91 protein-coding genes (2 of these 91 only partly in view) are annotated in these 115343 nt (G+C 74.6%); 48 read left to right on the top strand and 43 right to left on the bottom strand.

The genetic code is table 11. The features are described 5' to 3' along the window. Positions 1-388, top strand: partial view of a mycothiol-dependent nitroreductase Rv2466c family protein gene (locus tag BJ999_RS28590; RefSeq protein WP_179836134.1) — the 3' portion only. It extends 209 nt beyond the left edge of the window; 388 of the gene's 597 nt are visible here — the last part of the coding sequence; the start codon falls outside the window, past its left edge; its stop codon occupies positions 386-388. Here BJ999_RS28590 and BJ999_RS28585 read toward each other — a convergent pair. After that, on the bottom strand, positions 385-813 hold the full coding sequence (locus tag BJ999_RS28585; RefSeq protein ID WP_179836133.1) for a cytidine/deoxycytidylate deaminase family protein: 429 nt from the start codon (positions 811-813) through the stop codon (positions 385-387). The two genes, BJ999_RS28590 and BJ999_RS28585, sit on opposite strands and share 4 nt — an antisense overlap. Beyond that, positions 806-1492: a RibD family protein gene (locus tag BJ999_RS28580; protein WP_179836132.1), complete on the bottom strand. Its 687-nt coding sequence runs from the start codon at positions 1490-1492 to the stop codon at positions 806-808. Before BJ999_RS28580 ends, BJ999_RS28585 begins: the two co-directional genes overlap by 8 nt. A 116-nt stretch (positions 1493-1608) precedes the next feature. Between BJ999_RS28580 and BJ999_RS28575 the strand changes: the two genes are divergently transcribed. Next, positions 1609-2736, top strand: a complete 1128-nt coding sequence (locus BJ999_RS28575; RefSeq protein WP_179836131.1) for an exonuclease SbcCD subunit D — start codon at positions 1609-1611, stop codon at positions 2734-2736. Continuing rightward, the gene (locus BJ999_RS28570; protein WP_179836130.1) at positions 2733-5756 is read left to right on the top strand and encodes an AAA family ATPase; all 3024 of its coding nucleotides are present in this window, start codon (positions 2733-2735) and stop codon (positions 5754-5756) included. Before BJ999_RS28575 ends, BJ999_RS28570 begins: the two co-directional genes overlap by 4 nt. A gap of 26 nt (positions 5757-5782) precedes the next feature. Here BJ999_RS28570 and BJ999_RS28565 read toward each other — a convergent pair whose 3' ends face one another. Together BJ999_RS28565 and BJ999_RS28560 are read right to left on the bottom strand one after the other, a co-directional pair. Beyond that, positions 5783-6151 (bottom strand): PH domain-containing protein, encoded by a 369-nt coding sequence (locus BJ999_RS28565; RefSeq protein ID WP_179836129.1) that lies wholly within the window; start codon positions 6149-6151, stop codon positions 5783-5785. 47 nt (positions 6152-6198) lie between these two features. Further along, the gene (locus BJ999_RS28560) at positions 6199-6651 is read right to left on the bottom strand and encodes a MarR family winged helix-turn-helix transcriptional regulator (RefSeq protein WP_179836128.1); all 453 of its coding nucleotides are present in this window, start codon (positions 6649-6651) and stop codon (positions 6199-6201) included. A gap of 103 nt (positions 6652-6754) precedes the next feature. Here BJ999_RS28560 and BJ999_RS28555 point away from each other — a divergent pair, with 103 nt between their 5' ends. After that, a complete protein-coding gene (locus tag BJ999_RS28555) occupies positions 6755-7777 on the top strand; it encodes an SMP-30/gluconolactonase/LRE family protein (protein ID WP_179836127.1) in 1023 nt (340 codons plus the stop codon). Between the two features lie 22 nt (positions 7778-7799). Here BJ999_RS28555 and BJ999_RS28550 read toward each other — a convergent pair whose 3' ends face one another. From BJ999_RS28550 to pdhA, 3 genes are read right to left on the bottom strand one after another with little or no spacing between them, the layout of a single operon-like run. Continuing rightward, entirely contained in the window at positions 7800-9161 is a 1362-nt protein-coding gene (locus BJ999_RS28550) for a dihydrolipoamide acetyltransferase family protein (protein ID WP_179836126.1), read from the bottom strand. Further along, positions 9158-10174 carry an alpha-ketoacid dehydrogenase subunit beta gene (locus BJ999_RS28545; protein WP_179836125.1) on the bottom strand — a complete coding sequence of 339 codons (1017 nt, stop codon included), beginning with the start codon at positions 10172-10174 and terminating at the stop codon, positions 9158-9160. The genes BJ999_RS28550 and BJ999_RS28545 overlap by 4 nt, the downstream gene beginning before the upstream one ends. Position 10175: 1 nt before the next feature. Then, on the bottom strand, positions 10176-11282 hold the full coding sequence (pdhA, locus tag BJ999_RS28540; RefSeq protein WP_179836124.1) for a pyruvate dehydrogenase (acetyl-transferring) E1 component subunit alpha: 1107 nt from the start codon (positions 11280-11282) through the stop codon (positions 10176-10178). A gap of 120 nt (positions 11283-11402) precedes the next feature. Here pdhA and BJ999_RS28535 point away from each other — a divergent pair, with 120 nt between their 5' ends. The 6 genes from BJ999_RS28535 to paaE all read left to right on the top strand — a co-directional run bounded on the left by BJ999_RS28535 (position 11403) and on the right by paaE (position 15817). Beyond that, complete coding sequence (locus tag BJ999_RS28535; RefSeq protein WP_179836123.1) at positions 11403-11912, top strand: Lrp/AsnC family transcriptional regulator; 510 nt, start codon at positions 11403-11405, stop codon at positions 11910-11912. Between the two features lie 129 nt (positions 11913-12041). Continuing rightward, on the top strand, positions 12042-13040 hold the full coding sequence (gene paaA, locus BJ999_RS28530; RefSeq protein ID WP_179836122.1) for a 1,2-phenylacetyl-CoA epoxidase subunit PaaA: 999 nt from the start codon (positions 12042-12044) through the stop codon (positions 13038-13040). Further along, positions 13037-13318 (top strand): 1,2-phenylacetyl-CoA epoxidase subunit PaaB, encoded by a 282-nt coding sequence (gene paaB, locus BJ999_RS28525; RefSeq protein ID WP_089315753.1) that lies wholly within the window; start codon positions 13037-13039, stop codon positions 13316-13318. Before paaA ends, paaB begins: the two co-directional genes overlap by 4 nt. Before the next feature lie 8 nt (positions 13319-13326). Then, positions 13327-14244 (top strand): 1,2-phenylacetyl-CoA epoxidase subunit PaaC, encoded by a 918-nt coding sequence (gene paaC, locus BJ999_RS28520; RefSeq protein WP_179836121.1) that lies wholly within the window; start codon positions 13327-13329, stop codon positions 14242-14244. A 5-nt stretch (positions 14245-14249) separates the two neighbouring features. Then, positions 14250-14756 (top strand): 1,2-phenylacetyl-CoA epoxidase subunit PaaD, encoded by a 507-nt coding sequence (gene paaD, locus BJ999_RS28515; RefSeq protein WP_229810588.1) that lies wholly within the window; start codon positions 14250-14252, stop codon positions 14754-14756. Between the two features lie 2 nt (positions 14757-14758). Next, a complete protein-coding gene (paaE, locus tag BJ999_RS28510; RefSeq protein ID WP_179836120.1) occupies positions 14759-15817 on the top strand; it encodes a 1,2-phenylacetyl-CoA epoxidase subunit PaaE in 1059 nt (352 codons plus the stop codon). Between the two features lie 11 nt (positions 15818-15828). On the opposite strand, the gene BJ999_RS28505 is transcribed toward paaE, so the two are convergent. Beyond that, positions 15829-16419 carry a TetR/AcrR family transcriptional regulator gene (locus BJ999_RS28505; RefSeq protein WP_229810589.1) on the bottom strand — a complete coding sequence of 197 codons (591 nt, stop codon included), beginning with the start codon at positions 16417-16419 and terminating at the stop codon, positions 15829-15831. Between the two features lie 567 nt (positions 16420-16986). Here BJ999_RS28505 and BJ999_RS28500 point away from each other — a divergent pair. Both BJ999_RS28500 and BJ999_RS28495 read left to right on the top strand, forming a co-directional pair. Then, positions 16987-18369, top strand: coding sequence for an OFA family MFS transporter (locus BJ999_RS28500; RefSeq protein ID WP_179836118.1), 1383 nt, complete (start codon positions 16987-16989; stop codon positions 18367-18369). A 23-nt stretch (positions 18370-18392) separates the two neighbouring features. Then, complete coding sequence (locus BJ999_RS28495) at positions 18393-18551, top strand: MFS transporter small subunit (RefSeq protein WP_179831327.1); 159 nt, start codon at positions 18393-18395, stop codon at positions 18549-18551. Here the strand turns inward: BJ999_RS28495 and pdxR are convergent. Beyond that, entirely contained in the window at positions 18520-19962 is a 1443-nt protein-coding gene (gene pdxR / locus BJ999_RS28490; protein ID WP_179836117.1) for a MocR-like pyridoxine biosynthesis transcription factor PdxR, read from the bottom strand. The two genes, BJ999_RS28495 and pdxR, sit on opposite strands and share 32 nt — an antisense overlap. An 81-nt stretch (positions 19963-20043) precedes the next feature. On the opposite strand from pdxR, the gene BJ999_RS28485 reads away from it, so the two are divergent. Together BJ999_RS28485 and BJ999_RS28480 are read left to right on the top strand one after the other, a co-directional pair. Further along, positions 20044-21339, top strand: coding sequence for an FAD-binding oxidoreductase (locus BJ999_RS28485; RefSeq protein ID WP_179836116.1), 1296 nt, complete (start codon positions 20044-20046; stop codon positions 21337-21339). Positions 21340-21791: 452 nt separating this feature from the next. After that, the gene (locus BJ999_RS28480; RefSeq protein ID WP_179836115.1) at positions 21792-22115 is read left to right on the top strand and encodes a histone-like nucleoid-structuring protein Lsr2; all 324 of its coding nucleotides are present in this window, start codon (positions 21792-21794) and stop codon (positions 22113-22115) included. A 33-nt stretch (positions 22116-22148) separates the two neighbouring features. Here the strand turns inward: BJ999_RS28480 and BJ999_RS28475 are convergent, their stop codons facing one another. The 7 genes from BJ999_RS28475 to BJ999_RS28445 all read right to left on the bottom strand — a co-directional run bounded on the left by BJ999_RS28475 (position 22149) and on the right by BJ999_RS28445 (position 32997). Next, the gene (locus tag BJ999_RS28475; RefSeq protein ID WP_179836114.1) at positions 22149-22724 is read right to left on the bottom strand and encodes a helix-turn-helix transcriptional regulator; all 576 of its coding nucleotides are present in this window, start codon (positions 22722-22724) and stop codon (positions 22149-22151) included. Positions 22725-22854: 130 nt separating this feature from the next. Then, positions 22855-25827 carry an ATP-binding protein gene (locus tag BJ999_RS43195; RefSeq protein ID WP_268247853.1) on the bottom strand — a complete coding sequence of 991 codons (2973 nt, stop codon included), beginning with the start codon at positions 25825-25827 and terminating at the stop codon, positions 22855-22857. A 143-nt stretch (positions 25828-25970) separates the two neighbouring features. Continuing rightward, entirely contained in the window at positions 25971-27266 is a 1296-nt protein-coding gene (locus tag BJ999_RS28465; protein ID WP_179836113.1) for an MFS transporter, read from the bottom strand. Positions 27267-27528: 262 nt separating this feature from the next. After that, complete coding sequence (fabG, locus tag BJ999_RS28460; protein ID WP_179836112.1) at positions 27529-28233, bottom strand: 3-oxoacyl-ACP reductase FabG; 705 nt, start codon at positions 28231-28233, stop codon at positions 27529-27531. Then, positions 28230-30611 (bottom strand): type I polyketide synthase, encoded by a 2382-nt coding sequence (locus BJ999_RS28455; protein WP_179836111.1) that lies wholly within the window; start codon positions 30609-30611, stop codon positions 28230-28232. The genes fabG and BJ999_RS28455 overlap by 4 nt, the downstream gene beginning before the upstream one ends. Next, complete coding sequence (locus BJ999_RS28450) at positions 30608-31642, bottom strand: beta-ketoacyl synthase N-terminal-like domain-containing protein (protein WP_179836110.1); 1035 nt, start codon at positions 31640-31642, stop codon at positions 30608-30610. Before BJ999_RS28450 ends, BJ999_RS28455 begins: the two co-directional genes overlap by 4 nt. Further along, a complete protein-coding gene (locus tag BJ999_RS28445; RefSeq protein ID WP_179836109.1) occupies positions 31639-32997 on the bottom strand; it encodes a beta-ketoacyl-[acyl-carrier-protein] synthase family protein in 1359 nt (452 codons plus the stop codon). Before BJ999_RS28445 ends, BJ999_RS28450 begins: the two co-directional genes overlap by 4 nt. 245 nt (positions 32998-33242) lie before the next feature. On the opposite strand from BJ999_RS28445, the gene BJ999_RS28440 reads away from it, so the two are divergent. Further along, positions 33243-35018, top strand: a complete 1776-nt coding sequence (locus tag BJ999_RS28440; RefSeq protein ID WP_179836108.1) for an AMP-binding protein — start codon at positions 33243-33245, stop codon at positions 35016-35018. A 185-nt stretch (positions 35019-35203) separates the two neighbouring features. Then, positions 35204-36799, top strand: a complete 1596-nt coding sequence (locus BJ999_RS28435; RefSeq protein WP_218935276.1) for an HAL/PAL/TAL family ammonia-lyase — start codon at positions 35204-35206, stop codon at positions 36797-36799. A 122-nt stretch (positions 36800-36921) separates the two neighbouring features. On the opposite strand, the gene BJ999_RS28430 is transcribed toward BJ999_RS28435, so the two are convergent. The 4 genes from BJ999_RS28430 to BJ999_RS28415 all read right to left on the bottom strand — a co-directional run bounded on the left by BJ999_RS28430 (position 36922) and on the right by BJ999_RS28415 (position 40632). Further along, positions 36922-38016 (bottom strand): acyltransferase domain-containing protein, encoded by a 1095-nt coding sequence (locus BJ999_RS28430; RefSeq protein WP_179836106.1) that lies wholly within the window; start codon positions 38014-38016, stop codon positions 36922-36924. Between the two features lie 100 nt (positions 38017-38116). Next, positions 38117-39223, bottom strand: a complete 1107-nt coding sequence (locus BJ999_RS28425) for an inositol-3-phosphate synthase (protein ID WP_179836105.1) — start codon at positions 39221-39223, stop codon at positions 38117-38119. 1 nt (position 39224) lies between these two features. Next, entirely contained in the window at positions 39225-40322 is a 1098-nt protein-coding gene (locus tag BJ999_RS28420; protein WP_179836104.1) for a DegT/DnrJ/EryC1/StrS family aminotransferase, read from the bottom strand. A 31-nt stretch (positions 40323-40353) separates the two neighbouring features. Beyond that, the gene (locus BJ999_RS28415; protein WP_179836103.1) at positions 40354-40632 is read right to left on the bottom strand and encodes an acyl carrier protein; all 279 of its coding nucleotides are present in this window, start codon (positions 40630-40632) and stop codon (positions 40354-40356) included. Between the two features lie 238 nt (positions 40633-40870). Between BJ999_RS28415 and BJ999_RS28410 the strand changes: the two genes are divergently transcribed. The 13 genes from BJ999_RS28410 (at position 40871) to BJ999_RS28350 (ending at position 55858) form a co-directional block, all read left to right on the top strand. Beyond that, the gene (locus tag BJ999_RS28410) at positions 40871-41734 is read left to right on the top strand and encodes an inositol monophosphatase family protein (protein WP_179836102.1); all 864 of its coding nucleotides are present in this window, start codon (positions 40871-40873) and stop codon (positions 41732-41734) included. Between the two features lie 78 nt (positions 41735-41812). Next, positions 41813-42469, top strand: a complete 657-nt coding sequence (locus BJ999_RS28405; RefSeq protein ID WP_179836101.1) for a helix-turn-helix transcriptional regulator — start codon at positions 41813-41815, stop codon at positions 42467-42469. A 140-nt stretch (positions 42470-42609) separates the two neighbouring features. Further along, on the top strand, positions 42610-44190 hold the full coding sequence (locus BJ999_RS28400; RefSeq protein ID WP_179836100.1) for an arylsulfotransferase family protein: 1581 nt from the start codon (positions 42610-42612) through the stop codon (positions 44188-44190). After that, the gene (locus BJ999_RS28395; protein WP_179836099.1) at positions 44187-45257 is read left to right on the top strand and encodes a hypothetical protein; all 1071 of its coding nucleotides are present in this window, start codon (positions 44187-44189) and stop codon (positions 45255-45257) included. Before BJ999_RS28400 ends, BJ999_RS28395 begins: the two co-directional genes overlap by 4 nt. Next, a complete protein-coding gene (locus tag BJ999_RS28390; RefSeq protein ID WP_179836098.1) occupies positions 45247-45879 on the top strand; it encodes a hypothetical protein in 633 nt (210 codons plus the stop codon). The genes BJ999_RS28395 and BJ999_RS28390 overlap by 11 nt, the downstream gene beginning before the upstream one ends. Then, the gene (locus BJ999_RS28385; protein ID WP_179836097.1) at positions 45880-47238 is read left to right on the top strand and encodes a condensation domain-containing protein; all 1359 of its coding nucleotides are present in this window, start codon (positions 45880-45882) and stop codon (positions 47236-47238) included. A 43-nt stretch (positions 47239-47281) separates the two neighbouring features. After that, a complete protein-coding gene (locus BJ999_RS28380) occupies positions 47282-48322 on the top strand; it encodes a type III polyketide synthase (RefSeq protein WP_179836096.1) in 1041 nt (346 codons plus the stop codon). Between the two features lie 68 nt (positions 48323-48390). Beyond that, positions 48391-49050, top strand: coding sequence for a sulfotransferase family protein (locus tag BJ999_RS28375; protein WP_179836095.1), 660 nt, complete (start codon positions 48391-48393; stop codon positions 49048-49050). Positions 49051-49053: 3 nt separating this feature from the next. Further along, positions 49054-49803: a thioesterase II family protein gene (locus BJ999_RS28370; RefSeq protein WP_179836094.1), complete on the top strand. Its 750-nt coding sequence runs from the start codon at positions 49054-49056 to the stop codon at positions 49801-49803. Between the two features lie 205 nt (positions 49804-50008). Continuing rightward, positions 50009-51832 (top strand): glycoside hydrolase family 3 protein, encoded by a 1824-nt coding sequence (locus BJ999_RS28365; protein ID WP_229810590.1) that lies wholly within the window; start codon positions 50009-50011, stop codon positions 51830-51832. Next, positions 51829-53223 (top strand): MATE family efflux transporter, encoded by a 1395-nt coding sequence (locus BJ999_RS28360; protein ID WP_179836092.1) that lies wholly within the window; start codon positions 51829-51831, stop codon positions 53221-53223. The genes BJ999_RS28365 and BJ999_RS28360 overlap by 4 nt, the downstream gene beginning before the upstream one ends. Before the next feature lie 145 nt (positions 53224-53368). Then, positions 53369-54748, top strand: a complete 1380-nt coding sequence (locus tag BJ999_RS28355) for an arylsulfotransferase family protein (protein ID WP_179836091.1) — start codon at positions 53369-53371, stop codon at positions 54746-54748. A 21-nt stretch (positions 54749-54769) separates the two neighbouring features. Then, positions 54770-55858, top strand: a complete 1089-nt coding sequence (locus BJ999_RS28350) for a glycosyltransferase family 2 protein (protein WP_179836090.1) — start codon at positions 54770-54772, stop codon at positions 55856-55858. 49 nt (positions 55859-55907) lie between these two features. Here BJ999_RS28350 and BJ999_RS28345 read toward each other — a convergent pair whose 3' ends face one another. From BJ999_RS28345 to BJ999_RS28305, 10 genes are all read right to left on the bottom strand, one after another. After that, positions 55908-57008, bottom strand: coding sequence for an alpha/beta hydrolase (locus BJ999_RS28345; RefSeq protein WP_179836089.1), 1101 nt, complete (start codon positions 57006-57008; stop codon positions 55908-55910). Beyond that, positions 57005-59317, bottom strand: coding sequence for a thioester reductase domain-containing protein (locus BJ999_RS28340; RefSeq protein ID WP_229810591.1), 2313 nt, complete (start codon positions 59315-59317; stop codon positions 57005-57007). The genes BJ999_RS28345 and BJ999_RS28340 overlap by 4 nt, the downstream gene beginning before the upstream one ends. Positions 59318-59339: 22 nt before the next feature. Then, the gene (locus BJ999_RS28335) at positions 59340-67664 is read right to left on the bottom strand and encodes a type I polyketide synthase (protein ID WP_218935275.1); all 8325 of its coding nucleotides are present in this window, start codon (positions 67662-67664) and stop codon (positions 59340-59342) included. A 47-nt stretch (positions 67665-67711) separates the two neighbouring features. Continuing rightward, positions 67712-69013, bottom strand: a complete 1302-nt coding sequence (locus tag BJ999_RS41480; RefSeq protein ID WP_218935274.1) for an arylsulfotransferase family protein — start codon at positions 69011-69013, stop codon at positions 67712-67714. 96 nt (positions 69014-69109) lie between these two features. Next, the gene (locus BJ999_RS28330) at positions 69110-70402 is read right to left on the bottom strand and encodes a glycosyltransferase (RefSeq protein WP_179836087.1); all 1293 of its coding nucleotides are present in this window, start codon (positions 70400-70402) and stop codon (positions 69110-69112) included. A gap of 947 nt (positions 70403-71349) precedes the next feature. After that, positions 71350-71670, bottom strand: a complete 321-nt coding sequence (locus BJ999_RS28325) for a GroES family chaperonin (protein ID WP_179836086.1) — start codon at positions 71668-71670, stop codon at positions 71350-71352. A 57-nt stretch (positions 71671-71727) separates the two neighbouring features. Beyond that, the gene (locus BJ999_RS28320) at positions 71728-72483 is read right to left on the bottom strand and encodes a serine protease (RefSeq protein WP_179836085.1); all 756 of its coding nucleotides are present in this window, start codon (positions 72481-72483) and stop codon (positions 71728-71730) included. Between the two features lie 17 nt (positions 72484-72500). After that, positions 72501-73448 (bottom strand): DMT family transporter, encoded by a 948-nt coding sequence (locus BJ999_RS28315; RefSeq protein WP_179836084.1) that lies wholly within the window; start codon positions 73446-73448, stop codon positions 72501-72503. A 122-nt stretch (positions 73449-73570) separates the two neighbouring features. After that, the gene (locus tag BJ999_RS28310; RefSeq protein ID WP_179836083.1) at positions 73571-74338 is read right to left on the bottom strand and encodes an SDR family NAD(P)-dependent oxidoreductase; all 768 of its coding nucleotides are present in this window, start codon (positions 74336-74338) and stop codon (positions 73571-73573) included. Positions 74339-74362: 24 nt separating this feature from the next. Next, positions 74363-75838: a flavin-containing monooxygenase gene (locus tag BJ999_RS28305; protein ID WP_229810592.1), complete on the bottom strand. Its 1476-nt coding sequence runs from the start codon at positions 75836-75838 to the stop codon at positions 74363-74365. Between the two features lie 96 nt (positions 75839-75934). Between BJ999_RS28305 and BJ999_RS28300 the strand changes: the two genes are divergently transcribed. From BJ999_RS28300 to BJ999_RS28285, 4 genes are read left to right on the top strand one after another with little or no spacing between them, the layout of a single operon-like run. Further along, positions 75935-78115, top strand: coding sequence for a DUF4132 domain-containing protein (locus tag BJ999_RS28300; protein WP_179836082.1), 2181 nt, complete (start codon positions 75935-75937; stop codon positions 78113-78115). 49 nt (positions 78116-78164) lie between these two features. Then, positions 78165-79400, top strand: coding sequence for a DUF4132 domain-containing protein (locus BJ999_RS28295; RefSeq protein WP_179836081.1), 1236 nt, complete (start codon positions 78165-78167; stop codon positions 79398-79400). 29 nt (positions 79401-79429) lie between these two features. Then, complete coding sequence (locus BJ999_RS28290; protein WP_179836080.1) at positions 79430-81733, top strand: DUF4132 domain-containing protein; 2304 nt, start codon at positions 79430-79432, stop codon at positions 81731-81733. Further along, a complete protein-coding gene (locus BJ999_RS28285; RefSeq protein WP_089315791.1) occupies positions 81733-82125 on the top strand; it encodes a hypothetical protein in 393 nt (130 codons plus the stop codon). Before BJ999_RS28290 ends, BJ999_RS28285 begins: the two co-directional genes overlap by 1 nt. A 37-nt stretch (positions 82126-82162) precedes the next feature. On the opposite strand, the gene BJ999_RS28280 is transcribed toward BJ999_RS28285, so the two are convergent. Beyond that, on the bottom strand, positions 82163-82828 hold the full coding sequence (locus tag BJ999_RS28280; protein WP_179836079.1) for a DNA-binding response regulator: 666 nt from the start codon (positions 82826-82828) through the stop codon (positions 82163-82165). Positions 82829-82922: 94 nt separating this feature from the next. Here BJ999_RS28280 and BJ999_RS28275 point away from each other — a divergent pair, with 94 nt between their 5' ends. After that, on the top strand, positions 82923-83777 hold the full coding sequence (locus BJ999_RS28275) for an aldo/keto reductase (RefSeq protein ID WP_179836078.1): 855 nt from the start codon (positions 82923-82925) through the stop codon (positions 83775-83777). Between the two features lie 61 nt (positions 83778-83838). Continuing rightward, a complete protein-coding gene (locus tag BJ999_RS28270) occupies positions 83839-84396 on the top strand; it encodes a PadR family transcriptional regulator (RefSeq protein WP_179836077.1) in 558 nt (185 codons plus the stop codon). 18 nt (positions 84397-84414) lie between these two features. Here the strand turns inward: BJ999_RS28270 and BJ999_RS28265 are convergent, their stop codons facing one another. Beyond that, a complete protein-coding gene (locus BJ999_RS28265) occupies positions 84415-85401 on the bottom strand; it encodes a diacylglycerol/lipid kinase family protein (RefSeq protein WP_179836076.1) in 987 nt (328 codons plus the stop codon). Between the two features lie 177 nt (positions 85402-85578). On the opposite strand from BJ999_RS28265, the gene BJ999_RS28260 reads away from it, so the two are divergent. The 5 genes from BJ999_RS28260 to BJ999_RS28240 all read left to right on the top strand — a co-directional run bounded on the left by BJ999_RS28260 (position 85579) and on the right by BJ999_RS28240 (position 91436). Continuing rightward, a complete protein-coding gene (locus BJ999_RS28260; RefSeq protein ID WP_373292855.1) occupies positions 85579-86592 on the top strand; it encodes an alpha/beta hydrolase in 1014 nt (337 codons plus the stop codon). Positions 86593-86612: 20 nt separating this feature from the next. Continuing rightward, a complete protein-coding gene (locus BJ999_RS28255; protein ID WP_179836074.1) occupies positions 86613-87500 on the top strand; it encodes an amidohydrolase family protein in 888 nt (295 codons plus the stop codon). Between the two features lie 110 nt (positions 87501-87610). Then, positions 87611-87751: a hypothetical protein gene (locus BJ999_RS28250; RefSeq protein WP_179836073.1), complete on the top strand. Its 141-nt coding sequence runs from the start codon at positions 87611-87613 to the stop codon at positions 87749-87751. 177 nt (positions 87752-87928) lie between these two features. Further along, on the top strand, positions 87929-89443 hold the full coding sequence (locus BJ999_RS28245) for a cellulase family glycosylhydrolase (protein WP_179836072.1): 1515 nt from the start codon (positions 87929-87931) through the stop codon (positions 89441-89443). Between the two features lies 1 nt (position 89444). Next, on the top strand, positions 89445-91436 hold the full coding sequence (locus tag BJ999_RS28240; protein ID WP_179836071.1) for a glycoside hydrolase family 44 protein: 1992 nt from the start codon (positions 89445-89447) through the stop codon (positions 91434-91436). Positions 91437-91462: 26 nt separating this feature from the next. On the opposite strand, the gene BJ999_RS28235 is transcribed toward BJ999_RS28240, so the two are convergent. Genes BJ999_RS28235 through BJ999_RS28225 form a run of 3 tightly spaced genes read right to left on the bottom strand, consistent with a single transcriptional unit; the run spans position 91463 to position 93962 of the window. Beyond that, positions 91463-92479 (bottom strand): cation diffusion facilitator family transporter, encoded by a 1017-nt coding sequence (locus BJ999_RS28235; RefSeq protein ID WP_179836070.1) that lies wholly within the window; start codon positions 92477-92479, stop codon positions 91463-91465. Next, positions 92476-92865 carry an ArsR/SmtB family transcription factor gene (locus tag BJ999_RS28230; RefSeq protein WP_179836069.1) on the bottom strand — a complete coding sequence of 130 codons (390 nt, stop codon included), beginning with the start codon at positions 92863-92865 and terminating at the stop codon, positions 92476-92478. The genes BJ999_RS28235 and BJ999_RS28230 overlap by 4 nt, the downstream gene beginning before the upstream one ends. A gap of 23 nt (positions 92866-92888) precedes the next feature. Next, a complete protein-coding gene (locus BJ999_RS28225) occupies positions 92889-93962 on the bottom strand; it encodes a FecR/PupR family sigma factor regulator (protein ID WP_179836068.1) in 1074 nt (357 codons plus the stop codon). Positions 93963-94063: 101 nt separating this feature from the next. On the opposite strand from BJ999_RS28225, the gene BJ999_RS41475 reads away from it, so the two are divergent. Next, positions 94064-95611 carry a serine/threonine-protein kinase gene (locus BJ999_RS41475; RefSeq protein WP_218935273.1) on the top strand — a complete coding sequence of 516 codons (1548 nt, stop codon included), beginning with the start codon at positions 94064-94066 and terminating at the stop codon, positions 95609-95611. A gap of 5 nt (positions 95612-95616) precedes the next feature. Here BJ999_RS41475 and BJ999_RS28215 read toward each other — a convergent pair whose 3' ends face one another. The 6 genes from BJ999_RS28215 to BJ999_RS28190 are packed head-to-tail and all read right to left on the bottom strand — an operon-like array spanning position 95617 to position 103898. Then, positions 95617-96753: a VWA domain-containing protein gene (locus tag BJ999_RS28215; RefSeq protein ID WP_229810603.1), complete on the bottom strand. Its 1137-nt coding sequence runs from the start codon at positions 96751-96753 to the stop codon at positions 95617-95619. A 53-nt stretch (positions 96754-96806) separates the two neighbouring features. Then, the gene (locus tag BJ999_RS28210; RefSeq protein ID WP_229810593.1) at positions 96807-99005 is read right to left on the bottom strand and encodes a DUF5682 family protein; all 2199 of its coding nucleotides are present in this window, start codon (positions 99003-99005) and stop codon (positions 96807-96809) included. Continuing rightward, positions 99002-100135, bottom strand: a complete 1134-nt coding sequence (locus BJ999_RS28205) for an ATP-binding protein (protein WP_229810594.1) — start codon at positions 100133-100135, stop codon at positions 99002-99004. Before BJ999_RS28205 ends, BJ999_RS28210 begins: the two co-directional genes overlap by 4 nt. Then, positions 100132-101652, bottom strand: a complete 1521-nt coding sequence (locus BJ999_RS28200; RefSeq protein ID WP_179836066.1) for a DUF5691 domain-containing protein — start codon at positions 101650-101652, stop codon at positions 100132-100134. The genes BJ999_RS28205 and BJ999_RS28200 overlap by 4 nt, the downstream gene beginning before the upstream one ends. Continuing rightward, the gene (locus BJ999_RS28195; RefSeq protein WP_229810595.1) at positions 101649-103079 is read right to left on the bottom strand and encodes an SWIM zinc finger family protein; all 1431 of its coding nucleotides are present in this window, start codon (positions 103077-103079) and stop codon (positions 101649-101651) included. The genes BJ999_RS28200 and BJ999_RS28195 overlap by 4 nt, the downstream gene beginning before the upstream one ends. A gap of 57 nt (positions 103080-103136) precedes the next feature. Beyond that, positions 103137-103898: a M50 family metallopeptidase gene (locus BJ999_RS28190; RefSeq protein ID WP_373292857.1), complete on the bottom strand. Its 762-nt coding sequence runs from the start codon at positions 103896-103898 to the stop codon at positions 103137-103139. Between the two features lie 275 nt (positions 103899-104173). On the opposite strand from BJ999_RS28190, the gene BJ999_RS28185 reads away from it, so the two are divergent. The 4 genes from BJ999_RS28185 to BJ999_RS28170 are packed head-to-tail and all read left to right on the top strand — an operon-like array spanning position 104174 to position 110674. Continuing rightward, positions 104174-106318: an NHL repeat-containing protein gene (locus BJ999_RS28185; protein WP_179836064.1), complete on the top strand. Its 2145-nt coding sequence runs from the start codon at positions 104174-104176 to the stop codon at positions 106316-106318. A 57-nt stretch (positions 106319-106375) separates the two neighbouring features. Continuing rightward, positions 106376-107359, top strand: a complete 984-nt coding sequence (locus tag BJ999_RS28180) for an AAA family ATPase (protein ID WP_179836063.1) — start codon at positions 106376-106378, stop codon at positions 107357-107359. A gap of 1 nt (position 107360) precedes the next feature. Continuing rightward, entirely contained in the window at positions 107361-108491 is a 1131-nt protein-coding gene (locus BJ999_RS28175) for a DUF58 domain-containing protein (RefSeq protein WP_179836062.1), read from the top strand. Continuing rightward, entirely contained in the window at positions 108488-110674 is a 2187-nt protein-coding gene (locus tag BJ999_RS28170; protein ID WP_179836061.1) for a transglutaminase TgpA family protein, read from the top strand. The genes BJ999_RS28175 and BJ999_RS28170 overlap by 4 nt, the downstream gene beginning before the upstream one ends. On the opposite strand, the gene BJ999_RS28165 is transcribed toward BJ999_RS28170, so the two are convergent. Beyond that, entirely contained in the window at positions 110655-111293 is a 639-nt protein-coding gene (locus BJ999_RS28165; protein ID WP_179836060.1) for a hypothetical protein, read from the bottom strand. The genes BJ999_RS28170 and BJ999_RS28165 overlap by 20 nt on opposite strands. An 18-nt stretch (positions 111294-111311) precedes the next feature. Here BJ999_RS28165 and BJ999_RS28160 point away from each other — a divergent pair, with 18 nt between their 5' ends. The 3 genes from BJ999_RS28160 (at position 111312) to BJ999_RS28150 (ending at position 114613) form a co-directional block, all read left to right on the top strand. After that, positions 111312-111509, top strand: coding sequence for a hypothetical protein (locus BJ999_RS28160; protein ID WP_179836059.1), 198 nt, complete (start codon positions 111312-111314; stop codon positions 111507-111509). After that, on the top strand, positions 111506-112441 hold the full coding sequence (locus tag BJ999_RS28155) for a threonine ammonia-lyase (protein WP_179836058.1): 936 nt from the start codon (positions 111506-111508) through the stop codon (positions 112439-112441). Before BJ999_RS28160 ends, BJ999_RS28155 begins: the two co-directional genes overlap by 4 nt. Positions 112442-112576: 135 nt before the next feature. Continuing rightward, positions 112577-114613: a fibronectin type III domain-containing protein gene (locus tag BJ999_RS28150; protein ID WP_179836057.1), complete on the top strand. Its 2037-nt coding sequence runs from the start codon at positions 112577-112579 to the stop codon at positions 114611-114613. Between the two features lie 21 nt (positions 114614-114634). Here the strand turns inward: BJ999_RS28150 and BJ999_RS28145 are convergent, their stop codons facing one another. Next, on the bottom strand, positions 114635-115343 hold the final stretch of the coding sequence (locus BJ999_RS28145) for a serine/threonine-protein kinase (protein ID WP_179836056.1). Its footprint extends 1022 nt past the window's final position; only the last 709 of its 1731 coding nucleotides appear in the window; its start codon lies off the right edge, out of view; the stop codon is at positions 114635-114637.

Genomic DNA, 115343 nt, shown 5'->3' with positions numbered 1-115343 from the left:
CGCCGGTGAGGCCGGGCAGGCGGCGCTCGGCCGCTTCTACACCGCGTTCGGCACCCGCGTCCACGAGCGCGGGGAGATGGAGCCGCGGACGATCCCCGACGCGCTGGACGAGGCCGGCCTGCCGGAGGAGTTCGCCGCCGCGGCCCTGGAGGACCGGTACGACGACGCGGTCCGCGCCTCGACCGCCGAAGGGCTCGCGCGGGTCGGGCCGCACGTCGGCACGCCCGTCGTCGCGGTCGGCGAGCGGGCCTTCTTCGGGCCGGTGCTGTCCCGGATCCCGCGCGGCGAGGAGGCCGGGCGGCTGTGGGACGGGACGCTCCTCGTCGCCGGGACGGCCGGCTTCCACGAGCTGAAGGGGCGCCCCCGCGCCGCCCCCGACCTCTCCTAGAGCAGGTGCGCGTTCGGGCGGCGGGCGCGCCCGGCGAGCTCGGGCAGCTCGACCGCCTCGACGCCCGCGGCCGCGAGGATCTCCGCGCCCGTGCCCGCGGCGAACAGGGCCGGCTCGCGCCAGGCGAACACCACGCGGCGGGCGCCCGAGGCGACGATCAGCTCCGCGCACGTGCGGGGGCGCGACGCGCGGTGCCCGCAGGGTTCGAGCGAGCTGTAGACGGTCGCGCCGGCCAGGCCGCCGCCGGTCCGGGCGAGCGCGGCCTCCTCGGCGTGGTCGTGCGGGTCGTCCTCGCGGGAGAAGCCGCGCGCGACCTCCCGCCCGTCCGCCCCGACGATGACCGCGCCCACCGAGAACGCGGTGCGCGAGGGCGGGCACAGGGCCGCGAGGTCGCAGGCCAGGGCCAGCCAGCCGAGGTCATCCACGCGCGCCGCCGACCAGGTAGCGCAGCAGGGCGAGATCGCCGATGCGGGTGGACTCCTCCAGCCGCATGGGGCGCGCCGGGGACTGCGGGAACACCCCGGACCGCACGAAGCGCGGCGCGGACGGGTCGCCGACGAAGAACGGCGCCACCACGAGCTGCAGCTCGTCCACCGCGTCGGCGGTGAGGAACAGCGTGTGGATCCCGCCGCCGCCCTCGACCATCAGCCGCCGGACGCCCCGGGACGCGAGGTCGCCGAGCACCGCGCCCAGCGCGAGCGGGTCGCCGGCGTCCACGACCTCGGCGAGGCCGGCCAGCCGGGCCGCCAGCCCGCCCGCCGTGCCGGTCGGGGCGTACACGAGCTTCGGGGACCCACCCGTGGTGAAGAACCGCGCGCCGGGGTCCAGGTCGCCGCTCCAGGTCAGCGTCACCTTGGTGAGGTCGGGCGGCAGCCCCCGCGCGACCCGCTGCTCCCGCCGCGCCGCCGACCGGACGAGCAGCCGCGGGTCGTCGGCCCGGACGGTGCCCGCGCCGACGAGGATCGCGTCACAGCCGGCGCGCACCGCGTCGACCCGGTCCCAGTCCGCCGTGCTGGACAGCCGCAGCCGCTCCGGAGTCGCGTCGTCGATGTAGCCGTCGGCGGACATCGCGCAGCTCAGCAGCACATAGGGACGGTCGCTCACGCCGACACCCTACGGGAGCGCCGCGTCCTTGATCGCATCGCTCGCGCAGATCGTTTGAGGCGACTCGGCGTTTCTGCGCCGGATGTGTCGGAGGGGGTGCCTATGGTTGCTGCGACATGCGAATCCTGCACACCTCCGACTGGCATCTCGGCAGATCGTTCCACCGCGAGGACCTGCTGGCCGCGCAGGCGGCGTTCGTCGACCACCTGGTCGAGACCGTCGCGGCGGAGCGGGTCGAGTGCGTGCTGGTCTCCGGGGACGTCTACGACCGGGCCCTGCCCGCCGTCGACGCCGTCCGGCTGTGCAACGAGGCCCTGGAGCGGCTCGCCGCCCACACCCGGGTCGTGCTCATCGCGGGCAACCACGACTCCGCGCGCCGCCTCGGGTTCGGGTCGGCGCTGATGGACGCCGCCGGCGTGCACGTCCGCACCGACTTCGCGACCGTGGGGGAGCCCGTCGTCGTGGGCGACGCCGCGATCTACGGCGTCCCCTACCTGGAGCCCGAGCTCGTCCGCCACCCGTGGGAGCTGGACGAGCGCAGCCACGCCGCCGCGCTCACCGAGGCCATGCGCCGCGTCCGCGACGACGCCGCGCGCCACGACCGGCTCTCGGTCGTGCTCGCGCACGCGTTCGTCACCGGCGGCGAGTCCAGCGAGAGCGAGCGCGACATCTCGGTCGGCGGCTCCTCGCAGGTGTCGGCGTCGGTGTTCGACGGCGTCGACTACGCCGCGCTCGGCCACCTGCACGGCGCCTGGCGCATCGGCGACCGCGTCCGCTACTCGGGCTCGCCGCTCGCGTACTCCTTCTCCGAGGAGAGGCACGTCAAGGGCTCGTGGCTGATCGACCTGCGCGCCGACGGCGTCGCGGCGGAGTTCGTCGAGGCCCCCGTCCCGCGGCGCCTGGCCCGGGTCCGCGGCCGCATCGACGACCTGCTCGCCGACCCGTCGTTCGACGAGGTCGAGGACCGCTGGCTCCAGATCACGCTCACCGACGCGCGCCGCCCGTCCGCCGCGATGGAGCGGCTGCGCCGCCGCTTCCCGCACACGCTCGTCCTCGGCTTCGAGCCCGAGGGCGGCGGCGCGGACGGCGGCCGCACCTGGTCCGAGCGCGTCCGCGAGCGCTCCGACCTCGACATCGCGGGCGACTTCGTCGCCGAGGTCACCGACGGGCCGGCCACCGGCGCCGAACGCGCCCTGCTCCACGAGGCCTTCGAGGCCTTCCGCCGGAAGGAGGCCATGGCGTGAGGCTGCACCGGCTGGAGATCGCGGCGTTCGGGCCCTTCTCGGGGACGGAGGTCATCGACTTCGACGCGCTGTCCGACGCCGGGCTGTTCCTCATCCAGGGCCGGACGGGCGCGGGCAAGACGAGCATCCTCGACGCGGTGTGCTTCGCGCTCTACGGGCAGGTGCCCGGCGTCCGCAAGGCGGTGAAGGGGCTGCGCAGCGACCACGCGCCGCCCGGCGCCGGGCCGCGCGTGGTGCTGGAGACGACCATCCGGGGCCGCCGGCTTCGCGTCACGCGCTCGCCCGCCTGGGAGCGGCCGAAGCTGCGCGGGTCCGGGACGACGACCGAGCACGCCAAGGTCGTCCTCGAGGAGTTCGAGCACGGCGCGTGGGTCGGGCTCAGCACCCGGCTGGACGAGGCGGGCGACCTCGTGTCGCAGATGCTCGGGATGGACGCGACCCAGTTCTGCCAGGTGGCGATGCTGCCGCAGGGGGAGTTCGCCGGGTTCCTGCGCGCCGGCGTCGACGACCGGCGCAAGGTGCTGGAGCGGCTGTTCGCCGCCGAGGTGTTCGCGCAGGTCGAGAAGTGGCTCGCCGAGCGGCGCGCCGCGACCGGCCGGGAGGCCGCCGAGCTCGGGGCGCGGGCGGTCTCGATCGCCGACCGGATCTGCGAGACGACCGGCGCCGCCCCGCCGCGCGCTCCTCGCCCGGCCGTCCCGGCGCCGCGTCGCGGGGAGCCGGCCGTGGAGCCGTTCGCCGAGGTGGAGGCGCTGCCCGCGTGGGCCGCGGAGCTGGCGGGCGGTCAGGAGGACGTCCGCGCCGTCGTCGAGGAGCTGCGCGCGGGCGTGGCGGCGGCGCTGGACGCGGCCCGCGAGGAACTGCAGGACGCGCGGGCGCTCGCCGACCGGCGGCGCCGCCACGCCGAGGCGCTCGCCAGGCGCGACGCGCTGGCCGAGCGCGCGGAGGAGAAGTCGGGGCTGGCCTCGCGGCTGGACGCCGCCGCCCGCGCCGACCGGGTCGTCCCGCTGGTCAGGGATGTCCAGGCCCGGTACGGGGAGGCGAGCCGCGCCCGCCGCTGGGCCGAGGAGACCCGGGCCCGGGCCGCCGCGCTGCTGCCGCCGAAGGCGCCGCAGGACGTCCTCGCCAAGGCCGAGCGCGACCGCCGCGACGAGGTCGCGGCGCTGGAGGGCCGCAGGGCCGCCGCCGCCCGGCTCCGGCGGGTCGGCCGCGAGCGGGAGGCGCTGGCCGCGGAACTGCTGCGGCTGGAGCCGGAGGACGCGCGGATCCGCGCCGCGCTCGCCGACCTTCCCGCGCTCGTGGAGGGGCGCCGCGCCGAGCTGGACGAGGCCAGGATCGCCGCCGCCGGACGCTCCGGCGCCGCGGCCGCCGTCCGCGACGCCGGGCGCCGCCTCGACGCGGCGCAGCGCCGCGACCAGGTGGAGCAACGGCTCGCCGAGGCGGAGGCCGGGTACCGGACGGCGGTCGACACGGCCCAGGACGCCCGGCAGCACGTCCTCGACCTCCGGCAGGCGCGGCTGGACGGCATGGCCGCCGTCCTCGCCGAGGAGCTCGCGGACGGCGAGCCCTGCCGGGTCTGCGGCTCCACCGAGCACCCGGCCCCGGTGGCCTCGCTCGCGCTGATCCCGACCGAGGAGCAGGTGGAGGGGGCGCAGGCCGAGGCCGACGAGGCCCAGGACGTCCGGGAGCGGGCCGGGACCGCGGCCGGGGAGCTGCGCACCGAGCGCGACAAGCTGCTGGAGATCGCCGGGGAGGCCGACGCGGACGCCCTCGCCGCCGAGCTCGCCGAGGCGGAGACGGCGCTGGCGGCCGCGGAGGCCCGCGCGGCGGAGGCCGAACGGCTGGAGGCCGCGCTCCACCGGCACGAGCAGGAGCTCGACCAGGTCCGCTCCGCGCAGGAGGAGACCGGCCGCGCCCTCACCGAGAACCGCACCCACGACCGGGAACTGGCCGCCGAGCAGACCCGCCTGTCCGCCGAGCTGGACGAGGCGCGCGGCGGCGACCCGACGCTGGAGGCCCGCATCGCCAGGCTCGCCGGGGAGGCCGACGCGCTCGCCGCGGCGGTCGAGGCGGCCCGCGCGTACGGGCGCGCCGACGAGGAGCTGGCCGCCGCCCGCGCCAAGGCCGCGCAGGAGGCCGAGGAGCAGGGGTTCCGGACGCCGGAGGAGGTCCTCGAAGCCGCGCTGCCGGACGAGGACCAGGGCGTCCTGCGCGACCGGATCCGCAGGCTCGACGACGAGGAGGCCGAGGTCCGCGCCCTGCTCGGCGACCCGGAGCTGGTCGCGGCCGCCGCCGCGCCCGCGCCCGACCTGCCCGCCCTGGAGGCGGCGGTGGCCGCGGCGGACGCGGCGCACACCGGGGCCGCGAACGCCGCCGACCGCGCGCGGCACCGCTGCGAGCGCCTCGCCGAGCTGCGCATGGACCTCGCCGCCGCCGTCGGCGCGTGGCGACCCGCCGCCGGGCGGCACGAGGTCGCCGAGCGCGTGGCCGGGCTCGCCTCGGGCAAGCACGCCGCGAACCGGCACGCCATGTCGCTGTCGGCGTACGTGCTGGCCGCCCGCCTCGAACAGGTCGTCGCCGCCGCGAACGAGCGGCTGCACCGCATGTCCGGGGGCCGCTACGCCCTCGTCCACACCACCGACAAGGCGGCGGGCGACCGCACCAAGGGCGCCGGGGGCCTCGGCCTGCGCGTCGCCGACTCCTGGACGGGCCTGATGCGCGACCCGGTCACCCTGTCGGGCGGCGAGTCGTTCATCACCTCGCTGGCGCTGGCCCTCGGCCTCGCCGACGTCGTCACCGCCGAGGCGGGCGGCACCGAGATCGGCACGCTGTTCGTCGACGAGGGATTCGGTACCCTCGACGAGGAGACCCTCGACGAGGTCATGGACGTCCTGGACGGCCTGCGCGACGGCGGCCGGGCGGTCGGCATCGTCAGCCACGTCGCCGAGCTGCGCGCCCGCATCCCCGCCCAGCTCCGCGTCACCAAGGACCGCGCGGGCTCCACCGCCGCGGTCGTCGTCTGACGCGGCCGAAGGCGCCGGGGCGCCGGTCAGCCGGAGATGTACTGCAGGATCACGTTGTGCACGTGGTGGCTCTTGTCGGCGCCCCGGAACTCGACCTCGTAGGTGTGCGTGCCGACGTTGATCGCGATGGAGCCCGTGGAGAAGTAGGACCCGGCCCACGACTTGTTGCTGACCACGCTCACCGAGGTGACCCTGGAGTAGGGCACGCTGGTGATCGCGTACTTCTTGCCGGCGAAACTGCGGTCCTGGATGATCACCCTGCGGTCGGTGAGCCCGATGAACCCGGTGCCGGCGCCGACCGCGTCGTAGACGGCGATGATCTGCTCGCCGGGCAGCAGCCCGCTCTCGATCTGCTTGAGCTGGCCCGACCTGTCGTGCTGGACCCCGTCGCCCATGGCTCCTCCGGTGCTCGCGGCGTTCGTCCCGTTCCGTAGGGAGTGTCTCAGCCGCCGGGCGCGGACCGGGCGGCTTCCAGGAAGCCGACGCACCGGCCGAGCAGATCGACCAGCGTCCGCCGTTCGGCGTCGGTGAACTCGGCGGCGAGCCCGCGCTCGACCTTGACCGCGCGGGCGTCGGCGCTCTCCAGGACGGCCGCGCCCTCGGCGGTGAGCCGGGTCTCCAGGATGTTGCGGTGCCACTGGTGCGGGGTGCGCTCGATCAGCCCGCGCTCCTGGAGGTTCTTCAGGACGGTGTTCATCGTCGGCGGGGTGACCGCGCACGCCCGGGCCAGTGCGGCGGCCGACATGCCCGGGTTGTCGTCGAGGTGGAGCAGGGCCGAGTACTGCGGGACCGTGAGCCCGCTCGGCTTCAGTGCCGCCTGCTTGGCGCCGTTGAGCGCCTGCTCGGCGCGCTTGAGGTGCGAGCCGAGCCGCTCGGGGACGGGCAACGAGGTCATCTCCGCATGGTATCGAGCCTTTGAAGAGAAGACCGTTGACGAGTATTAGGGTTCTAACTATCGTATGTGTGCGTACTAATGATGTAACTCGAACGGAGATGTCATGTCGCGCATCCAGCGCACCACCACGGCGGCCGTGGCGGGACTCGCCGCCGCCGCTCTCGCCGTCTCCGCCGCGCCCGCGTCCACGGCGGCCGGCCCGCCCGCCGGCGCCGCAGCGGCCCCGGCGGCCGCGTCACGGATCTCCACGGCCTACGTCCTGCCGGGCGACCGCGTGTACCCCGAGGGCATCGCCGCGGACCCGCGCACGGGCACGATGTACGCCGGGTCCTTCGAGGACGGCACGGTCTACCGCATGCGTCCGGGCCACCGCACGGCCGAGGTGTTCCTGCCCGCGGGCGCCGACGGCCGCCACACCGCCAACGGGCTGAAGACCGACCGGGCCGGACGGCTGTGGGTGATCGACTCCTCGTCCGGCGTCGCGGTCTACGACGTCCGGAGCCGCGCCCTGCTGGCGCGGTTCGTCGTCCCCGGCGACGGCGCCCGGTTCGTCAACGACCTCGCCGTCGCACCCGACGGCGGCGTCTACCTGACCGACAGCTCCCGCGCCGTCGTCTACCGGGTCACGCCGCGCGACCTGGACGCGGCCCGGGGCGGGATCGGCACGCTGTCGCCCCGGTTCGACCTGGGCGACGTCCTCGAACCGCACAAGCCAGGCGATTTCACCCTGAACGGGATCGTCGCCGACCCCACGGGACGGTTCCTGCTGACCGACGACATGCTCGGCGGCGACCTCTACCGGCTGGACCTCGCCACCGGCGGCATCCGCAAGGTCGCTCTGAGCGGCGGCGACATGCACAACGCGGACGGCCTCGAACTCCAGGACGGGCGCCTCTGGACGGCCGACAACGTCGACAACGCCCTCACCCGCTGGCGTGTCGCGCCCGACGGGACGCGGGCCCGCCTGGAGCGCACGCTGGCGGACCCGTCCCTCCAGGTCCCGACGACGCTCGTCCGCCGCCACGGGACGCTCTACGTGGTCCGCTCGCAGTTCGACAAGGGCGGTCCGCTCGGCGACGGCACTCCGGAGATCCCCTTCACCGTCGCCGCCGTCCGGGGCCTCTGACCGCCGAACCCGGCCCCTGCCGTCACAGGTTCGTGAGCAGGACGGCGGGGTTCTCCACGCAGTCGGCCACGAACCGCAGGAACCCGCCCGCCGCGCCGCCGTCGCAGACCCGGTGGTCGAACGTCAGGGAGAGCTGGGTCATTTTGCGCGGCACGACCGCGCCGTCCACCACCCAGGGGCGGTCGATGATCCGTCCGACGCCGACCAGCGCCGCCTCGGGATGGTTGATGATCGGGGTGGAGCCGTCCACGCCGAACACGCCGTAGTTGTTGAGGGTGAACGTGCCGCCCGTCAGCGCCTCGGGCGGCAGCCCGCCCGAGCGCGCGAGCCCGGTGAGCCTTGCCAGCTCCGCGGCGATCTGCGCGGTCGTCATCAGGTGCGCGTCCCGCACGACCGGCACGACGAGGCCACGGTCGGTCTGCGCGGCGAAACCGAGGTTGACGTGCCCGTACCGGACGATCTCCTGCCGGTCGGCGTCGACCGAGGAGTTCAGCTCGGGGAACTCCCGCAGGGCGGCCACGCAGATGCGGGCCAGCAGGGCCAGCAGCCCGATGCCGAGTTCGGGGCGGGACCTCCGCAGCGCGTCCCTGGCCTCGACCAGGGCGGTCGCGTCGGCGTCCACCCAGGTCGTCGCGTCCGGGATCTCGGTGCGGCTGCGGGTGAGCTTGTCGGCCACCGCCCGGCGGATCCCGCGCAGCGGGATCCGCTCGGGCATCGGACGGGCCGGCGCCGGCGTCGCGGCGACCGGGGGGCCGGCCGTCTCGGCGGCCGTGCCCGCTGAGGCGACGGCCTGTTCGACGTCCCGCCGCAGGATCACGCCGCGCGGCCCGGTGGGGGTGACGGCGGCGAGGTCGAGGCCGTGCTCGCGCGCGATCCTGCGGACGAGCGGGGAGATCACGCGGGGGGCTTCCGCGCGGCGGGGCGCCGGAGCGGGGGCCACCGGAGCGGGGGCCACCGGAGCGGGGGCCGCCGCCGGGGCCTTCGGGCCGCCGGCGCGGCGGCGTCCGCGCCGGCCCGGCCCGTGCCCGGTGCCGTAGCCGATCAGGACGTTGCCGGATCCGGCCTGCTCCTCCTCGCGGTAGCGGGCCACCTCCGGATGCACGTCCGCGACGGGCGCGGGTCCGGTCGCGGCGCCGGCGGGGCCGACCTCGATGAGCGGCTCGCCGACCGCGAGGATCGCGCCCGCCTCCGCGTGCAGCCTCAGGACGGTCCCCGCGTAGGGGACGGGGACCTCCACCGCCGCCTTGGCGGTCTCGACCTCCACCACGACCTGGTCGACCTCGACGGTGTCGCCCGCGGCGACCTTCCATTCGACGATCTCGGCCTCGGTCAGGCCCTCGCCGAGGTCGGGCAGGCGGAACACCTGCCGGGTGGCGGCGGTCACGACGCCTCCCTGTCCAGGTGCAGGACGTCGGGGGCGTCGTCGAACTGGAGCCGGTCGACGGCGTCCAGGACGCGGTCGGCGTCCGGCAGGTGCGCGTGCTCCAGCTTCGGCGGCGGGTAGGGGATGTCGAACCCGGAGACCCGCAGCACCGGCGCGGCCAGCGAGTGGAAGCAGCGCTCCTGCACGCGGGCCGCGATCTCCGCCCCCACGCCCGCGAAGCCCTGGGCCTCCTGAACGACCACGCACCGGCCCGTCTTGCGCACCGAGGCGGCGACGGTGCCGTCGTCGAACGGGACGATGGTGCGCAGGTCCACCACCTCCAGGTCGCGTCCCTCCCGCGCGGCGGCCTCGGCGGCCTCCAGCGCCACCGGGACGCTCGGCCCGTAGGCGACCAGCGTCGCGTCCCGCCCCTCGCGGCGCACCACGGCCCGCCCGAACCCGGCGGCGCGCCGGTTCTCGCGGGTGACGTCGCCCTTGGCCCAGTACAGCCGCTTCGGCTCCATGAAGATGACCGGGTCGGGGTCGGTGACGGCGTCGCGCAGCAGCCAGTACGCGTCGTCGGCGGTGGCGGGCGTGACGACCTTCAGCCCCGGTGTGTGGGCGTAGTAGGCCTCGCTGGAGTCGCAGTGGTGCTCGACGCCGCCGATCCCTCCCGCGTAGGGGATGCGGATCACCATCGGCAGCGACACGCGGCCGCGGGTGCGGTTGCGGAACTTGGCCACGTGCGAGGCGATCTGCTCGAAGGCCGGGTAGGCGAAGGCGTCGAACTGCATCTCCACCACGGGGCGGAAGCCGCCCATCGCCATGCCCACGGCCAGGCCGACGATCCCCGCCTCGGCCAGCGGGGTGTCGAAGCAGCGGTCCTCACCGAAGTCCCGGGTCAACCCGTCGGTGATGCGGAAGACCCCGCCGAGGGGTCCCACGTCCTCGCCGAAGACCAGCACCCGCTCGTCCTCGGCCAGCGCGTCCCGGAGCGCGGCGTTCAGCGCCTGCGCCATCGTCGTCGCGGGCATGTCAGTCCTCCCCGGGGAGCATTTCGGACGCCAGCAGGGCGCGCTGCTCGCGCAGCTGCGGCGTGGGTTCGGCGAAGACGTGGTCGAACAGCTCGAACGGGTCGGTCTCCGGGTCGGCGGCCATCCGGTCGCGCAGGCGGGCCGCGTACTCCTCGGCGGCCTCCTGCGCCGACGCGACGTCCTCCTCCGAGAGCAGTCCCCGCCCCCGCAGATGGGTCTCCAGCCGCGCGAGGGGGTCGGCCGCCTCCCACCGCGCGACCTCCTCGTCCTCGCGGTACCGGGAGGCGTCGTCGGCGTTGGTGTGGGAGTCCATGCGGTAGGTGTGCGCCTCGACCAGGAACGGGCCGTTCCCGGAGCGGGCGTGCTCGGTGGCGGCGGTCAGGACCGACAGCACCGCGACGAGGTCATTGCCGTCGACCTGCTCGGACCGGATGCCGTAGCCGATCCCCTTGTAGGCCAGCGCGGGCGCGGCGGTCTGCTTGGCCAGCGGCACCGAGATCGCGTACTTGTTGTTCTGGACGAAGAAGACCACGGGCGCGCGCAGGACCCCGGCGTAGTTGAGCGCCTCGTGGAAGTCGCCCTCGCTGGTCCCGCCGTCGCCGACGAACGCCATCACCACGCCGTCCTCGCCCTTGCGGCGCATCGCGTCGGCCATGCCCACGGCGTGGATCGTCTGGGTGGCCAGCGGCGTGCACTGGGGCGCGACGCGCGTGGCCGCCGGGTCGTAGCCGCAGTGCCAGCCGCCGCGCAGGAGCGTGAGCACCTCGACGGGGTCCATGCCGCGGGCGACCAGCGCCACCGAGTCGCGGTAGGTCGGGAACAGCCAGTCGTCCTCGCGCAGCGCGAGCACCCCGGCGATCTGGCAGGCCTCCTGCCCGCGGCTGGACGGGTAGACCGCCAGCCGGCCCTGCTTGGTCAGCGCGGTGGCCTGCCGGTCGAACCGGCGGCCCAGCACCATCCGGCGGTAGGCCTCGACCAGCGTCCCGTCCTCCGGAGCACGGTATCCGGCCGGGCGTCCGGCGTCCGTCCCGTCCTCGGCGACGAAGCGCACCGGGACGGCGGAGGGGAGAAGGCCCTCGACCTCCTGATGAGGTGTCCGCATGGACATGGCGCCGCTCCCTTCCCGTGGACGGTTGTCGGTTCGATCGTCCGCTCGGACGACGATCTGCTCAAGACATGGGGCACAATGAGCGACAAATGGCTCGTTCAGTGGCTTTGGGGGCACTAAATGTCATCCGATGCGGGCACTGAGGGCGTCCGGCCCGGACGTTCTGCCGCACGGCTGGACGCCGTGGACCGCGCGATCATCGTTGAGCTGCTGCGCGACGGCCGGCTCTCGGTACGGGCGCTGGCCGAGCGCGTGCACGTCTCGCGCGCCAACGCCTACGCGCGGCTCACCCGCCTGATGGACGAGGGCGTCATCACCGGCTTCACCGCCGAGCTCGCCCCGCACAAGGCCGGCCTCGGCACCAGCGCGTACGTCTCGGTCACGATCGAGCAGAACTCCTGGCGCTCGGTCTCCGCCCGGCTCCAGGACACCCCCTACGTCGAGCACTTCGCGATGGTCGGCGGCGACTACGACGTCCTGGCCCTGGTCAGGGCTCCGGACAACGAGGCGCTCCGGCACGTGGTGCTGGAGCGCATCCAGGACATCCCCGGCGTCCGGGCGACCCGCACCTGGCTGGTCTTCGACGAGGCGCGGGGCAGGGGAGCGCAGTGGGAGACCTGGGACGACTGAGGCTCCGGTGGGCCCGTGAGCAGGCGTTCCGCCCTTCTTGCACGCTCGCGCGGCCTGTGTCACTCTGAATACAGACCGCTCGGTCAGTAAATAGGCCGAGTCCAGCCGGGTCCCCAGCGGGAGGAGCCCATGACGACGCCGCAGGCCGCGCCCCAGCCGGCGCCCGCCGAGCAGTTCGAGGCGACGATCGCGCGCAACGACCGGATCGAGCCGCGCGACTGGATGCCCGAGGCCTACCGCAGGACGCTGGTCCGGCAGATCGCCCAGCACGCGCACTCGGAGATCATCGGGATGCAGCCGGAGGGCAACTGGATCACCCGCGCGCCCTCGCTGCGCCGCAGGTCGATCCTGCTGGCCAAGGTCCAGGACGAGGCCGGGCACGGCCTGTACCTGTACTCGGCCTGCGAGACCCTCGGCGTGTCCCGCGCCGAGCTGACCGAGATGCTCCTCACCGGCCGGCAGAAGTACTCCTCGATCTTCAACTACCCCACGCTCTCCTACGCCGACGTCGGCACGATCGGATGGCTGGTGGACGGCGCGGCGATCTGCAACCAGGTCCCGCTGTGCCGGACGTCCTACGGCCCCTACGGCCGCGCGATGATCCGCATCTGCAAGGAGGAGTCGTTCCACCAGCGGCAGGGCTACGAGCTGCTGATGACGATGATGCGCGGCACCGCCGAGCAGCGCCGGATGGTGCAGGAGTCGGTGGACCGGTTCTGGTGGCCCTCGCTGATGATGTTCGGCCCGCCCGACGCGAACTCGCCGAACTCCGAGCGGTCCCTGGCGTGGGGCATCAAACGCAACGGCAACGACGAGCTGCGCCAGCGCTTCGTCGACATGACCGTCCCGCAGGCCGAGGCCCTCGGCGTCACGCTCCCGGACCCGGACCTGCGCTGGAACGAGGAACGCCAGGCCCACGACTTCGGCGAGCCGGACTGGTCGGAGCTCTCGGCCGTCATCAGGGGCGAGGGCCCCTGCAACGCCCAGCGGCTGGCGCATCGCCGCCGGGCCCACGAGGACGGCGCCTGGGTCCGCGAGGCCGCGACCGCCTTCGCGCGCGGGCAGGCGGCCCGAAGTGAGGAAGCCGGGAGCAACGAAGCAGGACGCGAGGAAGGAGCCGGGGCATGAGCGAATGGCCGCTCTACGAGGTGTTCGTGCGCGGCAAGCGCGGCCTCAACCACGTGCACGTCGGGTCGCTGCACGCTCCCGACGACGAGATGGCCGTCCGGCACGCGCGCGACGTGTACACGCGCCGCAACGAGGGCGTCAGCATCTGGGTGGTGCGTTCGGACGCGATCACCGCCTCCAGCCCGGACGAGAAGGACCCGCTGTTCGCCCCCAGCGGCGACAAGGTCTACCGGCACCCGACGTTCTACGAGATCCCCGAGAACGTCCCCCACATGTGAAGGCCGCCATGGAAAGTCAGCACGGCTCGGTGTACGACGGGCTCCTGGACGGCGACAGCTCCCAGTGGGCGTTCGGCACCGACTTCGAGGACCCGCTGGCCGGCGTCGACACGACCGTCCCCGACGGCGTCGACCCGCACGCGCTCGCGACGTACTGCCTGATGCTCGCCGACGACGCCCTCGTCCTGTCGCACCGGCTGTCCGAGTGGTGCAGCAACGCGCCCGACCTCGAAGAGGACATCGCCCTCGCCAACATCGCGCTGGACCTGCTCGGCCAGGCGCGGCTGCTGCTCGCCCGCGCCGCCACCGCCGACCCTTCGGTCGTCCCGGCGCTGCCGGAGGGCTCGCCGGTCCCGGCCGAGGACGCGCTGGCGTTCTTCCGGGACGCGGACGCCTACCGCAACGTGCGTCTCGCCGAACTGCCGAACGGCGACTTCGGGCACACCATGGCCCGCGTCCTCGTGTTCGCGACCGCCCGGCTGGCCCTGTTCGAGCGGCTCACCGGCAGCCGCGACGCCGTCCTCGCCGCCGTCGCGGCCAAGGGGGCCAAGGAACTGGCCTACCACCGCGACTTCGCGGGCCGGTGGTTCCTCACCCTCGCCCAGGGCACCGAGGAGTCGCGGCGCCGCGTCCTCGCCGGGCTCGACGAGGTGTGGCGCCACCACGACGAGCTGTTCCGCACCCACCCGGTGGAGCGGGCGCTCGCCGAGGCGGGCGTCGCCGTGGACCCGGCCTCCACCGCCGCCGACGCCGGCGCCGTCCTCGCGCAGGTCTTCACCGCGAGCGGCGTCGAGCGGCCCGACGTGCCGCAGGCCGGCCTGCTCGGCGGGCGCGCCGGACGCGACGGCGTCCACACCGAGGCGCTGAGCCTGATGCTGGCCGAGATGCAGGTCGTCGCCCGCGCCCACCCGCTGGGAAGGTGGTGACCGCCGTGCCCGGCACCGTGCACGACAGCACCGCCCGCGCCGTCGCCGCGTCCGTCCGGGACCCGGAGATGCCGATGCTGACCCTGGAGGACCTCGGCGTGCTGCGCCGCGTCGAGGAGCACGGCTCCGCCGTCACCGTGGCGATCACCCCGACGTACTCGGGCTGCCCCGCGCTCGCCACGATGCGCGACGACCTGGTGCACCGGCTCACCGACGCCGGATACGCCGACGTGCGCGTCGAGATCGAGCTGTCCCCGCCCTGGTCCAGCGACTGGATCAGCGAGCGGGGCCGGGCGGCCCTCGCCGCCGCCGGGATCTCGCCGCCCGGCCCGGCGTCGGCGCCCTCCGGGCCCGTCGCGCTCACCCTGGCGCCCACCCGCCGGAGGCTGCGCTGCCCGCGCTGCGGGTCGCCGTCGGTCGAGCTGACCTCGGAGTTCGGCTCCACCTCCTGCAAGGCGCTGTACCGCTGCACCGGCTGCCTTGAACCGTTCGAGCACGTGAAGGAGATCTAGCGGTGGCGCCTGCGACGTTCCACCCACTGAGGGTCGCCGCGGTCGACCGGCTGACCGACGACTCCGCGGCGGTGACGTTCGACGTCCCGCCCGAACTCGCCGGCGACTACGCGTTCGCTGCCGGCCAGAGCCTCACGCTGCGCAGGGTGATCGACGGGCGGGAGCACCGCCGGTCCTACTCGATCTGCGCGCCCGCGGGCGCCCGGCCCCGGATCGGCGTCCGCGAGATCCCCGAAGGCATGTTCTCCTCCTGGCTCGTGCGGGAGGTCCGCCCGGGCACCGAGATCGACGTCCAGGTCCCGTCCGGCAGCCTGCGGGCCGACCCCGCCGAGCCCGGCCGGCACCTGCTGATCGCGGCGGGCTCCGGCATCACTCCGATGATCTCGATCGCCGCCACCGTGCTCGCCCACCCGGACACCCACGTGCGGCTGCTGTACGGCAACCGCACGAGCGGGACGGTGATGTTCGCCGAGGAGCTCGGCGACCTGAAGAACCGCTACGGCCCGCGGTTCCAGCTCGTCCACGTGCTGAGCCGTGAGCCCCGCGACGTCGAACTGTTCTCCGGCCGCCTCGACGCCGACCGCCTGCGCCGCCTGATCAGCGCCGTGACGCCCGTCGACGACGTCGACCACGTCTGGCTGTGCGGCCCGCTGACCATGGTCACCGGCGCCCGCGACGTCCTCGCCGAATTCGGCGTCCCCCGCGAGAAGGTGCACGTCGAGCTGTTCTACGTCGACGAGCCGCCCCCCGAGGTGCGCCGTGACGGCCCGACCGTCACCGGCGAGACCAGCGAGGTCACCGTCGTCCTGGACGGCCGGTCGAGCACCGCGCCGATGCCGCGCGACCAGCGCGTCCTGGACGCCGCCCAGGCCACCCGCGCCGACCTGCCGTTCGCCTGCAAGGGCGGCGTCTGCGGCACCTGCCGCGCCCGGGTCACCGAGGGCGAGGTCGACATGGTCCGCAACTACGCCCTGGAACCCGCCGAGATCGCCGCCGGGTTCGTGCTCACCTGCCAGTCCCACCCGGTCAGCGCCGCCGTCACCGTCGACTTCGACGCCTGAGCCGCCCCGGCTCAGGACGGCCGCGCCGCCAGACCGTCGAACGCGATCGCGGTGATGGCGTCCGACAGGGCGTCCGCGCTCACCTCGCCGCCCGGCCGGTACCACTCGACCAGCGAGTTGACCATCCCGAACAGCAGCCGGCTCACCAGCTCCGGCGGCACGTCGCCGCGCACCGCCCCCTCCGCGGCCGCCGCCCGCACCAGCTCCGCCAGCTTCGCGTCGATCCACCGCCGCCGCTGGAGCGCCGCCAGCTCCACCTCGCTGTTGCCGCGCACCCGCAGCAGCAGCGTCACCGCCGGCTGGTGGGCCACCAGCACCCGCACGCTCTCCCGCACCACCGACCGCAGCCGCTCGTACGCGCTGCCCCCCGACTCGTCCTGCGCCTCGCGGATCACCGCCGTCAACTCGTCGAGCGCCTCGTCGAGCGCCAGCGCGAGCAGATACGTCTTGCCCGGCACGTGATGGTAGATCGCCGACTTGCTGAACCCGAGCTCCTCCGCGAGGTCACCCATACTGGACCCCTCGTAGCCCTTCCGATTGAAAAGCTCGATGGCCCGGCGCAACACGGTCGCCTGGTCATAACCGGGACGGCCTCTTTTCATTTGCTTTTTTCTCCTCCTTCGGGCCTGGCGGCCCTCCATCGTCGATAAAAGCGGGCGATCGCTGGCATCGCTTCGGCTCGCCTTGCGGCTCGCTGCGCGATCAGATTCTTGCTTCGCTTGAATCTGCCTTCGGACGCGATCGCGGCTGTTTGGGTTGTCGCGGGGTTGCGGTGCGGCTGAGGTTGTCGGGGTCGTGGGTTTCGGTGGGTGTGGTGGGGTCGGTTGGTGTGGTGGAGTCGGTTGGTGGGGTACGGCTGTGTTTATTGCAGTGCCCCCCTTCGGGCCTGGCGGCCCTCGGTCGTCGGGGGGCGCGGCGGTCGCTGGGATCGCTTCGGCTCGCCTGGCGGCTCGCTCGCGATCAGATTCTCGCAAGCTCGAATCTGGCTTCGGACGCGATCGCGGCTGTTGGGGTGGCGCGGGTGGGGTGGGCCGCTTGCCTGGGGCTTCTTGTGGTCGGTTGACGGGTTGGTGGTGTTGAGGGGTTTTCATGTAGCACGTTTGTGTTTATGGTCGTGGTGTCGGGGGTGCATCAGCTGTCCGGATACGCTCCCGAACCGGAGGCCCGCTGTGGCGCTCTCCTTCCTCGATCTGCGGCACACCGTCGCGAAACCGGGCTACAACCGCTGGCTGATCCCGCCTGCCGCGCTCGCCGTGCACCTCTGCATCGGGCAGGCGTACGCCACCAGCGTCTACAAGACCGCACTCGTCGCGCATTTCGACGTCGGCCTCACCGCGGTCGGCGTCGTCTTCTCCATCGCGATCGTGATGCTCGGCGCGTCCGCGGCGGTCATGGGCACGTGGGTCGACCGCGTCGGGCCGCGCCGGGCGATGTTCACCGCCGCCTGCTTCTGGGCGTCGGGCTTCCTGGTCGCGGCGCTCGGCATCGCCGCCGGGCAGCTCTGGCTGGTCTACCTCGGCTACGGCGTCATCGGCGGCATCGGCCTCGGCATCGGCTACATCTCGCCGGTCTCCACCCTGATCAGATGGTTCCCCGACCGGCCGGGCCTGGCGACGGGCATGGCCATCATGGGCTTCGGCGGGGGCGCGCTGGTCGCCTCGCCGCTGTCGCGCCGGCTGCTGTCGCTGTACGACCCGGGCGGCGACCCCGCGTCCGGCGCCGCCGTCGCCCTGCTGTTCGTCACGCTGGGCCTCGCCTACTTCGTGGTGATGATGTTCGGAGTGTTCACCGTGCGGGTCCCGGCGCCGGGATGGCGGCCCGCAGGGGCCGCCCCCGCGGCGGAACGTTCCCGGGCGCCCGCCGCGCCGCGCGGTGTCTCGGCGGCGTCCGCAATCAGGACGCCGCAGTTCTGGCTGCTCTGGACGGTGCTGTTCTGCAACGTCACCGCCGGAATCGGGATCCTGGAGCAGGCGGGTCCGATGATCGGCGACTTCTTCCGCTCCGGCGGCTCGACCTCGGTGTCGGCGACCGAGGCGGCCGGGTTCGTCGGGCTCCTGTCGATGTTCAACATGGCCGGGCGGTTCGTCTGGTCCTCGACCTCGGACTACATCGGCCGCAAGCCCGCCTACGTGGGTTATCTCGGCGTCGGCATGGCCGCCTACGTCCTGCTCGCGCTCTTCGGGGACGCCTCGACGGCTTTCTTCGTCGCCCTCGCCGCACTGATCATCTCCTTCTACGGCGGCGGGTTCGCCACCGTCCCGGCCTACCTGCGCGACCTGTTCGGCACCTACCAGGTCGGCGCGATCCACGGACGGCTGCTGACCGCCTGGTCGGCGGCGGGCATCGCCGGGCCGCTGATCGTGAACCGGTTCCTGGACGCCCGCGGCGAGCCGGGCGCGCTCGTGGCCGCCGACTACCGGCCCGCGCTGTTCACCATGGTCGGGGTCCTCGCGATCGGGTTCGCCGCGAACCTGCTCATCCGCCCGGTGGCGGAGCGGCACCACGTGGCGGACGCCGAGCCCCGCGTGTCCGACGCCAGCCCGGCCGCCTGACCCGACAGCGAAGGAGGAGCACCATGGCCCCAACGCCGGGCCCCGTCCCCGACGAGAGCCGGTCCGCAGACCTCGACAGGGCCGTGCCGCGCCTCGTCGTCTCCTGGTCCGTCGTCGGCATCCCGCTGATCTACGGCGTGGTGGAGACGGTCAGGGCGATCCTGCCCCTCTTCGGCGGCTGACCTCCGGCCGCCGGAGGACCCGCACGAGCGCCTGCAGTGCCGCCCCGAAGGCGTGGTCCGGGGGTGTCGCGTAGCCGACCACCAGGCCGTCCTCGCGCGGGAGGCGGGCGGCGGGGTGGCGGAACGCCGACAGGGCGTCGACCGCCACTCCGGCACGCGTCGCGGCGTGCACGGTGGCGGGCTCGGTGCCGGACGGCAGGCGCAGGACGGCGTGCAGGCCGGCGGCGATCCCGGTCGCGTGGACGTGGGGCGCGTGCTCGGCCAGGGCGGTGACGAAGCGGTCGCGGCGGTCGCGGTAGCGCTGGCGCATGCGGCGGACGTGGCGGTCGTAGGAGCCCGAGTCCAGGAAGTCGGCCAGAGTCAGCTGGTCGAGCACGCCCGCCCACGCTTCGCGCTCGCCCTTGGCCGTGAGGACGTCGTCCATCAGGCGGTCGGGCAGGACCATCCAGCCGAGCCGGATGGCGGGGGACAGGCTCTTGCTGACGGACCCGACGTACAGGACCCGATCGGGGGCCAGGCCCTGCACCGCCCCTACCGGCTGGCGGTCGTAGCGGAACTCCCCGTCGTAGTCGTCTTCGAGGATGAGCCCCTCTGACGAGGCCGCCCACTCGGCGACCGCCGTGCGCCTGCGCGAATGGAGCGGCCCGCCTGTGGGGAACTGGTGCGCGGGCGTCAGCAGTACCGTGCGCTCGGCTTCGGAGAGCTCGTCGATCCGCGCGCCGTCTTCGTCGACGGTGAGCGGACGGGTGAGCGTACCGGCCTGTTTCAGCAGAGCCCGGTGGAAGGGCAGCCCGTATCCCTCGACCGCCAGCGGGCCGTGCAGCACCCCGCCGCCGAACAGCAGGCGCAGGGCGTGCGCGAAGCCGGAGCAGACCACGATGTGGTCGGCGTCGGTCCGCACGCCGCGCGTGCGGGCCAGGTAAGCGGCGAGCGCGCGGCGCAGTTCGGGGCGGCCGCGCGGGTCGCCGGGGCCGAAGGCCTCGTTCGGCGCCGCCGTGACCGCCCGGCGCGCCGACGCCAGCCAGGCGGCGCGGGGGAAGGACGCGGCGTCCGGCTGGCCCTGCCGCAGGTCGTGCAGCGGTTCGGGCGGACGGTCCGCGCCGGGCCGCGGCGTGGGGCGTGCCGGGGGCGGCTGCGCGCCGAGCGCCACCCGCGTCCCGGAGCCCTGGCGGGCGGTCAGCCAGCCCTCGGCGACGAGTTCGGCGTAGGCGTCGGCGACGGTGTTGCGGGCCAGGCCCAGGTCGGCGGCCAGCGAACGGTAGGGCGGGAGCCGGGTGCCGGGGGCCAGCCGCCCGGAGCGGACCGCCGCGCGCAGCGCGCGGGTCAGGGCCGCCCGGCGCCCGCCGCCCGGCAGCTCCAGGTGGAGGTCGGCTCCGAGCCCCTCAGCAAGATTGACCCAGTTTTCCGTCATGAGATTGCACCCTATCGCCGGTCTTCTTCCCTCCTAGATTGTGGTGCAGAGCCTGATCGACCTGCTGTTTCGGAGGAAATGATGAACGACTTGCGCGCTGCCGTCCGCGGCCGGGTCCTGCTGCCCGGCGACGCCGGATTCGACGCGGCCCGGCGCCCCTGGAACCTGGCCGTGGAGCAGCCGGTCGAGGCCGTGGTCGAGGCCGCCGACGCCGCCGACGTCGCCGCGCTCGTCCGGTACGCCCGTTCCGCCGGTGTGGCCATCGCCACGCAGCCCAACGGGCACGGCGCCACGGGCCGCACCGGGGGCGCGATCCTGCTGCGCACCCGGCGGCTGGACGGCCTGGAGATCGACCCCGCGGCCCGCCGCGCCCGGATCGGCGCGGGCGTCGCCTCGGGACGGCTCCAGGCGGCGGCCGCGCCGCACGGCCTGACCGGGCTGCCCGGGAGCTCTCCCGTGGTCAGCGTCGCCGGGGTCGCCCTCGGCGGCGGGCTGAGCTGGTTCGGCCGCGCCCACGGCTGGGTCGCCGACAGCGTCACCGCCTTCGAGATCGTCGACGCCGAGGGCCGCCGCCGGCGCGTCGCCGCGGACGCCGATCCCGACCTGTTCTGGGCACTGCGCGGCGGGGGCGGCGACATCGCCGTCGTGACGTCCCTCGACCTGGCGCTGCATCCGGCGCCGCACCTGTACGGCGGCCGGATGCTGTGGCCGGCCGTGCACGCGCCCGAGGTGATGGACGCCTACCGGCAGATCACCGCCGCCGCCCCGGACGAGCTGACGGTCTGGCTGGACCTGCTGCACTTCCCCGGAGCCGACCCGATGGTCGCCGTGGACGTCACCTACCTCGGCCCGGCGGCCGAGGCACGCGACCTGCTGCGCCCCCTGGACCGGCTCGCCCGGCCGCTGTCGGACGGCAGGGCGGTCATGCCGGTCTCCGAGTTGGGCGCCATCACGGCCGAACCCACCGACCCCGGCGCCGGCCGCTCGCGTGCCGAACTGCTCACGGAACTGGACGACGGCGCGGTCAAGGCGCTGCTGGCCGACCCCATCGCCCCCTTGCTGAGCGTGCAGATCCGGCATCTGGAAGGCGCGTTCACCCGTCCCTCCGACAGCCCGCACGGCCCGCTCACCGAGCCCTACGCGCTCTACATGTTCGGCATCCCGACCGACCCGGAGACCGCCGATGCGGTAAAGGGCAAACAGGCCACGCTCGCCGACGCGCTTCCCATCAGCGGCCGCAAGCCCTTCACGTTCCTCAACCCCGAGGAGACCGCCGCGAACGCTTTCACCCCCGACGCGCTGGCCCGCCTCCGCCGTATCAAGGCCCACAACGACCCGCACAACACCATCCGCAGCAACTTCCCCGCCAATCCGTGAAGACCATCACCAGAACCCCCCGCGCCGACCTCAGCCCGCACAGCAACCCCGTGACGACCTGGGGGACGCGATCGCGTCCGAAGGCAGATTCGAGCGAAGCAAGAATCTGATCGCGAAGCGAGCCGCAAGGCGAGCCGGAGCGATGCCGGCGATCGCCCGCGGTGCCCGACGATGGAGGGCCGCCAGGCCCGAAGGAGGAGGGCGCCGCAATAAACACAGCAGGGCCTTCAGGCCCGAAGGAGGAGAAAAAGCAATAAGTTCGCCAAGACAGGGTTCGAATTGCAGAAGCCTCGTGTCCGTGCTGGTCTGCTGCCTTTATACCGGACATGGGGGCGGTGCCTTGCCCGGACGCGGCCATGGCCGGCGCGGCTTCGATGACCTGGCCTGTTCCCCGGCGGCCTAGTATGAACTCGGGACCGTCATTCGTCACTGAACGAGGGGGAAGGCAATTCATGGCGCAGCAGGTCAAGGTTCGCCTGGTCGACGACATCAGCGGCGGGGAGGCGGTGGAAACCGTGTCGTTCTCGCTCGACGGTAAGGCCTATGAGATCGACCTGAACAAGAAGAACGCCTCCAAACTGCGCAAGGTCATCGAGCCTTACCGGGAGCACGGCCGCAAGGCGCGCCGTGTCGCGGTGAGGAGCGCCGCGCGCACGGCGGGCAGCCGCGAGCGCAGCGCCGAGATCCGCCGATGGGCGAGGTCGGCGGGAATCCCCGTCAACGACCGCGGGCGCATTCCCGCCGATGTGATCCAGAAGTTCGAGGCCGCGCACTGACCCGGCGCTCAGGGAGGCGCCGGGGGTGCCGGGTCAGACCAGGTCGGTGGAAGCCAGGCAGATGCCCAGTTCCAGGCGGCTGCGGGCCCCGAGTTGCTCCATCACGTCGTGCACCTGGCGCTGGACGGTGCGCGACGAGATCTTCAGAGCGTTGGCGGCCGCCTGGTCGGTCATGCCCACGGCCAGCTTGCGCAGGATGTTGAGCTGGAGTTCGCTCATCGGCCGCGCCGGGACGGGGGCGATGGGGAACGCCTGCTCCCAGTGGCTCTCGAAGAAGGCGACCAGCCGGTCGATCTCGGCGGGCTGGACGACCCCGGGAGCGAGGTAGGGACCGTTGCGCCTGACCAGGGCGGTCCGGCGGTCCACCACCAGGAGGAAGGCCGGCAGGGTGCCGCCGAGCCGGATCTCGGACGGCCCGGGCCCGGAGGCCGCCTGGAGGCGGCAGGAGCGGGAGACGACGATGCGGGAGCGGGGGCCGGCCGTGGTGCGGCGGCGCAGGTAGGCGTTGCGCAGCGAGGCCGGCCACGCCGGGACGAGCGAGAGGATCTCGTGCCGGGCAGTCGCGAGCAGACGTATGACCTGCTTTTGATCATGTACCGAAAGGTGCATGCGTACCCTCGTTCGATCGGTGTGCGTATCACCAACTTCGGCATTGCCAGTGGGCGGGGGGTGCAATGCGCTTCGACGGTATAACCGCGGCCCTTACCGGACGCTAACCGGCGCGGTGGAGTATTTCTCGTTATTGTCTACCTGTTTGCTGGGAAACCCTTCCCGTCAGGTCGTCCGCCTCGGCTCGCACGACCCCGGCGGCGTCGTGGTCGCCCGCCGCTGCGTAGGCGTCGCCCAGCCGGCGCAGCGTCCGGGCGAGGAACGGGAGCCAGCCGCGGGTGCGCCAGACGTCCACGGACTCCTCCAGGCAGCCGACGGCTGCGGCGGTGTCGCCCGCGGCCAGGTTCAGCTCGCCGAGGATGGCGAGGGCCTCGGCGAGGTGGTGCCCGAAGTTGCCCGCCCGGCTGTAGGCGAGCGCGAGGTCCGCGGTGGCCCTGGCCCGCGCGTCCCCGATCGCGGTGAACAGCTTCGCGAGGTAGATGAGGGAGAACGTCTCGAGGTACCGGTCGTCCAGCTCGCGGGCCATCGTGATCGACCTGTTGAGCATGTCCTGCCCGGTGCCGAGATCGCCCGCGAAGGCGTGGCCCACCCCGAGGAACTGGACGACCGTGGCCTTGAGCCGGGGATTGCCGAGCCGCTCGGCGATCTCCAGGGCGCGCTCCAGGCAGGGCACGGCCCGCAGCGGGTCCTCCTCGCCGTGCGCCACCGCCTGGACCTGGAGGGCCCGCGCCTGCCCGCCCAGGTAGCCGCACGGCTCGGCGAGCCGCAGGGCTCGCGTCGCCGTGGCCAGGGCCTCCTCCTTGGCGCCCTGGGCCACCAGGCCCCAGCTGATCTGGATGAGGGCGTCCGCCATCCCCCGCTCGTCGCCCAGCTCGGTGAACAGCCGCAGCAGCCGTTCCGCCGTCTCCCGCATCACCACCATCGCGGGCTTGGTCCGGCCCTCCGAGGTCCAGGTGATGACCTCCAGGAGGCCCCGCAGCAGGACGGCCTCGCCCCGCTTGTTCCGCGCCGCCCGGCAGAGCCGCAGCGCCCGCTCGTTGGTGTGCCGCCAGTCGTCGTAGGCCCCTCTGATGTCGCAGAACTTCTCCAGGGAGGCGGCGAGGTCCCAGGCCAGCTCGTCGAGTTTGAGGTCGCACGCCTGCCGGGCGGCGGCCGTCAGCGCGGGCAGCTCGGCGGCGAACCACTGCAGCGGGTCGGCGAGCAGGCGCGCGGCGGTGGCGGGGGAGAGGGGCCAGCGCGCCGCGGTGCCGTGCATGGAGGCGTAGGCGGGGCCGGGGATGCGCTCGGCGGCGTTCTCGGCGAGCCACAGCCAGGCCCCGAGCGCCCGGGCGAGGGCGGCGGTGCGCTGGCGGGGGGCGTCCTCCGCCTCCGCGCACTCGCGCGCGTACAGCCGGATCAGCTCGTGCATGCGGTGCCGTAACCCGCCGGTGGCGTCGGTGCCGGTCACGTTCACGAGCTGGGCGTCGATCAGCCTCTCCAGGTGCGGCCGGGCCTCGTTCAGCGGGACGCCGAGGAGCGCGGCGACCGTCCACAGGGTGAAGTCCGGCGCGTCCAGCAGCCCGATCATCCTGAACGCCCGCCGGGTCGCGGGCGGCAGCGGCCGGTAGCTCATCCGGAAGCTCGCCCGGACCGCCAGGTCGCCGACCGACAGCTCGTCCAGCCGCCCGCGCTCGTCGCGCAGCACCTCGGCGAGGTGGGCCAGGGTCCAGTTCGGGCGGCCGGCCAGCCGCCCCGCGGCGATCCGGACGGCCAGCGGGATGTGCCCGCACAGCCGCACGATCTCCACCGCGCCCTCGGGCTCGGCCGCGACGCGGCGCGGGCCGATGACGCGGGTGAGCAGGTCGACGGCCTGCGGCGGCGACAGGACCTCCAGGTCCAGCAGCGTCGCGCCCTCCAGCCCCGTGAGGCGGTTGCGGCTGGTGACGAGCACGGCCGTGCCGGGCGAGCCCGGTAGCAGGGGCCGCACCTGCTCCTCGTTCAGGGCGCCGTCGAGGACGACGAGCACCCTGCGCCCGGCGACGCGGCTGCGGAACAGGGCCGCGCGCTCCGCCGGCGCCGGCGGGACGCCCGAGCCGCTCACCCCGAGCGCGCGCAGGAACCGGTCGAGGACTTCCGAGGGCTTGGGCCTGGCGTCGGCGTCGCCGTTCAGGTTCGCGTAGAGCTGGCCGTCGGGGAACGTGTCGGTCAGCAGGTGCGCCACGTGCACGGCGAGGGCCGTCTTGCCGATGCCGCCCATGCCCGCGATCGTGGTGACCGCCACCGTCCGCGCCCGCCCGTCCGCCGGGCTCGTCAGGCTTTCGGCGATGAGCGCCGCCTCGTCGAGGCGGCCGGTGAAGTCGGGGATGCCCGGCGGCAGCTGCGCCGGGACCGGGACGGCGGCGCGGGCGCCGGCGGCCGGCTCCGGCGCGGCGGCGAACGGCCGGTCGCGGTCGAGGACGCGCAGGTAGGCGTCCTGGACCTGGCTGCTCGGCTCGACGCCGAGCTCGTCGGCGAGCCGTTCGCCGAGCCGCCGGTAGACGTTCAGCGCCTCGGCGGGCTGCCCGCCGGCGGCGAGCAGGTCGATGAGCGCCGCGTGCAGCGGCTCGTCGAAGGGCAGGTCCCCGGCCAGGGCGCGGACGGCGGCGATCGCGGGCTCGGGGTCGTCGACGCGCTGGGCCGCGGTCGCCAGGTCCATCACCGCCTCGCGCACGCGCTGCTCGACCGAGCGCAGCAGGACGTCGGCGCGGTCCAGGTACTCCATCCCGGTGAGGACGGGCCCGCGCCGCAGCCGCAGGGCGGACACGAGCACGGCGGCGCGCGGCTCCGGCTCCTCCACCGCGCGGGCCCGTTCGATCAGCGCCCGGAAGCGGTGCAGGTCCAGGTCGCCGCCGGGGACGGCCAGGCGGTAGCCGTCCTCGTAGTCGATCGACGGCCCGCCGTCGCCCAGCTGCCTGAGCCACTTGCGCAGCCGGGAGATCCCGACGTGCACCGACTCCCGGCTCGTCATCTCGGCGCGGTCGGCCCACACCAGCCGCGTGAGCCTCTCGGTCCGCAGCGGCTCGCCCTGGGCCAGCAGCAGCGCGCCGAGCAGCCCCTGCAGGACGTGGGACCTCGGCGGCGACACCTCGGTCCCCCCGGCGCGCACCGAGAGCCGGCCCAGCACCCGGAAGGCCGGGGCCCGCTCGGGTGCCGGGCGGCTCGCGTCCTCTCTCGGTTCGAAGATGGGACACCTGCCCTCGATGGGTGAGCGGTCTCGGCGAACGACCGTCAGCGGACGGATCTGACCGGCTGGATGGCCAGGCCGCCGGCGACGGCGAGTCCGGCGCCGGCCGTGAAGAGCGCGGAGAAGCCGCCCAGCAGCAGCGTCCCGGCGGCCACGAGCGGGGCGACCGCGACCGCGCCGCTGCCCGCCGCGTTGATCAGGCCGAGGTCCTTGGCACGGTCCCGCTCCAGCGGCAGCACCTCGGTGACGAGCGCCTGGTCGATGGCCAGGTAGACGCCGTGCCCGGCGCCGAGAACGGCCGCCGACGCCAGCGCCGCGGGCCAGAGGGGGAGCAGCGCCATGCAGGTCAGCGCCCCGGCCATGAGGATCGAGGCGACGATGACGAACGGTTTGCGCCGTCCGGTGCGGTCGGATCGGCGCCCCGCGGTGACGCTCGCGGCGACGACCCCCGCGGTGTAGAGCAGGCTGAGCACCGCCACGCCCCCGGCGGGATCGTCCACGCGCACCTCGTCGCGCAGGAAGTAGAGCAGGTACAGCGTGGCGAGGGAGATCGACAGCTGGGCGAAGAACCGCCCCGACAGCGTCCAGGCGAAGTCGGGGTGGCGCCGCGGGCTGACGTACAGGTCGGCCAGGAAGACCTTGGGCGACCGGCGCGGGGCGCGCGCTCCGGAGACCGGGGAGGCGGGCCCGTCCGGCGGGCCGCCGAGGCCGGGCGAGCGGAGCGGCGCGGGCTCCTCGAGCAGGACGTACGGGAGGGCCAGCGTGAGGGTCAGCCCGCCCATCAGGGCGTATCCGGCCCAGGTGGGGATCGCCGAGACGAGCACCGTCCCGACGACCAGCCCGACCGGCATCGCGAGCCCCGCGATGCCGGAGACCAGGCCGCGCCGGGCCACCGGGACGCGGTCGGGGATCGCGGCGCACAGGGCCGCGCACATCGCGTTCGCGGCGCCGTGCACGAGGACCCAGCACACGCCGACGCCGGCGACCGTGGTCTGGAGCGGCAGCGCGAACAGGGCCGCGGAGCAGACCAGGGCGGAGGCGAGCACCCAGGGCCGCCGCCGCCCGAAGCGCGAGGCCGTGCGGTCCGACAGGGAGCCGGCGACGGGGGAGGAGACGATGGCGGCGCCCGCGCCGAGGGCGGTGATCAGGCCGAGGTGCCAGACCTGGCGGTCCGGGTCGAGCGCAGCGAGCTGGGCGGGCAGCAGGATCTGCGCCGCCGCCAGCAGGCCGGCCCACATGGCGAGCGTCGCCAGGAAATAGGCGACGATCCAATGGCGGGGGACGGTGGCGGGCGGCGCCGGACGGGCAGGGGCGGATCCTTCTTTATAAGAGATCTCCATTTGAGATGACAGCCCTCGCATCGCGTCGTCTGTTAACGGGAGCTCAAACGCACTGATTCGGAGCGTTCGCAATCCTTGCTCGGACGTCTCTTGATCATATGCGGGGCTAATAAAGGAGTCCGGTGAACATCATGACCATTGGATCGTTGGACTGTCAACCAACTGTCAGTTTCGCTTAAACCAACGTGTCCCGGCGGAAGCGCCCCGCCCTGGCGGGGCCGCGTCCGGTTTTTCACGGCCCCGCCAGATTCGTCCGTGGGTGTCAGTGGCCCAGGCTGCCTCCGCCGTCGATGGTGATCACCTGGCCGGTCACCGACGCGGCGCCCGCGGAGGCGAGCCAGACCGCGGCGGCCGCGATCTCCTCGAGCGTGGCGGTGCGCCCGAGCGGGACCTCGTCGAGGATCTGCTGCTTGTAGCGGTCGGTGAGCTCGCTGGTCATGTCGGTGTCCAGCAGCCCGGGCGCGATCACGTTCGAGGTGATCCCGCGGGCGGCCAGCTCGCGGGCCAGGGCCCGCGCGAGCCCGATCAGGCCCGCCTTGCTGGCGGCGTAGTTGGCCTGGCCGGGCACGCCCTTGGTCCCGGCCACCGAGGAGATGAAGATCATCCGTCCGCGCCGTGCGCGGATCATGTCCGAGACCGCGGCCCTGGCCACCCGGTAGGCCCCGGTCAGGTTGGTGTCGATCACGCGGGTGAACGACTCCTCCCGCATGCGCAGCAGCAGCGCGTCGTCGGTGATCCCGGCGTTGGAGACCAGGACCTCGACCGGCCCGTGCGCCTCCCTGATCTCCTCGAAGGCCCGGGCGACCTGGTCCGAGTCGGTGACGTCGCACTTGACGCCGAGCAGCCCGTCCGGGGCGCCGGATCCGCGGTGGGTCACCGCGACCGCGTCGCCTGCGGCGGTGAACGCGCGGGCGATCGCGAGGCCGAGGCCGCGGTTCCCGCCGGTGACGAGTACGGAACGGGTCATGAGTCCCCTCCAGCAAGGGTCGGTCCGGCGGGCGCGGCCACGGAGGCGGCGAGGTCCCCGCCACCGTCGATCGGGTGGTTCCACCAGAAGCGCCCGGTGGCGGCGAACGCGTAGGGGGTGAGGCGGTGCCGCACCCGCTCGCCCGGCTCGTAGAGCTCGTCCCAGTCGGGGTTCAGGCCGTCCCGGTAGAGCGCCGCGACGATCCCGGCCAGGGCGTCGGTCCCGCCGGACAGCAGGCGGAGGCCGTCCGTGCGCTCGCCCATGACCTCGATCAGCCGGACCGGCTCCGACTCCCGTGCCGCCCGGAGCGCCTCGTCGAACCGCGGCCCGCCGTCGGCGCGTTCCGTCCAGAACGCGGCGTCCAGCACTTCGTCGTCGAGCCGCCCGCCGCGGCGGGCCGAGTAGAGCGGGGTCGCCGGCGGCCGGCAGGCGAGGTCCGCGGCTCCCGCGCCCGGGGGCCCGGCCGTGCCGTGCGCGGCGACGAGCCGGCACGCGTCCTCCAGGTCGAACACACCCGCCAGCACCGCCGCGGCGTACTCGCCGACCCCCTCGCCGACCGTCCACGCCGGCCTGATCCCCACGTCGGCCAGCGTCCGCCCGGCGGCGTAGGCGACGGCGAAGACGACCGGCTCGGCGGCGCGCGGCTCCGCGCCGGACAGCAGGGCGTCCCGCACGGACCAGCCGAGGAGGGGCCGGAGAGCCGCGTCCACGGCGCCGAGCGCGCGCCGGTAGGCGGGGACCCCCTCGTGAAGCCGCGCCGGCATGCCGGCGCGCCATGCCGAATCGCCCGAGATCACCCATCCCGTCTTCGGTCGCGCTCCTGCGCGCCCGGACAGGGCGGCGAGCCGGTCGTCGTCCCCGGCCGCCTCCAGCAGCGCGGCCACGGCGGCCGTGCGGTCGTCCGCCGGGAGGGCGAACCGGACCGGCCCCGACGCCTTCACCATGTTGGACGTCCAGCTCAGCTGCGCGAGCCGTCCGGCGGGTGCCGCCGCGAGGTCCTCGGCCAGCCGGCGGACCGCGCCGCGCAGGCCCTCGGTGTCGCGCGACGACACCGTCAGGACCCCGCCGCGCGCGCGGCCCGAGGGCGCCGCGCCCGGCCGCCCGGCGGCCGCCGGGGCGGTGCCGAGCACGATGTGGGCGTTGGTGCCGCCGAGGCCGAAGCCGCTGACCCCGGCGAAGACCTGGCCGTCCGGCAGCGGCATCGGCTCCTTGACGAGCCGGAGCCCGTTCGCCGCCAGCTTCAGCCGCGGGTTCTCGCTGTCGGAGAAGCGGCTCAGCGGGATCACACGGTGGTGCAGGGCCAGCGTGGTCTTGATCAGCCCGGCGATGCCCGCCGCCCCCTCGGCGTGCCCGATGTTGCCCTTGACGGACCCGATCGCGCACGGCCGCTCCCGGGGGACGCCGTGCACCTTGCCGAGGGCGCGGGCCTCCAGCCGGTCGCCCAGCAGCGTCCCCGTGCCGTGCGTCTCCACGTAGGCGATGTCCTCCGGGCGGACCCCCGCGCGCTTGTAGGCCTCCACCATCACGGCCTGCTGGGCGTGCGGGTTCGGCGCGGTGACCGTCGTGCTGCGGCCGCCGTGGTTGACCGCGCCGCCCTTGATGACCGCGTAGACGGGCAGGCCGTCGGCGAGGGCGTCGTCCAGGCGGCGCAGGACGAGCGCGGCGACGCCCTCGGCGCGCCCGAAGCCGTCGGCCTTGGAGCTGAACGGCTTGCAGCGGCCGTCCGGGGAGGCCACCTTGGCCTGGGCGAAGTAGATGCTGGACGAGGGGGTGACGAACATGTTCACCGACCCGACCAGCGCCTGGTCGCAGATGCCCGCCCGCAGCGCGTGGCAGGCCTCCTCGGTCGCGACCAGGGAGGACGAGCACGCGGTGTCGACGGCCATGCTCGGGCCCCGCAGGTCGAGCTGGTAGGAGATGCGGTTGGCGGCCATCGCGTAGCCGTTCCCGGAGCCCACCTGGCCGGTGATGCTGGTGAAGTTGGTCATCAGCAGGCTCATCCACTCCGAGCCCATGATCCCGACGTAGACGCCGGTCCTGCTGCCCGCCAGCGAGCGCGGGTCGATCGTCGCGTCCTCCAGGGCGCGCCACGCGGTCTGGAGCAGCAGCCGCACCTGCGGGTCGGCGACCTCGGCCTCCTCCTTGGCGAACCCGAAGAACTCGTGGTCGAAGGCGTCGGCGTCGTCGATGAAGCCGGCGTAGCGGGTGTTGGTCTTGCCGATGCCCCCGTCCGGGTCGTAGTAGACGTCGGCGTTCCAGCGGGACTTGGGCACCTCGACGATCCCCTCGTCGCCGCGCATCAGCAGCTCCCACAGGGCGCCCGGATCGGGCGCCTTGGGGAAGCGGCAGTCGATGCCGACGATGGCGATGTCCGTCATGTTCCTGGTCCTCCTCGGCCGCCGGTCCGCAGCAAGCAGCACGCGGCGTGCCCGTCGGTGTCGATGGTGGTGATCAGTGCGAGACCACCGGCGGGGTCAAGGGAGGCTCGCTCTCGGCTTGCGTCGCGGACCGCGATCGCGGCGGCGACCTGGAGCGCGGCGGCGGCGCCGAAGGCGTCACCGACGATCTCCGAGGGCCGTACGACGCGGGTGTGCGCCGGAAGGCGCAGGCCGGCGTCCTCCTGCCCGGAGGGCACGAGGAGGCCGACGTTCTCGGGGCCGGCGCCGCCGGTGCGCAGCGCCCTGCGCACGGCGGCGTCCAGCACGGCGGGGGCGTGGCAGGGCTCGTCGAAGACGCGGCTCTCCAGCGCGAGGATCTCGGCGAGCACCGGACGGCCGTGGGACCGCGCCCGGTCCGCGGGCTCGACGAGGAACACGCCGCAGCCTTCGGCGGGCCGGGTCGCGCGCCCGGCGGCCTCGGCGATCGCCGCCCGCCGCCCGTTCAGGTCCTCGAAGGCGCCGCACACCACGGCGTCGGCCCGGCCGGAGGCGAGCAGCCGCCGCGCGTACCGCAGCGCGGCGAGGCCGGTCGCGGCGCCGGCCGTGACGGTCGCGTTCGGTCCCCGCAGGTCGAACGCCATCGCGGCCTGCGCGCTGGCGTAGTTCATCACGCACGCCGGGACGAGCGCCGGGTTGACGTTGTCGGGCCGGGGGCGGGTCAGCGAGTCCCGGGTGAGCGTCATCGACTGGTCGATCCCGGCGGCGCCGCTGCCGAGCACGAGCGCCCGGCGGTGGGGCGGCCATCCGGCGAGGACGTCCGGGCCGAGGAGGTCGCCGATCGCGGCGAGCGCCATCGCGGAGGGGCGGTCGACCAGCCGGACGGGACGCGCGGACGGGTCGGCGGCGTCGGTGCGGAAGTCCTCGACGGCGCCGCCGGGAAGCGGAACGCCGGCGCGGATCGCCTCGCCGAACGCGCCGGCGCCGACGCCCGCGGGCGACATCAGCGCCATCGCCGAGATGACGGTGCTCACGCGGCCCCCTCCTTCGTGGCGGTCCCCCGGCCGGTGGACGGCTCGTTCTCGACGGACGTCCCCTGCCCGGTGGGCGGCCCGCCCGCGAGGGCGCCGGGGTGGCGCAGCACGACCGCGGCGTTGTTGCCGCCGACGCCGAGCGAGTTGACCACGGCCGTGCGCACCCGGGCGGGACGGGACGCGCCGGTCACGCAGTCCACGGGGCACTCGGGGTCGGGCGTGGAGAAGTTGACGGTGGGCGGGATGAAGCCGTGCTCCATGCCGAGCACCGCGGCGATGCACGCGTGCGCGCCGGCCGCGCCCTGCGTGTGGCCGATCATGGATTTGAGCGCCGTGACGGGCGGCGGCGCGTCGCCGAACACGTCCGCGAACACGGCCGACTCCATCGCATCGTTGATCTTCGTGCCGGTGCCGTGCGCGAAGACGACGTCCACCTCGCGCGGCGCCGCGCCCGCGTCGCGCAGCGCGCCCGACAGGCACTCGGCGACGCGTTCGCGCAGCGGCCTCGTGGGGTGCTCGGCGTCGCAGTTGAGCCCGAAGCCGGCGACCTCGGCCAGAACGGTCGCGCCGCGCCGGCGCGCGTGGTCGAGGGTCTCCAGGACGAGCATCCCGGCGCCCTCGCCGAACATGAACCCGTTCCGGTCGAGATCGAAGGGGCTGCACCTCTCCGAGGCCCACGCCCGCAGCCGGTAGAACCCGGCGAAGGCCATCCGGCTCACCGAGTCGGCCCCGCCGCAGATCGCGAACTCGGCCTCGCCGCCGCGCAGGGCGTCCAGCGCGTGGCCGACCGCGTAGTTGCCGGCGGCGCACACCGTCGGGATCGTGACGGCCTCCACGTCGGTGAGGCCGAGCTCGACGGCCACCGCGACGGGCAGGCGGCCGGGGTGCACCCGCCGGGCCCGCGGCGCCGGAAGCCGCCCCAGGCCGCCGGCGACCTCGGCGGCGGCCAGCGCGTCCACGTCGAGCGACTCGCCGCAGGTCGTGCCGACGGCGATGACGCCCGGCTCGTCCCGGACCGCCGCGGGGTCGAGTCCCGCGTCCCGCATCGCCATCCGCGCGGCGGCCGCCGCCTGGGCGCCGACCTTCCCGAACCGGCCCGGCTCGATCCGCCGCAGGCGGGTCTCGGGGTCGAACCCGGGCACCTCGTAGGCACGGGCGTACCGGAAGCCCGTCGTGTCGAAGCCGCTGATCGGCGACGCGCCGCAGGCCCCCGCGCGCAGCGCCGTCAGGAAGTCCGCGCGGCCGATCCCGATGCTGGAGATGACGCCCAGCCCGGTGACGACGACCCGGGGCCGGGGATCATCGGCCGGCCCCCGCGCGTGGGGACGGTCATGGGAAACGGCGGATACTTCCAATTTGGCTCACCTCGAAGGGAGGATTTCGTGCCCCGGCGAACGTCTCAATGGCCGATCGCGCGCCCTAACGCGCTGCGCGCATGGCCATGCCCGCCCTGGTATGGCCGAGGCACCTGCCCGAAGACGGAGGTGGACCGGCGAAAGAGCGGCCGAATCGGCAGTCCGCGAGCGGGTCGCCGCGTCTAGTGTGCGGGGGCGAAGTCGTCCCGGCAGGTAGAGCCTTTGATGAATGGGATTCGAGTCGCATGGTGAATTCGAGTGGGCGGGTGTTCGCGGAGCCGAGGATCAGCGCCGCCCGGCGCCCCGACGGGACGGTGCTGCTGTCCTCGCAGGTGCCGCTGGAGCCCTACGACGCCGACCTCGCGCGCCCGCTGCGCCGGTGGGCGGCGGAGCGGCCGGGCGCCGTCCTCGCCGCCGAGCGGCGCAGCGGCGGATGGGACGAGCTGACCTACGGCGCCGCCCTGGCGGACGCCGAGGCGCTCGGGGAGGCCCTGCTGGAGCGCGGCCTCGGCCCGGACCGCCCGCTCATGGTGCTGTCGGGCAACTCCCTGCGGCACCTGCGGCTCACGCTCGCCGGGTACCTCGCCGGGATCCCGGTGGTCTCGCTCAGCACCGGGTACTCGCTGAGCGGCGGCCACGAGCGGCTGCGCACGGTCACCGGCATCGCCCGTCCCGGCGCCGTCTACGCCGAGGACGGCCGGGAGTACGGCGCGGCGCTGGCGGCGCTGGCCGGGCTGGCGCCGCGCACCCTCGTCGGCCGGGAGGGCGGCGGGGAGCCCCTCGGCGAGCTGCTGCGCACTGCGCCCGGGGAGCGGCTCGCCGCGGCCCGGGCCGCGGTCGCCCCGGACTCCGTCGCCAAGATCTTCTTCACGAGCGGCTCGACCGGGCGCCCGAAGGCCGTCCCCAACACCCACCGGATGCTGTGCGCCGTCCAGCAGATGATGCGGCAGGTCTGGCCGTTCCTCGCCGAGACCCGGCTGACCCTCGTCGACTGGCTGCCGTGGAGCCACACCTTCGGCGGCAACCACAACCTGCACATGGTCCTGACGCACGGCGGCACCCTCGCCATCGACGACGGCGGGCCGACCCCCGAGCTCCTCCCGCGCAGCCTGCGCAACCTCGCCGAGTTCTCGCCGAACGTCTACTTCAACGTGCCCGCCGGCTTCGCGCTGCTGGCCGAGGCGCTGGAGTGCGACTCGGTGCTCGCCAAGACCTTCTTCGCCCGGCTGGGCCTGCTGTTCAGCGCGGGCGCCCCGCTGCCCGCCGAGCTGCGGGAGCGGATGCTCAGGCTGGCGGAGCGGTTCTCGCCGGGGAAGGTCCGCTTCACCTCCTCGTGGGGCCTGACCGAGACCGCCTCGGCCGTGACCTCCGCCCATCTGGACACCGACGTGCCGGGCGCGATCGGCGTGCCGCTGCCGGGGATCCGGCTCAAGCTGGCCCCGGTCGACGGGCGGCTGGAGATGCGGGCCGCCGGGCCCACGGTGATGGCCGGCTACCTGGACGACCCGGAACGCACCGCCGAGGCGTTCGACGAGGAGGGCTTCTACCGGACGGGCGACGCCGGCGCGCCGGCCGACGAGAACGACCCGGGCCGCGGCCTGGTGTTCCAGGGCCGCATCACCGAGGACTTCAAGCTGACCACCGGGACGTGGGTGCGGGTCGGGGCGCTGCGGGCGGCCCTGCTGGCCTCCGCCGACCAGCTCGGCGAGGTCGTGATCACCGGTTCGGGGCGGGCGCACGCGGGCGCGCTCGCCTGGACGCGGCGCGCCGGCGACCCCGCCGCGGTGCGCCGCGCCCTGGCCGAGGCGCTGGCCAGGTTCAACGCGGGGCAGCGGTCCTCGCGGCGGATCGAGCGGCTGCTGCTGCTCGCCGAGCCGCCGGACCGCGACGCGGGGGAGCTGACCGACAAGGGCTCGGTGAGCCAGCTGGAGGTGCTCCGCAACCGCTCCGCCCAGGTCGATCTGCTCTACCGGGACCCGCCGCCGCCCGAGGTGGTCCTGCCCGCCGACCACGCCGACTGAGCCGGGCATCCCCCCACAAAGGCCAGGCATGCCCATAAAGGCAGCGCGTGAGCGCGGCGGCATAGGGATTATCCGATACCGGGTGCGCTGCACAGAATTCCGGTACCGGACGCCTGAATGAGAATGGAGTTTGCGCAATGGCGGATAAGCTCTCCGCGGCGTTTTCCTCATCGCATGATTCACCGGTGCTGCCGATCGACGGCCACCGGCTGACCCTGACGGAGACCGTGACGGTCGCGAGGGCGGCGCGCCGCCCTCGCGTCGGCCTGGCCGCCGAGGCCGTGGCGCGGATGGACGCCACCACGCGGGCCAAGGCCGACCTCATCGCGGCGGGGCTGCCGATCTACGGGGTGACCGCGGGCTTCGGCGACAGCAACACCCGCCAGATCCACGGGGACAAGAGCGCCGCGCTGCAGGAGAACCTGCTTCGCTTCCTGAACTGCGGGACCGGGGCGACGGCCGAGCCGGACGTCCTGCGCGCGACGCTGCTGGTGCGTGCCAACTGCCTCGCCCGGGGCTACTCCGCGATACGGCCGCGCGTCGTGGAGCTGCTGCTGGACTGCCTGAACCAGGACATCCTGCCGCTCATCCCGGAGCGCGGGTCGGTCGGCGCCAGCGGTGACCTCGTCCCGCTCAGTTACGTGGCCCGGATGCTGACCGGTGAGGGGGACGTCCTGCACGCCGGCGAGCGGCGCACCGCCGCCGCGGCCCTCGCGGACGCCGGGCTGACCCCGGTGGAACTGGAGGCCAAGGAGGGCCTGGCACTGGTCAACGGCACGTCGTTCATGTCGGGGTTCGCCGTCCTCGCCGCCCATGACGCCGGCGAGCTGGCGTACACGGCCGAGCTGTGCACGTCGATGGCGAGCCAGGTGCTGCTCGGCAACCCGGCGCACTTCGACGACTTCCTGTTCCAGCAGAAGCCGCACGAGGGCGTCCTCACGAGCGCCCGCACGATCCGGGGGCTGCTGGCCGGCGGGGACGCCGGCGCCGGGCCCGGCGCGGACGAGACGTGGGCGGGGGACGGCTACCGCCAGCTCGAACGGCCCATCCAGGACCGCTACTCGATCCGCTGCGCGCCGCACGTGGTGGGAGCGCTGCGCGACACCCTCATCTGGACCGAGCAGATGCTGGAGATCGAGGTCAACTCCTCCAACGACAACCCCCTTTTCCATCCCGACGGGACGGTCCTCAACGGCGGCAACTTCTACGGCGGACACGTCGGCCAGACGATGGACTCGCTGAAGATCGCGGTGGCCAGCGTCGCCGACCTGCTCGACCGCCAGCTGGAGCTGGTCGTCGACGAGAAGTTCAACAACGGCCTGACGCCCAACCTCATCCCCCGCTACGAGGCCGGGAGCTGGGACGCCGGCCTGCACCACGGCTTCAAGGGCATGCAGATCAGCGCGTCGTCGCTGGTGGCCGAGGCGCAGCGGTGGACGATGCCCGCGACGTCCTTCTCCCGCTCCACCGAGGCCCACAACCAGGACAAGGTGAGCATGGGCACGATCGCCGCGCGGGACGCGCGGTCGGTCGTGGAGCTGGCGCAGGAGGTCGCCGCGATCCACCTGATCGCCCTGTGCCAGGCCGCCGACCTGCGGGGGCTGGAGCACCTGAGCTCCTCGACCGCCGCCGCCCACACCCTGGTCCGCAAGATCTCGCCGTTCCTGGACGGCGACCGTCCCCTCCAGGACGACATCCGGCGGGTCCGGGAGGCCGTCCGCTCCGGCGAGCTGCGCCGGGCCGTCACCGAGAGCACGAACGGCGTGCCCGCCCTCGGCTGAACGGGCCGCCGAGCCGGAGGGTGCGCACGGGGAGCCGTGCGCACCGGAACGGCCCCCGCCCCTCCGGTACCACCGGGGAGGGGCGGGGGCCGTTCGGTCGCGGTGCTACCGGCCGGGCCGGCTCATCCCGGGTCCACCCAGAACCGGCGGCGCTGCCAGGGCTGGGCGGGCAGCGGGACGCGCCGCCCGGCCGCCCGCACCCGTGACCAGTCGGGCGTGCGGCCCGCGGCGTAGACGGCGCCGAGCGCCGCCAGCAGGGTCTCCGTCTCGGGCTGCCGGCGCACCAGGGACGCCACGGTCCCGGCCGCCGCGCCCGTGGCCTCGATGGCGTCGCCCACCGCCGAGACCAGCAGCGGGTGCGGGCTGATCTCGACGAACAGCGCCGGCCCGCTGCCCGACAGCACGGACCGGACCGCGGGCGCGAACCGCACGGGGCGCCGCACGTTCTCCATCCAGTACCCGCCGTCCAGCTCCGGCCCCGCGACCGGGCGGTCCCAGACCGTCGAGTGCAGCGGGATCGCGGGCGCCTGCGCCCGCACCCCGGCGAGCGCCTCGCGCAGGCCGTCGCGGATCGGCTCGACCTGCGGCCCGTGCGAGGCGTACCCGACCGCCACGCGGCGGCAGAACACGCCGCGCTCCCGCAGCGGCGCGACGATCCGCGCGATGGCCTCCGGGTCGCCCGACAGGACGGTGAAGCGGTCGCTGTTGAGCACCCCGGCGCACACGAGGTCCGCGTGCTCTCCGATCGCCTCCTCGGCCTCCTTCTCCCCGAGTCCGACCGCCCACATCGCGCCCGCCGCGCCGAGTTCCTGCAGCAGGACGCCGCGGCGGCACACGACCGCTGCGGCGTCCCGGACCGAGAGGGCGCCGGCGGCGGTGGCGGCGGCGATCTCGCCCATGCTGTGCCCGATGATGAGGTCCGGCTCGACACCCCAGTCCAGCCAGACCGCGGCGAGCGCCACCTGGAACGCCCAGAGCGTCGGCTGGATCTCCGCCACCGCCGACAGCGGCTCGTCGCTCTCCAGCCGCCGCCGCGGCGACCAGCCCAGCTCCGCCTCCACGGCGGCGGCGCACTCCTCCAGCGCGCCGGCGAACACCGGGCTCGACTCCAGCAGCCCCCGGCCCATGCCCACCCACTGGGCGCCCTGGCCGGGGAAGACGAACACCAGCCGCGGCGCTCCGTCCAGGTCGGCGGTGATCGTGGCGGTCCTGTCCATCGGCGTCACCCTTCTCGCGTCGCCCTTCTCGGACCCGTCCCCGGCCGGGACGGGAAGGGCCGGACCGCTCGCGCGGCCCGGCCCGGTCGTCACCGTGCCGTCACCGGCCGGTCTCGCCGGCGATCCAGCGGACGAGGCGCTCGCGGGCGACCTGATCGGACTCCTGGGCGACCGCGCGCGGCGGCGCCTTGAACAGCCACGCCGACACCCACTCGTCGACGGCGGTGTCGCCGCGGTCCATGGCCAGCCTGGCGATCCGGGCGGCGTCGATGACGACCCCCGCCGAGTTCGGCGAGTCCGGGACGGTGAGCTGGATCTCCATGTCGATCGGCGCGCCGCCGAAGCCGCGGCCCTCGCAGCGGATGAACGCCTTCTTGGTGTCGCCGAGGAACTTCACGTAGTCCGACGGCCCGATGTGGACGTCGTCCTCGCCGAGCTCGCCGGCGTAGGCGTCGGTGACCGCCGAGGTCTTGGACTCGCGCTTGGAGGCGAGGCGGTCGCGCTCCAGCATGTTGAAGAAGTCCATGTTGCCGCCGACGTTCAGCTGGTACGTCCGGTCCAGGGTGATGCCCCGGTCCGAGAACGCCCGCACCAGCACCCGGTGCAGGTAGGTGGCGCCGAGCTGCGACTTGATGTCGTCGCCGATGAGCGGCAGGCCCGCCTCGCGGAACCGGTCGCGCCAGTGGTCGCGGCGCGCGATGAACACCGGCACGTTGTTGACGAACCCGACGCCCGCCTCCAGCGCGACGCCGGCCCACCACTCGGTCGCCTCCTGCGAGCCGACGGGCAGGTAGTTGAGCAGGACGTCGACCCTGGCGGCCCGGACCTGCTCGACGATCGCGGCGCGGTCGTCGGCCGAGTCGTCGGCGACGGTGATCCGCTCCCGGTACTTGACGCCCGCGCCGTCCAGCGTCGGGGCGCGCAGGACGCGCACGTCCGCGCCGACCGGCAGCAGGTCGCCGCCGATGCCGACGGGGAGGTTCTGCCCCGCCGCGCGGGCGGTCCACAGATCCTTGCCGACCTTCTCGACGTCGACGTCCCAGGCGGCGACGGGTTCCAGGGCGCCGGCGCCGTACGGGCCGACCTCGGGGAACATCAGGCCGGCGGTGACGCCGGGCGAGGAGCGGTAGTAGGCCGTGCCCTCCAGCAGGGCGCGGGCGCAGTTCCCGACACCGATGATGCCGACCCGAACGAGAGGAGTATCCATTTCAGCTTCCTATGATCGTTTCCAGGATGCGGCAGACCTGCTCTACCTCATCGTCGTTCCACGTCATCGGCGGCGCGGCCTCGGTGCCGAGGCACAGGGTGCCCGCCGCCGCGGCCTCCGCCACCGGGGGCCCCGCCCGCCCGGACCCGCCGAAGGCGGGGTGGCGGTTCAGGGGGACCAGGCCCCAGCGGTGCGTCGGGATCCCCGCCTTCGCGAGGTCCCGCTCCATCCGGGCCGCCTCCTGCGGGGCCCAGCCGGGCGCCCCGAAGCGGATCTTGTGCCAGGCGGGTTCCGCCGCCTCCCCGGCCGACTGCCGCCACAGGCCGATCCGGTCCATGGCCTCGTGCAGGCGGCCGGTGACGGCGCGGGCCCGCGCCGTCCACCGGTCCAGGCCGTCCAGCCGGTGCGCCACCATGGCCATGCTCAGCTCGGACGGGCGCCAGTTGTGCCCGCCGGCCCTGACCACGGCCGCGTTCGAGCGCGACTCCCCGGCCGGGACGCCGTAGTCCCTCAGCTCCCTGAGCCGCTCCGCGATCCCGGCGTCGCCGGTGGTGACGGCGCCGCCGTCCGGCGCGGCGATCAGCTTGGCCGAGGAGAACGACCAGGCGTGCGTCCCGGCCGCGCCGACGTGCCGGCCGTCCAGGACCGTCCCGATCGACTGGCACGCGTCGGTCAGCACGGGACGCCCGGCCGCGCGGACGCGGTCCAGCCCGTGCGGGACCCCGTGCAGGTCGACCGCGAGAACGATGCCGGCCTCCGGCAGGCGGCCGGTGACGTTGAGCGTTCCGGGATGGACGTCGGTGAACGCCATCTCCGCGCCGATGTGCGCGGCCCCGGTGACGGTCCCGGCGAACGTCAGCGCCGGGACCGCCACGCGGGTGCCGCGCACGCAGCCCATCGCGTGGAGCGCGGCGTGCAGCGCCGAGGTGCAGCTGTTGAACGCCACCGCGCAGGGGGCGCCGGTCAGCCGCTCCATGCGGCGCTCGACCTCGGCGGTCCACGGCCCGTCCGTCCAGATCCGGGAGCGCGCCACCTCTGCGAGGAGCTTGAGCTCCTCCTCGGCGGGTTCCGGAGGCCAGCGCCGTTGTCCGAGGTTCATCAGCCGGCGCCTCCGCCGGAGGGGAGGACGGTCACCGGGACGCCTCGGTCTCGGCGGCGGTCCTGATGAGGAAGTCCGCCAGCTTGTCGATCGTGGGGTGGTCCCAGGCCAGGGTGGGCTCCACGACGAGGCCCATCTGGTCCTCGATGTCGTCGCAGAGCGTCAGCGCGGCCATCGAGTCCAGTCCCTGCGCCTCGAAGGTGGCCTCGGCGTCGATCTCGGCCGCGTCCTTCTCCAGGTACTCGGCGATCCGCTGGATGAGCCACGTGCGCAGCTCGTCGGTGGACGTTGTCAGGGTCGAACCCGTCATGGGGTCTCCTCGCCTCGCTTGCTCGTCTCGTCTGAGAGCCGATTAACGGCGATTGTCGCCACCATTTCCAGGGCGGCGTCACCCCTGACCATCCGCGCTTGTGTACTGCCTGGACGGGCATACCTGGGAAACGATATTTCGTCGAATCCTGCCCGGCGCGGAGAATCCCGCCTCCTCGCTCGAAACGGTATGCCCGAATGGGCGGCCGGATTGTCCCGCGTCCGAATAGTGTGCGCGAATGGACTTCCAAGGAATTCATGGGGACGACGTCGAGGCTCTGGTCGGGGCGGCCGCGCGGGCGGCGCGGCGGGCGGGCCGGGCGCTGCTGGACGGTCCGGGGACGATGACGTCCGCGCGCGCCAAGACGGGCACGCACGCGCACGACGTGGTCACCGAGGCGGACGCGGCGGCGGAGGCGATGATCAGGGCGGAGCTGACCGGGGCCTGCCCCGGCTCGGTCGTCGTGGGAGAAGAGGGCGGGGCCGGCGAGGCGGGGGACGGTCCCGGACGGGACGTGCGCTGGTACGTCGACCCGATCGACGGCACGCACAACTTCTCGCGGGGCCTGCCGCTGTTCTGCGTGTCGATCGGCGTCACGCTGCGCGGGGAGCCGGTCGGCGGGTGCGTCCACGAGCCCGCGCGGGACGAGACGTACACCGCCGCCGGAGGCCGGCTGCTGCGCGGGGGCCGTCCCGTGCCGGTGGAGCCGGCGCGGGCGGTGCCGATGGTGCTGACCGACCTGCCCCGGGCCGGGACCGTCCCCGACCCGGGCGAACTGGCCCTGTTCACCGAGCTGCTCGCCGCCGCCGACGTGCGGCGCATCGGCTCGGCGGCGCTCGCCCTCGCCTACGTCGCCACCGGCCGGGCGGACATGGCCGTCACGCCCGACGCGTTCGCCTGGGACTGCGCGGCGGGCCGGGTGCTCGTCACCGCCTCCGGCGGCACGTTCGCCGCGGTGCCCGCCGAGCCCTCCGTCCGCCGCCCCGGCGCGTTCGCCGCGTGGCGGCCGGGCCTGGACGAATGGGGTGCCGCGGTGGTCGCCGCGCTGGAACGGTTCCCGTTCCTCCAAGGGTGGCTGGAAGACGACAACTCTCTGGCCTGAACGTTCGTCGTCGCTTTTGATGGCTGAGGCCCCGCACGAACGGGCGCACGATCCGCCATGAGAAAAGAGCGTGGAGACATGACCGAGAACATCGCGACCGACTGCCTGAACGTCGTGATCTACGTGGACAACGTGGTGGTCGGGCGCGGCCTGGAGGCCGTGCTGGACCTGTTGCCGAGCGTCGGCTCCGTCAGACACTGCACGACCCGGCGTTCGGTGGAGGCCGCCGTCGCCGGGGGAGACGTCGACGCGCTCGTGGTGACGAGCGCGGAGGGCGCGGCGGCGTCCGAGCTCACCGCCGCGCTGCCGCGGACGAAGGTGCTGATGCTGCTGGACGAGCTGGAGGCGTCCGGTTCGTCGTTCGGCGGCGCGGCCGCCGCCGACGGGTTCCTGATCCAGCAGGACCTGACCGCCCCGGACCTCGGGGAGGCGCTGAGCAGGATGATGCTCGGCGAGATGCCCATGCCCGCCCGGGTGGGCCGGGAGCTGCTGGCCCGCGCGGGCTCGCCGGTGCCGTCCGGGTCGGTGCGGCCCGCGGTGCTGACCCCGCGGGAGAACGAGACGCTCGCGCTGCTGGCCGAGGGGCTGAGCAACAAGCAGATCGCGCGCCGCCTCTCGATCTCCGACCACGGCGCCAAGCGGCTCGTCACCAGCGTCATGCTCAAGCTCGGCGCGCCGAACCGGACCGCCGCGGTGGTGATCGCCATCCGGCAGGGGATGATCTCCGCGGCGTAGCGGCGGGCCTGGCCATCCGGACATGCACATCCATCCGGCTGGTCGCGCGTCCATCGGTGCCTTACGCGTCCCGATCTCCCGGGCCGAGCATGGCGTGAGCCGGGCCGGGAGACCGCCCGGCCCGATGGAGGAGAAGACGCGTGATCCGTATCGACCTGGGCTCGTCCGCCGCCGCCGCCGGCGGGCTGAGCCTGTTGATCGTCCTCGGTGGGGCGCAACCGGCCGGGACGCGGCCGGGCGGACCCTCCGCGCCGGCCGCGCCGGTGAGCGCCCCGGCGGGCGACGGCTCGGCGGCGCCCCGTTTCGATGTCCGAAGGCTCCGGCCGGGCACCGCGCCCGGCCTGCTGTTCACCACTCCCCAGCCCTCCGGCCCGCCCACGGACGGGGGCGGCGCGCAGGCCCCGGCGCAGAGCCCGATGCAGGCGCAGGCGCAGGCCCTGGCGCAGGCGTCGCCCAAGGCCCCGGCCGCGGTCAACGGCCCGCACGGTCCGGAGATCCTCGACGAGCACGGGCGGCCGGTGTGGTTCCACCCGGTCCCGGACGGCCAGTTCGCCACCGACCTTCGGGTGCAGCGCTACCGGGGCCGCGACGTCCTGACCTGGTGGCAGGGCACGGTGACCACGCGCGGGGGCGGGATCGGCACCGGCTACGTCGCCGACGAGAACTACCGCGTCATCGCCACGGTGCGGGGCACCACGGCCCCGGCCGACCTGCACGAGTTCCGCATCACCCCGCGGGGCACCGCGCTGGTCACCGGCTACCGGACCGTGCCGGCGGACCTGTCGTCCCTGGGCGGGGCCAAGGACGGCAAAGTGGAGGACAGCGTCGTCGAGGAGATCGACATCGCCACCGGCAGGACGCTGATGAGCTGGAGCGCCCTCGCGCACGTGCCCCCCGCCGACAGCGACGCTCCCCCCTTCATGTACGGCGAGCAGCCCTTCGACTACTTCCACGTCAACTCCGTGAGCGAGGACACCGACGGCAACCTGCTGATCTCGGGCCGCCACCTGTCGACGGTGTTCAAGGTGGACCGCCGCACCGGCCGGATCATCTGGCGGCTCGGCGGCCGCCGCACCAGCTTCCCGCTCGGCGCCGGGGTGCGGTTCAGCTGGCAGCACGACGCGACGCCGGCGGGCCGCGACACCGTCAAGATCTTCGACAACGGCACCAACCAGCTCCTGGAGGGCTACGAGTCGCGGGTCGCCTGGATCCGCGTGGACCCGGCCCGCAGGACGACCCGGCTCGTCCGGCAGATCACCCACCCCGCGCACGTCTCGTCGACGCACGAGGGCAGCGCGCAGGACCTCCCCAACGGCAACACCTCCGTGAGCTGGGGCGCGGCGGGACGGATCTCGGAGTTCTCGCGGAGCGGCGCCCTGCTCTTCGACGCGACGCTGCCCCAGGGCTGGACCTCGTACCGGCTCTACCGCCAGGCGTGGACGGGCCGCCCCGCCGAACCGCCCACCGTGAGCGTGCGGGACGGCTCCGTCCACGCGGTCTGGAACGGAGCGACCGGCGTCGCCCGCTGGCGGATCCTCGCCGGAGACGCCCGGGACGACCTGAAGCCCTACGCCCGGGCCGGATGGAACGGGCTCGACACCGCGGTCCGCCCGCCCTCCCGGGCCGGTGCGGCGCCGCGCTACCTGAAGGCCGAGGCGCTCGACGCCTCGGGCCGGGTGCTCGGGACCTCGGCCGTCACGCCGAACACGGAGGCGTCATGATCAGGGTCGGCGTCTCGATCATGTACCACCCGCGCCGGGCCGAGCGCATCCCGCCGCTCGTGCGGGCCTGCGCCCCGCTGAACGCCACGCCGGTCTGCGACCCCGACCCGGACGGCGCCCCGAGCCCGCTGCGCACCGCCAAGCGCGCCTGGGCTCGGATCCAGGACGGCGTCACGCACCACATGGTGCTCCAGGACGACATCGCCCTCGCCCCGGGGTTCGCCGAGCAGGTGGTCGAGACGGTCGCCCGGCACCCGGAGGACGGCGTCTCCTTCTACTCCCACTGGAACAGCCCGCAGAACTCCTACCTGGTCCGGCGCGCGGCGGTCGCGGGCGCCTCCTACGCCCCGCTGTCCCTCACCGAGTGGACGCCGTGCCAGGGCTTCGTCCTTCCCGTGGACCGCGCCCGGGAGCTGGCCGCCTACCTGGCGGAGATCCCCGACGACGTCCAGGACGACGACGAGATGGTCGTCGTCTTCTGCCGCAAGCAGGGGATCCCCGTCGTCGCGACGGTGCCGCACCTGGTGGACCACGGCGTGGACGAGACGATCGTCGGCCACCGGGGCGAGCTGCGCGCGACCGTCTTCGCCCCCGGCGAGCGGCCGCCCGCCGCCCACTGGACGGGACGGACCGGCGCCGACCCCGGGCCGTACACGGTCGAGCTGCTGGAGTCGCGGTGCGGCCTGCGCATGGTGGACCGCGACCCGGTCGAGCACAAGTTCGCCTGGCACTGGTACGACGCGTGCTCCCTGGTCGGCGTGGACCCCCGGGCGGTGCTGGACGCGGCCGGGCCCCACATCGAAGGGCTGCCCGGCGAGCTCGTGCCGGTGGCCGCCGAGGTGTGGGCCGCGGGGCACCTGCTCGGCACCGACGCCGCGGGCCACCCGCCGGTCCCGCCCGGAGGCGGACCGTTCACCCGCCACGCGATCGGGTCGTGGGTCGACTCGGGGCTGGCCGGGCCGGACCGGGCGCTGCTCGGCGGCAGCGGCCGGGACGTCCTCGTCGCGCTCGGCGTCGCCGCCGTGCGGCACGGCCTCGCGAACCCGGGAGGCCGCGATGGCCGATGAGCTGAGGGAGCGGGCGGCCGCGATGGCCCGCCGCGAGGCCGCCGCCCAGCTGCGGCCCGCGCCGTTCGTCCCCACCGACGGGACCGGGACGCTCGTCGCGGTCCGACTGGTGGCGTGCCGGTCGTGCGGTGCCCGCCCGCGGGAGCGGCACTGGACGCCGCCGTTCGCGCCGGCCGGGGCGGAGGCGCCGGCGCGCGGTCCGGTGCTGGCGATGCTCGCCTGCGAGGCGGTGACCGCGCGCGCCGTGCTGCCCATCGTGCGGACGGCGGAGCGGTTCCCCGAGCTGCGCGAGGCGCGGTTCCGGACCCGCGCCGTCCTGTGGGACGCGCTCTCGCCCGCGACGCCTCCGGCGGAGGCGCTGGCCCTGGTGGACGCCTCGGAGCGGTGGATCGACGCCCCCGGGGAGACACCGGACGGGGAGGCGGCGGCGCCCGGCGGGGAGGCCGCGCGGACGCTGCCCGCCTCCACCCGTCCCCACCGGGGGCCGCGCGGCTGGCGCTGGCACCGGGCCGACCTGGTCCCGCACTTCCTGAGCCCGCACCGGAACCTGCCCACCCGGATCGGCGAGCACTACGCCGCCGAGTTCCGCAGGGCGCTCCGCACTGGACACGAAGGATCGTAGATGACCGAGATCACCGTTCACCGGGTCCCGTTCCGCGGCGCGCGCGGGGGGACCGGCCCGTTCACCTGGGGCCAGCTCGACATGTGGGCGGAGGCGCGGCTCAGCATGGCCGGCCTCCCCTCGTTCGCCAACGTGCTCGGCGGCGGCCCGCTGCCGCCCGGCCTCAAGACCGACCAGGTGCTGGAGGCGTTCGGTCGGCTGGTCGAGCGGCACGAGTCGCTGCGGACCCGCTTCCGGCCGGGACCGGGCGGCGACGCGGCCCGGCCGGAGCAGGAGGTGCTGCGCGCGGGCGAGCTGGCGGCGGAGGTCGCCGCCGTCGACCCGGACCAGAACATCTTCGCGATCGTGGGCGGCTGGTGGCCCCAGATGCAGGACACGCCCTACGACCTGGTGGACGGCCTGCCGTTCCGCATCCGGATCGGGACGGTCGGAGACGAGCCGGTGATGGTCATGTTCGGGATGTCGCACATGGCCTCGGACTTCCTCGGCACCCGCGTGGTGTACGGGGAGCTCCTCGACCTGCTGGAGGGCCGCGAGCCCGAGGGCGGGGCGGCGCAGCCCCTCGACCTGGCGGAGGAGGAGCGGTCGGCGGCCGGGCGGCGCGTCCTGGAACGGGCCCTCGACCATTGGCGGGCCGCCCTGGACGCGGCCCCGCCCGCCATGTTCCCCACCCCTTCCAGGACGCCGGAGGAGGCGCGCTACTGGCGCGGCGACCTGTGCTCGCAGACCGCCGCGCGGGCCCTGCGCCGCGCCGCGGACCGCTGCGGGGCCGGGACCTCGAACGTGCTGCTCGCGCTGACGGCGGCGCTCGTCGGCGCGCACACCGGGCTGGACCGCTGCGCGATGCGGATGCCGTCGGGCAACCGGGGCCGTCCCGAGCTGCGGCGCATGGTATCGACCCTCAGCCAGGAGACGCCGCTCGTCGTCGACCTGCGCGCCAGCACCCTGCAGGGGGTTGTGGCGGCGGCCCGCACCGCCTCCCTGCAGGCGCAGCGCAACGCCCGCTACGACCCCGAGCCGGTCGCCGCGATCAGGGACGCGTCGACCACCGTCCTCGACGTGTGCTTCAACGACATGTGGACGCCGGTCTGCGCCGGGCGGCCCGCCGCGGAGCCGGCCGCGCCGCCTGCCGAGTCCACCTTCGAGTGGAACGAGAAGGTCGACCGCGCGACCGTGGCGCTCTTCCTGGAGGCGTTCGAGGTGCTGGAGGACCCGGAGGCGATCCGCCTCAGCCTCTTCGCCGACACCGCCCACCTCTCGCCCGCGCGGATCCGCTCCTTCCTGGACGCCATCGAGCGCCTGCTGGTCGTCTTCGCCGAGCGCGACGTCCGCCTCGACGAGATCGACCCCGTCTCCTGACCCGTCACCCACCGAACGCACCGCATCAGGAAGGGCGTCCGCGATGCCGCCAGCCAGGATCACCCACGTCACCTTCGCCGCGCCGCCCCAGCTCAAGATGGACGAGCTGGCCACGTTCCTGCGGGACGACGAGGGCGGCGACGCGGTCGGCGACATCGTCCGCAACTCCGCCATCGAGACCAAGGGCATGGCGGTCAACCCGCTCGTGGAGGACCCGCGCGCCTGGAGCACCGCCCGCCGGATGCGGCGCGGCCTCACCGAGGCGCGCGCCCTCGGCCGGGAGGCGGTCGGCCGCGCCCTGGAGCGCGCCGGGCTGCGCCCGGACGAGGTCGGCCTGCTGATCACGACGACGACCACCACGCACTCCGCCCCCGGCCTGGAGGCACTGGTCCACGAGCTCGGCATGGGGCCGGACACCGAGTTCCTCTCGCTCGGCCCCATGGGCTGCTACGCGGCGGCCCCCACCCTGGCCGCGTGCCGGAACTGGGTCGAGGTGCACGGCAGGCCCGCGGTGGCGCTGTGCGTGGACCTGTTCTCCCCGCATCTCCAGCCGCCGCCCTACGACAAGGAGCAGGCGGTCGTGCTCACCCTGTTCGGCGACGGCGCCGCCGCCGTGGTGATGTGTCCGGGCGGGGAGGGGATCGCGGGCCTGGACGTTCTCGACTCCGGGCTGGTGTCGGTGCCGCGGTACGCCGGGGACCTCCAGGTCCACGTCGGCGACTCCGGCATGGACGTCCGGCTCGCGCCGACCATGCCCGACGTCACCGCCGCCGCCGTGGCTGCCCCCACCGACGCGCTCCTGGCCCGCAACGGCCTCACCCGGGCGGACATCGCCTGGTGGGCGGTGCACCCGGGCGGCCGGCGCATCATCGACCGCGTCTCCGAGGAGCTCGGGCTCCCGGAGGAGTCGGTCGCGGAGTCACGCGCGGTGATGCGCGAGTACGGCAACACCGCGGCGCCGGCGGTCCTCGCCGTCCTCGGCCGCCTCATGGACGCCCGCCCGCCCCGGCCCGGGGAGCACGGCCTCGTGATGGCGTTCGGCCCCGGCGCCACCGTCTGGAGCGTCCTGCTGCGCGGCGCCTGACCGACCGCCCCGGGCACGGCGGATCCGAGGCCCGGAAAGTACGGCAACGACCATCGAAGGAGCCCCTCATGCTCGAAGTCATCGGCGCCGGGTTCGGCCGCACCGGCACCTTCTCCCTCAAGGCCGCACTGGAGAGGCTCGGCTTCGGCCCGTGCCACCACATGCTCGGGATGCTGGAGCGCGCGGAGGAGATCCCGCTGTGGCGGCGCGCAGCCCAGGGCGGGCCCACCGACTGGGACGAGGTCTACCGCGGGTACCGGTCCAGCGTCGACTGGCCGGGCACCCGCTTCTGGCGGGAGCTGACCGAGTTCTACCCGAAGGCGAAGGTCATCCTCACCGTCCGCGATCCGCGGCGCTGGTACGACAGCGCGGCGTCGACCATCCACCGCGCCGCCATGGACCCCACGCCGCCCGCCACCCCCGTCCTCGGCCAGATGCGGGCGATGTCGCGGGAGGTCGTGTGGGACGGCCAGTTCGGCGGGCGGTTCACCGACCCCGACCACGCGCGGCGCGTGTTCGCCGAGCACAACGAGGCGGTGCGCCGCGAGGTGGACCCGGACCGGCTGCTGGTCTTCGAGGTCGCCCAGGGCTGGGAGCCGCTGTGCGACTTCCTCGGCGTCGCGGTGCCCGACGAGCCGTTCCCCCGCTCCAACGACCGCGACGACTTCGAGTCGCTGCTGCGCGAGCACGTCACCGGCGGCGACCCCGACGCCGTCCCGGCGTCCTGAGCGATGCCCGGAGCGCTTGGGGGAGGGGCCGGGTGGTTCCGCCGGTTCCACCCGGCGGACGAGGGGGCGCCGCGGCTGCTGTGCTTCCCCTACGCGGGCGCCTCCGCGAGCGCCTACCACGGCCTCTCCGAGACGCTGAGCCCGGCGGCCGAGGTCACCGTCGTCCAGTACCCCGGACGGCAGGACCGCCGCCGGGAGCCGGTGCCGGTCGACCTCGCGGAGCTGGCCGACCGGCTCGCGGCCGAGGTCGCCGGGCTGCCGCCGGCGGCGTTCTTCGGCCACAGCATGGGCGCGATCGTGGCCTTCGAGGTGGCGCGGCGGCTCGCCGCGCCGCCCCCGGCGCTGTTCGTCTCGGGGCGCCGCTCCCCGGCGCGCAGCCGCCAGGAGCGCACGCACCCCATGGGCGACCGCGAGCTGCTGGACGACATGACCCGCCTCGGCGGGACGGACGCGCGGCTGCTGGACAGCCCGGCGTTCGTCCGGATGATCATGCCCGTGGTGCGCGGCGACTACCAGGCGATCGACACCTACCGCTACCGCCCGGGGCCGCCGCTCGCCTGCCCGATCGTGGTGCTGGCGGGCGACGCCGACCCGATGACCCCGGTCGAGGACGCGCTGGCCTGGCGGGAGCACGGCTCCGGTGACGGCGCCGGGTTCGTCTTCCCCGGCGGGCACTTCTTCCTCGACGACCACCGGGAGCGGATCGCGGAGATCGTGCTCGACCGGCTGGCGGCCGGCCGCGCGGCGGGCTAGCGGGCGGGACGGGCGGCGGGGCGGCCGGCGCTGGCCGGTCGCCCCGTCCGGCATGCCGCCGTGCCCGGCCCCGGGCTGCCCAATGGGGCAGGACAAGAGGAGGAACCGTTGGAGGCTCCTCAACGGCGGCCGTCGCGTGCAGCCTCGGTGTCTTGTGGACGCCATCGAGAACGCCGCCGCCCGAGCAGTGCCCCATGACAGGGCCGTGCCCCCTGACAGGCCCGTGCCCCATGACAGGCATGTACCCCATGACATCGACCCCCGCCGTGACGACGGACACGCCCCGCCGTACCGCGACCCCCGGGTACCGGTCGCGGCCCGGGTCGAGGACCTGCTGGCCAGGATGAGCCTGGACGACAAGATCGGCCAGATGACCCAGGCGGAGCGCCTGGAGGCCGGGGCGCCGGACGTCACCGCGTACCGGCTCGGGTCGGTGCTGTCGGGCGGGGGATCGGTGCCCACCCCGAACGACCCCGTGACCTGGGCGGACATGTACGACGACTTCCAGCGCGCCGCCCTGGCCACCCCGCTCGGCATCCCGATCCTGTACGGCGTCGACGCCGTCCACGGGCACGGCAACGTGGTCGGCGCGACGCTCTTCCCGCACAACATCGGGCTCGGCGCGACCCGCGACCCCGCGCTGGTCCGCGACATCGGCGCCGCGGTGGCCGAGGAGGTCTCGGGCACCGGCATCACCTGGAACTTCGCGCCGTGCCTCGGGGTCGTCCGCAACCCGCGCTGGGGACGCACCTACGAGTCGTTCGGCGAGCTGCCCGAGCTGCCCATCGCCATGACGTCGTTCATCACCGGGCTCCAGGGCCCGCGCGTCGGCCCCCGGCCCTCGGTCATGGCGACCGCCAAGCACTTCGTCGGCGACGGCGGCACCAAGGACGGCGACGACCAGGGCGACACGCGGCTCGCCGAGGAGGAGCTGCGGGCGCTGCACCTGCCGCCGTTCCTCGCCGCCCTGGAGCGCGGCGTGGGATCGGTCATGATCTCCCACAGCTCGTGGAACGGGCTGCGCCTGCACGGCCACCGGTACCTGGTCACCGAGGTGCTCAAGGAGGAGCTCGGCTTCTCCGGCATCGTCGTGTCCGACTGGAACGGCCTCGACATGATCTACGAGGCCGACGCGTTCGGCCCGGCCGAGGTCCGGGCGGCGGTCAACGCCGGGATCGACCTGGTCATGGTCCCCGAGGAGTGGCGGAGGTTCATCGGGACCCTGCGCGCCGAGGTGCTGGCCGGGCGGGTGCCGATGGCGCGGATCGACGACGCCAACCGGCGCATCCTGACCAAGAAGTTCGAGCAGGGCCTGTTCGAGCACCCGCTGACCGACCGCGCCTACACGGGGCGGATCGGCGGCCCCGAGCATCGCGCCCTCGCCCGGCGGGCCGTGGCCGCCTCGCTGGTGGTCCTCAGGAACGAGGGGGGGCTGCTCCCGCTCGATCCCGGCGGAGAGATCGTCGTCGCCGGGCGCAGCGCCCACGACATCGGGATGCAGTGCGGCGGCTGGACCATCAGCTGGCAGGGCGAGCCGGGGCCCGTCACCGCGGGGACCACCATCCTGGACGGCATCCGCGCCGCCGCGGGCCCCGGCGCCACCGTCCGCCACCACCCGGACGGCCGCGGCGTGAGCGCCTCCTGCAAGGTCGCCATCGCGGTCGTCGGGGAGGAGCCGTACGCCGAGGACGAGGGCGACCGCCCGGCCGGGATGGGCCTGGACCCCGTGGACCTGGACATCATCGCGCGGCTGCGCGCCGCCGGGATCCCCGTCGTGGTGCTGCTGGTGAGCGGGCGTCCCCTGGACGTCGCGGCGGAGCTGTCCGGCTGGGACGCGCTGGTCGCCTGCTGGCTCCCCGGCACCGAGGGGCAGGGCGTCGCCGACGTGCTGTTCGGTGCCGCCGGCGCGACCGGGAAGCTGCCCGTCACCTGGATGCGCAGCGCCGACCAGCTGCCGATCAACCACGGCGACGGCCAGGATCCGCTCTTCCCGTACGGGTTCGGCCTCACCTATCCGGCCCGCCCATGACCGCGCCGACGGCGCAGGCGGCGCAGTCGCCGCAGACGGTGAGGGCGGCGCACCGGCGCCGGATCGCCCGCCTTGCGGCGCCCATGGCGGCCGCGCAGCTGCTCGCCATCATGGTGCCGATCGTGATCGTCGCCATCCTCGGCTGGATGGGCGACGAGGCCATCCGCGTCCGGTCGCTGTACTTCCCGCTGGCGTTCCTGTTCTTCGGGGTGCAGGTCGCGTTCGACGTCACCAACCAGACGATCACGGCGCTGCGGACGGGGCGCGGCGAGCGGGACGTGGGGGCCACGACGATGAGCGTGGCGGTGGTCTGGCTCGGCACGGGGCTCGCGCTCGGGATCGGGCTGAGCCTGGCGGCGCCGGCCCTGGCGGACGTCCTCGGCGCGGACGCGCAGGGCAAGGACCTGTTCGTGCGGTTCCTGCGGTGGATGTCGCTCGCCAACCTCACGCTGGCGTGGCCGGTGCTGTGCGCGTCGGCGCTGCGCGGCGCGGGCCGCGCCGGCCCGGCGGCACTGATCATGCTGGTGGGCAGCGCGGTGGAGGTCGCCGGGCTCGCGGTGCTGGGCTTCGGCTGCGGGTTGGACATCGCGGCGCTGCCGCTGGCGACGGCCCTCAACGGCCTCACCGCCGGCGCCTTCGGCATGGTCGTGCTCGCCCGGACGGGGCTGCTGAGGGAGTGGGGCTGGCGGCCGGAGGTCCTCGGGTACCTGCTGCGGACCGGCGTGCCGGTCAGCCTCACCAACATCGTGATGTTCGGCATGAACTTCGCGTTCGTGCTGATGCTCAAGCCGTTCGGCCCGGACGTGATCGCGGGGTTCGCGACCGCGACGACGGTCCAGAACCTCGTCATCATGCCGGCCGTCGTCCTCGGCTCCGCCGCGGCCATCCTGATGAACCAGAGCCTCGGCGCGTCCGGCCGGGAGCAGGTCGCCGCGGTGCTCGGCGCCGCGCTGCGGACGACGCTGGCCGTGTACGCCGTGATCGTCCCCGTGCTGTGGCTGCTGCGCGGCGTCATCGGCCACCTGACCGCCGAGAACGAGCGGATCGCCGGCGAGACCGCGCGCTACATCGCGATCGTGGGCCCGAGCTTCGTGGTCCTCGGGCTGGTGCTCACCGCGCTCATGGCGCTGGAGCAGACCGGCGGCGCCCGCCTGGCGCTCGCCGCGTCGGCGGTGTACGTCGCCGGTTCGGTCGGCATCGGCGCGCTGGCGGGCCGGGGCGCCGGCGGCCCGGTCCCGCTGTACGTGACGATCGGCGCCATGAACACCGCCGGCGTGCTCGCGGTGCTCGCCGCGGTGGCGTTCGTGCGCGCCCAGGACCGGCGCCGGCGGACGTCGCGCGAGGAGCCCGCCCGGGGCGCCGCGCCGCCGTCCCCCGTCCGCCCGGACTGATCGTCCGCCCGTACGCGCCGCGCCGTCCCGTCCCCTCGAAGGTGCGCCCGATCGGCGCTGGGCGGGCCGCGCGGGCGTGCATAGCGTGAGCCGCGCCTGCCCGTCCGGGCGGCCCTGCCCGGACGCCGCCGCACGAGAGGACACCATGGGCGAGACGACCGAACCCGCGACCGCGGCCATGCCGGACTACGCCGGCATCCGGCGGATCAACGTGACGACCCTGCGCGACGGGGTGGCGCCCGGCCACCTGTTCATGTCGCCGCAGTCCATCCTGGAGCCCGGCGCCCCGCACGGCCTCCAGATCGCCGACGACCGGGGGCGCGTGGTCTGGTACCTCCCGCTGCCCGAGGGGGAGTACGCCACCAACCTGCGCGTGCAGAGCTACCAGGGGCGGCCGGTGCTGACCTGGTGGCAGGGCGAGGCGACCAACACCGGCGTAGGCATGGGCACCTGCTACGTCGCCGACACCTCCTACCGGGTCATCGCCTCGGTCCGGCTCGGCGGCGACCTGCCGGTCGACCTGCACGAGTTCCTGCTGACCGACCGCGGCACCGCGCTGGTCGTCGGCTACCGGAACAGGCCGTGGGACCTGTCGCCGGTCGGCGGCTCCGCGGACGGCACGGCGATCGACAGCGTCGTCGAGGAGATCGACGTGGCGACCGGCGAGGTGCTGCTGCACTGGAGCGGCCTGGAGCACATCCCCCTCGGCGAGAGCGACCTGCCCGTCGCGCTGGCCGGGGACGGGCCCTGGGACCACCTGCACGTGAACGCCGTCGGCGTGGACGACGACGGCGACCTGGTGATCACCGCCCGCAGCTCCCAGGCGGTGTACAAGGTCGACCGGCGGACCGGCGAGGTCCTCTGGAAGCTCGGCAGCGGCGCCAGCACGTTCGCGCTCGGCGTGGGGGTGCGGTTCAACTGGCCGCACGACGCGCAGCCCGTCGGCGGGAACGTCCACCGGATCTTCGACAACGGGGCCAACATCGGCATGCTCGGGTACGAGTCGCGGGTGGTGTGGATCCGCGTCGACCCAGGGACGGGCGTGGCGACGCACGTCCGGCAGATCACCCACCCCGAGCACCTGTCGTGTCCCGTGGAGGGCGGCGCGTACGGGCTGCCGAACGGCAACACGCTGGTCGGCTGGGGAGCCGCGGGAAGGATCTCGGAGTTCTCCCCGGACGGCGAGCTGCTGTTCGACGCCGAGATGCCCGAGGGACCCCTCTGGAGCACCTACCGGGTCTACCGGCACGAGTGGCACGGGCGGCCGGACGCGCCGCCGGAGGCGCGCTTCGACGGCGGCCAGGTGCACGCGGTCTGGAACGGCGCCACCGGCGTCGCCCGCTGGCGCCTGTCGGCCGGCCCGTCCGAGGACGGCCTGCGCGAGGTCGACACCGCGGAGTGGGACGGCTTCGACACCGCCGTCAAGCTGCCCGACGCGCACGGGGCCGCCTTCGTCCGGGTCGACGCGCTCGACGCGGACGGCCGCACGATCGGCTCCTCGCCGGTCACGCCGATCGAACGCTGACCGACCGAGCCGGGGCCTGACATGAAGGTATGGGAAACACAGGAGTTCCTTTTCGACGACGGGCCGGACGCCAGGGTCCTCGACTATCCGCACTACGGGCTCGAACTGGCTCTGGCGCGCCTCCGCCGGCGCAACCCGCCCGCCGCGCCGTGGTGGAGGAGGTACGTCAGGACGTGGCAGAGCTTCGAACCGGGCCGGGCCTTCCCGGGTGAGGGGGACGCCGAGGAGGGCGAGCCGCTCGTCTACGGCCTCTCCCAGGTCTGGAACGAGGACGACGTCATCTACGCGACCGTCAGGAATCTCCTCCTGGAGGGAGCCGACGAGGTCTTCGTCCTGGACGACGCCTCCGACGACGACTCGGCGTCGGAGGCGGAAGCCGCGGGCGCGACCGTCATACGCGACGAGAGCGACGGGAAGTTCGACGAGCTCCGGCGCACCAGGCGGATGCTGGAGGTCATCGACGAACGGACCCGGGCCGCGGGACGGCCGGTGTGGTGGATCGTCGTGGACGCCGACGAGTTCCCGCGCGGCCCGCGGGGGACCACGATCCGCGACCTCGTCCGGACGCTGCCGCCGTCGGTGGACACCGTCGGCAGCCGCGTCCTGGAGCACTACCCGGGACGGACGTCGGCGCCGAAGCCCCGGCACCACCCGCTGGACGAGCTGCCGAACGCCCGCTGGCACGACAACCCGTCGTGCCCGGCGGGCCACTGGAAGCACCAGCTGCTCCGCGTCCGCGAGCCCGGCTCGCTCCGCTTCATGTTCGGCCGGCACACCATCGCGGCCCCGCCCGGCAGGAGGCCCGTCGTCGAGAGCGAGGCGTCCCTGCTGATGCACCACTTCCCGCTGCGGGGCCGGGAGTGGACGGAGGAGAAGTTCCGGCTGGCGGGCTCGGCGGCCGGCCGCTACGGCGCGAGCTCGGACTCGTTCGTCAAGCGGCGGCTGGAGAAGCGGCTGCGGATGCTCGGCCTCGCGTACGCGGAGGAGTACCACCTGCTGCCCAACATGTTCCCCGGGGAGCCGAGGACGGGCACGCCGGTGCGCGACTGGCGGGAACTGGTCCCGCAGGCGGAACGCGCCTGCGCCCACGAGGTCGGCGCTCCCCTGTGAGGAATCGGCGTGAGGGCCGGGTGGCCCCCCGAGCCGCCCGGCCCCGCCGTCACCGGCGCTCGTCGAGGAACTCGACGATGTGCCCGAACACGTCCAGTGCGGCGCTCCGGCCGATGAACGGGTCCACGTGCCCGTAGCCGGGGATCTCGACGTAGCGCACGTCGAGCCGCGGGTGCCGTGCCGCCAGGACGTCGTGGCACAGCTTGTTGGCGTCCAGCCAGAGCCCGTTCTCGCTTCCGGACATCAGCAGGACGGGGCAGTCGATGCGGTCCGCGGCGTCCAGGGCGTTCTCCGGCAGCGCGCGGTAGCGGCCGTCGGAGAGGTTCCACCGCACCACGGTGTGGGCCAGTTCGATGCGCCGCAGGTGCGGGATGACGCACATCGGCGCGCTGCCGAACAGGTCGGCCAGCCGTTCGTGGGTGCGCCGGTCCAGCTGGTCGTGGACGAACAGCGACGCGCCCACGCTCCAGGCGGAGTTGTGCAGCATCTGGCAGGTGGGGTCCGGGCAGTCCGCCCCGAGGGACGCCAGGGCGAACAGCGGGGTGTACCTGGACCGGAACCCGGCCTTGCGGAAGTCGACGGGGACGTGCCGGATGCGCCGCCGCAGCACCTCGAAACCGAAGTGCATGCGCAAGCGCGTCGAGGCGGCCAGTTTCGGCGTCAGGAAGACCCCCTGCGCCACCACGCCCGCCAGTCCCGGCACGAGGCCCGCCGTCATGCTGAGCGACAGCGACAGCGCCCCGAGGCAGTGCGCCACGACGAACAGCCGCCGCCCGCCGATCCGCTCCCGGACCCGCGCCACCGCCTCGGGGATGTCGTAGAGCGCGACGTCGTCGAAGCTGTAGCCCGCGCGGTCGTCGTCGTTGTGGGGGAGCCGGCAGCTGCCGCGCCAGTCCAGCAGCCACGGCTCGTAGCCCGCGTCGAGCAGCACGTCCACCAGGTTGCGGGTCTCCGGCAGGACGAACATGTCGGAGGACGCGGTGAGGCCGTGCAGCAGCAGCACCGCGGGCCGCTCGCCGTCCGCGGCGCCTTCGGAGCCGTTCGCGCGGGTCACGCGGGCCAGTGCGAGCTCGGTCCCGTCGGACGCCCGGAACGGGATGTGCTCGATCGCGGCGGCGCCGTGCCGCGCGTGGAGCCGTCGTGCCGTCATCGGATCTCCCTCCTGCGGTCCTTCACGTCCCGGCGCAGGTCCAGCAGTTCCGCTCCGGCGCGCAGGCTCGGTTCGAGCAGGCCCCAGCCGACCTGGGCGAAGAACCAGCCGAGCCACATCAGCTTGGCCAGGCGCTGCTCCGGCGGCGGCAGCGCGGGATCGACCTCGATGCCGTCGATCTGCTCGCGGACGTAGCCGTCGGCCGGCACGACGACCTCGCCGGTCAGGCTGGCCGGCTCGCCCTCGCGGCCGACCTCGACCGCCAGCGTGCGGGCCTGCCGCCAGAGGTCGCGGCGCGCGCGGGCGGTCTTGACGCCCTCCAGCCACCAGCCCTGCCCGCCCGCGTCGCGGAGCGCGAGCCGGTACCGCAGCAGCGGATGGTGCAGTCCGTGGCGCAGCGGGATCCCGTCCTCGGGGCGGACGACGATGTCGCCCGACTCCACCGTCAGCGGTTCCGGGTGCAGCCGCGCGCACGTCATCTCGCCGCGCACGTCGACGCGCCGTTCCCTGACGAGCTGGTACATCCCGGCGATCGACAGCGTCAGCGACAGCGAGCAGACCGTGTCGGTGACCAGGCCCGCGGGCCCCAGCGTCCCTTCGAGGGTCTCGTGGAACGACAGGTACGGCGGGTCGTCGCGGCCGGGCAGCCGCGCCAGGCCCGCCTCCGCGAGCCGCTCGTAGGTCTTCAGCTGCGCCTGCGCGCCGTAGCGGACCGGTTCGGGCAGGTCGTGCCGCGCCACGAAGGCCTCGGTGCGCTCGCCGGTGGCCGCCGGGCCGAGGAGTGTCGCCTCGACCAGCTTGACGGCCGTCGCGCTGCGCAGGACCCGCGCCAGGAACTCCAGCTCGGGGACCGGGTCGGCCTCCATGGCGGCCAGGAAGGCGGCCCTCCACTCCTCCCAGCCGAGCACGGGGACGTGCATCCCGCCGAGCCGCATGTCGTGCAGGACGTCCGGCAGCGTGTTGGGCCGTCCGGTGAGGTTGTAGGTCGTCCCCCAGCCGTCCGGCTCGTACACCACGGCGGCGGCGACCTGGCTGACCCAGTCGACCGGGGCGGCGTTGACGGCCCGGAACGCGGGCACCTTGCGGAACCGGGAGAACGCCGACAGCAGGCCGCTGCCGATGTCGGTCGGGTTGTGCGCGCCGGTGAGGGTGTGCCCGCCGATGGCGCCCGGGCGCATGAGCGTCACGGTCAGGCCGTGCTCGCGGGCCCGCCGCAGCGCCACCTCCGACGCCCACTTCGACCGGTCGTAGCCGGTGGCGAGGCGGTCGACGCGCGCGAGCGGGTCGTCCTCGCCCATGGAGGCGATGCCGACCTCGTTGAACACCGCGACCGAGGAGATGTGGTGCAGCGGCTTGGACGGCCCGGTCGCCGCGAGCTCGGCGAGCGTCAGCGGCCCGAGCACGTTGGCGCGGCGCAGCGAGGGGTAGCCGCGCAGGAAGTCGACCGCCGCCGCGACGCTGACGATCGAGTCCACCTCCCGCGCCAGCTCCTCCCACCGGCCGTCGTCCAGCCCGAGCCGCGGCTCGGCGATGTCGCCCGGCAGCACCGTCACCCGTCGCCGGACCTCCGCGGACCACGGCAGCCGGAAGCCGGCGAGCGCCTCGCCGAGGCGCCGCTCGCCCTCCCGCGCGTCGGCGGCACGCACCAGGCAGACGACGTGCGCGTCGCCCCGCCGCAGCAGGTCGAGCAGCAGGTGCCCGCCGAGGAAGCCGGTCGCGCCGGTCAGCAGGATGTGGCGAGGCGGGGTCGCGTCGGCCGGGCCGGTCCAGGGCAGGCGGTCCGCGCGGGCGAGGTCGGCCGCCACCAGGTCGAGATCCTCGTCCCTGCCCTCGTTCTCGTCGTCGGCGGCGTCGCCGTGCTCCCGGTGCGCCGCCGGCGCGGACGCCAGGCCCAGCCGCGCGAGGCGGCGCGGTCTGGCGTCGGCGAAGACGTCGTCCAGGCCGAGCCGCAGGCCGAGGTCGCGGTTGAGCGCCGCGGCGAACCCGGCGGCGTCGACCGACGTCGCGCCGGCGTCGAAGAAGTCCACGTCGACGCCGATCTGCTCGCCGCCGAGGAAGGGCGCCGTCCGGGCGGCGATGGCCGAGGCAAGCCGCTCAAGATCCCATTCCGCGCCGTCCTCGGCCGGTGCGCCGTCCGTTCCGGTCGGCGGCGGCTCCCCGCCCGGCCGGGCGCCGCCTCCGGATCCGAACCGGGCCAGCAGGTCCGTCACATCGCTCCGCCCGCGGCCGCTCTGCTCCAGCAGTTCGCCCTCGTGGCGGCGGTCGGGGACCGGGGCCAGCCCGGTCCCGTCCGCATCCGCTCCGTTCACCGTCTCCGCTTCCTTCCGTGGTTCACTCACCGTCGGCCTCCAGGGCGCCTTCCGTCGCGCCGGACCAGGAGCGGAACGCCCGCAGGCGCTGCGGCTCGACCAGCACGTCCAGCCGCCCGCCGGTGTCCTGCGCTCCCGCGAGGGCGGCGACCAGGCGCCGCGCCGGGGCGTTGCGGGGCGTGTGCTCGGCGATCAGCCGCACGGCCGCGCACCCGAGGGCCCCGGCGCGGTCGGCGAGCCACCGCAGCAGCCGCTCCTCCACTCCGCGGCCGAGCACGCGGCAGCTCAGCATCCAGGCCGCGACCTCCAGCACGCCGCCGTCCGGGCGGATCGCCAGGACGCCGATCTGGCCGTAGTCGCCGAACCGGTCGCGCGCCGAGACCGTCCACACCTCGCCGCCGCGCCTCGCCCGGTCGAGCGCCGTCCGGTCGAGGACGGCGGGGCGAAGGTTGAACTGGTTGGTCCGGCGGCTCAGCTGGACGGACCGCTCCGCCGTCGCCTCCGACAGCGGCTCGACGTCCACCTCCAGTTCGAGCCTGTCGAGGAAATCCTCGAAGCCCGTCCCGGCGCGCGCCTCGTCGCGGTCGCGCTCCTGCCGGTAGAAGTCGGCCCGCGCGGCGTCCTCGCGGGTGGCCGCCCACGGGGTGGCCGGCCAGAGCCGCGCCACGAACGCCGCCAGCTCGTCCGCGGGCGGGCACGTCACCGACAGGACCTCCGGGAGCTCGGCCCGCACCGCGGCGATCTCGGCGGGGTTGTCGTCGAGGAACAGGACGCCGTCCGTGCCGAGGCCCAGCTCGTCCGCGGCCGCCCTGATCCGCTTGGCCTTCGGGCCCCAGCCCGCGGCGATCACGCTGAAGTGCTCGGGCCGCAGGACGCCCTCCGGCCGCTCCAGCACCGCGCGCACCGTGGCCTCGTCGTTGTTGGAGACCAGCACCAGCAGGACGCCCGCGGCGCGCCAGGCGAGCAGCCGCCGGGCCAGGACCGCGCGCGGCCCGGCCAGGTCGACCGCGTCCGGGCCGATCTCGCCCGCGACGCCGCCCCACAGGGTCTCGTCGCCGTCCACCGCGATCACCTTGGGCGCCGGGCGCAGGATCGCCCGGACCGTCTCGGCGGCGGTGAGCGCCACGGCCGCCTGGAACTCGGCGGTGAAGGGCAGGTGGGCGAGAGTCTCGGTGCCCGCGTCGAAGCGGTCGGCGACGGGATGGCCGCGCGTCCAGTCGTCCGGCCGCACGACCGCGACGCCCGGCCGGCCCTCCAGCCGGGACATCAGCTCCTCCTCCCACCGCCGGAGCCCGGCGTCGTCGGTGCGGGAGGGCAGGACGCCGAGGATCACCGGTTTCCGGGTCCGCTCGTGCAGGGCGCCGAGGGCCGCCGGGTACTCCTCGGCCAGCTGCGCCGCCAGTGCGTCCGTCACCGGCCCGGACCGGGCCAGGTCGCCGCCGCGCAGCAGCACGATCCCGGCCACGGTGGACGGCCGCGCGAGCGGGCCGGCCGGGGCCAGGACGCTCGCCAGGGGTTGCTGGTCCGGCGCCGCGAGGACGACCGGCGCGTCACCGCCGGTCTCGGCGAGGGCGCCGCCGAGGAGGGCGGGCAGGTGCCCGAGGGCGAACGTGGCCGCCACTGCCACGGAGGCGGTGGGCTGGGCGGGCGCGCCCGTTATGGGCAGGGCGGGCGCGCCCGTTATGGGCAGGGCGGGCGCGTCCCTTGCGGGCTCCGCCGTGCCCCCGTCCGCCACCTGCGCGAGGAGGTCGAGGTAGCCGCGGCCGAGGCGCGCGGCGGCCGCCTCGTCGAGGATGTCGAGATTGTGGTCCAGTCGCAGATGCCCGAGGCCGGGCCCCATGCTGACCATCAGGTCGAGATCGAGGTACCCGGTCCCGGCCGGCACGATCTCCGGGCCGCCCGCCACCGGCGCCTGCGCCCGGATGTGGTTGAAGTAGACCTCGACCAGCGGCGCGTCCGCCCGGTACAGGCCGGCGCCGGCGAGGGCGGCCATCGCGCCGGAGAACGAGGCCCCCTTCTCCAGCACCCGCTTGAGGCGGGCGTCGGTCCTGGCCAGGACGTCGGCGATCGGCTCGCCTTCGTTGACCTCGGCCGCGAGCGGCACCGGGACCCCGAAGTAGCCGAGCGCGCCGGCGGCGCCGGCGTGCATCCGGGAGTCCACCGGGACGGCCAGCACGAACCGGCTCCGGTCCCGTAGCCGCGCGAGGAACACCTGCAGCGTGCCGAGGCAGAGGGCCGCCGGGGTCACGGCCAGCTTCCTCGCCTGGTCCGCCACCCGGTCGAGGAGCCCGCCGGGGATGTCGAGGGCCAGGGTGCCCGCGCGGAACGTCCGCTTCGCCGGGCGGCTCTCCACCAGGTCCAGCCTGCGGCAGCCGGCGAACTCCTCCTGCCACCGCGCCGCCGCCGGCTCCTCGTCCTCCTCCTGCGGCGCCGCCGCCGAGCGGGCCTCGATCAGCAGATCGATGTCGCCCCGCGGGGGTCCGGCCGCCGGGGGAGCGCCGGCCAGCGCGGCGCCGATCTCCGCGACGGCGAGGATGAGCGACTGCACGTCGCTCACGGCGTGGTGGGCGCCGAAGACCAGGACCTGGTCCCCGGATGCGGACTCCACCATCTCGAAGCGCCACAGCGGCGCCGCGGTGAGGTCGAAGGGTGGTTCCATCAGCTTCTGGAGCGCGGCCTCGGCGTCCACGTCGTCCACGGCCGACCAGCGCAGCAGGTCTCCGGCGGGCCGCCGGTGGACGGCGAACCGCGTGCCGTGCTCGGGGTCCCGCACGATCGCCGTGCGCAGGGCGGCGTGCCGGGCCGCGAGCCCGGTGAGGGCCTCCGCCAGCGCCTCCCGCGTGACGGGCGGCCCCAGCCGGACGGCCATGCCGATGTGGTGGGCCACGCTCGGCGTGCCCTGCTGCTCCGTGCGCAGCAGGCGGGTCACGTCCGCCGGGACCGGCCGGAACACGACCTCCGCCGCGTCGTCCGCCGGCTCCCCGGCCGGTTCATCTGGCGCCGTCCCGCCCCCGCCCGCTGCGACCGGAGCCTGGAGGAGCCTGGCGGCGAGCCCCCGCACGTCCATGGTCGCCAGCGCCGACAGTGACGTCCCGACGCCGAGGCTGCGCGTGATGGCGTCGTGCAGCACGACGAGCGAGTGCGAGTCGAAGCCGAGTTCCTGCATCGACCTGCCCATGGGCACCTCGGCGACGGCGTCGCCGGTGACCTCGGCCACCGCGCCCCGCAGGAACTCCTCGACCAGGCGGGTGCGCTCGGCGTCCGTCGCCGCGGCGCGGATCCGGCCGGCCACTCCCTCGGCGGCCGGATCGGCGGCGGGGCGACCGGCCAGCTCGGACAGGATCGGATGCGCCGCGGCGAGCCCGGCGGGATGCTCCAGCGCCGCCCGGTCGAGCGCGATCGGCGCGAGGCGGCGCCGGGACGAGCCGAGCAGGCGCTCGAACAGCTCCCCGCCCTCCGCCGGGGAGAGGCTCGCCATGCCGGACCGCGCGAACGCCGAGTGCCGGTCGGCGTCCGCGGCCATGCCGACGTGCGACCAGGCGCCCCAGTCCAGGCTCAGGGCCGGTCGACCGGTCGGGGCGAGCGCGTGGGCCCAGGCGTCCAGGAAGGCGTTCGCGGCGGCGTAGGAGCCCTGCCCGACCGGTCCGAGCAGGCCCGCCGCAGAGGAGAACAGGACCAGGAAGTCCGTGTCCGGCACCAGTTCGGTGAGCAGCGCGGCGCCCAGCACCTTGGGCGCCAGCACCCGGGCGATCCGCTCCGGGGTCAGCGTCCGCAGAGTCGCGTCGTCCAGGACGCCGGCGGCGTGCACGATCCCCGCGACCGGGGGCGCCTCACCGCGCAGGGCGCCGAGCGCGGCCTCCAGGGCGGCGCGGTCCGCGACGTCGGCGCGGACGGTGTGGACGGCCGCGCCCCGGGCGGCGAGCCCGGCGATCCACTCGGCGGCAGCCGCGTCCGGCCCGCCGCGGCCGAGGAGGGCCACATGCCGCGCGCCGAGCGCGACGAGCCGTTCGGCGGCCACCCGGCCGAGGCCGCCGAGACCGCCCGTGACCAGGTACGTCCGGTCCGGGCGCAGCGCAGCGCCGCCGCCGTCGGACCGGGTGCGCGCGAGCCGCGGCACCAGCCGGCCCGCGTCGCGCAGCGCGACCCAGGCCTCCTCGTCCGCGCGGCCGAGCTGGGTCCAGAGCGCGTCCGTCCCGCCCGCGGCGGGCATGTCGACGAGCGTGGCGCGCAGCTCCGGGTACTCGTGGGCGACCGTGCCGCCGAAGCCCCACCCGAGTGCCTGCTGCGGGTTGGCCACCCGCGCGCCCGCTCCCGCCGCCTGGCTGCCCCGGGTGACGAGGAACAGGCGGGGGGCGGGGTCCCACGAGCGGTCCGCCAGCGCCCTGACCAGGTGCAGCGTGGTCGTGCAGCACAGCAGGGCGGCCTCCGCCATCGACTCGGCCGAGTCGATGGCCGGCGCGTCCAGGCCGAACAGCTGGACGACCCGTTCGGGCGGGCCGTCGCCGAACGCCTCGTCGAGCAGCCGCGCGAAGTGCGCCGGGTTCCGGGGATCGATCCGGAAGCCGCCGGAGCCGTCGGGGCCGTCGGGGCCGAACGCGGTACCGCGCCGGACGAGCACGTGCGGCACCGGCCCGAGCCGCCGGGCGAGGTCGGCTCCGACTCCGGAGCCGTCGGCCAGGATCAGCCACGGCCCCTGGCCGGGCGCCTGCGCGGCGGGCGGCCGGGGCCGCCATTCGACCTCGAACAGCGACCTGTCCGCCGGCGCGGGCGCGGCCAGCTCGAAGCCCCGGACGTCCAGGACGAGCCGTTCCTCCTCGTCGAGGAGCCGCAGGTCCAGCACCGCCGCCTCGGAGGTCAGCGACCGTATGCGGCAGGTGACCCAGACCGGCCGCGCGCGGACGCCGGTGAAGCGGACCCGGCCGGCCCCCGCGGGCACGAACACGCCGCCGGCCGGGACGTCGCTCGGCAGCGCGCCCGCGCGCAGCGCCGAGTCCAGCAGCGCGGGGTGGAGCAGGTAGGACGATCCTGGCGTCTCCGCCAGCCGCCCCAGCGCTTCGCCCTGCCCTCTCCAGGCCGCCTTCAGGGCCCGGAACGCGTCGCCGTAGTCGATCCCCGCGGTCGACATGGCGGCGTAGAGGTCCGGGAGCCTCACCTCGTCGGTGCATCGTCTCCGCAGCTCGGCGAGTGGCTCGGTCTCTTCGGGCTCCTGCGTGTCGGCGGGCTCGAACCGACCCGCGACGTGGTTCGTCCATGGGGCCTGCGGGGCGCCCGAGGGACGGGAGGCGATGGTGAAGGCCCGGTGCCCGGCGGAATCGGCGGGCTGGACGACCAGCTGGAGGCGGACGGGTTCGTCTTCGCGGAGCCGCAGTGGACGCTCGAACCGCACGTCGGCCGGCTGGACGGCGGTCTGGAGCGCGGTGGACGCCTCCAACGCCATCTCCAGGAACGCCGAGGCGGGCAGCCAGACCGTCCCGCCGACGCGGTGGTCGGCGAGATAGCCGAACCGGTCGTCGCGCAGGTCGACGTCGGCCTGGGCGATGTGCCGGCCGGGGACCTCGCTGTCCTCGACGTGCCGGTGCAGGAGCGGCATGCCGCCCGGCTCGGCCGCGGGAGCGGCCTTGGCGGACGTCCAGTAGCGCCCGCGCTCGAAGGCGTAGGTGGGCAGATCCACGTGGGATCCCGCCGGGGCCGCCTTCGACCAGTCGGGCGTGTACCCGTCGGCGACCAGCAGCGCCAGGTTGTGCAGGACGCGGTCGTGCTCGCCGCCGTCGCGGGTCAGCGAGCCCGCGACCGAGACCTCGACGCCGTCCTCGGCGGCGACGGCCTTGATCGACGACAGGAGGGCGGGATGCGCGCCCACCTCCACGAAGTAGCGGAAGCCGTCGGCCAGCATGCGGCGCACGGCCGCGGCGAAGCGGACGGGCTCGCGCAGGTTGCGGGCCCAGTAGCCGGCGTCGAGGGCGTCCCCGGGCACCGGCTCGCCGAGCACCGTCGAGTAGAGCGGCGTCCGGGAGGGCGCGCCGGCGATGTCGCCGAGCCGTTCCGTCAGCTCGCCGCCGACCGGGTCCATGTGGAAGCTGTGCGTGGCGAAGCCCACCGGCACGTCCTGGACGGGGACCTGGTCCTGCTGCAGCTGGGCCCGCAGCGCGATGAGCGCGTTCAGGTCGCCGGAGACGGTGGTGGCCCGGCCGCTGTTGACCGCCGCCACCTCGAGGCGCGTCCCGTACTCGGCGAGCATCTCCCGCACGCTGTCCGCGGGCAGCCCCACGGCCAGCGACCCGCCGAGCCCCGCGACCGGACGCACGGCGAGGCCCCGCCGGGTCACGACGGCGGCGGCCTCGTCCAGCGTGAGGGCGCCCGCGGCGTGCGCGGCGGTGATCTCCCCGAGGGAGTGCCCGACGACCGCGCCGGGCTCGACGCCGAGCGACCGCCACATCCGCGTCAGCGCGCAGCCGAACGCGAACAGCACCGGCTGCGTCACGTCGGGCCGTTCGAGGTCGGGGGCCCCGTCCCCGCCCCGCAGGGCCGCGAGCACCGACCAGCCCACCTGGCGGCGGATCGCCTGGTCGCACTCGTCGAGCGCGTCGGCGAAGACGTCCGAGCGGGCCATCAGCTCCGCGCCCATGCCGGTCCACCGCGCGTTGTGGCCGGGAAAGACGAACGCGAGCCCGCCGGTGATCGGTTCGCGGGACGGGGACGGCACCAGGCCGGGGGCCGGCCGCCCGGCCGCGGCGGCGTTCAGGCCGGACACGAGCGTCTCGCGGTCCGCGGCCAGCACGACGGCCCGGCGGTCGAAGTGGCTCCGCCGGTTGGCGAGGGTGTGCGCGACGTCCGGCAGCGGCGCGTCCCGGCCGCCGTCCTCCAGATGGGCCGCCAGCCTGCCCGCCTGGCGGCGCAGCGCGGAGCCGCCGCGTGCGGAGACCACGAACAGCCGTCCGGCGGGCTCCCGCGCCGCGGGCGCCGCCGCCCGCGGCTCCTGCGGCGCCTCCTCCACGATGACGTGCACGTTCGTGCCGCTGATCCCGTAGGAGTTCACCCCGGCCCGGCGGGGACGCTCCCCGCGGGGCCAGGCCACCGGCTCCTCGACGAGCCGCAGGCCGCTGCCCTCCCAGTTGACCCGGCGGGTGGGCCGCTCGACGTGCAGGGTGCGCGGCAGCGTCTCGTGCCGCAGCGACAGCACGACCTTCATCAGCCCCGCCAGGCCGCTGGCGGCCTGCGTGTGCCCGATGTTCGACTTGATCGAGCCGATCCGGAGGGGACGGTCCGGCGGACGGGTGTCCCTGAACACCCGCGCCAGCGCCCTGGCCTCGATGGGGTCGCCGAGCGTGGTCCCGGTGCCGTGCGCCTCGACGTAGTCGATGTCCGCCGGGGCCAGGCCGGACAGCTCCAGCGCCCGCCGGGTCACCCGCTCCTGCGACGGCCCGCTCGGCACCGTCAGGGCCTGGCTGCGGCCGTCCTGGCCGACGGCGCTGCCGCGCAGCACGGCCAGCACCTCGTCGCCGTCGCGCCTGGCGTCGGCGAGCCGTTTCAGCACGACCATCGCGACGCCGTCGGAGAACGCCGTGCCGTCGGCGTCGCCGGAGAACGACCGGCACCGGCCGGTCGGCGACAGGGCCCGCATCCGGCTGAACTCGACGAACGTGTACGGGGTGGTCATCAGCGTGGCCCCGCCGACGAGGGCCTGGTCGCACTCGCCGGCCCGCAGCGCGGACGCGGCGAGGTGCACCGCCAGCAGCGACGACGAGCAGGCGGTGTCGACGGTCATCGCCGGGCCGACCAGCCCGAGGGTGAAGGCGAGCCGTCCCGAGGCCACGCTCAGCGCCGAGCCGGTGCCGACGTAGCCGTTGAACTGGTCCAGGCTCAGCCCGGAGAGGTAGTCGCTGCCGAGCATGCCGAGGTAGACGCCGGTCGGGCTGTCCGCGAGCCGGGCCGGAACGGTCCCGGCCCGCTCCAGCGCCTCCCAGGCCGTCTCCAGCAGCAGCCGCTGCTGGGGGTCCATCGCCGCGGCCTCCCGGGTGGTGATGCCGAAGAAGCGCGGGTCGAAGGCGTCGATGTCGTGCACGAAGCCGCCGTGGCGCGTGCAGGTCCGGCCCGCGGCCTCGGGGTCGGGATCATAGAGCGCCCCGGCGTCCAGGCGGTCCGCCGGGAACTCCTCGATCGCGTCCTCGCCGCCGGACAGCAGCCGCCACAGCCCGTCCGGATCGTCCGCGCCGCCCGGAAGGCGGCACGCCATCGACACCACCGCCACCGGCTCGCAGGCCGGCGGCCCGGTGGGGGAGTCGGCCCGCGCGCCGTGCCGCTCGAAGTCGGCGAGCGCCCGGGTGAACCTGTGCGCTGGTGCGTCCATCGCTTGTCCTCTCGGTGGTCTGCGCGGGGAGCGGTGGGGGTGCGGCGTCAGGACCCGAGCGCCGTCACGGGGGAGGCGCCCAGGGGCCGGCCGCCGGTGTCGAGCGCCTCGACACGCACGAACCGGACGTCGTCCGGCAGCGGAGCGGACGTGTCGAGTCCGTCCCACTCCACGGTCCCGACGGCTTCCAGAGCGTCCTCGTCGCGGCCCGCGTACAGCCGCCATCGCGCGACGCCGGTGGCCCCGTTCCACACGGCGTGGACGCGCCCGTCCTCGAACCTGACCTGCGGCGGCGTCTCCGGCATGCCGTCCCAGGGGTGCCGGTAGACCCGGTAGGTGGTCCAGCCGTTGCCCGTGGGGGAGTGCGCGTCGAACAGCAGGTCGCCCGCGGGCGAGAACTCGGAGATCCGCGCGGCCCGCCCCCAGCCGACCAGGGTGTTGCCGTTGGGCAGGTCCTGCGCGTTGCCCTCGGCGATGGCGGACAGATGCTCGGGATGGGTGACCTGCCGGACGAACGTCGCCACGCTCGTGGCCGTGTCGGCGCGGACCCACACCACCCGCGACTCGTAGCCGGCGAGCAGCTCGTTCGTCGCGTTGTCGAAGAACCGGTAGACGCCGTTCCCGCAAGGCTGCCCGTCGTGCTGCCAGTGGCACCGCGCCCCCACGCCCAGCACGAACGAGCTGTGCGCGCTGCCGAGCCTCCAAATGATCTCGCCGGTGCGCCGGTCCACCTTGTAGAGGGCGGACGACATCCGCGCCGTGATCAGCAGGTCGCCGTCGTCGTCGACGGCGACGGAGTTGACGTGCAGGTGGTCGTAGGGGTCGGCGAGCGCCGCCGGCAGATCGCTCTCGGCGAGCGGGACGTGCTCCAGGCCGCTCCAGTGCAGCAGCACCTCGCCCGTCTCCACGTCCACCTCCTCGACCACGCTGTCCAGCGCGACGCCGTCCGCGGGGCCGCCGATGGAGCTGAGGTCGCAGGGCTTGGGCTGGTAGCTGACCAGCAGCGCGGTGCCGCGCCCGGTCAGCAGGAACTCGTGCAGGTCGAAGGGCTGGTCGCCGCCGGCGCGGACGGTGGCGACGGTGCGGTAGCCGCGGTCGAGGACGTACCCGGTCCCGTCGCCCACGCCCGTCTCGGTCGCCTGGCCCTGCCACCAGGTCAGCACCGGTTCCCCCCGGTACTCCTGCACCCGGACGTTCGTGGCGTACTCGCCCTCGGGAACGGGGTGGAACCAGAGCGTGCGCCCCCGGTCGTCCGCGATCTGCGGGCCGTGGCACTTCTCCGGCTCCAGAAGGGACTGCGGCGACATGAACAGGTACCCCGGCGCGAGGCCGTCCAGCGCCCTCGTCACCCGGATCCGCGGGATCTGTGAATAGTCAGGCAGGGGCCTGGACTCGGCCCTCGCAGGAATCGCCGTTCTCGTCATGATCGTCACCTGCACAAAGGCTCAGGGATGGGCAGTGGTGCGAAGCGGGCGGCCGGGGCCCCAGCGCTCCACGAGGTCGGCGGTCAGCGCCACGGCGTCCTCCTTGCGCAGGGCGTCGCCGAGCGCCCGCGCGCGGGCGCGGTACGCGGGGTCGAGCACCCGGTCGAGCGCGCGGTGAAGCCGGTCGGGCGTGAGCCGGCGGAACGGCAGCGTGACTCCGGCGCCGAGCCGCTCGATGCGCCAGCCCCAGAACGGCTGGTCGGCGTAGACGCTGGCGACCACCGCCGGAAGGCCCGCCCGCAGCGCCGACGCGGTCGTCCCGGCGCCCCCGTGGTGGACGGCGGCGCGGCACCGCGGGAGCACGCGGTCGTGGTCGAAGTCCGACCGCGCGACGTACAGGTGCTCCGGCAGGTCGTCGGCGAACCGCCCGAGGTCGCTCCACCCCACGCCGACGAGCCCGCGAACCCCCAGCCGGGCCGTCACCTCGGCCAGACTGCGCAGCGTCTCCGCGGGAGAGAGAACCGGGATGCTGCCGAACCCGAAGTAGACCGGCGGCGGCCCCGCGTCGAGCCACGCATCCAGCTCGGCGTCCACGACCCCCTCGCCGAGACGCTCCCGGAGCGCGGGCCCCAGCACAGGCCAGCCGACCAGCTCATGCCGGTCGGGCAGGTCGGACGGGACGGGCACCACATGGCGGCTGTACAGGTGCAGTGCGGGCCAGTCCTCCTGGCGGGGCAGGCGCCGCACGCGCGGGACGCCCATCGCGTCGCACAGCTCGTCCAGGTTCGCCCTGTTCTGCAGCCAGTACAGCTGGTTCAGCACGCGCGAACTCGTCCGGTTCGCCCACGGCACGCGGAAGTCCCGCACCCGGGGCATGATGCTGCTCGTGAAGTCCCCCGTGGGCTGGATGGGGAAGGAGTACAGGATCCGGCTGGGGATTCCGAGCGCCTCCTCCAGATAGAAGCCGCGCAGCCCCATCGTCAGCGTCGTCAGGATGAGGTCGGCGCCCTCGGCCGCGGCGCGGCAGGCCTCGGTGATCGTGGCGTTGACCTTGCGCTCGTCGGCGGCGATCCGCCGGATGGCGGTCATCGCCCGGCCGCGGGCGAGCATCGAGCGGCCCTCCTCCGAGCTGAGGAACCGGCCGATGTCGGTACCGGTCGGCACCGCCTCCAGCCCCGCCTTGCGCACCCAGGGCGCCAGATCGGAGTTGACGGCCACGACGACCTCGTGCCCGCGCCGCACCAACGCGTCGCCGATGGCGATCATCGGCTGCACATCGCCACGGGTGCCGGCCGAAAGGAACGCGATACGCATCGCTCTCACCTGCGCTCTCTGGGGGAACGCCGAGAACGCTACGGACCGCCGCCACCGCGCACGATGGGCGTTAGACCGGACAAGCGTCCTCCCCACCCCGCCGGACAGTGTTTATTGCAGTGTCTTTCTCTTTCGGGCCTGGGGGCCCGAAAGAGAAAGACACTGCGGGCGATCGCTGGCATCGCTCCGGCTCGCCTTGCGGCTCGCTTCGCGATCAGATTCTTGCTTCGCTCGAATCTGCCTTCGGACGCGATCGCGGCCCCCCAGGTTGTCGCCTGGTTGCCCCCTCGGCTGAGGTCGCCGCAGTAGTAGGCAGCCGTTAGCAGGCCGACGATCAGGTTCACTCTTTGGCTCGAATTGCGCTGGTGCCCGTTCATCCGAGGACCGCGGAGGCGCGGCCAGCAGGCGCCACAACCTCGGCCCGCTCAGCAACCCCGCGACGGCTTGAGGCTCGTGACCGCGTCCAGAGGCAGATTCGAGCGTGCGAGAACCTGATCGCTTGCCCGCTGACCGTCACCCGCTATTGCGACAACCTCAGCCGACGCGGCAACCGTGCGACAGGTTGAGGGCCGTGATGGCGCGGAAGGCGGGTTCGAGGGTGCGAGAACCTGATCGCTTGCCCGCTGACCGTCACTCACTATCGCGGCAACCTCGGCCGACAGGGCAACCACGCGACGGTTTGAGGCTCGTGATCGCGTCCGAAGGCAGGTTCGAGCGAAGCATGAATCTGATTGCCTGCCCGCTGACCGTCACCCGCTATTGCGACGACCTCAGCCGATACGGCAACCATGCGACAACCTGAAGGCCGCGATCGCGTCCGAAGGCAGATTCAAGCGAAGCGAGAATCTGATCGCGAAGCGAGCCGCAAGGCGAGCCGGAGCGATGCCAGCGATCGCCCGCTTTTATCGACGATGGAGGGCCGCCAGGCCCGAAGGAGGAGAAAAAAGCTAGAGATACAGCCCGGTGCCGTGTTCTGGGCGTTCGCTGGCGATCGCGTGGAGGTCGCGCTCTCGCATGACCAGGTAGTTCTCGCCCTGGATCTCGACCTCGTACTGGTCGCCCGGGTGGAACAGCACGCGGTCGCCCGGCTTGACGATCCGCACGTGGTGGCCGACCCCGCAGACCTCTCCCCACACCAGGCGGTTCTGTTGCTCGACGGTGGCGGGGATGACGATGCCGCCGGTGCTGCGGCGCTCACCGCTGTCCTTCTCGGACTTGATCATGACGCGGTCGTGCAGCATCTGGACTTCGAACTTCGGCGCGGACACGCGGCGAGTTTATCCGTCCGCGCGGGTCGGAACGTTCCGAGGCCGTGTGGCGCCGGGTCAGGGCAGGGAGGTGAGCTTGGCGTAGACGCCGGGGTAGCCGGGCTTGCCGCAGCCGTAGCCCCAGGAGACGAGCGCGGCCACGCGTCCGCCCGCGACCAGCGGGCCGCCGCTGTCGAACTGGCACGAGTCGGCCTTGGCCGACCCGGCGCACAGCATGTCGGACGGGTCGAAGGAGTCGCCGTAGGCGCGCCGGCACGCCGCGTCGCCGGGGAGCGGCACGCCGGCCGCCCGCAGACGGGTGTTGAACAGGTCGTTCTCGGAGGTGAAGCCCCATCCGGCGATCTCGCCCGTGCGGGCGGAGCCGGGGGTGCCGAGGGGGGCGGTCGGGCGGTTCACGCGGCGCGCGAGCGTCAGGACGGCGAGGTCGTGGTGGCTGACGGTCTCGCCCTTGAAGGACGTCTCGCGGTACTTCGGGTGCACGCGTACGGACTTCACCGTGACCGTCTCCCCGCCGCGGCCGGTCAGGTCGTCCCGGCCGAAGGTGGCGGTCAGGACGCCGGGCACCGAGCGTAACATCGACACGCAGTGGCCCGCGGTGAGCAGCCGGTCGGGTTTCACCAGCACCCCGCCGCAGAACTGCCCGGACGGGCGGACGAAGAAGATCGGCGAGCCCACGGCGGCCAGCCACGGGTACCGCGCGGCGGGCGCCGGGGCGCCGCCCACGACGGCGTCGGCGGGGGCGGCGAGCGGCGCGAGCCCCAGGGAGGCTCCGAGCAGCGCGAGACCGAGGGACCGGCGGGACGGCAGGGCCATGGCCGCACTGTAAGCGATCAAGGGGCGGCGCGCACCCGTTTCCCGGCGGCGGCCCGGTGCGCCCGGACGGCCGGCTCCTCGTAGCGGGGGAAGAGCGCCAGCGCGGCCAGCGCGAGCGCGAAGCCGCCCGCCCGGAGCGCGAACGGCGCGGTGTCCCGCGGCCACTGCTCGCCGAACAGGACGGTGCTGCTGAGGACCAGGTACGTCCGGCCGATGACGGTGAGCACGACCGCGACGACCGCGATCCGGCAGCGCTGCAGCGCGACCTGCAGCTGCCCGAGCGCGATAGCGGCGAGGCCGATCGTCAGGTACGGGTAGGGGGACTCCAGGACCGCCCGCGCGCTGCCGGTGTCCTGGTAGAGGATCGAGATGCCGCGGATGCCGGCCTCGGCCAGCCCGGCGCAGGCCCCGGCGCCGATGCCGTAGGCGACCCCGGCGAGCCTGCGGGCGTGCCGCCCGCCCGCGCGGCGGTCGCCGACCAGCCACACCAGGGCCGCGACGACCACCGCCGGGGCGCACACGGCGAGCATCGTCCAGGGCCGGGCGAGGGTCCCGGTGAGGGTGGCGTCGGCGCGCAGCTCGCCCTCGCTCGTGGCCGACAGCCCGATCAGCCCGGTGGCGAGGACGAACAGCGCGACGCTCGCCCACTCGCGCAGGCTCAGCCGCTCGCCGAGGAACCTCACCGCGAAGGCGACGAGGAGCACCAGGCCGAGGGCGAAGACGGGCTGCGCGACGGCGAGCGGCAGTGCGGAGAACGCGACGACCTCGTAGCCGAGGCCGAGGAACAGCAGCAGGCCGCCGCCCAGCCAGACCGGGTCGGTCAGCATGAGCCGGGCGACGCGGAACGGGCGGCTGCCCCGCAGCGGCTCCATCCGGCGCGCGGAGACGCGGAAGACGAGGAAGGCGATGTAGTAGACGGTGGTGGCGAGCAGGGCGAGGGCGGCGTAGCCCAGGTCGTGACCCATCGGGAAAGACCCTTCGGCGGACGGGGGCGGGATGAGTCGTCCGGCGCGCCTCGAAGCGACTCGCCCCGCCACGATGCCTTCTCGCACCGCCTGTGACAAGGCCGTGACCCCTGACTACATGATCAATCGTATTGACGGCCGGTGGTGGACGACAGGCGGGAGACGAGCCCGCGCGGCAGCAGCCGCGTGACCCCGACGACGGCCTTGTACTGCGCCCCGGGGACGCTGACCTGCACGCCGCGGCGCAGGTCGCGCAGGGCGGCGGCCACGACGTCGTCCTTGTCCAGCCACATGAAGTCCGGGACGCCGGACATGTCCATCTGGGCGCGGTCGTGGAACTCGGTGTGCACGTACCCGGGGCAGAGCGCCATCACCCGGACGCGGCCCCGCGACCGCTTCCGGATGTCGGCGGCGACGCCCTGGCTGAAGTTCACGACCCACGCCTTGGACGCCCCGTAGGTGCCGCGCGTCGCGAACGCCGCGACCGACGAGACGTTGACGACGCCGCCGCGGCCGCGCGCCAGCATCCCCGGGAGGACGGCGTGCGTGAGCCGCAGGACGGCCTCGCAGTGCACGCGCAGCATGGTCAGCTCGTCCGACACCGGGACGTCCAGGAACACGCCCCTGTTGCCGAACCCGGCGTTGTTGACCAGCAGGTCGACGTCCTTGCGGGCGCGCTCCTCGGCCGCGGCCAGCCCCTCGTCGGTGGACAGGTCGGCGGGCAGGGTCTCGGCGCGCACGCCGTAGGTCGCGCGCAGGTCGCCGGCGGTCCGCTCCAGCCGCTCGGCGTCGCGGGCCAGCAGGACCAGGTCGAACCCGTCGGAGGCGAGGCGGCGGGCGAAGGCGGCACCGATCCCCGCGGTCGCACCGGTGATGTAGGCGGTCGGCATGGGACCGAGCCTAGGCCGCGGCCGCTACCGGGCGGCGGCACGCCGCGCGCGGAAATGCCGCGGGTCGGGGCGGCGGGTCGCGCGGCGGTAGGCGAAGGTGTAGCCCGGCCAGTTGTTGACGACCTTCCCGCCCGCCGTCATGTACCAGCTCCGGCAGCCCGCCTCCCAGACGGTCGAGCGCATCCGCTCCTGCATCTCCCGGGTGAACGCGTCCTGCACGTCCGGCCGCACGTCGATCCAGTCCAGGCCCGCGCCGCGCAGCGCCTCCACGCACCCGAGGACGTACCGGAACTGCGACTCCAGCATGTAGATGATCGAGTTGTGCCCGAGGTTGGTGTAGGGCCCGTACAGCAGGAACAGGTTGGGGAAGCCGCTGACGGTGATGCCGAGGTGCGCCTGCGCGCCGTCCCGCCACGCCTCGTTCAGCTCCCGCCCGTCCCGTCCGACGATCTTCATGGGGGACAGGAACTCGGTGGAGCGGAACCCGGTCGCGTACACGATGACGTCGGCTTCGTGCTCGCCGCCCGCCGTCCGGATGCCCGCCGGGGTGACGCGCTCGATCGGGTCGGTGACGAGCCGCACGTTCGGCCTGTTCAGCGCCGGATAGTAGTCGCCGGACAGCAGGATCCGCTTGCACCCCATCCGGTATCCGGGGACGAGCTCGGCGCGCAGCGCGGGGTCGGCGACCTGCTCGGCCAGGTGCCGGCGGAAGCCGCGCTCCATGATCCCCATCAGCCGCGGGTACCGGATGAAGCCGAGAGCGCGGGCCTCGAACAGCGCGTAGATCCGGGCGCGGCTCAGCGCGTACAGCCCCGGCACGGCCCGCAGCGCGGCCCGCTCCCAGTCCCGGTACGGCCGGTCCGGCTTGTCGATCACGTACGGCGCGGACCGCTGGAACAGCAGCAGCTCGGCCGCCGCTTCGGCGATCTCCGGGACGATCTGGACCGCGCTCGCGCCCGTCCCGATCACCGCGACGCGTTTGCCCCGCAGGTCGGTGCCGTGGTCCCAGCGGGAGGAGTGGAAGGCCTGCCCCGTGAACGACTCGCGCCCCTCGATCGGCGGCAGCTCGGGCCGGTTGAGCTGCCCGCACGCCGAGACCAGGACCCGCGCCGCGAGGTCCCCCGTCGTGGTGGAGATCCGCCAGAGCGCCGCGTCCTCGTCGAACCGCGCCTCGGTCACCTCGGTGCCGAACCGGATCCCCTCCAGCACGCCGTGCTCGCGGGCGCAGTGCCGCAGGTACTCCAGGATCTCCGCCTGCGGCGGGAAGCGGCGCGACCAGTCGATCTTGCGCTCGAACGAGAACGAGTACAGGTGGGACGGGACGTCGCAGGCCGCGCCCGGGTAGGTGTTGTCGCGCCAGGTCCCGCCGAGGTCGCCGGCCTTCTCCAGGATCACCACGTCGCGCACGCCGGCCTGCCGCAGCCGGATCGCCATCCCGATCCCGCCGAACCCGCTCCCGATGATCACCACGCTGTGCGTCATGGCCGTCCCGAATCTCATTCTGTATCGGTACCCCACGAGCGTAGGTGACCGTGAAGTCACTGAGAAGGTGTCGCCGCGGCGCGTTTTGTCGGCCGGTCCTGACAGCATCCCGGCATGCCCGACGACGCCCTCGCCACCGAAGCGCGCACCGACGACGGCCCCGGCGCCGTCCAGGCGATGATGGCGCGCGCCTGCGAGTCAGAGGAGCACGGCTCCCAGTTCGCCCTGCTCCTCCAAGAGGCATTGCCCGCCGCCGAGCGCCTCGACGCCGGGGCCCTGCGCGAGCTGGCGCCGCTGCTGAAGCACGTCACCGCCCGCTTCGCGCGGGCCGACGTCCCGATCGGGTACCGGCAGCGGGTCGACCGCGGCCTGCGGGCACTGCTGGCGAGCGTGGACGAGGCGTACCTGCCCGAGGGGGTCCTCCCCGTCCACGACACCTGGGCCGCGCCGCTCCGTGAGCGCGTGCGGACGGCGCCGTCGGTCGAGCTGACCCGGTTCGTCCGGCACCTGGCGGGCCTGTCGGCACCGCGCCCCACGCGCACGTGGCATCGCGCGTGCGTCACCCTCGCCGACGAGGCGGCCGCGCGCGAGGACGTCGCCGAGTGCCTCCGCGCGCTCGCCGAGGACGAGCCGTACTGCACCCGCGAGGACGGTCCGCACACCGGCTCGTCCTGCGGATACCACTATGTGGTCCACCCGTACCACGGGGACGTCGCGCGCGGCGCCGTCTGGGCGGCGGCCCTCACCGGCGGCCCGGAGGCCGTGCCCCGCCTCCAGGCGCTCGCGCTGCGCATGGGCACCTCCGGCCGCGACCTCTACGAGGGCCCCAAGCTCGCGGGCGCGGCGATCAACGCGCTGGGCGCGATCGACGATCCGCGCGCGCTGGAGGCGCTCTGGCGCCTCCGCGCGCCGATCAGGAACCGCGCGCTGCGCAAGCAGCTCGACACGGCGCTCCAGGCGGCGGCCGAGCGGCAGGGCATCACGCGGGCGCAGCTCGTCGAGCGCACCGTCCCCGCCCACGGCCTGGGCCCGGACGGCTCGGTGGAGCGGACGCTCGGCGTCCACACGGTGCGCGTCGCGGTCGAGGGCGCGGCGGCCGTCCGGATCACCTTCACCGGCGCGGACGGCCGCGCCCTCCGGACGGCCCCGGCCGCGGTCAAGGACGGCTTCCCCGAGGAGCTGGGGCGGCTGAAGGCGCTCGCCAAGGAGGTGCGGGCGACGCTGTCGAGCGAGCGGGCGCGCGTCGAGGGCCTCATGTCCAAGGACCGCGTCTGGCCCTACGCCGAGTGGTGCGAGCACTACCGCGACCACCCGATCACCGGTGCGGTCGTCCGCGGCCTCATCTGGGAGTTCCAGGACGAGGACGGCCATTGGCGCGCATCCCTCGCCGCTCCGGGCGGCGAGGCCGCGCACGTCAGGCTCTGGCATCCCATCCGCGCGGCGGTGGACGACGTGCGGGCCTGGCGGGAACGCGTCGTCGACGAGCAGGTCCGGCAGCCGTTCAAGCAGGCGTTCCGCGAGATCTACCTCATCACCCCGGCAGAAGAGGGCACTGCGACCTACTCCAACCGGTATGCGGCGCACATCGTCCATTACCGGCGGCTGTACGCGCTGTTCAGGGAGCGGGGCTGGCAGACCAACTTCCTCGGCCGGCACGAGGGCGGCCTCAACGGCGAGGCGCGCGGCGAGTTCGGCGGCGGCGAATGGCGGGCGTGCTTCCACCACGAGCCGGTGGACGACGCCGACTGGGCGATCGAGTACGCCGCGACCGACCAGGTCCGCTTCGAGCGCAGGCACGGCCGGCGCTGGCGGGAGGCGCAGCTCGCCGACGTCCCCCCGCCGGTGTTCAGCGAGGCGATGCGGGACGTGGACCTGTTCGTCGGCGTCACCTCCATCGCCGCCGACCCGGACTGGGCCGACCGGGGCGAGGACCGCCACGCCGCCTACCGGCGCGAGGCGGGCTTCGGCGCGCTGACCGCGAGCGCCGAGGTCCGCCGCGCGGCGCTGGAGCGCATCCTGCCGCGCACGAGGATCGCCGGACGGTGCGCCCTCGACGGCCGCCACCTGGTGGTCCGCGGAGAGCTGCGCACCTACAGGATCCATCTGGGGTCGGCGAACGTCCTGATGGAACCGGACGGCGCCTACCTGTGCATCGTCCAGGGCCGCCGGGCCCCCGGCACGCTGTACCTGCCGTTCGAGGACGAGCGGCTCTCGCTCATCCTGAGCAAGGCGTTCCTGCTGGCCGCCGACCACAAGATCACCGACGCCTCGATCCGGCGGCAGATCGGCGTGTGATCACCTGGAACGTTCTGGAACCGGCGCCTCCGTCTGGAAAGATCACCTCATGTCCGACGACCTCCGGGCGCCGCCGGCAGCGCTCGACCTTCTGGACCGCCCGCCCGGCCCGGCCGGGCCCCTGCCCGAGCCCGGCGTGCCCGCGCACGGGCTCGGCCGCGACGGCTCACTCGCCCGCGACATCGGCGGTTACCAGGCGGTCCTCGCCATCGCCGACCCGATGACCGTCCGGCTGACCTTCATCGGCGCGGAGGGCCGCGCGCTGCCGACCGTCCCGGGCGCGCTCAGGGGAGCGTTCGCCGCGCAGGTCAAGGAGACGAAGGCACTGGCGAGGCAGGTCCGCGCGACGCTGGCCGCCGAGCGGGCGCGGGTCGAGGCGCTGATGGCGGCCGAGCGGACCTGGCCGTACGGGCAGTGGTGCCGGGACTACCGCGACCACCCGGTCACCGGGCGGGTCGCGCACGGTCTGATCTGGGAGTTCGAGGAGCCGGACGGGCACTGGCACGCCGCCACGCCCGGCGAGGACGTCCTGGTCACCGTGGACGGCCGCGCCCTGCCCGTGCCGCCACGCGGCGCGCGGGTCCGGCTGTGGCATCCGGCGCGGGCGTTCCCCGGGTCCGTCCGGGCCTGGCGGAACTTCGTGACCGGCAACCGGATGGCGCAGTCGTTCCGGCAGGCGTTCCGCGAGACCTACCGGCCCGGCCCGTCCGGCGCCGGGGACCTGCGCCGCGGCCGTTTCGACGGGGAGGCCCGGCGTGTCCTCGCCGAGGGCGCGTGGCGGGTCGGCTGCCACGGGGGCCGGGCGCGGATGACGTTCGAGCGGCGGGTCGCCGGCCGCTGGCGGGAGGAGCCGCCGCGGGCCGTGCCGCAGCCGGTGTTCAGCGAGGGCATGCGGGAGGCCGACCTGTTCCTGCGCCTCGCCCCGGCCGAGGAGGAGGACCCGTTCGGCGCGCTGTCGGCGACCGCCGAGATCCGCGCGGACGTGCTGCGCCGGGTCCTGCCCGGCACGAGGATCGCCGACCGCTGCTCGGTCGACGGGCGGTTCCTCGTCGTCCGCGGCGGACTGCGCACCTACCGCGTCCACCTCGGCTCCGGCGGCGTGCTGATGGAGCCGGGCGACGACCGGCTGCTGGTCGAGCCGTCCCGGCGGACGGGGCAGAAGGGCCTGTTCCTGCCGTTCGAGGACGAGGAGCTGGCGCGCGTCCTCGGCACGGCGTCCCTGCTGGCCGCAGACCACCGGATCACCGACGAGGCCGTCCTGCGGCAGATCAAGAAGGGGGCCTGATGGAGCTGGCCGCGCGACTGTTGCGCGTCATGACCGAACCGACGACGGAGGACGAGGAGCTGCGCACCTGGCATCCCGACCTGTCGGCACTGTCCGACCAGGACCTCGGCACCCTCGTGCCCGCCGCCTACGCGGTCGGCCGGGAGGCGCCGTTCGTGTCGACGTCGGTCCGGTTCAGCGTCGAGGACGAGGCCAAGCAGCGGCAGCCGCGCTACACGCCGGAGGCGTGCGAGCGGATGTTCCAGGCGCTGGTCGGCGGGCTGGCCCAGCGCAGGTGGGCGGACCTCGTGCTCGGTGCGGGCACGCTGGTCCGCTGCACGGGGCCCTGGCCCGACCTCGCCGGCCCGGCCCGGACGCTGGCCGAGTACCTTCTCGACCACGAGCGCCTCGACCAGCCGTTCGCGCTGCTCGCGATCGGCGGGCTCGCGGGCGACGGCGTCCTGCGGGCGGTCGCCGACCGTCTCGGCCAGGTCAGGCGGGGGCCGATCGCGCGGGACGAACTCGACCTCGTGCTGCGCCTGGCACCGGCGGAACGCGTGCTGCTGGCCGAGCTTTTCGACACCCGGTCCTTCACCTCCCCGGCGGTCGCGCCCCAGGTGTGGGAGCGGGTCGCCGCCATCCCCGCCTGCGTCGAGTACGCCCGCGCGGCCCTGGAGTCCGCCGCCGACCGCGCCCGCGCCGTCCAGGACGGCGAGATCCCGTTCCGCGCGGACAAGGCGTTCACCGGGGACGAGGTCGCCGCCGTCGGGCACGCCGCGCGCATCGCGCTGCTGCGCGACGAGCCGTGGCTGCCCGGCCTGTTCGACCGTCTCCTGCCCGGCATCTCCGTGGCTCCGACGGACGCGAGGACGCTGCCGTCGCAGGCCCTGCTGTACGAGATCGTCCGGGCCGCGCAGGAGTTCCCGACGCCCGAGCTGGTCACCGCGATCCGGACCGTCCGCGGGAAGGCCCGGCACGCCGGGGTGCCCAAGCAGCTCGACAAGATGCTCAAGAAGGTCGAGGCGGCCCTCGCCGAGCGGACCGAGGTCGCGCTGCGCCTCCCCGATCTGGGCTTCGGCCCCGGGGGCGTCCTGCGCCGGGAGCTCGGCGGCTACACGGCCCTCGTCACCGTCACCGCCGGCAAGGCCGAGCTGACCTTCGAGAAGGACGGCACGGCGCTGAAAGGCGTGCCCGCGCCCGTCCGCCGCGACCACAAGGCCGAGGTCGCGGAGCTGCGCGACCTCGCCAAACGCGTCAGCGCCCAGCTGGTCACGCTCGCGCGGGCGCTGGAGGGCGGCTTCACCGTCGACGCCGTCCACCCGTTCGGCCGGTGGCGGGACGCGCTCCTGCGCCACCCGATCGCCGGGCCGGTGGTGCGCACGCTCCTCTGGCAGGTCGAGACCGCCCCCGGCGACTGGCGCACCGTCCTCCCCGAGGCGGACGAACCGCCGGACGCCGCCGATGACGCGCCCGTCCGGCTGTGGCACCCGATCAGGTCGCGGCCGGACGAGGTGCGCGCCTGGCGCGACCTGCTCGTCGAGCGGCGGATCCGGCAGCCCTTCAAGCAGGCGTTCCGCGAGATCTACCTCCTCACCCCCGCGGAAGAGGACACCGCGACCTACTCCAACCGGTTCGCCGCGCACCTCGTCCACTACCGGCGGATGTTCGCCCTGTTCCGGGCCCGCGGCTGGACGAGCGCCCTGCTCGGCCCCTGGGACGGCGGAGGCTCCGACGAGGCGGTCCGGACACTCGCGGCGGGGGAGTGGCGGGTCAGGTTCTCCCACGTCCTGGCCGACTGGCAGGGCGAGCACGAGATCGCCGGGACGAACCGGGTGGTGTTCGACCGCCGCGGCGACGGCGGCGGCTGGCGGGAGGCGGCCCTCGCCGACGTCCCGCCGCTGGTGTTCAGCGAGGCGATGCGGGACGTGGACCTGTTCGTCGGCGTCGCCTCCATCGCCGCCGACCCCATGTGGGAGGACGGCGAGGCGCACGAGTACTGGGTGCGCGCGTGGTACGCCGACCTCGGCGAGTCGACCCGGACCCGCAGGGACGCCCTGGAACGCGTCCTGCCGCGCACGAAGATCGCCGACCGGTGCGCGATCGACGGCCGCTACCTGGTCGTGCGCGGCGAGCTGCGCACCTACAGGATCCACCTCGGCTCGGCGAACATCGTGATGGAACCGGACGACACGTTCCTCTGCATCGTCCCGGAGCGCCGCGCCGCCGGCGCCAGAGTCTTCCTGCCGTTCGAGGACGAGCGGCTCTCCCTCATCCTCAGCAAGGCGTTCCTGCTCGCCGCCGACGACGCGATCGAGGACGAGTCCATCCTGACGCAGATCAAGCGAGGTGCCTGATGCCCGCCGTGAACTTCCGCGACGAGACGGCCGCCGGCGCGCCCGTCGCCGGTTTCCAGGTGGCCGGGCTGCCCGACCGGATGACGGTCCGGGAGCTGATCAGGCTCCGGGTCCGCGAGGAGGTCGCCCGGCACAACGCGCGCCCCTCCGACCGGTTCCACGGCCTGGTCCGCCCGGACGGCGCCGAGGCGGAGCTGAACGGCTACCGGCTGCGCGAGCCCCGCCGCCTGGACTGGGAGCGGCAGGCCGACATCGCCGAGCGCGCCTTCCTCGGCAACGGGTTCTTCGTGCTCGCCGCCGACCGCCAGGTCGAGGACCTCGACGAGGAGATCGACCTCACCGGAGACCCCGACCTGGTCTTCATCAGGCTCGTCCCGCTCGCCGGCGGCTGAGGACCCGACCGGCCGAGGACACGACCGGGCGAGGGGCTCAGCCGACCAGGCCGAACTCGTGGGCGCGCAGCCCCGCCTGGAAGCGGGAGTCGGCGTCCAGCAGGACGAGGATCTCGGCGACGCGGCGCCGGTAGGTGCGCAGCGACATGCCGAGCCGCCGCGCGGCCGCCTCGTCCTTCAGCCCGCCGCCGAGCAGCCCCAGGATGCGCAGGCTCTCCTCGCTCAGCGCGGGCGGCCGGTCGCGCCGGTGGTCGGCCAGCTCGGTCGCCGTCTCCCACGTCGCCCGGAACAGCGAGACCACGCCCTTCACCACGCCCGGCGACCGGACGACGGTGTACTCGCGGACCCCGCCCTCCACCGGGCCCGCGAGGATGGCGACCTTCCGGTCCACGATGATCGTCTCGTGGGGTAGCGGCGTCGGGCAGATCCGCACCCGCGCGCCCGCGGCGGCGACCGCGAGGAGCCGCCGCTCGGACTCCTCGTCGGCGAGGGCCGCCGGGTTGTACAGCTTGCGGACGGCCGGGGCGGGCCGGATCCGGTGCCGCTCGGCGATGATCCGCTCCCGGAGCCCGGGCAGCGCCCACGTGTTCTGGTCCGTCGCGGCGCACGCGAACTCCTCGCACGCGAAGAACAGCCGTCCGGCGCGCTCGACCAGCTCCGCCTCCCCGCGAAGCACGACGTTCCGGTCCAGATCGACGCTCACGCAGCCAGTCTGCCACGCGGCCCGCCGCGCGGCGCGGTGGCAGCAAGCTGCCAGCCGATCGCCCCGGCCCCGCGGGCCCAGCACAGTGGACCGCATGACACGACACTTCGATCTCGGCGGCGACCTGCGGATCTCCCGGATGGGCTTCGGCGCGATGCGGCTGCCCGTGAGCACCCTCGGCGGACCCGCGAACGACCGGGGCACCGGAATCAAGATCCTCCAGCGGGCGGTCGAGCTGGGCGTGGACCACATCGACACGGCGGCGTTCTACTACTACGAGGGCGGTCCCGCGGCCAACGAGATGATCCGCGCCGCGCTCGCCCCCTACCCGCCCGGCCTGGTCGTCGCCACGAAGGTGGGACCGTACCGGGGACCGGGCGACCCCTACCCGTCCGGGCAGCTCCCGGCTTCGGAGCTGCGCGCCGAGGTGGAGCGCAACCTCACCGAGCTGGGGCTCGACCGGCTCGACCTGGTCTACCTGCGGCCCGGCGGGCTGGAGGCCCCGTCGGACGAGCCGGTCGGGGAGCGCTTCGCCGTCCTGGCCGGGCTGCGCGAGGAGGGGCTGATCAGGCATCTCGGGCTGAGCCACGTGAGCCCCGCCCAGCTGGAGGAGGCGCGCGGGATCGCGCCGGTCGCGGCCGTCCAGAACCGGTTCGACGTGACGCGGTCGCGGGACGCCGAGCTCCTGGCCTCCTGTGAGCGCGAGCACATCGCCTACGCCCCCTACTTCCCGCTCGGCGGGTTCGGCATCCCGGACGACGCGCGCGTCAACGCGATCGCCGCCCGTCACGGCGCCACCGTCCCGCAGGTGCTCCTCGCGGGGCTGCTGGCGCTCTCCCCGGTGATGCTCGCGATCCCGGGCACCGGCTCCCCGGCCCACCTGGAGGAGAACCTCGCCGCCGCGGATCTCACGCTCGCCCCGGAGGATCTCGCCGCCCTGAAGCGGTGAGGACCGCGCGCGCGGACGCCGGACCCTCTACCCTGAACAGGTTTGCGATCAGGGGGAGAGCATGTCGACGACGCGGCTGCTGGTGCTCGGCGGGGTGCGCAGGTTCGGGCGGGCGCACGGCTACGAGGTCCGCCGCGAGCTGCTCTCCTGGGGCTCGGACGAGTGGGCCCACGTCAACCCGGGCTCGATCTACCACGCGCTCAGGCAGCTGGCCAAGGAGGGCCTGCTGCACGCCCACGAGGTGGAGGAGAGCGAGGCCGGTCCGCCGCACACCGACTACGAGATCACCGACGCCGGCCGGGAGGAGTTCCACCGGCTGCTGCGCTCCGCCCTCTCCGCGGTGGACGTCCGGCACCCGGAGATGCTGACCGCGGGCCTGGGGTTCCTCACCGAGCTGCCGCGCGCGGAGGCGCTCGCCCTGCTGCGCGAGCGCCTCGACGGCCTGGCCGCCTGGCGCGCCTCCGTCGCCCCGCCCCTGGACGAGCTCGACCCCTCCGACCATCTGCGCGAGCTGCTCGGCTGGTGGGTCCACTCCGCCGACTCCGCCAGGGCATGGACGCTCGGCGTGATCGAGCGCCTGGAGGCGGGCGCCTACGTCATGGCCGACGAGCGCGGCTAGCGGCGCCCGGCCGGCCGATCAGGTGTCGACGAACGTCCTGGGGACGATCACCCGCAGGGCGTTGCCGCGCAGCTTGATCGACACCGGGGTGCGGCCGCGGACCTCGCCGTCCACGTCCACCTGCATCGGCGGGTCGGTCTCGATCTGCACGTTCGTCGTGGTGAGGAAGGCGTCGTCCTCCAGCGACCGCCACGGGCCGGTGAGGACGTGGCGGGCCGTGGCCGACGCCAGCCGCAGCCGCCGCTCGTCGCCGAGCCGGTACACCGCCAGCAGCCGGTCGTCCGGGCTGGCGTCGCGGGCGATGCGCTGCCCGCTGTGGTGCGCGCCGTTGGCGACGTTCAGCTGGTGGGTCGCGACCTCGTGCGTCTCGCCGTCGATCGTGATGCGGGCGGTGAACGCCTCGTGCCGGGGCAGCAGCCCCGCCGCCGTCAGCGCGTAGGCGGGACGCCCGAGGAACCGCTTGAGCATGTGCGGGACGTGCCCTGCGACCTGGACCGACAGGCCGAGGCTGACCATGTTGGCGAAGATGTGCTCGCGCTCGTCGCCCGGCCCCTCGCCCTGCGGGTCGCCCGTCGACTCGAACCAGCCGACGTCGACGTCGGCGACCTTCCCGCCTTCCGGCCGGGCGAGGGCGAGGGTCGCGACCGCGCCCGGCAGGTCCAGCGGCAGCTCCAGGCTGCGGGCGAAGTTGTTGGTGGTGCCGAGCGGCAGCACCCCGAGCGCGATGTCGCGGTGCGCCAGGTGCCCGACCGCCTCGGCGACCGTGCCGTCCCCGCCGCCGACGACCACGAGGTCGGGCTCCAGCGCGAGGACGTCGGAGAACAGCTCCGGCAGCCGGGAGGGGTCGGTCACCGGGAAGACGTGGGGGAACTCCAGCCCCGCCTCGCGCAGCAGGCGGCGGGCCGTGCCGTAGAGCCGCCGGCCCCGCCGGGAGCGGGAGTTGATCACCAGCGCCGCGCGCCCGCCGCCCGCGATCGCCGACTCCAGCTCCGCCTTGCTCCGCATCTGGACGCTCCGCATCTCTTCCGGTCGCCCCCTTCGTCCGCGTCACCCAGGAAGGTACGTGGACCGGAACTCCCGGCCCGACATTTTATAAACCGATTACACAGCGTTGAAACATTCCCGTCAGAGGGAACCTTTACAAGCAGGCATCCTCTGGACGACCGGGGCGGGAACATGCGGTTGCGCGGCTTTGCGGGAGCGGGACTCATCGTTGCGGTCGCCGGGCTGACCGCGTCCATCGCGGCGGGCGGCACGGCTCCGCCCGGCGCGCCCGCCGCCGACGACGGCGCGACCGTGGTCGGCGAGCGCCGCCCGCGCCGCCGCGTCCTCGACCTGGCCGTGCGTTCCCCCGTCCTCGCAGGCGTCGCCCGCGCCCGCCTCCTGCTGCCCCCCGGCTGGTCACGGGACGCCTCCCGCACCTGGCCGGTGCTCTGGCTCCTGCACGGGGCCTCCGCCGGCCGGGACGGCCACACCGCCTGGAGCGAGCACAGCGACATCGAGGAGCTGACCGATGGCGCCGATGTGATCGTCGTCATGCCGGACGGCGGCCCGTGCGGCAGCTACACCGACTGGTGGAACCGCGGCGGCGGCGGCGCGCCGAAGTGGGAGACCTTCCACCTCGCCGAACTCCGGCAGATCCTGGAACGCGGATACCGCGCCGGCCCGGACCGCGCCGTCGCCGGCAACGCGATGGGCGGGCTCGGCGCGCTGGCGTACGCGGCCAGGCACCGGGGCCTCTTCCGGGCGGCGGCGTCGTTCAGCGGGCCGGTGCACACGCTGCACCGCGATCCGTCCGGGCTCGACGTCGCCGACCTCGTCGAGCTGAGCGTCGCGATCGGCGCGCCGTCCCTCGACTGGACGGACGTGTGGGGCGACCCCGACGAGCAGCGCGTCGTGTGGCGCCAGCACAACCCCTACGACCTCGCCGGCCGGCTCACGGGCGTTCGCGTGCACGTCAGTGCCGGGGACGGCGCCCCCGGCCCCTTCGACCACCCCGGCCGGGGCGGGCGGGAGGCCGTCCCCCGCGACGCGCTGGAGGCCCTCGCCCACACCGTCTCCGAAGAGTTCGCGGGCAAGCTGAAGAAGCTCGGCGTCCCCGTGTCCACGCACTTCTACCGCGGCACCCACACCTGGCCCTACTGGCGCCGCGAGTTGCGGGCCGCGCTGCCCGCCCTGCTCGCGGAGATCACCTGAGCGGCGGCTAGGGTCGGGCCGTGGCCGAACCTCGTTCTGATTCAGCTGTCCCCGCGTTCTGGCGGTCGCTCGGACTGCCCGGCATCATCGACGTCCATGTCCACTTCATGCCGCAGCGGCTGATGAGCGCGGTGTGGGGGTACTTCGACGAGGCCGGGCCCCTGATCGGCACCGAGTGGCCCATCCGCTACCGGGACTCCGAGCAGGAGCGGCTGGACTTCCTGCACGGGCTCGGCGTCCGCGCGTTCACCTCGCTCGCCTACCCGCACCGGCCCGGCATGGCCGAGTCGCTGAACGAGTGGGCCGCCCGGTTCGCCGCCCGCGTCCCCGAATGCCTCCAGACCGCCACGTTCTACCCCGAGCCCGGCGTCGAGGAGTACGTGCGCCGCGCGCTGGACGCGGGTGCCCGCGTCTTCAAGGTCCACCTCCAGGTCGGCGGCTTCGACCCGCGCCTCAAGGAGCTGGACGCGGTGTGGGGGATGCTCGCCGACGCCGGGGTGCCCGCCCTCGTCCACGCGGGCTCCGGGCCGGTCGCCAACGGCTACACCGGGCCCGGCCCGTTCGGCGAGGTGCTCGCCCGCCATCCGCGCCTGACGACGATCATCGCCCACCTGGGCGCGCCCGAGTTCGAGGGCTTCTTCGCCCTCGCCGACGCGCACGAGGGCGTCCACCTCGACACGACGATGATCTTCACTCGGTTCGCCGCCCTGGCGCCCTTCCCGGACGCGCTGCTGCCCCGGCTGCACGAGCTCGGCCTGGAGGGGCGCGTCCTGCTCGGCACCGACTTCCCGAACATCCCCTACGAGTACGCGCACCAGCTGGAGTCGCTGGCCGCCCTCGACCTCGGCGACGACTGGCTGCGCTCGGTCTGCTGGCGCGGCCCGGCCGACCTGTTCGGCCTCTCGTAGCCGGCGGGCCGAAACCGTTGCGGTATCCCCACCATCGCGGACGATCCCATTGTGGCCGGGGTAAGAGCTCCGACCCTTCTTAGAGATAAAACGAGATGGAGTGGATAGATATGGCTGGCAACGGTTTGCCGAAGAAGCGCGACGACTGGGCCGACAAGCAGCCGGTGGTCAGCGGCTCCCCGGAGGACGTCGACGAGGTGATCGACCAGGTGGCGGAGAACCTCGGCGTCGAGCGGGGGAAGCAGGACTGACGAACTGATGTTGTTGGTTGCCTAAACAACTGGCCCCGCCTCGTGCGGGGCCAGTCTTTTTCACGGGTTTTCACGCGGGATGCCTGGTCGCCGGGGGCGACCGCTGGCCGTCCTTGACAGGCCGGGCGCCTCCGCCGACGGTGGGAGCGCTCCCACTCGATCGACTGAGGACCCCGCATGAGAACGACCGTGACCGTGAGACTCCGGCGGACCCGCCTCCTCCCGATCCTCGTGGCCGTGCTGCTGGCGCTGGCACTCGTCCAGGTCGCGCCGTCCCCGGCCCGCGCGGCCGGCGCCGGCTACTGGCACACCAGCGGCCGGCAGCTGCTCGACGCCGCCGGGCAGCCGGTGCGGATGACGGGCGTCAACTGGTTCGGCGCCGAGACGTCCAACCACGCCCCGCACGGCCTCTGGTCGCGCGGCTACAAGGACATGCTCGACCAGATCAAGAGCCTGAGGTACAACACGCTGCGGCTGCCCTACAGCAGCCAGCTGTTCGACTCCGGCAGCGCCCCGAACAGCATCGACTACGCCAAGAACCCCGACCTGCAGGGCCTGAACGGGCTGCAGATCCTCGACCGGATCATCGCGTACGCGGGGCGGATCGGGCTCAAGGTCGTCCTCGACCGGCACCGCCCGGACTCCGGCGGCCAGTCCGCGCTCTGGTACACCGCCGCCTACCCCGAGTCGCGCTGGATCTCCGACTGGACGATGCTCGCCCGGCACTACGCGGGCGACACCACGGTCATCGGCGCCGACCTGCACAACGAGCCGCACTCCCCGGCCTGCTGGGGCTGCGGCGACCAGACGAGGGACTGGCGGCTGGCCGCCGAGCGGGCCGGCAACGCGGTCCTCGCGGCCAACCCGAACTGGCTGATCATCGTGGAGGGCGTCAACGACCAGAGCGGCGACAACTACTGGTGGGGCGGCAACCTCCAGGGCGCCGCGCAGTACCCGGTGCGGCTGAACGTCCCGAACCGGCTCGTGTACTCCGCCCACGACTACGCAACGTCGGTGTACCCGCAGCCGTGGTTCGACGACCCGTCCTTCCCGTCCAACATGGCCGGGATCTGGGACAAGAACTGGGGCTACCTCGACAGGAACAACGTCGCGCCGGTCCTGCTCGGCGAGTTCGGGACGACGCTGGGGGACCCGCGCGACCGGACCTGGCTGCGCACCCTGATGGCCTACCTCGGCAAGGGCACGGGCGGGATCTCCTTCACCTTCTGGTCGTGGAACCCCAACTCGGGCGACACCGGCGGCATCCTCAACGACGACTGGACGACCGTGAACACGGCGAAGCAGTCCTACCTCGATCCCTACCTGCTCGGCGCCGGCGACCCGGGCGGCGACCCCGGCGACCCGGGCACGCCGGAGACGTCCTGCAAGGTCGCCTACACGGTGCAGAACAGCTGGTCGGGCGGCTTCACCGCCCAGGTCACCATCACCAACAGCGGGTCCTCGGCGCTGAACGGCTGGAGGCTGGAGTTCGCCTTCCCCGGCGACCAGAAGGTCGGCCAGGGGTGGAGCGCTGCCTGGTCGCAGAGCGGCGCCGCGGTCACCGCCGGGAACCTGGACTGGAACGCCTCCGTCGCGCCCGGCGCCTCGCTCTCGATCGGGTTCCAGGCGACCGGCGCGGCGAGCGGCGCGCCCGCCGCGTTCGAGGTGAACGACAAGGCATGCGAGGTGTGACATGCCCCGGAAGCCCTGGCTCGCCGTCGTCGCGGCCGCCGCGCTCCTGCCGTGGGCGGCGCCCCCGGCGCAGGCCGCGGACGGCCCCGCGCTGACCGTCGACCCGTCCGCGTCCCGGCACGCGATCAGCCCCTACGTCTACGGCATGAACTTCGCCGCCGAGGACCTCGCCGAGGAGCTGCGCCTCCCCGTCCGGCGGTGGGGCGGCAACGCGACGACCCGGTACAACTACCTCTACGACGAGACCAACCGGGGCTCGGACTGGTACTTCGAGAACGTGCCCGGCCCGGCGCCGGACCCCGCGAAACTCCCCGACGGGTCCGAGACCGACCAGTTCACCGACCAGGACCGCCGGACCGGCACCAGTACGCTCCTCACCGTCCCGCTGATCGGCTGGACGCCGAAGGGCCGCGACTACACCTGCGGTTTCGGCATCGCCAAGTACGGGCCGCAGCAGGGCGCCGACACCCAGTGGCGGCCCGACTGCGGCAACGGGGTGAAGCCGGACGGCTCGAACGTCACGGGCAACGACCCGGCCGACACGAGCGTCCCGGCCGGCCCGAAGTACATCACCGACTGGCTGTCCCACCTGACGGGCAAGTACGGCCGGGCCGACGGCGGCGGCGTGCGCTTCTACGACCTCGACAACGAACCCGACCTCTGGCACGCCACGCACCGCGACGTGCACCCGGACGGTGCCGGCTACGACGAGATGCGCCGCCAGACGTACGCGATCGCCTCCGCCGTGAAGGCCGCCGACCCGGGCGCCCAGACGCTCGGCCCGGTCGGCTGGGGCTTCCAGTCGCTGTCGCTGTCGGGCCTGGACAAGCAGACCTGCGACCGGGAGGGCGGCGACTGCTGGTCCGACCCGCCGGACCGGGCGGCGCACGGCGGCGTCCCGTTCGCGGACTGGTACCTCCGGCAGATGAAGGCCTACGAGCAGGAGCACGGGACCCGCATCCTCGACTACTTCGACGAGCACATCTACCCGCAGCAGGCCGGGGTGTCCTCCGGCGACCCCGGCGACGCGGCGACCCAGGAGCTGCGGCTGCGCTCCACCCGGCAGCTGTGGGACCCCTCCTACACCGACGAGAGCTGGATCGGCCGGCCGATCAACTACATCCCGCGGATGCGCGAGCTCGTGAACCAGAACTATCCGGGCACCAAGCTGGCGATCACCGAGTACAACTGGGGTGCGCTCGGCCACCTGAACGGCGCGCTGGCCCAGGCGGACGTCCTCGGGATCTTCGGGCGGGAGGGCCTCGACCTGGCGACGCTGTGGGCCCCGCCGGGCACGTCCGACCCGGGCGCCTACGCCTTCCGCATGTACCGCGACTACGACGGCGCGGGCGCCTCGTTCGGCGAGACGTCCGTCCGCGCGTCGAGCGCCGACCAGGGAAGGCTCGCGGTGTACGCGGCGGAGCGCTCGTCCGACAGGGCGCTCACCCTCATGATCGTGAACAAGTCGCTCACCGACGACCTCACCAGCACGGTGTCGATCGCCGGGCGGTCCGGTCCGGCGGCCGGGCACGTCTACCGGTACGGCGGCGCCGACCAGGCCGCGATCGTCCGCGCCCCGGACGTGGCGGTCGGGGCGGACGGGTTCACCTCGACGTTCCCCGCGTCCTCGATCACGCTGGTCGAGATCCCGGCGGGCGGCGGCCCGGCCGCCCCGGCGTGCGAGGCCGGCTACGCGGTGCAGAGCCAGTGGGGGACCGGCTTCACCGCGCAGGTCACCGTCGCCAACACCGGGACATCGCCCATCGAGGGCTGGACGCTGGGGTTCGCGTTCGCCGCGGGCCAGCGCGTCACCCAGGGCTGGAACGCCGCCTGGTCGCAGAACGGCCCGGACGTGACCGCCCGCGACCTCGACTGGAACCGGACCATCCGGCCGGGAGGCTCGGTGACGATCGGCTTCAACGGGTCGAGCGGCGGCACGAATCCGCCGCCGAGCGCCTTCAGGGTGAACGGCGCCGCCTGCACCGCCCGCTGATCACAGGACGGCGCGGCCGCGCGGCCCTAGTGGTCGCACGGCGCGCCGCCCGCGTGCTCGTGCGGCTCGACGGCCTCCGCCACATGGCGGGGGCCGTGCGCGTCGTCGCAGTGGACGTGGCCGCCGCCGGACGGCTCGTCCACGTGGTCGACCTCCAGCGTGGTGTGCGTGATCGCGTAGGCGTCGCGCAGCAGCTCCTGCAGGTCGCGTCGCACGGCGTGGCAGTCGCCCTGGGAGTCGACCAGCACGTGCGCCGACAGCGCCGGGTAGCCCGAGCTGACCTCCCACACGTGCAGGTCGTGGACCTCCTCGACGCAGGGGCGCCCGGCGAGCCGGGCGCCGAGCTCGGACGGGTCGAGCCCGGCGGGCGCGGCCTCCATGAGCACCCGGCCCGCGTCCCGCAGCAGCCGGTACCCGGCCTTGAGCATCAGCGCCGCCACCACCAGCGAGGCGACCGCGTCCGCGCGGGCGAAGCCCGTCGTCCACACGACCAGGCCCGCGACCGCGGTCGCGATGAACGCGAACAGGTCGTTCAGGATGTGCTGGAACGCGCCCTCGACGTTCAGGCTGCGCCGGTCCGCCCGGCTGATCAGCATGGTCGCCGCGATGTTGACGGCGATGCCCGCGAGGGCCGTCCAGAAGACGAACTGGCCCTCCACGGCGGGCGGCTCGATCAGCCGCCGGACCCCCTCGTACACGAAGTAGACGGTGAGCAGGATCAGCGTCAGCCCGTTCAGCTGCGCGGACAGGATCTCGGCACGGCGCAGGCCGAAGGTGTACCCGCCCTTCGGCGGCCGGGCCGCGATGCGCATCGCGACCAGCGCCAGCGCGATCGCGAACGCGTCGGTCATCATGTGCGCGGCGTCGGTGATCAGCGCCAGCGACCCCGCGAGCAGGCCGACGACCACCTCGCCCGACATGTAGACGATGATCAGCGCCAGCGCGCCGGTCAGCAGCCGCCGGTCGGCGCCCGCGGAGACGGCGTGCCCGTGGCCGTGCCCGTGCCCCCGCTTCCCGGGCGTGTCCTCGCGGTCCCCGATCATGTGCCTTCCTCCCCGTGGCCGACGTGGGTGAGGGCGAGATCGAGCAGCAGCCGGACGTGCGAGTCGTCCAGCCGGTAGTAGGCCATCCGGCCGGCGCGGCGGACGCGCACGACGCGGTTGGCGCGCAGCAGGCGCAGCGCGTGCGAGACCGCCGACTCCGAGTGCCCGCAGGACGCGGCGATGTCGCACACGCACATCTCCCCCCCTTCGAGCAGCGCGGTGATCACCCGTAGCCGGCCGGGGTCGGACAGCAGCCCGAACACCTGCGCCAGCTCGGTGATCGTCTCCCCGTCCGGCAGGGACGCCGAGACGGCGGCGACCTTCGCGGCGTCGACGACCCGGACGGCGCAGGCGTCCGGGGCGGCGACATCTGAAGCACTGCTCATATGAACAAAGATAGCGCACGGTATCAGGAGATCGCGGGCGCGGGCTCCTTCGACGGCGGCAGGGAGACCGGCCCGTGCGCCCCGTCGCCCGGCGCATCCTTCCCACCGGCACCCGTACCCGGGTCCTGCGTGGCCACGCCCGGTGACGGGGACGAGAGCGCGGGGGCCGGGGTCTCCGGCCCGGGGGACTGCGTCCCGGGGGGCTCGGTACCGGGCGTCTCCAGGCCGGGAGTCCCCGGGCCGGGGGACTGCGTCCCGGGGGACTCGGTGCCGGGCGTCTCCAGGCCGGAGTCGGACGGTGCGGGCGAGTCGCTCGCCACGACCTCCGTCTCCGTCCGCGGCAGCGCGGTCGGCGGCCCGTCCGACGCCCCCTCGGTGGCGCGGGGCCGGGCAAATCCCATCGTGGCCTCCGGGTCGACCAGGACGAAAGTGACGATCGTCCCCTTCTGGGAATCCCGCGGCCGGATTCGGGTGACATTCCCCTTCTCGAATCCCGGCCAGGATCGGCCACTGTACGACGCGTTCCGGGTGGAGATCTTTTTGTCGGGCGGAGTGAGGGGATTGCCGCAATTGCACTTCACCGTGGGCACTCCGTAACCATTGACCAGAACGCCCATTCCGGCTTGAAGGACGGCGGGATCGCTCGTCGCCTCCCCGTCCCGGTACCCGTGGTTGGTGACCAGCGTGTCGGTGCGCAGCAGGACCGGCGTCTGCCGCGACACGTACCGCGGGATGTCGCCCACCGGGATCCCCTGCACCCGCGCCCACGCCCGCGCCTTGTCGGGGTGGGCCCGCAGGAAGGCGGCGAGCTTCTCCCTGTCGCAGGTCGAGGCCTGGCGCGTCCCGCCGTAGAGTCCCGGTGCGTCCCCCTCCTTCGTGCCGCCTGCCTGCGGCCTCGCCTTCACATCGACCCTGTCGGTGCCGGACGCCAGCGTGTACGGGTCGGGCCCCGGCGATCCCACCGTCAGCCGCGTGATGGTCGCGCCGGCGTCCCCGCAGCCGGTCAGCGCACCCGCCGCCACGAGGGCCGCGACGGCCCCCGCCAGCGGCACGGCGCCGACCCAGGACCGCGCAATCGTCGAACGAATCTGCAGCATCTTCTTCTCCCGCTTCGGGCTCGCCGAACCTATACTCTTCGATGCCGGGCGGAGCGGTTTTGTGCCCGCGGGAATGCTCAATTTTTTTCGAGGGGGTGCGAATGGCGGGTCCGGTCCCCCTCTCCGCGGCCGATCCCACCCGGCTCGGCCGCTGGGAGCTGCTCGGGCGGATCGGCGCCGGCGGCCAGGGCGCGGTGTACCTCGGCCGGCCCGCCGAGCCGGGGCCCGGGCCGTCCCGGGTCGCCGTCAAGCTGCTGCACGCCCAGCTCGTCGGCGACGCCAACGCGCGGGAGCGGTTCGTGCGCGAGATGGCCGTCCTGGAGCGGGTCGCCGGGTTCTGCACCGCGCAGATGCTCGCCGCCGACGTGGCGGGCGACCGCCCCTACATCGTCAGCGAGTACGTGCCGGGGCCCTCGCTGCGCGCCCTCGTCCGCGACGAGGGGCCGCGCACCGGCGCGGCCCTCGACCGGCTCGCGATCAGCTCGGTGACGGCGCTGTCGGCGATCCACCGCGCGAACGTCGTGCACCGCGACCTCAAGCCGCAGAACGTGCTGATCGGCCCGGACGGGCCGCGCGTGATCGACTTCGGGATCGCGCGCGCGTTCGACGCGAGCGCGACGATGACGAGCCAGGTCGTCGGCACGCCCGCCTACATGGCCCCCGAGCAGTTCACCGGGCGGGTCGGGCCGTCGGCCGACCTGTTCGCCTGGGCGAGCACCCTGCTGTTCGCCGCCACCGGCCGCGACCCGTTCGCGGGCGGCCCGCTGCCAGCGGTGATGTACCGGATCCTGCACGAGACGCCCGACCTCGGCGCCCTGCCCGGCCCGCTCGCCGAGGTCGCCGCCGCCTGCCTCGCCAAGGACCCGCAGGCCCGCCCCACCTCCGAGGACGTCCTGCTGTGGCTGCTCGGCGAGAGCGAGCGGCACGCCCGGCTGGAGATCCCCATCGAGCACGTCACGGAGGACTTCACCGGCCCGACGGCGCCGGTCCCGGGGCCCGTGCTCGAGATCACGCCGCAGCCGACCGCCGACACGTTCGTCCAGACCTCCGGTGTGCAGACGCCGACATGGCCCGGCCCGCCCACGGCCGCACCGGCTCCGCCTTCGCCCGCTCCGCCCGCGCCCGTTCCGCCGTCGCCCGATCCGGCCTCGCCCGGACCTGCGCTCGGACCTGCGCCGGGACCTGCGGCCGGACCTGCGGCCGGACCTGGGCCCGGACCTGCGGCCGGACCCGCTCCGCTGCCTCGGACGCCCCGGACGCCCCGGACGCCCCGGACGCTGCGGCGCGGCCCGGCGGTCGTGACCGGGCTGCTCCTCGCCGGACTGCTCGCCGCCCTGGACGTCGCCGCCCTCGCGATCCTGATCGCCCAGCCGTCCCTCAGCGAGGGCCACCGGGGCGGCCTGCTGCCCGTGGTCGCCTCGTCGTTCGCCGTCGTCGCCGTCGTCACCCTGGTCGGGGCGATCCTGGCGTGGCGCGGCAGCCGCCCCGCGGCGGGGACGGTGATGGCCGCGCGCGTCGCCCGCGTCGCGATGTGGGCGGCCTGGGGCGCGCTCGTCGAGATCCAGCCGTCCGCCCTGGCCGGCCACGCCCTGCTGACCGCCCTGGTGGTGGTCCTCCTGGTCCGCGGCCTGTCCCGGTCACCCGTCTGAGGCGGTCACCGGTCTCCCGCGGCGCGCTCGGACCACTCCTTGAGGTCGCGGTGCTCGATGGCGGCGGCCATCAGGCCGGGGAAGGCGTCGGGGGTGCACGCGAAGGCCGGGACGCCCATCGCGGCCAGGGCCGCCGCGTTGTCGTGGTCGTAGCCGGGCGCGCCCTCGTCCGACAGGGCGAGCAGGACGACGACCTGCACGCCCGCCGCCGTCAGCGCCGCGACCCGCTGCAGCATCTCGTCGCGGACCCCGCCCTCGTACAGGTCACTGATCAGCACGAGGATCGTCTCGGCCGGGCGCGTGACCAGGCTCTGGCAGTACGCGATGGCGCGGTTGATGTCGGTGCCGCCGCCGAGCTGGGTGCCGAACAGCACCTCCACCGGGTCGTGGAGCTGGTCGGTGAGGTCCACGACGCTGGTGTCGAACACCACCAGCGACGTGCGCAGCGACCGCATCGACGCCAGCACCGCCCCGAACACGCTCGCGTACACCACCGACGCCGCCATCGAGCCGCTCTGGTCGATCGCGAGCACCACGTCCCGCTTGACGGCCTGCCGCCGCCTGCCGTACCCGATCAGCCGCTCCGGCACGAGGGTGCCCTGGTCGGGCAGGTAGTGGCGCAGGTTCGCGCGGATCGTGCGGTCCCAGTCGACGTCGGCGAGCCGCCTCGGGCGCAGCACCCGCGCCGACCGGTCGAGGGCCCCGCCGACGGCCGAGCGCGTCTTCTGCGCGAGCCGCCGCTCCAGGTCGCGCACGACGGTGCGGACCACCGCGCGCGCCGACTCCCTGGCCTTGTCGGGCAGCACCCGGTTCAGCGACAGCAGCGTCCCGACGAGGTGGACGTCGGGCTCGACCGCGTCCAGCATCTCCGGCTCCAGCAGCAGGCGGGTGAGGTCGAGGCGCTCGATCGCGTCCTTCTGCATCACCCGCACGACGCTCGACGGGAAGTAGGTGCGGATGTCGCCGAGCCACCGGGCCACGGAGGGCGCCGAGTCGCCGAGCCCCGCGCCGCGCCGCCCCGGCCGGGGCCGCCCCTCGTCGCCGCCGGCCCCGTAGAGCCGCTCCAGCGCGCCGTCCATACCGACGTCGTCGCCGGCCAGGGTCACGCCGGTCCCGTCGGCCTGGTCGCCGCCTAGCACCATCCGCCAGCGCCGCAGCCGGTCGTCCACGCTCTCGTCGGTCACGCTCTCGTCGGTCACGACGGCTTCTCCCATCCGAGGATCCGCAGGGCCGTGGCGGCCGCCGGCGCCGCCCTGGCCTCGTCGACGTCGTCCTCCGGGGGCCGTGCCCGCCCTGCGGGGGCGCGGCCGCGGCGGCGGAGCCGCTCGCCGATGGCGCGGCGCTCGGCGGCAGGGTAGGCGCCGAACGTGCGGCGCAGGAGGGGCAGGACGTCGGTGAACGCGTCGGCGGGCAGGCCGGCGATCCACTCGTCGACGAGCCGCAGGAGCGCCTCGTCGTGCATGAGCAGGAGGCCGCCGCCCGCGAGGAACCCCTCGACCCAGGCGGCGGCGCGGTCGGGCGCCGCGCCGACGGACACGGCGCGCGCCATCCGGTCGGGGACGTCGTGCAGCCGCCCGGCGTCGAGCAGCAGGCGCGTGAGGCGGCCCTCGATGAGGCCGTGCAGGGTGTCGGGACGGCCGAGCAGGCCCTCCATGGTGCGGCGCCAGCGCTCGATGTGGGCCTCGTCGGCGAGCAGGGCCAGGGCGCCGTGGACGGCGTCGACGTGCCCGAGGAACTCGCGGGCGGCGTCGTCGTCCAGCCCGGTGATCGCGGGCGGGAGCCCGACGCAGACGCGGACGACGAGGCCGTCGACCACCGTGTGGAGCGGGCCGGTGGAGGTGCCGCGGACGTCGCCGTAGCGCAGCGCGCGGACCAGCGCGGGCATCGCCGCCATCAGGTGCGCGACGTCGGTGTCGACCGCGGCGCGGTCGGCGAGGGCGCGCATGACCGCGGGGAGCGCGTCGCCGAGGTCGGCGAGCAGGCAGCGCTCGGCAACGGAGGTGAGGTCGGCGAGGGCGGTGGCGCTCTCGGCCGCCTCCCTAGCGCGGGCGGTGCTCGCACCGCGCACGGTGGTGCCCCACGCGCTCGCCTCGATCAGCTCCACGTCGAACTCGGGCCGCCAGGCCAGCGTCCACGTCTCGCGGAACGTGCCCTTGGAGCGGCTCTCCGACGGGACGCCCCAGTTCACGTCCAGCATGCGGAGCCGGTGCAGCAGGCGGCTGCGCTCCAGGTCGGTGGGCTTGCGCAGGTCGAGGTCCTGCTCCTTGTCGAGCGCGGTCGGCTTCAACCTGAGCCGCCGCTGCTCGGCCTGCAGGTCGCGCTGCAGCGGCACCATCGGCGTCCGCTCCGGGACCGCGCCGAGCCGCTCGCCGACCACCATCCGGTCCTGGATGAGCCGGACGGGCAGGTCGGCGCCCTCGCACAGGACGGCCCGGGTCGCCTCGGTGACCTCGTCCAGCCCGGCGAGGGGGCGCCCGCGCAGCGCGGCCAGGGCCTCGGCGAGCCGGACGGCCTCGATCACGTGCGCGGAGGAGACGTGCAGGTCCTCCTCGCGCAGGACGCGGGCGGCGGCGGTCAGCCAGCGCTCGATCGGGCGGTCGCGGGCCGCGAACAGGTGGTGGTACCAGCCGGGGGAGCGCACGCCGGCGCCGTAGCCGGACCATCCGGCGAGGCGCCCGTGCGTCCACGGCACCCACGTCATGGCGACCTTGGTCTTCGGCAGGCCGCGCAGCGTGCCGTCGTCGCGGCTCGCGGGGACCTTGGCGCGCAGGGCCGGGACGTGCCACGCCCCGCAGACCACGGCGACCCGCTCGTGGCCCTCCTTGAGGGCGCGGCGCACCGTCCGGCGCATGTGGGCCTCGCGCCGCTCCTCCCTCGGCGCCGGTTCGAGCTCGCCGCGCAGCTCCGCCATGGCCTCGGCGATGGCGGGGAACGGGGACGGGCCGCCGTGGCGGTGCTCGACCACGTCGTCCCACCACCGCTCGGCGTCGTCGTACCCGGCGGCCTTCGCCAGCCAGCCGAGCGGGTCGAGCCTGATGCCCTCCTCGGGCGGCTCCTCCTCCGCCGGGACGAGCTGGTTCGCGGCGGGCAGGTCGCAGAACCGGACGGGCACGCCCTCCGACAGCGCGTACCTGATCGCCTGCCATTCCGGGCTGAACTCGGCGAAGGGCCAGAACGCGGCCCTGCGGTCGCCGTCGGCGGGTGCGGGGGAGTAGGCGAGCAGCGCGACCGGCGGCACCATCCCCGGCTCGCCCGCCAGCTCCACGATCGCATCGGCCTCGGGCGGCCCCTCGACCAGCACCGCGTCCGGCTTGAAGTCCTCCAGCGCACCCCGCAGCGCGCGGGCCGAGCCCGGCCCGTGGTGCCGGATGCCGAAGACTTCGACCTGGCTCAAGAGACCTCCCGGCAGGCGCGGTAGAAGTCCCGCCACTCGGGCCGGTCCCGGACGACCGCCTCCAGGTACTCCTGCCACACGACGCGGTCGGACACCGGGTCCTGGACGACGGCGCCGACGATCCCGCCCGCCACGTCGGCGGCGCGCAGCACGCCGTCGCCGAAGTGCGCGGCCAGGGCCAGCCCGCTGGTGATCACCGAGATGGCCTCGGCGGTGCTGAGGGTCCCGCTGGGCGACTTCAGCTTGGTGCGCCCGTCGGCCGTGGCCCCGGACCGCAGCTCCCGGAACACCGTGACGACCCGCCGGATCTCCTCCAGGCCCGCCGGGCTCTCGGGCAGCTCCAGCCCGGCGCCGATCTGGTCGACGCGACGCGCGACGATCGCGACCTCGTCCTCGACGGACTCCGGCAGCGGGAGCACGACCGTGTTGAACCGGCGGCGCAGCGCGCTGGACAGCTCGTTGACGCCCCGGTCGCGGTCGTTGGCGGTCGCGATCACCGTGAAGCCCCTGCGCGCCTGCACCTCGGTGTTCAGCTCGGGGACGGGCAGGGTCTTCTCCGACAGGACGGTGATGAGGGTGTCCTGGACGTCGGAGGGCATCCGGGTCAGCTCCTCGATGCGGGCGACGGCGCCGCGCCGCATCGCGCGCATCAGCGGGCTCTCCACCAGCGCCCGCTCCGAGGGTCCTTCGGCGAGCAGCCGCGCGTAGTTCCAGCCGTAGCGGATCGCCTCCTCCGCCGTGCCCGCCGTCCCCTGCACGAGCAGCGTGGAGTCACCGCTGACCGCGGCGGCGAGGTGCTCGGACACCCAGGTCTTCGCCGTGCCGGGGACGCCGAGGAGCAGCAGCGCCCGGTCGGTCGCGAGCGTCGCCACCGCGACCTCCATCAGCCGGCGCGGCCCCACGTACTTCGGGCTGATCGCCGAGCCGTCCGGCAGCTCCCCGCCGAGGAGGTACGTGGTGACCGCCCAGGGCGACAGCCGCCAGCCGGGCGGCCGGGGCCGGTCGTCGTGCTCGGCCAGCCGCGCCAGCTCGCCGGCGTGCTCCTGCTCGGCGTGCGGCCGCAGCACGGCGCCCGCGGTCGGTGCGGGGGAGCCGTCGTCGAGGCCCCCAGGGCCCGCCTCTTCGGTCACTGGTCAAGCTCCTTCAGCATCTCGTCGCGGAAACGCAGGGTCGCGATCAGGTCGGTGACGGCCCGCGGTGCGGCCGGTCCGAGGGCCGCCAGGCGGGTCGCGGCGGCCGGGTCGAGCCGCTGGTCGGCGAGCCGGCACAGCTGCGTGATCAGGTGCTCGTCGCGGCGGGTGGGGAGCTCGGCGGAGGCGTTCAGCGTCCCGACCACCGCCGCCGCGAGCGGCCCGGCCCACGGACCGGGCACCCGTTCCAGGACCCGCAGCAGACCGGGACGCCCCTCCACCCAGCGGATCAGGTCGGCCGCCGCCGGGTCGCGCTCCGGGCCGGGCAGGACCGACAGCAGGTCGGCGAGGGCCTCCGGCTCGTCCACCATGACGCCGCCCCTGAGCAGCGCCCGCGCCCATCCGGTGTCGCGCTGGCCGAGGGCGGCGCGGGCCCAGCCGATGTGGACGTCGCGCCCGTCGGAGTCGGAGACGGGCAGGCACACGATCTCCATGGGCGGCAGCCCGAACAGCTCCGTCCAGGTGGACAGCGGGGTGCGGGCCAGGATCTCGCGCAGCCACGCGGCCCGCGTCCCCACCGGCGAGCCCCCGCCGCGCGGCGCGAACGACCCGGTCGGATGGAACGGGACGCCGTCGCGGGCCAGGTCCTCGTCGTGGGCGGCCGGCGGCTCCACCCGGATCCACGTCTGCTCGCGGCCCCGGACCGTGCGCTCCTCGGCGGTCAGGCAGGCACGGGCGCGCACCGCCATGCGCTCCCCGTACGCGGAGCCCGGCAGGCGGGCCAGCAGGTCGGACGCCAGTTGCCGCACGTCCTTCCCGCGGTCGCCCAAGGCCCCCTCAAGGAACCCCTCGTCGTCGAGGGAAAGCCCATGCGCGAAGGTGGCGATGAACGCCGCGCGATCGGGCGCCGGTTCCTTGGCCCAGGTCCCCTGGAGGAGCTCCCGCGCGCGCTCTGGCTCGGTCTCGCGAAGCATGGTCAGGTAGGCCACCCGCCGGTTGCGCGACCCGGTCTCCCACACTTCGGGGCCGCCGCCGGGGTCGTCACCGGAACCCACCAGGTAGGCCCAGTCCGTGTTCTGCAGGGCCAGCCACACGCCGCGCCGCCCGCACGCCCGCGCGATCGACGGCCGCAGCATCCGGTCGCTGCGCCCCCGCTCCAGCAGGTCGGGAAGCGACTGGGCGGGCACCCGCAGGCCCCGGGCGGCCGCCGCGTCCAGCCATTCGGGCAGCACCCGGATCTGCTCACCGCCGAGGATCCGCCGCAGCCGGGCCGCCGCCGCCCTCGGAACCGCCGGGACGTCCTCCACCGGGGCCAGCGCCACCGGCTCGGGGGCCGCGCCCGACGGGACCTGCCCCGCCCGCCGCCGCACGGCCAGCAGCGCCGCCTGGTCGAGCAGCCGCCCCGCCTTGCCGCCGTCCTGGCCGCCGTCGTCGCCGCGCGCCTCCGCCAGGGCGGGCGGGTCGCGGCGCTCGGTGCCCAGCAGCGCGGCGGTGACGTGCTCGTCCCACGCCGTCACAGGATCACCGTCCCCTCGTCCTCGTGCCACGCGGTCAGCGGGCGCAGGCCGCGCGGGCGCCACTCCCCGGCCAGGGTGACCGCCCCGCCGCCCGACAGCGCGAGCAACCGCCACGGATCGCCCATCCGCAGTGGCAGCGCGTCCCCGGCGCCGTCGACGACGTGCAGGTCTCCTCCTCCGGTGCGCGCCAGGCGGACGTCCTCCAGCGTCGCGGGCCAGCGGTCAAGCCACGGGTCGAGCGCGAGTGCCGCCGCGTGCTCGTCCAGGAAGCCCCGGACCGACGTCCCCGCGGGCGTGCCCCGCATGGGCGCCCCGTACCGCTCGGCGACCAGAGCCCGCAGCGGCTGCGCGCCAGGGTAGAAGGCCAGCTCCGCATCGACCTGCGTACCCGCGACGAGCGATCCGTCCAGGGATGTGCCCGGTGCGGCGAAGGACAACACGAGCGCGGGGCGCCCCGTCCGGCTCCCGCGGAGCCACACCCGCCGCGTGGTGAGCAGGTCCTGCGCGGTGTCGCGCGACCCGGTCACCGACCACAGGTCCCGGACGCGCTCGCCGCCGGAGAGCACCTCCTCCTGCGGGACGGTGAACCCGACCCGCGAGCGGACGGTCTCGCGCAGCCCCTCGGGCAGCTCCTCCTGCCGCCGGTAGGCCCGGACGAGCAGCCGCAGCAGCGCGTACTCCTCCAGCAGCCGCCCCGGCCAGCCGGGCCGGCGCGGGATCGCGGCCAGGCCCCTGACCGGCCCCGCGAGGGCCCCCGCCTGCGCGTCGACGAGCCGCCGCGCCGCGTCGTCCCACAGCCGGTAGGGAGCCTTCTCCGCCTGCGCGAGCCCGTGCGCGACCTGGTCGCGGAGCCACTGGTCCAGCTCGGCGAGCCCGTCGTCGACCCGCCTGGCCCGCCGCTCCGCCGTCTTCGGATCGCGGACCCGGGCCGCCGACGCGGCCCGCCGCTCGGCCGCCCGGCCGGCCCGCTCCCGGCGGTCCTCGACCCACTCCGCGACCCACCCGGGACGACCCCCTCGCGCCCCCGGTGCGCCTTCGGCTTCTGTGTCGTCGGCGGCTGAGGGACGGCCCTCCGCACCTCCCGGTGCGCCTTCGGCTTCTGTGTCGCCGGCGGGGGGGCGACCCCCCGCACCCCCCGGGGCGCCTTCGGCCTCTATGAGGCCGTCCGCCCACATGAACAACAGAGCCAAGGCGTGCTTGCACGGGAACTTCCGGCTCGGGCACGTGCACCGGAACGCCGGGCCGGTCAGGTCGGCGCACGTCCGGTAGGAGGACCTGCCGCTGCCCTGGCACTCGCCCCACACGGCCTCGTCGTCGCACCCCGTGCCCGCCCACTTGGCGGGCTTGGCGACACCGCCCGCCGCCTTGGCGGACGACGCGTCGGACGCGAGCCCGAGCACCTGCTCACGAGACCACCGATCCCTCACACCACCGAAACTATCGGCGCCCTCGGACAATCGGGGGCCTGGCGCCCCGGTCCGGCATCAGCCCACTCCGCCGAAGCCCGGCGGGGTGGGGAGGTCGGGCAGCGAGACGTCCGGGACGAGAAGCGCGCCGCCCGCCAGCAGGGCCACCAGGGCGGTGGCGGCGAACAGGCCCACCCAGGCGAGCCCGGGGACGCCGGTCAGGTGGTGGAGCTGGTCGGCGTCGGAGCTCGGCGCCATGTGCCGGGCCCGCATCCGCTGCAGTTCGATCACCGGGCGGGTGCCGGCCAGCAGCAGGAACCAGGCGGCCAGATAGGCGAACCCGGCCTGCACCGTGGCGCTCCCCAGCCACGACACCGCGAAGACCATCGCGCCCGTGACGATCACCGACAGCGCGCCGTAGGCGTTGCGGATCATGATGAGCATCCCGGCGAGCAGGGCCAGCGAGAACCACAGCATCAGCGTGATGCGGCCGTCCTCCAGCAGCAGCGCGAACAGCAGCCCGAGCAGTGGCGGCGTCACGTACCCCGCCATCGCCGTGAAGATCATGCCGAGCCCGTGCGGCTTCCCGCGGGACACGGTCACGCCCGAGGTGTCGGAGTGCAGCTTGATGCCGTCCAGCTTGCGGCCGAAGAGCAGCGCGACCAGCGCGTGCCCGCCCTCGTGCGCGATCGTGACGGTGTTGCGCGCCATCCGCCAGGTCGGGCCGTGCACCACCGAGGCGAGCGCCACGAGGCCGACAAGGGCCACCAGCCACCACGGCGGATCCGGCTGCGTTCCCGTCACCCGGTGCCACAGGTCGGCGATGCTCACGTTTTCCACGTCCACCTCGGAGTCGTCGTCGCGATGCCCAACATTAGGACGTCCCGGATAACGTTCGCGTTCGGTTCTCCGGCCGACGGACGGGGCATTCCGCCTCCTGCCGCCCATGTGTGACCAATGTCATAGCCGATCACCCGTAACCCGCCGGACCGGCATCGATCCACCAGGCCGATCTCCGCAATCCCGTTCCGGAGCGCCCCGTATTGCCGTTAAGGTGCCTTCGCGCCCCGGGCCAGCGGCTCCCGCTCCCGGCGCGCCGAGAGGGTGAGCGGGGATTGAACGGGGACCGATCCTCCGCGCGGACCACCGGCCCGCGCGGTCTTTTCCGATTCTTCCGGCGTGACAGGCTGACGGGCCAGATCGCCGCCGGGCTGGTCGGCGTGCTCGCCGTGGGCGCGGTCGTCTACGGGGTGGGCACCGCCAGCGCGCGGTACAGGCTCTCGGACGTGGGGGCCTGGCTGAGCGCGAGCGGCAAGGGCCTGGTCGTCCACGCCAACGGGCTGGCCGGCAAGGTCGACGGCAAGGCGCCGGTGGTGCCGCAGATGCGCGGACACCACATCAAGGTCGTCCAGGACGGCACGACGGTGCTGCTGGTCGACGAGGACACCGGCGTCGTCAGCCGGATCGACCCCTCCCAGCTCAAGATCACCAAGAGCCGGCAGGTCGGCGGGCCGGGCATGCAGGTGCTCTCCGGCGCCGGCGCCGCCTACACGGTCGACCTCGTCAAGGGCGCCGTGCAGCAGATCGACCCGGTGTCCCTGGCACCGGTCGGCAGCCCCGCGACGCTCACCGCGCCGCTCGGGCAGGCGGGCATCGACGCCGACGGCGCCCTGTGGGTGCCCGTCCCGCAGACGGGCCACGTCATCCCGTTCAGGTCCGGCCGCCAGGGCGAGCCCGTGGCGGCCGGGAAGGCCGGCGACCGCCTCGCGCTGACGATGGCCGCCGGGAGGCCCGTGATCATCGACAGCACCTCCGCGGCGGCGGTGATCGTCCGCCCCGAGGGCACCCAGCGGATCAACCTTCCCGCGCCCGTCGCGCGGGCCGCGAACGGCGTCAAGGTCCCCGCGGTCGCCGACGGGCAGATCGTCCCGATGCTCGGCGCGGGCGGCTCCCTCTACCTGCTGGACACCGGCGTCGGACGGGTCGACTCGGTGGCCCTGCGCGTGCCGGACCACGCCTTCGAGCCCCCGAACGTCCTCGGGCAGCGCGTCTACCTGCCCGACCGGACGTCCGGCCGGCTGCTGGTCTTCAACACCGAGCGCAACGCCTGGGAGCGGCCCATCGCCGCCACCCGCCCCGGCGGCGCGATCGAGATGCTCGTCCGCGACCACATGCTGTGGGTGAACGACCCCGACGGCCCCACCGCCCTCGCCTTCGGCCCGGACGGCGGCGTCAAGCGCATCAAGAAGTACGAGGACAAGGTCCCCGGCGGCGCGCGGCGGCCCCTGCCCGTCCAGGCCAACCCGGGGGGCGGCCAGGGCAACCGCAACGGCGGCGGCGGGGGCACCGGCGGCTCCACCACCGTCACGCCGCCGGCCAGGCCCGCCAAGCCGCCGGTGAAGAGGGACCCCACCGCGCCCGACCCGCCGACGCCCGCCGCGTCCGGCGACAACGGCTCGGTCAAGGTGCGGTTCACGGCGGCCGCGCAGCCGCAGGGCGTCTACCCGGTGGCCCGGTTCGTCCTGCTCGGCAGGGACGGCAAGCCCGCCGCCGGCGCGAGCCCCGCCCGGTTCCCGGGCGGCAGCCAGGGCGGGACGTTCTCCGTCGACGGCCTGACCTGCGACACGACCACCCACATCTACAAGGTGGCCGCCGAGTACAAGGGGAAGAACGGCAAGCCCGCCTACAGCGAGTCCGGCGAGGTCGGCGCCACCGCCTGCACCGCCCCCGGCCCGCCGACCGGCCTCACCGCCACCGCCGTCAACCACGGCGCGGATCTCCGATGGGCCCCCTCGTCCGGCTTCGACGTCACCTACGTCGTGACCTCGCCCAGCGGGACGCTCACGACCAAGAGCACCTCGCAGGCGGTCCGCGGACTGGCCAACGCGACGACTCACCAGGTGACCGTCAGGGCCCGCAATGGCGCCGGTGACTCCACCGAGCTGACGAAGACCGTGGATCTCGCGTATCCGACCAAGCAGATCCGCAACCAGAACAACGGCCAGACCAACACGCTGATCCGGTCGGCTCCGAACACCTCCGGTCCCACCACAGGCACGATCCCCCAGGGGGAGATCATCACGATGACCGTGGTGTGCCAGGTCCAGGGATCGTCGTACCACGACGATGAGAGCAACACGTCCAGCACCGTTTGGAACCAGGTCCGGACGCAGTACGGCAACGGCTACCTCAACGACACGCTGGTGGCCACCTCCAAGAACGGCTATCCGTCGGACGGGCTCTTCGAATGCCAGACGTGAGCGGCCGAGGCCGGCCGAGGGCGAACGAACCATGTCGAGCGCGCGGGGATGCAGATCATGAGTGAGAACGCGGCGGTGGACGCGGACGCGCTGGCCGGGCGGTTCGCGCAGATGTTCGCGGCGCTGGCGGGCAACATCGAGCGGGTCGTGCGCGGCAAGCGGGAGAAGGTCGAGCTGGCGCTGACCTGCCTGCTGGCCGAGGGGCACCTGCTGGTCGAGGACGTCCCGGGCGTCGGCAAGACGACCCTGGCGCGGGCGCTGGCGGCGTCCGTCGAGGCCAAGTGGGCCCGCATCCAGTTCACGCCCGACCTGCTGCCCAGCGACATCACCGGCGTGTCGATCTTCAACCAGGGGACGAGCGCGTTCGAGTTCCACCCCGGGCCGATCTTCGCGAACCTGGCCGTCGCGGACGAGATCAACCGCGGCTCGCCCAAGACGCAGTCGGCGCTGCTGGAGGTCATGGAGGAGCGCCGGGTCACCGTGGAGGGCGTCCCGCATCCGGTGCCGCGCCCGTTCATGGTGATCGCCACGCAGAACCCGGTCGACATGGACGGCACCTACCCGCTGCCGGAGGCGCAGCTCGACCGGTTCCTGATGCGGATCTCGATGGGCTACCCCGACCACCAGGCCGAGGTGGCGTTGCTCGCCGGGACCCCGACCGGAGTGACGCTCGACCAGATGCCGCCGGTGATGAGCCGCGAGGACCTCGCCCGCATGATCGACTTCGCGCAGCGGCTGCACGTCGCGCCGCCGCTGTACGACTACCTCGTGCGCGTCGTCGCGGCCACCCGCGAGCACCCGGACCTGCGGCTCGGCGCGAGCCCGCGGGCCAGCATCGCGCTGCTGCGCGCCGCGCGGGTGCGGGCGGCGGCGGACGGCCGCTCCTACATCGTTCCCGAGGACGTGAAGGCGCTCGCGGTCCCGGTCATCGCGCACCGGCTCATCGTCACGCCGGAGGCGGAGCTGCGGGGGCGCTCGGGCGCCGACGTGGTCGCCGAGGCGCTGGGGAACGTGCCGACGCCGCAGGCCGCCGGGGTGTGACGTGCTGACGCCGCTCGGGTGGGGGACGGCGGCCGGTTCGGTGCCGCTGTACGCGGCGGGCTGGTGGCTCGGCTATCCCGAGCCCGCCGTGCTGGCCGTCGCGGGCCTCGTCGCGGTGGGGGCGGCGGCGCTGTGGACGCTGCCGCGCCCGAAGCTGGAGGTCCGCCGGGAGATCGCGCCGGCGCGGGTCGAGCGCGGCGAGCCCGCCGTCGGGGTCCTGCACGTGACGAACAAGGGGCGCGGCGTCCGCGGGCTCAGCGCCGAGGACGCGGCGGGCTCCACTCCGGTCGCGGTCGACATCCCGCGGCTGCGCCCGGGCGGCGGGCGCACCGTGACCTACCGGCTGCCGACGTCCCGGCGCGGCGAGATCCCCGTGGGGCCGCTGCGGCTGGTGCGCGCCGACCCCCTCCGGCTGGCGCGCCGGGTGCGGGAGTACGGGACGCCGCGGGTCCTGCTCGTCCGGCCGAGGACGGTGCCGCTGGCGCTGCTGCCGTCCGGCCGCGCCTACCACCTGGAGGGTCCGACCAGCGACAGGTCCCCGGCGGGGACGGCGACGTTCCACGCGCTGCGCGAGTACGTGATCGGGGACGAGCTGCGCCACATCCACTGGAAGTCGTCGGCCCGCACCGGGACGCTGATGGTCCGCCAGCTCGTGGACGCCAGCCTGCCGACGACGACGGTCGTGCTGGAGGCGCGCCCCGGCTCGTGGCCGGAGCCCGACGACTTCGAGCTGGCCGTGGACGCGGCGGCGTCGGTCGCGGCCGGGGCGGCGTCGGCGAGCTTCCCCGTCCGGATCCTCACCGGCGACGGCCAGGTGGCCGACACGCGGGGCGGGCCGGACGACGTCGAGGTCCTCCTCGACCGGCTCACCTCCGTCCAGACGCGGGAGGGGCCGCGCTCGGCCGTGGACGCGGTGCGCCGCGTGCGCGCGGGCGGGTCCCTCGTCGTCGTCACCCCGGACGCCGCCGAGATCGGGCGCATCGCGGCCGTCCGCAGCCGCTTCGACCGCATCGTCGTGCTGCGGGTCCGCCCGGACGGGCCCGCGGCGGCGCCGCCCGGCGTCCAGCTCGTCGACTTCGCCGACCTGGAGGGGCTGGCGGAGGCGTGGCGGCGGCTCGGGAGCGCCCGGTGACCCGGTACGCGTCGATCGCCGTGACGGCCTGCCTGGTCGCCGTCGCCGGGCTGGCGTTCCAGCGGGTCTTCGGGCTCGGGCCGGTCGTCCCCGTCGCCGCCGTCGCGGCGGTGGCGCCGACGGTCCTGTGCGGGCTGCTGTCGGGGCCGCGCAAGGACAAGGGCCCGTGGCCGCTGTGGATCTCGCTGGTACTGACCGTCGTCGCCTGGGCGGGGACGGTCTCGGTCACCGTCCTGCGCCCCGCCCTCGGGGACGGGACGCTGCCGCAGACGCTGCGCGAGGGCGTGCTCGGCGCGTGGAAGTCGATCCTGACCACGCTGCTGCCCGCCCCCGCGAAGCCGGAGTACCTCGTCCTGGTCCACGTGGTGGTGTGGCTGGCGGCGTTCGCGGCGGCGGAGCTGGCGCTGCGCACCTCGCTGCGCGCCCTGCCGTGCGTGCCTGCGCTCGGCGTGTGGGCGGTCGCGCTGCTGCTCGGGGTGGACGGCCCCGGATCCAACCTGCCGCTCGCCGCCGCGACCGTCGTGCTCACCGCCGTGCTGGTCCTCGTCCGTGCGGACGGGCCGGGCTCGGGCGTCGCGTGGCGGCCCCTCCTGATCGGCGTCCCCGCCGCGGCCGTCCTCGGGGCGCTGGCGTTCGCCGCCGGCCCCGTCGTCCCCGTCAGCGCGGACCCCTACGACCCGCGCGAGCAGGTGCAGGCGCCGCCGCCGCAGCAGCGCGACGGCGTCAGCCCGCTGGACCGCGTCGGCGGCTGGCTGCTCAGCCCCGACCAGGTGATGTTCACGGTCCAGTCGAAGCGGAACGAGATCGAGCGGCTCGCCGTCCTGGACCGTTTCGACGGCGTGACCTGGTCGTCCACGGCCCGCTTCGTCCCGACCGGGAGCCGCGTGCCGCAGGGGCCGGACCCGGGCCGCGAGCACGAGGTCGCGCAGCGCATCACCATCCGCGACCTGCCGGGCGTGTGGGTGCCCGCCGCCGACCGCCCGCGGGAGGTCACCGGGCTCCCTGTCGTCGTCGACCCCGGCAGCGGCGCGCTGGCCGCCGCGCAGCCGCTGCGCCCCGGCCAGACCTACCGCGTCGGCTCCGTCGTCCCGGAATGGACGGCAGACGACCTCGCCGGGGCGGCCGTCGCAGGCGACGCCGAGGCCCGGGCCGCGCGGGAGCTGCCGTGGGGGCCCGGCGCGAAGGAGCCGCCCGTCCAGATCGCCGAGTTCCGCAGGTTCGCCCGGGCCGCGACGCAGGGCGCCGTGTCGCCCATCCAGAAGGCCGCGATGCTCGCCGAGTACCTCAAGCGCTACGCCAGGTACGACGTCACAGCCCCGCCGGGGCACGGCTACCGGCAGCTCGACTACTTCCTCGGCGAGGGCAGGCGCGGCACGCCCGAGCACTTCGCGACCGCCTACGCCCTGCTCGCCCGGACGATCGGCCTGCCGTCCCGCGTCATCGTGGGCTTCGACGGCGGCGACCGCGCGGGCGACACCGTCCAGGTCCGGTCCGGGGACGTGATGGTGTGGCCGGAGATCAAGTTCGACCGGCTCGGCTGGATCCGGTTCAACCCGCTCCCCGACAGCGCGCGGCGGTCCAAGAAGAACGACTCCGTCGCGGCGGGGGAGACCGAGCAGAAGCTGGAGCAGGCCCAGAAGAACGCGGCCTCGCAGCAGCGCGGCCAGGGCCCGGGCGACACGACGCAGAAGGGCCCGCAGAAGCCGGCCGCCGACGACGGCCGGGCCACGCCGTGGTGGGTGTTCGCCTCGATCGCGGTGGGCGCGCTCGTCATCGCCTACCTGGGCGCCGTCCTCCTCGCCCCCGTCCTGCGAAGACGGCGCCGGAGGGCGGGGCCGCCCGCCGCCCGCATCACCGGCGCATGGCACCAGGCGCTCGACCACCTCGCCGACGTCGGCCTGTCCACGGCCCGGACGCTGACCGCGCACGAGGTCGCCCGCTTCGGCGCGTCGGCCGTCGGAGACGACGCCCACGGCCATCTCGGGCCGCTCGCCGACCTCGTCAACCGCAGCCGCTTCGCCGCGTCCCACCCCGACCCCGGAGCCGCCGACCGGGCGTGGGGGCACACCGACGAGCTCGGCCGCCTCGTCACCGCCAGGGCCGGGCGGCTGCGCCGGTTCCGGCGGCGCCTGCACCCGCGGTCGCTGCGGGACCGCCGGGCCGTCAGGACGCGGGGACGCTGACCGCGATCTCGCCGCCGAGCACCGCGCCCGTCTCCAGCTCCAGGTCGTCCCCGCTCCAGAACCGCCCCGGGTCGAACCAGTTCGGGCGGCGCCCCTTCGGCAGCAGCCCCATCGACTGGTACGTCACCGCGACGATCTCCGCGCAGAACGCCGTCTCCAGGTTCGCGTCCCGCTCGGCCGGCCGCCGGATCGGCACCCGCCCGCGCAGCCACCGCGTCGCCAGCTTCGACGTCGAGGGGAACGGCGTGCCGTCCAGCCGCGCCACCGCGCGCAGCGCCGCGTCCTCCATCGCCCCGGTCGGCGGCGGGTCGAGCTGCCGCAGCCAGGCCCGCTGGCCGTAGCGGTTCCCCCAGGCCAGCACCGCGTCCCGCAGGTCGTGCAGCTGCGCGCCGCGGTGGTGCCCGCCGGTCCACATGTCCCGCAGCGAACGGCCGAGCTCGGCGTGCCACATCAGCGGCGGCAGGTCGTCGATCACCACCGCCATGCCGACGTGGTTGACGGGACTGTTGGTCGTCATCTGGATGGCGCGGTCGGCGACCGTCCGGCCGCGGAACAGCCACACGTCCCCGGTGCGGGTCAGCTCGACGGCCTCGGCGAGGGAGATGCTCGTGCCCGGCATGGTCGCTACGGTAGCCGTATGCGCACGTTGAGCGGATCCGGCCTCTGGAAAGCAGCGAACCTCTGGAAGGCGCTGGGCGTCGCCGGGTTCCTCGGCGTCGCCGCGACCGGGGCCGTGATCGTGCGCGCCGAGCGCCGCCGCCGCTCCTACACCCCCGACGAGATCCGCGAGCGCCTGCACGAGCGGCTGGACGGGTCGCCGGAAGAGCGTGCATGACGGTGCGCGCCGTCCGGCCGCCCGGCCCGGACGACCTGGACCGCGCCTGGCGGGCCGTGTCCGCCGAGCTCGCCCCCACGCCCCTGGTCCCCTCGGGCCTGGCGCCGGGTGCGCTGCTGAAGCTGGAGACGTTCCAGCCGATCGGCGCGTTCAAGGTGCGGGGCGCGCTCGCGGCCGTCGCCGCGCTCCCCGAGGGGGAGCCGGCGGTGACGGCGAGCGCGGGCAACCACGGCCTCGGCATGGGGTACGCCGCCGCGAAGGCGGGCGCGGACGTCACCGTCGTGGTCTCGACCCGGGCGTCGCAGGTCAAGGTCGACAGGATCCGCGCGTTCCCGGTGCGCCTCGTCCAGCACGGGACGACCTACGACGAGGCCGAGGCGCACGCGATGACGCTCCCGGGCCACTACGTCTCGCCCTACAACGACCCGGCGGTCATCGCGGGGCAGGGCACCATCGGGCGCGAGCTCGACCGGCAGGCGGACGGCCCCCTCACGGTGGTCGCGCCGGTCGGGGGCGGCGGGCTCGTCGCCGGCCTGTGCCTGTGGGCGCGCGAGCGAGGCGACGTGCGGGTCGTGGGCGTGGAGTCGGCGGTGTCGCGCGGCGTCTCGGCGTCGGTGGCGGCCGGGCGGGTCACCCGGGTCGAGGTCGGCGAGACCTTCGCCGACGGCCTGCCCGGCAACCTCGAACCCGGCTGCGTCACCCCCGAGGTGATCGGGCGCACCGCCGAGCTGACGTCGGTCACCGACGACCAGATCCGGACGGCGCTGCGCCTGCTGTTCCACGAGCACGGCCTCGTCGCCGAGGGCGCGGGCGCCGCGGCGGTCGCCGCCGTCCTGGCCGGGAAGGTCGAGGCCGCCGGGCGCCTGGTGGTGGTCGTGTCCGGGCGCAACATCACCGTCCCGGCGTACAGCGCCGCCCTCGGCGAAGGCTGAGCGCCGCCGTTTCCCGGGAAAAACCGGCACCGGTGGGACGCGAGCGGCTACGGTGTCCCCTGCGAAACGGGTGGGGGATTTCAGGACATGGCGGGCCTGGGCGGTTTCTTTCGGCGTGATCGGCTGACGGGTCGGGTGGCCGTCGGGCTCACCGGCGTGCTGATCATCGCCGCCGTCGTCTACGGGGTGGGCGTCGCGAGCGCCAAGTACCGGATCGCCGACGTCGGCGCCTGGCTCACCGCGCGGGACAAGGGCCTCGTCGTGCACGTCAACGGGCCCGCGGCCAAGGTGGACGGCAAGACCGGCGTGCCCCCGCAGATGCGCGGCCACGACATCAAGATCATTCAGGACGGCGCCACCGTGTTGATCGTCGACCGGGACACCGGCGTCGTCAGCCGCCTCGACCCCGCCCAGCTGGACGTCGGCGCGAGCCGCCCGCTGGGCCGCGGCATCCAGGTCCTCGCGGGCGCCGGCAAGGCCTACACGGTCGACTCCGTCAAGGGCGTCCTCCAGCAGATCGACCCGGTCGGCCTGACGCCGGTCGGCGCGCCCGCCACCCTCCCGCCCGTCCTCGGGCAGGCGGGCATCGACGCGCGGGGCGCCCTGTGGGTGCCGGTGGCGCGGGACGGGCAGGTCGCGGCGTTCGGGGACGGCCGCTCCCAGCCGCCGGTCCGCGTCGGCGGACCGGGGGACGACCTCGCGCTCACCATGGCCGCGGGCGACCCGGTCGTCGTGAACTCGACGAACGCCACCGCCACGGTCATCAAGCCGTCCGGGACGCGGCTGACCGTCGGGCTGCCCGCGACCGTCCGGCAGGCGGGCCGCGGCGGCGTGCTCGCCCCGCCCGCCACCGAGGGCAAGACCGTCCCGCTGCTGGTGCCCGGCGCGGGGTCGCTGGTGACCGTCGACACCGACACCGGGCGGTACTCCAGCACGCGGCTCGCCATGCCGAAGCACCGGTACCGGCCGCCGCACATGCTCGGGTCCAGGGTCTACATCCCCGACGAGACGGCCGGGTCCCTGCTCGTGTACGACGCGGCGGGCAACCGGTTCGAGGCGCCGGTCCCGATCAGCGGGCGGCCCGCCAGGCTGGACGTCTTCGTCCGCGACGGCCTGCTGTGGGCGAACGACCCGGCCGGCCCGCGCGCCGTCGTGATCGACGGGCAGGGCGTCGGCAAGGGCATCGACAAGTACCGGGACAAGGTCGCGGGCGGCCCGATGCGCCGCGCCATCCCGCAGCCCGGCGGCGGCGCCGCCCCGCCCCCGCGGACCGCCCCGCAGGACCCCCGCCGACCGCGCCCCGGCGAACCGCCCGGCGCGCCGCTGAACGTGTCGGTCACGCCCGGGGCGGGCACGATGCGGATCGACTTCCAGCCCTCGGACGGCGAGGGGATCACCGGGTACGCGCTGAAGGACGTCCCGCCCGGCCTCGCGGCGCGCCCGGCCGCGATCGCGCCGGGCGCCGGGCCCTTCACGTTCACCGTCACCGGCGGCGACTGCGCCCGCGAGTACCGCTTCCGCGTCGCCGTCCGCTACCGGGACGGCCGGGGACGGACCCGCGAGCAGGTGTCGGCGCCCAGCGATCCCGCCCGCCCGTGCGTGACGCCCGGCGCGCCGACCGGCCTCCAGGCGCAGGCCACCGCGTCCGGGACGAAGGTCTCCTGGACGGCCCCGCCCGGCGCGTCCGCCTACCGGATCGGCTGGGACGGCCCGGTCAGGGGGACCCGGACGGTGCCCGCCGCGACGGGCTCGGCCATGACCGCGACGCTCGGGGAGGTGTGGACGAACGGGCCCTACACCTTCACCGTCGCCGCGGTGAACGGCGCGGGCACGGGCGCGGACGCGACGCTCGACGCCAGGCTCACCGGACCCGCGACCAGGTACCCGGTGGAACGCAACGGGAACTCCAACGCCTACATCCGGGCCACGGCCGACGCCAACGGCGGCACGACCGTCGCCACCATGAACGACAACAACGGCGAACTCGTCGTCGTGCACTGCCAGAAGAAGGGCGTGTACTACAGGCACCCCAAGGACTCCAGCCTCGCCGGCGACATGTACGCCAACATCACGTGGAGCGGCAAGACCGGCTACCTCATCGGTTACCTGGTCAACACGCCGGGCGACTGGAGGAGCTTCGCGGGGCCGGCGGTCTGGACGTGCGAGCCCTGACCCCCGGCCCCTCCACGAAGGTCACGGCTGGGTGCGCTTCTTCGCCTTGCCGACGCAGGCGGGCGCCGACCACGCCACGTCCGGTGCCTGGCCCTGGTTGAGGCGCAGCACCGCGCCGACCTTGAAGCAGTGGGTCGTGTTCGGCCGCAGGCCCGGCATGGTCGCCGACTGCGACCCCGCCTTCACCGACGTGATCGGCTGGGTCCCGGCGGGCTGCTGCTGGACGAGGAGCGGCAGCCCGCGCGCGGCGGGCGGCAGCGTCCAGAGGAGCGCCGCCGTCCGCCCGACCTGTCGCGCGACCACCTTGCGCGGCCGGGTCGCGGCGAGCTGCGAGGCCGGGATCGGCGCCTGGGTGGCCTGCCCCTGCGGGACGGTCTGGGTCTGGGACGGCGGCGTCGACTTCGCGGCGGTCCCGCCCTTGCCGTCGCCGCCCCCCGACAGCGCGAGCGCCCCGATGCCGAGGGCCAGCCCGCCGGCGAGCACGATTCCGGCCACGACGATCAGGCCGCGGCGGGGCCCGTCGTGCGGCCGGTCCCAGGTGGTCTGGTGCGGGCCCGCCTGCGGCGTCGTGTGCGGCGACATGTGGGGCGTCGTGTGCGGCGTCGTGGAGGAGCCGCTCGCGCGCTGGTCGCCGGCCTGGGGCGCCGGGGCCGGGGGCCAGGCGGCCTCCGGGGCGGGCGGCGGGCCCTCCTGGGGGAGCACCGCTTCCGGGGCCTGCGACGGGAGGGCG

The sequence above is a fragment of the Actinomadura citrea genome (genome assembly GCF_013409045.1).
In the GTDB taxonomy this organism is placed as follows: domain Bacteria; phylum Actinomycetota; class Actinomycetes; order Streptosporangiales; family Streptosporangiaceae; genus Spirillospora; species Spirillospora citrea.
This window is presented reverse-complemented; position numbering and strand designations above follow the sequence as displayed.

Bases quoted from the DNA above. Each gene is read 5' to 3' on its own strand.
- BJ999_RS28575 (WP_179836131.1), top strand. From the start codon at position 1,609: ATGCGAATCCTGCACACCTCCGACTGGCATCTCGGCAGATCGTTCCAC.
- BJ999_RS28565 (WP_179836129.1), bottom strand. From the start codon at position 6,151: ATGGGCGACGGGGTCCAGCACGACAGGTCGGGCCAGCTCAAGCAGATC.
- BJ999_RS28560 (WP_179836128.1), bottom strand. From the start codon at position 6,651: ATGACCTCGTTGCCCGTCCCCGAGCGGCTCGGCTCGCACCTCAAGCGC.
- BJ999_RS28555 (WP_179836127.1), top strand. From the start codon at position 6,755: ATGTCGCGCATCCAGCGCACCACCACGGCGGCCGTGGCGGGACTCGCC.
- BJ999_RS28545 (WP_179836125.1), bottom strand. From the start codon at position 10,174: ATGCCCGCGACGACGATGGCGCAGGCGCTGAACGCCGCGCTCCGGGAC.
- pdhA (WP_179836124.1), bottom strand. From the start codon at position 11,282: ATGTCCATGCGGACACCTCATCAGGAGGTCGAGGGCCTTCTCCCCTCC.
- BJ999_RS28535 (WP_179836123.1), top strand. From the start codon at position 11,403: ATGTCATCCGATGCGGGCACTGAGGGCGTCCGGCCCGGACGTTCTGCC.
- paaA (WP_179836122.1), top strand. From the start codon at position 12,042: ATGACGACGCCGCAGGCCGCGCCCCAGCCGGCGCCCGCCGAGCAGTTC.
- paaB (WP_089315753.1), top strand. From the start codon at position 13,037: ATGAGCGAATGGCCGCTCTACGAGGTGTTCGTGCGCGGCAAGCGCGGC.
- paaC (WP_179836121.1), top strand. From the start codon at position 13,327: ATGGAAAGTCAGCACGGCTCGGTGTACGACGGGCTCCTGGACGGCGAC.
- BJ999_RS28505 (WP_229810589.1), bottom strand. From the start codon at position 16,419: ATGAAAAGAGGCCGTCCCGGTTATGACCAGGCGACCGTGTTGCGCCGG.
- BJ999_RS28495 (WP_179831327.1), top strand. From the start codon at position 18,393: ATGGCCCCAACGCCGGGCCCCGTCCCCGACGAGAGCCGGTCCGCAGAC.
- pdxR (WP_179836117.1), bottom strand. From the start codon at position 19,962: ATGACGGAAAACTGGGTCAATCTTGCTGAGGGGCTCGGAGCCGACCTC.
- BJ999_RS28485 (WP_179836116.1), top strand. From the start codon at position 20,044: ATGAACGACTTGCGCGCTGCCGTCCGCGGCCGGGTCCTGCTGCCCGGC.
- BJ999_RS28480 (WP_179836115.1), top strand. From the start codon at position 21,792: ATGGCGCAGCAGGTCAAGGTTCGCCTGGTCGACGACATCAGCGGCGGG.
- BJ999_RS28475 (WP_179836114.1), bottom strand. From the start codon at position 22,724: ATGCACCTTTCGGTACATGATCAAAAGCAGGTCATACGTCTGCTCGCG.
- BJ999_RS28465 (WP_179836113.1), bottom strand. From the start codon at position 27,266: ATGGAGATCTCTTATAAAGAAGGATCCGCCCCTGCCCGTCCGGCGCCG.
- fabG (WP_179836112.1), bottom strand. From the start codon at position 28,233: ATGACCCGTTCCGTACTCGTCACCGGCGGGAACCGCGGCCTCGGCCTC.
- BJ999_RS28455 (WP_179836111.1), bottom strand. From the start codon at position 30,611: ATGACGGACATCGCCATCGTCGGCATCGACTGCCGCTTCCCCAAGGCG.
- BJ999_RS28440 (WP_179836108.1), top strand. From the start codon at position 33,243: ATGGTGAATTCGAGTGGGCGGGTGTTCGCGGAGCCGAGGATCAGCGCC.
- BJ999_RS28430 (WP_179836106.1), bottom strand. From the start codon at position 38,016: ATGGACAGGACCGCCACGATCACCGCCGACCTGGACGGAGCGCCGCGG.
- BJ999_RS28425 (WP_179836105.1), bottom strand. From the start codon at position 39,223: ATGGATACTCCTCTCGTTCGGGTCGGCATCATCGGTGTCGGGAACTGC.
- BJ999_RS28420 (WP_179836104.1), bottom strand. From the start codon at position 40,322: ATGAACCTCGGACAACGGCGCTGGCCTCCGGAACCCGCCGAGGAGGAG.
- BJ999_RS28415 (WP_179836103.1), bottom strand. From the start codon at position 40,632: ATGACGGGTTCGACCCTGACAACGTCCACCGACGAGCTGCGCACGTGG.
- BJ999_RS28410 (WP_179836102.1), top strand. From the start codon at position 40,871: ATGGACTTCCAAGGAATTCATGGGGACGACGTCGAGGCTCTGGTCGGG.
- BJ999_RS28405 (WP_179836101.1), top strand. From the start codon at position 41,813: ATGACCGAGAACATCGCGACCGACTGCCTGAACGTCGTGATCTACGTG.
- BJ999_RS28395 (WP_179836099.1), top strand. From the start codon at position 44,187: ATGATCAGGGTCGGCGTCTCGATCATGTACCACCCGCGCCGGGCCGAG.
- BJ999_RS28390 (WP_179836098.1), top strand. From the start codon at position 45,247: ATGGCCGATGAGCTGAGGGAGCGGGCGGCCGCGATGGCCCGCCGCGAG.
- BJ999_RS28385 (WP_179836097.1), top strand. From the start codon at position 45,880: ATGACCGAGATCACCGTTCACCGGGTCCCGTTCCGCGGCGCGCGCGGG.
- BJ999_RS28380 (WP_179836096.1), top strand. From the start codon at position 47,282: ATGCCGCCAGCCAGGATCACCCACGTCACCTTCGCCGCGCCGCCCCAG.
- BJ999_RS28375 (WP_179836095.1), top strand. From the start codon at position 48,391: ATGCTCGAAGTCATCGGCGCCGGGTTCGGCCGCACCGGCACCTTCTCC.
- BJ999_RS28370 (WP_179836094.1), top strand. From the start codon at position 49,054: ATGCCCGGAGCGCTTGGGGGAGGGGCCGGGTGGTTCCGCCGGTTCCAC.
- BJ999_RS28360 (WP_179836092.1), top strand. From the start codon at position 51,829: ATGACCGCGCCGACGGCGCAGGCGGCGCAGTCGCCGCAGACGGTGAGG.
- BJ999_RS28355 (WP_179836091.1), top strand. From the start codon at position 53,369: ATGGGCGAGACGACCGAACCCGCGACCGCGGCCATGCCGGACTACGCC.
- BJ999_RS28350 (WP_179836090.1), top strand. From the start codon at position 54,770: ATGAAGGTATGGGAAACACAGGAGTTCCTTTTCGACGACGGGCCGGAC.
- BJ999_RS28345 (WP_179836089.1), bottom strand. From the start codon at position 57,008: ATGACGGCACGACGGCTCCACGCGCGGCACGGCGCCGCCGCGATCGAG.
- BJ999_RS28335 (WP_218935275.1), bottom strand. From the start codon at position 67,664: ATGGACGCACCAGCGCACAGGTTCACCCGGGCGCTCGCCGACTTCGAG.
- BJ999_RS28330 (WP_179836087.1), bottom strand. From the start codon at position 70,402: ATGCGTATCGCGTTCCTTTCGGCCGGCACCCGTGGCGATGTGCAGCCG.
- BJ999_RS28320 (WP_179836085.1), bottom strand. From the start codon at position 72,483: ATGGCCCTGCCGTCCCGCCGGTCCCTCGGTCTCGCGCTGCTCGGAGCC.
- BJ999_RS28315 (WP_179836084.1), bottom strand. From the start codon at position 73,448: ATGGGTCACGACCTGGGCTACGCCGCCCTCGCCCTGCTCGCCACCACC.
- BJ999_RS28310 (WP_179836083.1), bottom strand. From the start codon at position 74,338: ATGCCGACCGCCTACATCACCGGTGCGACCGCGGGGATCGGTGCCGCC.
- BJ999_RS28305 (WP_229810592.1), bottom strand. From the start codon at position 75,838: ATGAGATTCGGGACGGCCATGACGCACAGCGTGGTGATCATCGGGAGC.
- BJ999_RS28300 (WP_179836082.1), top strand. From the start codon at position 75,935: ATGCCCGACGACGCCCTCGCCACCGAAGCGCGCACCGACGACGGCCCC.
- BJ999_RS28295 (WP_179836081.1), top strand. From the start codon at position 78,165: ATGTCCGACGACCTCCGGGCGCCGCCGGCAGCGCTCGACCTTCTGGAC.
- BJ999_RS28290 (WP_179836080.1), top strand. From the start codon at position 79,430: ATGACCGAACCGACGACGGAGGACGAGGAGCTGCGCACCTGGCATCCC.
- BJ999_RS28285 (WP_089315791.1), top strand. From the start codon at position 81,733: ATGCCCGCCGTGAACTTCCGCGACGAGACGGCCGCCGGCGCGCCCGTC.
- BJ999_RS28275 (WP_179836078.1), top strand. From the start codon at position 82,923: ATGACACGACACTTCGATCTCGGCGGCGACCTGCGGATCTCCCGGATG.
- BJ999_RS28270 (WP_179836077.1), top strand. From the start codon at position 83,839: ATGTCGACGACGCGGCTGCTGGTGCTCGGCGGGGTGCGCAGGTTCGGG.
- BJ999_RS28265 (WP_179836076.1), bottom strand. From the start codon at position 85,401: ATGCGGAGCAAGGCGGAGCTGGAGTCGGCGATCGCGGGCGGCGGGCGC.
- BJ999_RS28250 (WP_179836073.1), top strand. From the start codon at position 87,611: ATGGCTGGCAACGGTTTGCCGAAGAAGCGCGACGACTGGGCCGACAAG.
- BJ999_RS28245 (WP_179836072.1), top strand. From the start codon at position 87,929: ATGAGAACGACCGTGACCGTGAGACTCCGGCGGACCCGCCTCCTCCCG.
- BJ999_RS28240 (WP_179836071.1), top strand. From the start codon at position 89,445: ATGCCCCGGAAGCCCTGGCTCGCCGTCGTCGCGGCCGCCGCGCTCCTG.
- BJ999_RS28235 (WP_179836070.1), bottom strand. From the start codon at position 92,479: ATGATCGGGGACCGCGAGGACACGCCCGGGAAGCGGGGGCACGGGCAC.
- BJ999_RS28230 (WP_179836069.1), bottom strand. From the start codon at position 92,865: ATGAGCAGTGCTTCAGATGTCGCCGCCCCGGACGCCTGCGCCGTCCGG.
- BJ999_RS28225 (WP_179836068.1), bottom strand. From the start codon at position 93,962: ATGCTGCAGATTCGTTCGACGATTGCGCGGTCCTGGGTCGGCGCCGTG.
- BJ999_RS41475 (WP_218935273.1), top strand. From the start codon at position 94,064: ATGGCGGGTCCGGTCCCCCTCTCCGCGGCCGATCCCACCCGGCTCGGC.
- BJ999_RS28215 (WP_229810603.1), bottom strand. From the start codon at position 96,753: ATGGTGCTAGGCGGCGACCAGGCCGACGGGACCGGCGTGACCCTGGCC.
- BJ999_RS28180 (WP_179836063.1), top strand. From the start codon at position 106,376: ATGAGTGAGAACGCGGCGGTGGACGCGGACGCGCTGGCCGGGCGGTTC.
- BJ999_RS28165 (WP_179836060.1), bottom strand. From the start codon at position 111,293: ATGCCGGGCACGAGCATCTCCCTCGCCGAGGCCGTCGAGCTGACCCGC.
- BJ999_RS28160 (WP_179836059.1), top strand. From the start codon at position 111,312: ATGCGCACGTTGAGCGGATCCGGCCTCTGGAAAGCAGCGAACCTCTGG.
- BJ999_RS28155 (WP_179836058.1), top strand. From the start codon at position 111,506: ATGACGGTGCGCGCCGTCCGGCCGCCCGGCCCGGACGACCTGGACCGC.